Annotated in this window: 107 protein-coding genes, 2 tRNA genes and 2 pseudogenes (2 of these 111 only partly in view); 69 read left to right on the top strand and 42 right to left on the bottom strand. The window is 65.2% G+C overall.

Going from position 1 to position 113757, the window contains the following annotated elements; genetic code table 11:
- The 4 genes and pseudogenes from F9929_RS12200 to F9929_RS12185 form a co-directional block, all read left to right on the top strand.
- Nucleotides 1–318, top strand: a pseudogene (locus F9929_RS12200) (ABC transporter permease); its annotated part reaches 477 nt to the left of the window's first position; the annotation flags it as partial.
- A gap of 1 nt (nt 319) precedes the next feature.
- Nucleotides 320–1120 (top strand): ABC transporter permease, encoded by an 801-nt coding sequence (locus F9929_RS12195; protein WP_152046835.1) that lies wholly within the window; start codon nt 320–322, stop codon nt 1118–1120.
- Nucleotides 1117–2199, top strand: a complete 1083-nt coding sequence (locus tag F9929_RS12190; RefSeq protein WP_152046834.1) for an ABC transporter ATP-binding protein — start codon at nt 1117–1119, stop codon at nt 2197–2199. The genes F9929_RS12195 and F9929_RS12190 overlap by 4 nt, the downstream gene beginning before the upstream one ends.
- A gap of 39 nt (nt 2200–2238) precedes the next feature.
- Nucleotides 2239–2940: a GntR family transcriptional regulator gene (locus tag F9929_RS12185; RefSeq protein WP_152046833.1), complete on the top strand. Its 702-nt coding sequence runs from the start codon at nt 2239–2241 to the stop codon at nt 2938–2940.
- Nucleotides 2941–3106: 166 nt separating this feature from the next.
- Here F9929_RS12185 and F9929_RS12180 read toward each other — a convergent pair whose 3' ends face one another.
- Nucleotides 3107–3583 carry a MarR family winged helix-turn-helix transcriptional regulator gene (locus F9929_RS12180; protein WP_152046832.1) on the bottom strand — a complete coding sequence of 159 codons (477 nt, stop codon included), beginning with the start codon at nt 3581–3583 and terminating at the stop codon, nt 3107–3109.
- A 103-nt stretch (nt 3584–3686) separates the two neighbouring features.
- Here F9929_RS12180 and F9929_RS12175 point away from each other — a divergent pair, with 103 nt between their 5' ends.
- Both F9929_RS12175 and F9929_RS12170 read left to right on the top strand, forming a co-directional pair.
- Nucleotides 3687–4055: a nuclear transport factor 2 family protein gene (locus F9929_RS12175; RefSeq protein ID WP_152046875.1), complete on the top strand. Its 369-nt coding sequence runs from the start codon at nt 3687–3689 to the stop codon at nt 4053–4055.
- 47 nt (nt 4056–4102) lie between these two features.
- Complete coding sequence (locus tag F9929_RS12170; RefSeq protein ID WP_152046831.1) at nt 4103–4567, top strand: GFA family protein; 465 nt, start codon at nt 4103–4105, stop codon at nt 4565–4567.
- Nucleotides 4568–4926: 359 nt separating this feature from the next.
- Here the strand turns inward: F9929_RS12170 and F9929_RS12165 are convergent, their stop codons facing one another.
- The 13 genes from F9929_RS12165 to F9929_RS12105 form a co-directional block, all read right to left on the bottom strand.
- Nucleotides 4927–6711: an ABC transporter ATP-binding protein gene (locus tag F9929_RS12165; RefSeq protein WP_152046874.1), complete on the bottom strand. Its 1785-nt coding sequence runs from the start codon at nt 6709–6711 to the stop codon at nt 4927–4929.
- Nucleotides 6711–7655, bottom strand: coding sequence for an acetamidase/formamidase family protein (locus F9929_RS12160; RefSeq protein WP_152046830.1), 945 nt, complete (start codon nt 7653–7655; stop codon nt 6711–6713). Before F9929_RS12160 ends, F9929_RS12165 begins: the two co-directional genes overlap by 1 nt.
- A complete protein-coding gene (locus F9929_RS12155; protein ID WP_152046829.1) occupies nt 7655–9271 on the bottom strand; it encodes an ABC transporter substrate-binding protein in 1617 nt (538 codons plus the stop codon). Before F9929_RS12155 ends, F9929_RS12160 begins: the two co-directional genes overlap by 1 nt.
- Before the next feature lie 17 nt (nt 9272–9288).
- On the bottom strand, nt 9289–10209 hold the full coding sequence (locus tag F9929_RS12150) for an ABC transporter permease (RefSeq protein ID WP_152046828.1): 921 nt from the start codon (nt 10207–10209) through the stop codon (nt 9289–9291).
- Nucleotides 10209–11117, bottom strand: coding sequence for an ABC transporter permease (locus tag F9929_RS12145; protein WP_152046827.1), 909 nt, complete (start codon nt 11115–11117; stop codon nt 10209–10211). Before F9929_RS12145 ends, F9929_RS12150 begins: the two co-directional genes overlap by 1 nt.
- The gene (locus F9929_RS12140) at nt 11095–11700 is read right to left on the bottom strand and encodes an ANTAR domain-containing response regulator (protein ID WP_152046826.1); all 606 of its coding nucleotides are present in this window, start codon (nt 11698–11700) and stop codon (nt 11095–11097) included. Before F9929_RS12140 ends, F9929_RS12145 begins: the two co-directional genes overlap by 23 nt.
- On the bottom strand, nt 11697–12791 hold the full coding sequence (locus tag F9929_RS12135; RefSeq protein ID WP_152046825.1) for a transporter substrate-binding protein: 1095 nt from the start codon (nt 12789–12791) through the stop codon (nt 11697–11699). The genes F9929_RS12140 and F9929_RS12135 overlap by 4 nt, the downstream gene beginning before the upstream one ends.
- Nucleotides 12792–13032: 241 nt before the next feature.
- On the bottom strand, nt 13033–14043 hold the full coding sequence (locus F9929_RS12130) for an ABC transporter ATP-binding protein (RefSeq protein WP_152046824.1): 1011 nt from the start codon (nt 14041–14043) through the stop codon (nt 13033–13035).
- Nucleotides 14040–15047, bottom strand: coding sequence for an ABC transporter ATP-binding protein (locus F9929_RS12125; protein ID WP_152046823.1), 1008 nt, complete (start codon nt 15045–15047; stop codon nt 14040–14042). Before F9929_RS12125 ends, F9929_RS12130 begins: the two co-directional genes overlap by 4 nt.
- Nucleotides 15037–16011 (bottom strand): ABC transporter permease, encoded by a 975-nt coding sequence (locus F9929_RS12120; protein WP_152046822.1) that lies wholly within the window; start codon nt 16009–16011, stop codon nt 15037–15039. The genes F9929_RS12125 and F9929_RS12120 overlap by 11 nt, the downstream gene beginning before the upstream one ends.
- Nucleotides 16011–17060 (bottom strand): ABC transporter permease, encoded by a 1050-nt coding sequence (locus F9929_RS12115; RefSeq protein WP_235919225.1) that lies wholly within the window; start codon nt 17058–17060, stop codon nt 16011–16013. Before F9929_RS12115 ends, F9929_RS12120 begins: the two co-directional genes overlap by 1 nt.
- Before the next feature lie 65 nt (nt 17061–17125).
- The gene (locus F9929_RS12110) at nt 17126–18790 is read right to left on the bottom strand and encodes an ABC transporter substrate-binding protein (protein WP_152046820.1); all 1665 of its coding nucleotides are present in this window, start codon (nt 18788–18790) and stop codon (nt 17126–17128) included.
- Between the two features lie 115 nt (nt 18791–18905).
- Nucleotides 18906–19628 (bottom strand): helix-turn-helix transcriptional regulator, encoded by a 723-nt coding sequence (locus tag F9929_RS12105; RefSeq protein ID WP_235919223.1) that lies wholly within the window; start codon nt 19626–19628, stop codon nt 18906–18908.
- A 207-nt stretch (nt 19629–19835) separates the two neighbouring features.
- Between F9929_RS12105 and F9929_RS12100 the strand changes: the two genes are divergently transcribed.
- From F9929_RS12100 to F9929_RS12070, 7 genes are all read left to right on the top strand, one after another.
- A complete protein-coding gene (locus F9929_RS12100) occupies nt 19836–20744 on the top strand; it encodes a proline iminopeptidase-family hydrolase (RefSeq protein WP_152046818.1) in 909 nt (302 codons plus the stop codon).
- Between the two features lie 447 nt (nt 20745–21191).
- On the top strand, nt 21192–22241 hold the full coding sequence (locus tag F9929_RS12095; protein WP_407922225.1) for a LacI family DNA-binding transcriptional regulator: 1050 nt from the start codon (nt 21192–21194) through the stop codon (nt 22239–22241).
- Nucleotides 22242–22344: 103 nt separating this feature from the next.
- Nucleotides 22345–23592, top strand: a complete 1248-nt coding sequence (locus tag F9929_RS12090; protein WP_152046816.1) for an ABC transporter substrate-binding protein — start codon at nt 22345–22347, stop codon at nt 23590–23592.
- 83 nt (nt 23593–23675) lie between these two features.
- Nucleotides 23676–24617 carry a carbohydrate ABC transporter permease gene (locus tag F9929_RS12085; protein WP_152046815.1) on the top strand — a complete coding sequence of 314 codons (942 nt, stop codon included), beginning with the start codon at nt 23676–23678 and terminating at the stop codon, nt 24615–24617.
- Nucleotides 24618–24646: 29 nt separating this feature from the next.
- The gene (locus F9929_RS12080; RefSeq protein ID WP_407922226.1) at nt 24647–25510 is read left to right on the top strand and encodes a carbohydrate ABC transporter permease; all 864 of its coding nucleotides are present in this window, start codon (nt 24647–24649) and stop codon (nt 25508–25510) included.
- A gap of 32 nt (nt 25511–25542) precedes the next feature.
- Nucleotides 25543–27489: a glycoside hydrolase family 127 protein gene (locus F9929_RS12075; RefSeq protein WP_193227720.1), complete on the top strand. Its 1947-nt coding sequence runs from the start codon at nt 25543–25545 to the stop codon at nt 27487–27489.
- The gene (locus F9929_RS12070; RefSeq protein ID WP_407922224.1) at nt 27486–28601 is read left to right on the top strand and encodes an ABC transporter ATP-binding protein; all 1116 of its coding nucleotides are present in this window, start codon (nt 27486–27488) and stop codon (nt 28599–28601) included. Before F9929_RS12075 ends, F9929_RS12070 begins: the two co-directional genes overlap by 4 nt.
- Here F9929_RS12070 and F9929_RS12065 read toward each other — a convergent pair.
- A complete protein-coding gene (locus F9929_RS12065) occupies nt 28585–29046 on the bottom strand; it encodes a hypothetical protein (protein WP_210251334.1) in 462 nt (153 codons plus the stop codon). The genes F9929_RS12070 and F9929_RS12065 overlap by 17 nt on opposite strands.
- A gap of 81 nt (nt 29047–29127) precedes the next feature.
- Between F9929_RS12065 and F9929_RS12060 the strand changes: the two genes are divergently transcribed.
- Nucleotides 29128–30288: a PQQ-dependent sugar dehydrogenase gene (locus F9929_RS12060; protein WP_235919222.1), complete on the top strand. Its 1161-nt coding sequence runs from the start codon at nt 29128–29130 to the stop codon at nt 30286–30288.
- A gap of 37 nt (nt 30289–30325) precedes the next feature.
- On the opposite strand, the gene pqqE is transcribed toward F9929_RS12060, so the two are convergent.
- The 5 genes and pseudogenes from pqqE to F9929_RS12035 all read right to left on the bottom strand — a co-directional run bounded on the left by pqqE (nt 30326) and on the right by F9929_RS12035 (nt 34603).
- Nucleotides 30326–31462 (bottom strand): pyrroloquinoline quinone biosynthesis protein PqqE, encoded by a 1137-nt coding sequence (pqqE, locus tag F9929_RS12055; protein WP_235919235.1) that lies wholly within the window; start codon nt 31460–31462, stop codon nt 30326–30328.
- Nucleotides 31432–32516: pseudogene (gene pqqC, locus F9929_RS12050) on the bottom strand (pyrroloquinoline-quinone synthase PqqC). The gene pqqE and the pseudogene pqqC overlap by 31 nt, the downstream one beginning before the upstream one ends.
- Nucleotides 32477–33409, bottom strand: coding sequence for a pyrroloquinoline quinone biosynthesis protein PqqB (gene pqqB / locus F9929_RS12045; protein WP_152046810.1), 933 nt, complete (start codon nt 33407–33409; stop codon nt 32477–32479). The pseudogene pqqC and the gene pqqB overlap by 40 nt, the downstream one beginning before the upstream one ends.
- Nucleotides 33410–33484: 75 nt before the next feature.
- A complete protein-coding gene (locus tag F9929_RS12040; protein ID WP_152046809.1) occupies nt 33485–33592 on the bottom strand; it encodes a pyrroloquinoline quinone precursor peptide PqqA in 108 nt (35 codons plus the stop codon).
- Nucleotides 33593–33739: 147 nt separating this feature from the next.
- Nucleotides 33740–34603, bottom strand: a complete 864-nt coding sequence (locus F9929_RS12035) for an SDR family oxidoreductase (protein WP_152046808.1) — start codon at nt 34601–34603, stop codon at nt 33740–33742.
- Between the two features lie 106 nt (nt 34604–34709).
- Between F9929_RS12035 and F9929_RS12030 the strand changes: the two genes are divergently transcribed.
- The 14 genes from F9929_RS12030 (at nt 34710) to F9929_RS11965 (ending at nt 54158) form a co-directional block, all read left to right on the top strand.
- Nucleotides 34710–35603 carry a LysR family transcriptional regulator gene (locus F9929_RS12030; RefSeq protein ID WP_152046871.1) on the top strand — a complete coding sequence of 298 codons (894 nt, stop codon included), beginning with the start codon at nt 34710–34712 and terminating at the stop codon, nt 35601–35603.
- A gap of 204 nt (nt 35604–35807) precedes the next feature.
- On the top strand, nt 35808–35894 hold the full coding sequence (kdpF, locus tag F9929_RS12025; protein WP_152046870.1) for a K(+)-transporting ATPase subunit F: 87 nt from the start codon (nt 35808–35810) through the stop codon (nt 35892–35894).
- A 25-nt stretch (nt 35895–35919) separates the two neighbouring features.
- Nucleotides 35920–37629: a potassium-transporting ATPase subunit KdpA gene (kdpA, locus tag F9929_RS12020; RefSeq protein ID WP_152046807.1), complete on the top strand. Its 1710-nt coding sequence runs from the start codon at nt 35920–35922 to the stop codon at nt 37627–37629.
- Between the two features lie 81 nt (nt 37630–37710).
- On the top strand, nt 37711–39765 hold the full coding sequence (gene kdpB / locus F9929_RS12015; protein ID WP_152046806.1) for a potassium-transporting ATPase subunit KdpB: 2055 nt from the start codon (nt 37711–37713) through the stop codon (nt 39763–39765).
- Nucleotides 39766–39789: 24 nt separating this feature from the next.
- A complete protein-coding gene (kdpC, locus tag F9929_RS12010) occupies nt 39790–40413 on the top strand; it encodes a potassium-transporting ATPase subunit KdpC (RefSeq protein WP_152046805.1) in 624 nt (207 codons plus the stop codon).
- Nucleotides 40414–40513: 100 nt separating this feature from the next.
- Entirely contained in the window at nt 40514–43186 is a 2673-nt protein-coding gene (locus F9929_RS12005) for a sensor histidine kinase (protein ID WP_152046804.1), read from the top strand.
- A complete protein-coding gene (locus F9929_RS12000) occupies nt 43183–43863 on the top strand; it encodes a response regulator (protein ID WP_152046803.1) in 681 nt (226 codons plus the stop codon). The genes F9929_RS12005 and F9929_RS12000 overlap by 4 nt, the downstream gene beginning before the upstream one ends.
- A gap of 150 nt (nt 43864–44013) precedes the next feature.
- Nucleotides 44014–45384, top strand: coding sequence for an alpha-glucosidase/alpha-galactosidase (gene melA, locus F9929_RS11995; protein WP_152046802.1), 1371 nt, complete (start codon nt 44014–44016; stop codon nt 45382–45384).
- Between the two features lie 38 nt (nt 45385–45422).
- Complete coding sequence (locus F9929_RS11990; protein WP_152046801.1) at nt 45423–46325, top strand: AraC family transcriptional regulator; 903 nt, start codon at nt 45423–45425, stop codon at nt 46323–46325.
- A 181-nt stretch (nt 46326–46506) separates the two neighbouring features.
- Complete coding sequence (gene melA / locus F9929_RS11985; RefSeq protein WP_152046800.1) at nt 46507–47994, top strand: alpha-glucosidase/alpha-galactosidase; 1488 nt, start codon at nt 46507–46509, stop codon at nt 47992–47994.
- A 70-nt stretch (nt 47995–48064) separates the two neighbouring features.
- Complete coding sequence (locus F9929_RS11980; protein WP_152046799.1) at nt 48065–50119, top strand: ABC transporter substrate-binding protein; 2055 nt, start codon at nt 48065–48067, stop codon at nt 50117–50119.
- Between the two features lie 67 nt (nt 50120–50186).
- On the top strand, nt 50187–51194 hold the full coding sequence (locus F9929_RS11975) for an ABC transporter permease (RefSeq protein ID WP_152046798.1): 1008 nt from the start codon (nt 50187–50189) through the stop codon (nt 51192–51194).
- Nucleotides 51194–52381 carry an ABC transporter permease gene (locus F9929_RS11970; RefSeq protein ID WP_152046797.1) on the top strand — a complete coding sequence of 396 codons (1188 nt, stop codon included), beginning with the start codon at nt 51194–51196 and terminating at the stop codon, nt 52379–52381. The genes F9929_RS11975 and F9929_RS11970 overlap by 1 nt, the downstream gene beginning before the upstream one ends.
- 175 nt (nt 52382–52556) lie before the next feature.
- The gene (locus tag F9929_RS11965) at nt 52557–54158 is read left to right on the top strand and encodes an ABC transporter ATP-binding protein (RefSeq protein WP_152046796.1); all 1602 of its coding nucleotides are present in this window, start codon (nt 52557–52559) and stop codon (nt 54156–54158) included.
- Nucleotides 54159–54191: 33 nt separating this feature from the next.
- Here F9929_RS11965 and F9929_RS11960 read toward each other — a convergent pair whose 3' ends face one another.
- A complete protein-coding gene (locus F9929_RS11960) occupies nt 54192–55067 on the bottom strand; it encodes an aldo/keto reductase family oxidoreductase (protein WP_152046795.1) in 876 nt (291 codons plus the stop codon).
- Between the two features lie 95 nt (nt 55068–55162).
- Here F9929_RS11960 and F9929_RS11955 point away from each other — a divergent pair, with 95 nt between their 5' ends.
- The 6 genes from F9929_RS11955 to F9929_RS11930 all read left to right on the top strand — a co-directional run bounded on the left by F9929_RS11955 (nt 55163) and on the right by F9929_RS11930 (nt 58296).
- On the top strand, nt 55163–56065 hold the full coding sequence (locus tag F9929_RS11955; protein ID WP_152046794.1) for a LysR family transcriptional regulator: 903 nt from the start codon (nt 55163–55165) through the stop codon (nt 56063–56065).
- A 306-nt stretch (nt 56066–56371) separates the two neighbouring features.
- Complete coding sequence (locus tag F9929_RS11950; protein ID WP_152046793.1) at nt 56372–56581, top strand: cold-shock protein; 210 nt, start codon at nt 56372–56374, stop codon at nt 56579–56581.
- A 262-nt stretch (nt 56582–56843) separates the two neighbouring features.
- Nucleotides 56844–57074 carry a hypothetical protein gene (locus F9929_RS11945; RefSeq protein WP_152046792.1) on the top strand — a complete coding sequence of 77 codons (231 nt, stop codon included), beginning with the start codon at nt 56844–56846 and terminating at the stop codon, nt 57072–57074.
- A 146-nt stretch (nt 57075–57220) separates the two neighbouring features.
- Nucleotides 57221–57481 carry a 30S ribosomal protein S21 gene (gene rpsU, locus F9929_RS11940; RefSeq protein WP_152046791.1) on the top strand — a complete coding sequence of 87 codons (261 nt, stop codon included), beginning with the start codon at nt 57221–57223 and terminating at the stop codon, nt 57479–57481.
- A 69-nt stretch (nt 57482–57550) separates the two neighbouring features.
- Complete coding sequence (locus F9929_RS11935; RefSeq protein WP_152046790.1) at nt 57551–57865, top strand: hypothetical protein; 315 nt, start codon at nt 57551–57553, stop codon at nt 57863–57865.
- Nucleotides 57866–57882: 17 nt separating this feature from the next.
- Nucleotides 57883–58296, top strand: coding sequence for a TIGR02300 family protein (locus F9929_RS11930; RefSeq protein ID WP_152046789.1), 414 nt, complete (start codon nt 57883–57885; stop codon nt 58294–58296).
- A 147-nt stretch (nt 58297–58443) separates the two neighbouring features.
- On the opposite strand, the gene F9929_RS11925 is transcribed toward F9929_RS11930, so the two are convergent.
- Nucleotides 58444–59565: an NAD(P)/FAD-dependent oxidoreductase gene (locus F9929_RS11925; protein ID WP_152046788.1), complete on the bottom strand. Its 1122-nt coding sequence runs from the start codon at nt 59563–59565 to the stop codon at nt 58444–58446.
- A gap of 302 nt (nt 59566–59867) precedes the next feature.
- Here F9929_RS11925 and F9929_RS11920 point away from each other — a divergent pair, with 302 nt between their 5' ends.
- Nucleotides 59868–60821, top strand: a complete 954-nt coding sequence (locus tag F9929_RS11920; protein ID WP_152046787.1) for a hypothetical protein — start codon at nt 59868–59870, stop codon at nt 60819–60821.
- Nucleotides 60822–60847: 26 nt separating this feature from the next.
- On the opposite strand, the gene F9929_RS11915 is transcribed toward F9929_RS11920, so the two are convergent.
- Nucleotides 60848–63163 (bottom strand): sensor histidine kinase, encoded by a 2316-nt coding sequence (locus F9929_RS11915; RefSeq protein ID WP_193227719.1) that lies wholly within the window; start codon nt 63161–63163, stop codon nt 60848–60850.
- 79 nt (nt 63164–63242) lie between these two features.
- The gene (locus tag F9929_RS11910) at nt 63243–64973 is read right to left on the bottom strand and encodes a sensor histidine kinase (RefSeq protein ID WP_152046785.1); all 1731 of its coding nucleotides are present in this window, start codon (nt 64971–64973) and stop codon (nt 63243–63245) included.
- A 295-nt stretch (nt 64974–65268) separates the two neighbouring features.
- Here F9929_RS11910 and F9929_RS11905 point away from each other — a divergent pair, with 295 nt between their 5' ends.
- Nucleotides 65269–66921, top strand: a complete 1653-nt coding sequence (locus F9929_RS11905) for an ABC transporter substrate-binding protein (protein WP_152046784.1) — start codon at nt 65269–65271, stop codon at nt 66919–66921.
- A gap of 7 nt (nt 66922–66928) precedes the next feature.
- Here the strand turns inward: F9929_RS11905 and F9929_RS11900 are convergent, their stop codons facing one another.
- From F9929_RS11900 to F9929_RS11870, 7 genes are all read right to left on the bottom strand, one after another.
- Nucleotides 66929–68722 (bottom strand): adenylate/guanylate cyclase domain-containing protein, encoded by a 1794-nt coding sequence (locus F9929_RS11900; RefSeq protein ID WP_152046783.1) that lies wholly within the window; start codon nt 68720–68722, stop codon nt 66929–66931.
- Between the two features lie 507 nt (nt 68723–69229).
- A complete protein-coding gene (locus tag F9929_RS11895; protein ID WP_152046782.1) occupies nt 69230–69619 on the bottom strand; it encodes a response regulator in 390 nt (129 codons plus the stop codon).
- A 33-nt stretch (nt 69620–69652) separates the two neighbouring features.
- Nucleotides 69653–71098, bottom strand: coding sequence for a sensor histidine kinase (locus F9929_RS11890; RefSeq protein WP_210251333.1), 1446 nt, complete (start codon nt 71096–71098; stop codon nt 69653–69655).
- Between the two features lie 100 nt (nt 71099–71198).
- Nucleotides 71199–72830 carry an ABC transporter ATP-binding protein gene (locus F9929_RS11885; protein WP_152046780.1) on the bottom strand — a complete coding sequence of 544 codons (1632 nt, stop codon included), beginning with the start codon at nt 72828–72830 and terminating at the stop codon, nt 71199–71201.
- Nucleotides 72823–73737 (bottom strand): ABC transporter permease, encoded by a 915-nt coding sequence (locus F9929_RS11880; RefSeq protein ID WP_152046779.1) that lies wholly within the window; start codon nt 73735–73737, stop codon nt 72823–72825. The genes F9929_RS11885 and F9929_RS11880 overlap by 8 nt, the downstream gene beginning before the upstream one ends.
- A gap of 33 nt (nt 73738–73770) precedes the next feature.
- On the bottom strand, nt 73771–74685 hold the full coding sequence (locus F9929_RS11875) for an ABC transporter permease (RefSeq protein ID WP_152046778.1): 915 nt from the start codon (nt 74683–74685) through the stop codon (nt 73771–73773).
- A gap of 71 nt (nt 74686–74756) precedes the next feature.
- Nucleotides 74757–76262 (bottom strand): ABC transporter substrate-binding protein, encoded by a 1506-nt coding sequence (locus F9929_RS11870; RefSeq protein ID WP_152046777.1) that lies wholly within the window; start codon nt 76260–76262, stop codon nt 74757–74759.
- Between the two features lie 308 nt (nt 76263–76570).
- Here F9929_RS11870 and F9929_RS11865 point away from each other — a divergent pair, with 308 nt between their 5' ends.
- The 8 genes from F9929_RS11865 to F9929_RS11830 all read left to right on the top strand — a co-directional run bounded on the left by F9929_RS11865 (nt 76571) and on the right by F9929_RS11830 (nt 85260).
- Nucleotides 76571–77758, top strand: coding sequence for a sialidase family protein (locus F9929_RS11865; protein ID WP_152046776.1), 1188 nt, complete (start codon nt 76571–76573; stop codon nt 77756–77758).
- Between the two features lie 79 nt (nt 77759–77837).
- Entirely contained in the window at nt 77838–78578 is a 741-nt protein-coding gene (locus F9929_RS11860) for a FadR/GntR family transcriptional regulator (protein ID WP_152046775.1), read from the top strand.
- Nucleotides 78579–78819: 241 nt separating this feature from the next.
- Complete coding sequence (locus F9929_RS11855; protein ID WP_152046774.1) at nt 78820–79941, top strand: four-carbon acid sugar kinase family protein; 1122 nt, start codon at nt 78820–78822, stop codon at nt 79939–79941.
- On the top strand, nt 79938–80963 hold the full coding sequence (gene pdxA, locus F9929_RS11850) for a 4-hydroxythreonine-4-phosphate dehydrogenase PdxA (RefSeq protein ID WP_152046773.1): 1026 nt from the start codon (nt 79938–79940) through the stop codon (nt 80961–80963). Before F9929_RS11855 ends, pdxA begins: the two co-directional genes overlap by 4 nt.
- A gap of 17 nt (nt 80964–80980) precedes the next feature.
- Nucleotides 80981–82120 carry an iron-containing alcohol dehydrogenase gene (locus tag F9929_RS11845; protein ID WP_152046772.1) on the top strand — a complete coding sequence of 380 codons (1140 nt, stop codon included), beginning with the start codon at nt 80981–80983 and terminating at the stop codon, nt 82118–82120.
- Between the two features lie 14 nt (nt 82121–82134).
- Nucleotides 82135–83019: a dihydrodipicolinate synthase family protein gene (locus F9929_RS11840; RefSeq protein WP_152046771.1), complete on the top strand. Its 885-nt coding sequence runs from the start codon at nt 82135–82137 to the stop codon at nt 83017–83019.
- A 182-nt stretch (nt 83020–83201) separates the two neighbouring features.
- Complete coding sequence (locus F9929_RS11835; RefSeq protein WP_152046770.1) at nt 83202–84806, top strand: putative bifunctional diguanylate cyclase/phosphodiesterase; 1605 nt, start codon at nt 83202–83204, stop codon at nt 84804–84806.
- 10 nt (nt 84807–84816) lie between these two features.
- Nucleotides 84817–85260, top strand: a complete 444-nt coding sequence (locus F9929_RS11830; RefSeq protein ID WP_152046769.1) for a BLUF domain-containing protein — start codon at nt 84817–84819, stop codon at nt 85258–85260.
- A gap of 19 nt (nt 85261–85279) precedes the next feature.
- Here the strand turns inward: F9929_RS11830 and F9929_RS11825 are convergent, their stop codons facing one another.
- Together F9929_RS11825 and trhA are read right to left on the bottom strand one after the other, a co-directional pair.
- The gene (locus F9929_RS11825) at nt 85280–85945 is read right to left on the bottom strand and encodes an HAD family hydrolase (RefSeq protein ID WP_152046768.1); all 666 of its coding nucleotides are present in this window, start codon (nt 85943–85945) and stop codon (nt 85280–85282) included.
- Nucleotides 85946–86052: 107 nt separating this feature from the next.
- Nucleotides 86053–86700: a PAQR family membrane homeostasis protein TrhA gene (trhA, locus tag F9929_RS11820; RefSeq protein ID WP_152046869.1), complete on the bottom strand. Its 648-nt coding sequence runs from the start codon at nt 86698–86700 to the stop codon at nt 86053–86055.
- Between the two features lie 138 nt (nt 86701–86838).
- Between trhA and F9929_RS11815 the strand changes: the two genes are divergently transcribed.
- The 6 genes from F9929_RS11815 to F9929_RS11790 all read left to right on the top strand — a co-directional run bounded on the left by F9929_RS11815 (nt 86839) and on the right by F9929_RS11790 (nt 91198).
- Nucleotides 86839–87435, top strand: coding sequence for a hypothetical protein (locus F9929_RS11815; RefSeq protein ID WP_152046767.1), 597 nt, complete (start codon nt 86839–86841; stop codon nt 87433–87435).
- Between the two features lie 133 nt (nt 87436–87568).
- Nucleotides 87569–87859 (top strand): putative quinol monooxygenase, encoded by a 291-nt coding sequence (locus tag F9929_RS11810; RefSeq protein ID WP_152046766.1) that lies wholly within the window; start codon nt 87569–87571, stop codon nt 87857–87859.
- Nucleotides 87860–87892: 33 nt separating this feature from the next.
- Entirely contained in the window at nt 87893–88585 is a 693-nt protein-coding gene (locus F9929_RS11805; RefSeq protein ID WP_152046765.1) for an MBL fold metallo-hydrolase, read from the top strand.
- Nucleotides 88586–88656: 71 nt separating this feature from the next.
- Nucleotides 88657–89043, top strand: coding sequence for a tautomerase family protein (locus F9929_RS11800; protein ID WP_152046764.1), 387 nt, complete (start codon nt 88657–88659; stop codon nt 89041–89043).
- A 264-nt stretch (nt 89044–89307) separates the two neighbouring features.
- A complete protein-coding gene (locus F9929_RS11795) occupies nt 89308–90018 on the top strand; it encodes an SDR family NAD(P)-dependent oxidoreductase (protein WP_152046763.1) in 711 nt (236 codons plus the stop codon).
- Nucleotides 90019–90136: 118 nt separating this feature from the next.
- Nucleotides 90137–91198: an SDR family oxidoreductase gene (locus F9929_RS11790; protein WP_152046762.1), complete on the top strand. Its 1062-nt coding sequence runs from the start codon at nt 90137–90139 to the stop codon at nt 91196–91198.
- Between the two features lie 58 nt (nt 91199–91256).
- On the opposite strand, the gene F9929_RS11785 is transcribed toward F9929_RS11790, so the two are convergent.
- The 3 genes from F9929_RS11785 to F9929_RS11775 are packed head-to-tail and all read right to left on the bottom strand — an operon-like array spanning nt 91257 to nt 94666.
- On the bottom strand, nt 91257–92474 hold the full coding sequence (locus F9929_RS11785) for an adenylate/guanylate cyclase domain-containing protein (protein WP_152046761.1): 1218 nt from the start codon (nt 92472–92474) through the stop codon (nt 91257–91259).
- Between the two features lie 47 nt (nt 92475–92521).
- Nucleotides 92522–93106: a tyrosine phosphatase family protein gene (locus F9929_RS11780; RefSeq protein ID WP_152046760.1), complete on the bottom strand. Its 585-nt coding sequence runs from the start codon at nt 93104–93106 to the stop codon at nt 92522–92524.
- A gap of 33 nt (nt 93107–93139) precedes the next feature.
- A complete protein-coding gene (locus F9929_RS11775) occupies nt 93140–94666 on the bottom strand; it encodes an MDR family MFS transporter (protein WP_152046759.1) in 1527 nt (508 codons plus the stop codon).
- Nucleotides 94667–94928: 262 nt separating this feature from the next.
- On the opposite strand from F9929_RS11775, the gene F9929_RS11770 reads away from it, so the two are divergent.
- The 9 genes from F9929_RS11770 (at nt 94929) to F9929_RS11730 (ending at nt 102834) form a co-directional block, all read left to right on the top strand.
- Nucleotides 94929–95630 carry a FadR/GntR family transcriptional regulator gene (locus F9929_RS11770; protein ID WP_152046758.1) on the top strand — a complete coding sequence of 234 codons (702 nt, stop codon included), beginning with the start codon at nt 94929–94931 and terminating at the stop codon, nt 95628–95630.
- Nucleotides 95627–96784 carry a PLP-dependent transferase gene (locus tag F9929_RS11765; RefSeq protein ID WP_152046757.1) on the top strand — a complete coding sequence of 386 codons (1158 nt, stop codon included), beginning with the start codon at nt 95627–95629 and terminating at the stop codon, nt 96782–96784. Before F9929_RS11770 ends, F9929_RS11765 begins: the two co-directional genes overlap by 4 nt.
- A gap of 30 nt (nt 96785–96814) precedes the next feature.
- Complete coding sequence (locus tag F9929_RS11760) at nt 96815–98077, top strand: ABC transporter substrate-binding protein (RefSeq protein WP_152046868.1); 1263 nt, start codon at nt 96815–96817, stop codon at nt 98075–98077.
- 83 nt (nt 98078–98160) lie between these two features.
- On the top strand, nt 98161–98436 hold the full coding sequence (locus F9929_RS11755; RefSeq protein ID WP_152046756.1) for an AbrB/MazE/SpoVT family DNA-binding domain-containing protein: 276 nt from the start codon (nt 98161–98163) through the stop codon (nt 98434–98436).
- Entirely contained in the window at nt 98433–98828 is a 396-nt protein-coding gene (locus tag F9929_RS11750; RefSeq protein ID WP_152046755.1) for a type II toxin-antitoxin system VapC family toxin, read from the top strand. Before F9929_RS11755 ends, F9929_RS11750 begins: the two co-directional genes overlap by 4 nt.
- Before the next feature lie 61 nt (nt 98829–98889).
- Nucleotides 98890–99825: a carbohydrate ABC transporter permease gene (locus F9929_RS11745; RefSeq protein ID WP_235919220.1), complete on the top strand. Its 936-nt coding sequence runs from the start codon at nt 98890–98892 to the stop codon at nt 99823–99825.
- 7 nt (nt 99826–99832) lie between these two features.
- Nucleotides 99833–100663, top strand: a complete 831-nt coding sequence (locus F9929_RS11740) for a carbohydrate ABC transporter permease (RefSeq protein ID WP_152046754.1) — start codon at nt 99833–99835, stop codon at nt 100661–100663.
- 10 nt (nt 100664–100673) lie between these two features.
- A complete protein-coding gene (locus tag F9929_RS11735; protein WP_152046753.1) occupies nt 100674–101774 on the top strand; it encodes an ABC transporter ATP-binding protein in 1101 nt (366 codons plus the stop codon).
- A 124-nt stretch (nt 101775–101898) separates the two neighbouring features.
- Nucleotides 101899–102834 carry a sugar phosphate isomerase/epimerase family protein gene (locus tag F9929_RS11730; RefSeq protein ID WP_152046752.1) on the top strand — a complete coding sequence of 312 codons (936 nt, stop codon included), beginning with the start codon at nt 101899–101901 and terminating at the stop codon, nt 102832–102834.
- 83 nt (nt 102835–102917) lie between these two features.
- Here the strand turns inward: F9929_RS11730 and F9929_RS11725 are convergent.
- Nucleotides 102918–102994, bottom strand: a tRNA-Pro gene (locus tag F9929_RS11725).
- A 160-nt stretch (nt 102995–103154) separates the two neighbouring features.
- Between F9929_RS11725 and F9929_RS11720 the strand changes: the two genes are divergently transcribed.
- Nucleotides 103155–103229, top strand: a tRNA-Gln gene (locus F9929_RS11720).
- Between the two features lie 204 nt (nt 103230–103433).
- A complete protein-coding gene (locus F9929_RS11715; protein ID WP_152046751.1) occupies nt 103434–103904 on the top strand; it encodes a hypothetical protein in 471 nt (156 codons plus the stop codon).
- Between the two features lie 31 nt (nt 103905–103935).
- On the opposite strand, the gene F9929_RS24000 is transcribed toward F9929_RS11715, so the two are convergent.
- Nucleotides 103936–104112 carry a hypothetical protein gene (locus tag F9929_RS24000; RefSeq protein ID WP_193227718.1) on the bottom strand — a complete coding sequence of 59 codons (177 nt, stop codon included), beginning with the start codon at nt 104110–104112 and terminating at the stop codon, nt 103936–103938.
- A gap of 516 nt (nt 104113–104628) precedes the next feature.
- Between F9929_RS24000 and F9929_RS11710 the strand changes: the two genes are divergently transcribed.
- The 6 genes from F9929_RS11710 (at nt 104629) to F9929_RS24680 (ending at nt 107959) form a co-directional block, all read left to right on the top strand.
- Nucleotides 104629–104940 carry a hypothetical protein gene (locus F9929_RS11710; RefSeq protein WP_152046750.1) on the top strand — a complete coding sequence of 104 codons (312 nt, stop codon included), beginning with the start codon at nt 104629–104631 and terminating at the stop codon, nt 104938–104940.
- Nucleotides 104941–105019: 79 nt separating this feature from the next.
- Complete coding sequence (locus F9929_RS11705) at nt 105020–105436, top strand: hypothetical protein (protein WP_152046749.1); 417 nt, start codon at nt 105020–105022, stop codon at nt 105434–105436.
- Between the two features lie 38 nt (nt 105437–105474).
- Nucleotides 105475–105897, top strand: a complete 423-nt coding sequence (locus F9929_RS11700; RefSeq protein WP_152046748.1) for a type II toxin-antitoxin system death-on-curing family toxin — start codon at nt 105475–105477, stop codon at nt 105895–105897.
- Nucleotides 105898–106310: 413 nt separating this feature from the next.
- Nucleotides 106311–106991, top strand: a complete 681-nt coding sequence (locus F9929_RS11695) for a hypothetical protein (RefSeq protein WP_152046747.1) — start codon at nt 106311–106313, stop codon at nt 106989–106991.
- A 298-nt stretch (nt 106992–107289) separates the two neighbouring features.
- Nucleotides 107290–107673, top strand: coding sequence for a hypothetical protein (locus tag F9929_RS11690; RefSeq protein WP_152046746.1), 384 nt, complete (start codon nt 107290–107292; stop codon nt 107671–107673).
- Between the two features lie 151 nt (nt 107674–107824).
- Nucleotides 107825–107959 (top strand): hypothetical protein, encoded by a 135-nt coding sequence (locus F9929_RS24680; protein WP_268915650.1) that lies wholly within the window; start codon nt 107825–107827, stop codon nt 107957–107959.
- A gap of 54 nt (nt 107960–108013) precedes the next feature.
- Here F9929_RS24680 and F9929_RS11685 read toward each other — a convergent pair whose 3' ends face one another.
- Together F9929_RS11685 and F9929_RS11680 are read right to left on the bottom strand one after the other, a co-directional pair.
- Nucleotides 108014–108508: a hypothetical protein gene (locus tag F9929_RS11685; protein ID WP_152046745.1), complete on the bottom strand. Its 495-nt coding sequence runs from the start codon at nt 108506–108508 to the stop codon at nt 108014–108016.
- A gap of 203 nt (nt 108509–108711) precedes the next feature.
- A complete protein-coding gene (locus F9929_RS11680) occupies nt 108712–109317 on the bottom strand; it encodes a hypothetical protein (RefSeq protein WP_152046744.1) in 606 nt (201 codons plus the stop codon).
- 196 nt (nt 109318–109513) lie between these two features.
- Here F9929_RS11680 and F9929_RS11675 point away from each other — a divergent pair, with 196 nt between their 5' ends.
- The gene (locus tag F9929_RS11675; protein WP_152046866.1) at nt 109514–110185 is read left to right on the top strand and encodes a recombinase family protein; all 672 of its coding nucleotides are present in this window, start codon (nt 109514–109516) and stop codon (nt 110183–110185) included.
- Between the two features lie 25 nt (nt 110186–110210).
- On the opposite strand, the gene F9929_RS11670 is transcribed toward F9929_RS11675, so the two are convergent.
- Both F9929_RS11670 and F9929_RS11665 read right to left on the bottom strand, forming a co-directional pair.
- Nucleotides 110211–110639, bottom strand: a complete 429-nt coding sequence (locus F9929_RS11670; RefSeq protein WP_152046743.1) for a hypothetical protein — start codon at nt 110637–110639, stop codon at nt 110211–110213.
- A gap of 718 nt (nt 110640–111357) precedes the next feature.
- Nucleotides 111358–113172 (bottom strand): site-specific integrase, encoded by a 1815-nt coding sequence (locus F9929_RS11665; RefSeq protein WP_152046742.1) that lies wholly within the window; start codon nt 113170–113172, stop codon nt 111358–111360.
- 355 nt (nt 113173–113527) lie between these two features.
- On the opposite strand from F9929_RS11665, the gene F9929_RS11660 reads away from it, so the two are divergent.
- On the top strand, nt 113528–113757 hold the 5' end (the start) of the coding sequence (locus tag F9929_RS11660; protein ID WP_152046741.1) for a glycosyltransferase. It continues 859 nt past the right edge of the window; the window shows 230 of its 1089 coding nt (coding positions 1–230); it begins with the start codon at nt 113528–113530; its stop codon lies off the right edge, out of view.

Raw genomic sequence — 113757 nt, 5'->3', positions numbered from 1 at the left:
TCGATCCTCCAGGCGGCCGCGCTTTGCGGCGCGACGCGCTGGCAGTCGCTCCGGCGCGTTCTCCTGCCGCTCGCCGCCCCCGGCATGGCCGCCGGCGCGCTGATGGTCTTCGTGATGTCGCTCGGCTATTTCGTCACGCCTGCGCTTCTCGGCGGCACCAGCAACATGATGCTCGCCGAACTCATCGCGCAGTTCGTCCAGAGCCTCGTCAATTGGGGCATGGGAAGCGCGGCGGCGCTGGTTCTCCTTGTCGCGACGCTCGCCCTCTACGCCTTCCAGCTCAAGCTGTTCGGCACCTCGCAGATGGGAGGACGCTGAGATGCTGCTCAGTTTCGAACGGCTCGGCTGGTGGAGATGGGTGCTGGTCGGCATCACCGCCCTCACCGCCGCTTTTCTGCTCCTGCCGATCGTCTTCATCGCCGCCCTGTCCTTCGGCTCGTCGCAATGGCTGATCTTTCCGCCGCCGTCCTGGACGTTGCGCTGGTATCGTGAGTTCTTCGCCGACCCGCGCTGGCTCGCATCCGCCTGGACGAGTTTCCAGATCGCCGCCCTCGTGACGGTGTTCTCGGTCGGCATCGGCCTTTGCGCGTCCTTCGCCCTGGTGCGTGGAAAGTTCCGGGGGCGCGAAACGCTGAAGGCCTTCTTTCTGACGCCCATGATCCTGCCGGTGGTGGTGCTGGCGGTGGCGCTCTACGCCTTCTTCCTGCGCCTCGGCCTCAACGGGACGGTGCCTGGCTTCGTTCTCGCCCATCTCGTGGTGGCGCTGCCCTTCTCGGTTCTGGCCATCACCAACGCGCTCGAAGGCTTCGACAAGTCCATCGAGGACGCCGCCGTTCTTTGCGGCGCGAGCCCGCTGGAAGCCAAGTTCCGCGTGACGCTGCCGGCCATCGGGCACGGCCTGTTCTCGGCGGCGATCTTCTCGTTCCTCACTTCGTGGGACGAGGTGGTGCTGGCGATCTTCATGGCGAGCCCGACCCTTCAAACGCTGCCCGTGCGGATCTGGACGGTGCTGCGCCAGGACCTGACGCCGGTGGTCGCCAGCGCCTCCACCCTCCTCGTTCTTCTGACCATCATCCTGATGCTGCTCGTCGCCCTGGTTCGAAAGGGGTTCAAATCGTGACCGCGCCCTACCTACAGATCCGCGGCATCCGTAAGGATTACGGTGCCGTCACCGCCGTTCAGGACGTCAATCTCGAAGTCCGCCGGGGAGAGTTCATGACCTTTCTCGGGCCGTCCGGCTCGGGCAAGTCCACGACCCTCTACATCCTCGCCGGGTTTCAGGACCCGACCGCCGGCGACATCCTCCTCGAAGGCCGCTCGATCCTGCAAACGCCTTCGCATCTCAGACAAATCGGCATGGTGTTCCAGCGCTACACGCTGTTTCCTCACCTGACGGTCGCCGAGAATGTCGGCTTTCCCTTGAAGGTCCGCCGCCGCCCGAGGGCCGAGATCGACGCGAAGGTGAAGGAGATGCTGAAGCTCGTGCGCCTGGAGGGCTTCGAGGATCGCCGTCCCTCCGATATGTCGGGCGGCCAGCAGCAGCGCGTGGCGCTCGCCCGCGCGCTCTCCTACGACCCGCCCGTGCTTCTCATGGACGAGCCCTTGTCGGCGCTCGACAAGAAGCTGCGCGAGGAGATCCAGCACGAGATCCGTCGCATCCATCAGGAAACGGAAGTGACCATCCTTTACGTCACCCACGACCAGGAGGAAGCGCTGCGCATGTCGGACCGCATCGCCGTGTTCTCCAAGGGCGTGATCGATCAGGTCGGAACCGGCCCCGAACTCTACGCCAATCCCGCCACGCGGTTCGTCGCCGAGTTCGTGGGCGACAGCGACTTCCTGTCCTGCGAGGTCGTGCGCTCGGACGGCCATACGGCCGATATCCGGCTCGGGTCCGACCTTCTCGTGCCCGGCGTTCCGGTGCACGGTTCGGGCGGCCAGCGGGCGGCGGGGGCCCTGCTCCTGCGCCCCGAGCGCATTCAGCTTCACCGCCGGGAGCCGGGTGACGGGCGGACGCTTCCCGTGCGTGTTTCCGACCTCACCTTCCTCGGCTCCAACGTCCATGTCGCGGCGACCACCGGCTGGGGCGAGGATGTGGCGGTGCGCCTGCCTTTCGGCCACGGCGCGATCGAAGGCCTGTCGCGGGGCGATACGGTCTGGCTCGGCTTCGACCCGCAAGCCACGCACGTCTTCTGCTGATAGGGTTCGCAAGCCAAGCGCAGTGAGCGGGAGACCCATATGAGCACGATATCGGCCAAGGCGCCCGGCATAACGAGCCTTCGGGTGGAGCGCCCCCAGCGCACGCTTCGCGAACTCACGCTGGAGAAGATGCGCGAATCGATCCTCGAGCGCTACTTTGCGCCGGGCGAGCGGCTTGTGGAGCGCGACCTTTGCGAGCGGCTCGGCGTCAGCCGCACGATCGTGCGGGAGGTTCTGCGGCACCTGGAGTCGGAAGGTCTGGTCGCGAACCTGCCCCAGCGCGGGCCCGTGGTCGCCGAAACGTCGCTGGAGGAAGCCAAGCAGATCTACGATATCCGCGGCTCCCTGGAAGGGCTCGCCGCCGGCATCTGCGCCGAGCGCAAGGGGCCAGAGGCCGCCGACCGCCTCGAGATCGTGCTCCAACGCATCCGTCAGGCCTATGCCGCCGGGGACAGCCGCCTCGTGCTGGCCGAGACCACGGAATTCTACCGGACCCTCTTCGCCGAGGCCGAATGCGACGTCGCCTGGAGCATCGTCAGTTCGCTGACGGTCCGCATCAACCATCTGCGCTCCATGACGATCAAGACGGCGCGACGCGACGTGGAAGGCCCCGACCAGATGAGCCGCATCGTGGCCGCCATCCGCCACCGGGACCGCGATGCGGCCGCAACCGCGGCGGCAACGCACGTCGCCAACGCGTCCCGCATCGCACAGGGCCTTCTGTCACGCCACGCGACCTGAGAGCGGCGTTCACCGCGGACGCGCAAGAATGACGCAGATCGTCGAAGACGTCCTGATGTCCTCGGCAACGGGAAATCGTTTGCGAAGCGCTCATCGGCCCGTCGATTGACTGCTCTGCGAGAGAGCCGCCGTTACATCGATCCGCTTCGGCTTCTGATGGGATCGCCTATGTCCGAGAGGGGGGCGGATCGTTCTTGGTCAGTTTGTCCAGATTGTCGATCAAGCGCGTGAGCAGAGCGACGAACTGAGCCGCCTCGCGATCGGAGAACCCGGCGAGCGCCTCGCGATTGCCCTGGAAAAGGGTCGCGCACGCTTCCGGAAGCCGCGCCCGCGCAGCCTCCGTCAAAGCCACGCGGCTGCTGCGGCCATCGGTGGGATCGGGCTTGCGTCGGATCAGCCCGTCCCGCTCCATCCGCGCCAGCATCTGCGCCATGGACGGCTGCTCGATCCTGGCGAAGCGCGCGAGATCGCGCTGCGTTTCCGCATGGCCCTCCTCCAACGCGACCAGAACCGGCAGGGTGCCGACCCCGAAGCCGAGGGGCTTCAAGCGCGCTTCGCTGAGACGGGCGAAGCTGCGCGCCGCGAGGCTGACGAGATGACCGGGGGTGACGAGAACGTCGGCTAAAGGATCGTCGTCTTGCATAGGACCCTATCTTGATGCATAGGTTCCTATATAAGATGGTGACGCAAAGGGCAATGAGGCGGTGCCCTCACGGGCCGTCGGCATTGCAGCAAAGGCAGAGATGATGAACCAGAACGTCGACACCCTCCGCCGCCTTTACGAGCGCTTCAACGCCAAGGACATTCCCGGCGTCCTCGCCATGCTCACCGACGATGTCGCCTGGGCCAACGGCATGGACGGCGGCCATGTCCACGGCCATGACGGCATCCGCGATTACTGGACCCGCCAATGGTCGCTCGTCGATCCCCATGTCGAGCCAGTGGGCTTCAGCGAGGCCGATGACGGAGCCGTTCTCGTGGAGGTTCGGCAGACCATCCGCGACGGCGATGGCAATCGGGTGCAGGTGGATGGCTTGAAGGACAAGATGGTTGGCCATCTCTTCCATTTCACCGACGGCAAGGTCGCCCGCTTCGATATCGTCGAGAGCGACTGACGGCGTTCCCGCCGATCTCGCCGACGCGGCCCTGGAGAAGGAAGAGTATGACAGCCGAACCCGTCCACCACTTCGCGGCCTGCCGCTGCGGCTTTGTTCGCCTCGACGCGGCGGGGGCTCCGCTCGCGACCGGCGCCTGCCATTGCCGGGGGTGCCAGCGCATGACCGGCGGCCCGTACTCGCTCGGCGCGATCTACCCCTCGGCCGCCGTCAGCGTCGAGGCGGGCGAAACCGGTCCGATCGGCGCCGATCCGGCTGCGGGACACCAGGGTTGCATCCGCTGCGCGAGCTGGGTCTTCACCCGACCGCCCGGACTTGGCGACATCGTCGTGGTGCGATCGAGCCTGTTCGAGGATGCCGCCGCCTTCGCCCCCTTCGTGGAAAGCTTTCTTTCGGAAAAGCTTCCCTTCGTCGCACGCGTCGCGCCACACGGTTTCGATCGCTTCCCCGAACCGAAAGAGTTCCCTCACCTCATCGCCGCCTATGCCGACTGGGAACACGCGGCGCGCTGAGGACGGGCGCTGCGGAGCCCTTCGCATGACGCCGGACATTCTTTTCCCCGGTCTTCTGGCCCCGCTTCTTTTCCTTGGTCGCTTCGATCGACGTGCGGACTGGACGCATTTCCAACGCCCTCAACCTCGTCATCGCGGCGCTCGGTTTCGCGCCGGCTCTTTCGGTCGGCGCAGTCATGCGCTGGAGCGAATGGGGGACATGCCGATCCTCGGTCTTCTGCTTCTCTTTTTGCGCTACGCCCATGCGCTTTGGCGGCGGCGCGTTGGCTTAAGTCTCGGCGACGTGAAGTTCCTGTTGTCCGCACGGAGATGAAAACAGCCCTTCCGCGTTTGCTCCCGATCCCGCTTTCGCGGCAGGTTCATCCCGCCGCCGCGAGGTGGCCGCCGCCGATATCGAGGAGGGACAAGCGCGGCGGCGGATCGTTCGGCTTTCTGATCGCGCTCGGGATGTCGCCGACCAGACGCGGAAAACTGGCGCGGCGGCGCGCCGGATCGGGCACGGGAACGGCCTCGATCAGCCGGCGCGTATAGGGATGGTGCGGGTTTCCAAAGATCTGCGCCCGCGTCCCCATCTCAACGATCTGGCCGAGATACATCACCGCCACGCGGTGGGAGATGTTCTCCACCACCGCCATGTCGTGGCTGATGAAGAGATAGGCGATGCCGAACTCGCTCTGAAGCTCCTTCAAGAGTTCGAGAACGCGCTTCTGGACGGACACGTCGAGCGCCGACACGCTTTCGTCCGCGATGATGAGCTTGGGGCGCAGAGCCAGGGCGCGGGCGATGCAGATGCGCTGGCGCTGACCGCCGGAAAACTGGTGCGGATAGCGGCGCATGGCATCCGGCTGAAGACCGACGCGCTCGAACAGGGCCGCGACGCGCTCCTGCCGCTCGTTGGGCGTGCCGATGCCGTGGATGACGAGCGGCTCGGCCACGAGATCGCCGGCGCGCATTCTGGGATCGAGGGACGCGAAGGGGTCCTGAAAGATCATCTGAACGTCGCGGCGCAAGGCTTTCCGATCCACCACCGAGAGCCCTTGCGCCGGACGCCCCGCGACGGAAAGATGCCCGCCATAGGAAACGAGGCCCGCGATCGCCTTGGCCGTCGTGGACTTGCCGCACCCGGACTCCCCCACGAGGCTCAAGGTCTGCCCGCCCGGAACGTCGAAGGAGATGCCGGCGACGGCATGGACTTCCGCGACCGGCCGGCCGAACAAACCGCCCTTGATGGGAAAGCGCACGGTCAGGTCGCGAATTTCGGCCACCGGCGGCGTCGCGGTCCGCTCCAATGAGGGATCGCCGCCCGTTCCCATGCGCGGCACGGCGGCCAGAAGGGCTCGCGTGTAGTCCTCCCTCGGCTGCGCGAAAAGCGAGGCGACCGGCCCCTCCTCCACCTGCCGCCCTTCCCGCATCACGACGACGCGCGTCCCCATCTCCGCCACGACACCCATATCGTGGGTGATGAGGATAAGGCCTGTGCCTCGGACTTCCTGGATCTCCTTCAGGAGGCCCAGCACCTGCGCCTGGATGGTCACGTCGAGGGCGGTGGTCGGCTCGTCGGCGATGAGGACGTCCGGCTCCAGGGCCAGTGCCATCGCGATCATCACGCGCTGGCGCATGCCGCCGGAGAGTTCGTGCGGATATTGCCGCATCCGCCGCTCGGCCTCGGGAATGCGCACCGCCTGCAAGGCCTCGAGCGCCAGACGCCGCGCTTCCCCCCGGCCGATGGGTCGATGGGCTTCGATCGCTTCGGTGACCTGGCGTCCGACCGTCAGAACCGGGTTGAGCGAGGTCATCGGTTCCTGGAAGATCATGGCGATCCGATCGCCGCGCACGCGCCGCATCTCGCGCTCACTGAGCGTCGTCAGATCGTCGGACCCAAGACGGATCGAGCCGCCGGAAACGACCGGACCGGGCGTGGGCAGAAGCCCCATGATGGCGAGCGATGTCAGCGACTTGCCCGACCCCGATTCGCCGGCGATGCAGAGCGTTTCGCCAGAGCGAAGCTCGAAGGACAGGTCCGACACCAGCGCGCGGCGCTTGGCCCCGTCCCCGACCGCGATGGACAGGTTCGAAACGGAAAGCACGGGTGGCGGAGCCGGCGCGGTCGCGCCGGTCTCCTTCGCATGAGCCGGCGCGAGCATCATTCGAACACGACGCGCGGGAAATAGAAGGACACCACCCAGTTCGGCATGTCGACGATCTCGGAAATGCGAAGGTCGCCGCAGGTGGAAACGAGCATATAGGCGTCGACCGGCGCGAGATTGTACCGCTTGGCCAGAAGCTCCACCATGTCGGAAACCGCCTGACGCGCGCCTGTCATCAGGTCCGGCCCGACGCCCGTCGTCACCTCGTAGCCCTTGGCGTCGAGATGGCGCGTCACCGGCCCCGGCGTCGTGAAGCGCGGCATGGCGAGATTGGCGTTCTTCACGAGATCGAGCGTCAGGACGGCGTTCATCGGGCTTTCGATGGCCGTGCCGCAAACCTCGCCGTCGCCTTGGGCGGCGTGGGTGTCGCCGACCGAAAAGAGCGCGCCGGCGACCTCCACCGGAAGATAGAGCACCGTGCCGGCGGACAGGTCCCGGATGTCGAGATTGCCGCCGACGCGGCGCGGCGGCACCACCGAATGGTGGCCCGCTTCGGCCGGCGCATTGCCGATCGTCCCCGCGAAGGGCTTCAGCGGCACGCGGCCGTGGGCGCCGAAAGCCGCCGGCTCAAGGCTTTGCGCGTCGTATTTCCAGATGGTCAGCGCGGGGTCGAGGAACTGGTCGGCGAGAAGCCCGAAACCTGGAATGTTCGCCGTCCATCCGAAGCCGGACGGCTTGAAGCCCTCGATCGTCACCTTCAGCGCGTCGCCGGGCTCGGCCCCGTCCACGAAGATCGGCCCGGACACCGGATTGATCTTGCCGAAATCGAGGGTCTTCACGCTTTCGACGGTGGAGTCGGGCGTGAGTTGCCCCGCCGACGAATCCCGGCATTCGAACTCGATCGTCGCTCCCGGCGCCACACGGAGCGCCGGTTCGATGGAATTATCCCAGCCGAAGTGATGCTGCCGGCCGTGGATGGTGTAGTCGCAAGCCTTACACATCACTTGGTCTCGACATACTTGTAGTTCATCGGCGTGTTGACCGGATCGACATAAAGCGCGTCGTCGCCGCCCATCTTGTCGGACCGCATCGTGTAGCGCTTTTCGTTGAAGACCGGGACCCAGGGCGCATCGGCCATCACACCCTCGTAGACCTCACCCCAAGCCTTGGCACGCTCTTCGGCTTTGGCCGGATCGACGATGGCGTCGGCGTCAGCCGCCTTTTTGTCGAGGTCCGCGTTGCAGTATTTCGCCCAGTTCCAGCCGCCCTCGGCCGCGCCCGCGCAGCCGAGAATCGGGCCATAGAAGTTCGACGGATCAGGGAAATCGGCGATCCAGGCCATGCCGCCGGACCAGATCATCGGCGCGCCTTCCGCCGAGCCCCCGGCCGCGATCACGTTGGCCTGCGCGAGGCTCTGGATCGAGGCCTTGATGCCCACAGCCGCCAGATCCTGCTGGATCGCCTGCGCGATGCGGGGCTGGGGATCGACATTGGCGACGAAAAGCTCGGTCTCGAAGCCGCCCTCGTGCCCTGCCTCGCTCAGAAGCTTCTTGGCGCCCGCCACGTCGTATTTGTAGCCTTCGAAGTTCTGGACATAGCCCGGCATGGTCGGGGGCAGCGGTTGGTTGGCGGGCGTCGCGCGGCCGTTGATGATCTGGACGATGCGGTCCTTGTTGATCGCCATATTGACGGCCTGACGAACTTTAAGATCGTCGAAGGGCGCGACCTTCACGTTCATGGTGATGTAGCCGGTGTGAAGCTGCACGCCCTGGACGACGCGCGCGGCCTCCTCGGCATTGCCCATCACTTCGCGGAATTTAGCCGGCGGAATGCCGTCGCCGGGAACGTCGACCTCACCGTTCTGGACGCGCAGAAGCGAGACCACCGGCTCCTGGCCGATCTCGAAAGCGATCTGGTCGAGCTTGGGCACGCCTTCGCGGTAGTAGTCCGGGTTCTTGGTCAGGACGAGCTTCTGGCCGAGCGTCCACTCGCTGAGCTTGAAGGCGCCCGTGCCGACGGGGCTGCGGCCGAAATCGGCGCCGGCCTTCTCCACTTCCTCCTTGGGAACGATGAAGGAGAAGTTCAGCGCCATCACCGACAGGAAGGTCGCGTCCGGCCGCGACAGCGTGACCTCGACGGTCTTCGGGTCGATGATCTTGATCCCTGAGAGTTCCGTCGCCTCGCCCGATTGCATCTTATCGAAGCCCTCGATCGAGCCGAGGAAGCCCGCGCCCGGCGACTGCGTCTTCGGGTTCGTGGTGCGCTCGAAGGAGTATTTCACGTCATCGGCGGTCATCGCGCGGCCGTTGTGGAATTTCACGCCGTCGCGCAGTTTGAAGGTGAAGACGCGGCCGTCGGGAGAAATCTCGTAGCTTTCGGCAAGGCCGGGGCGCAGCTTGGCGGTGCCCGGCTCGTAGTCCATCAGCCCGTCGAAAAGGGCCTTGATCATGGAGAAGTTCTGCCAGTCGTAGCCGATGGCCGGGTCGAGGGTCGCGATATCGTCCTTGTAGGTGACGGTGATCGAACCGCCGGACTGCGCCGAGGCGAGGGGCGGGGCGAAGCTCAGCGCGACGGATAGGCCAAGCACTGCTGCGGAGCGTTTCAGGAGGGATGTCATGGCGAACGGCTTCCTTTTCACTGGAGCTTGATGCGGGGATCGATGAAGGGGGCGAGGAGATCGGCGAGGAGGTTGCCGAGAACGATGGCGACCGCGGACACGAGGGTGACGCCCATGATGATCGGCAGATCGACCCGCTGGATCGCCTGCCAAGCGAGCTGGCCGATGCCGGGCCAGCCGAAGACGCTTTCCACCACCACGATGCCGCTCATGAAGAGGCCGATATCGATGCCGATCATCGCGATCACGGGCAGAAGCGCGTTCGGAACCGCGTGGCGGGCGAGGATCGTCCAGCGGCGGAGCCCCTTGGCGCGGGCGGTGCGGATGTAGTCCTGGCGCAGGACATCCACCATCGAAGAGCGCATCATGCGCGAATACCAGCCGGCCCCGAGGACCCCGAGCGTGACGGCCGGCAGCACGAGATGCGAGAAGGTGCCGTAGCCCCCGATCGGGAACCAGCCGAGCTTCACCGCGAAGACGTAGAGGAACAGAAGCCCGACCACGAACTGGGGTGCGGACACCGTGACGAAGGAGCCGACCATCGCGACGTGGTCGGCCGGCCGCCCCCGCCGCACCGCCGCCAGAACCCCCAGCGTCAGGCCGAGAACGAGTTCGCAGGCGATGCCCGCCGCCATCAGGAGGAGGCTCGCCGGCAGGCGCGACCAGATGAGGTCCGACACGGCCGAGCGCTGGAGATAGGAGCGGCCGAGATCGCCTTGCACGAGATTGCCGAGATAGCGCCCGTACTGGACGAAGAAGGGCTGGTCGAGACCGAGCTGGGCGCGAATATTGGCGACCTGTTGGGCGGAAGCCGTGCGCCCCGCGATCTGCCGGGCGGGGTCCGCCGGCAGGAGGTAAAGCAGCGCGAAGGTGACGAGCGAAACGCCGAGGAGGATGAGAACCGCCTGGAACAAGCGGCGCGCGAGATAGACGATCATCAGTCCCGCCCTCCTTCGGTCGGGTCGAGAGCGTCGCGTAAGCCGTCGCCGACGAGGTTGAAGGCGAGCGCCAGAAGAAGAATCGCGATGCCGGGGAAGAATACGAGCCAGGGTGCCGACTGGAAGTAGGTCTGGTTCTCGAAGATGATGTTGCCCCAGGACGCATCCGGCGGCTGAACGCCGACGCCGAGAAAGGACAGCGTCGCTTCCAGAAGCACCGTGGTCGAGATGCCGAGCGTGCCGTAGACGATCACGGTGGAGGTGAGGTGCGGCAGGATGTGGCGGAAGAGGATGCGCGGCGAGCCCGCGCCGAGCGTCTTCTCGGCCGCGATAAATTCCCGCTCGGCCAACGATCGCGTTTCGGAATAAACGACGCGCGCCACCTGCACCCAGTTCACCAAAGCAATGACGAGCGCGACGATCCAAAGGCTCGGGCGCAGCACCGCCGCGAGGCAGATGGCGAGGAGCAAAGCCGGAAACGCCATCATCAGGTCCGTGAAGCGCATCAGGACCGTTCCCAGCACCCCTCGGAAATAGCCTGCCACGACCCCGACCAGCGTTCCGATCACAAGCGCCGCGCCGTTGGCGACGACCCCGATGATGAGCGAATTGCGCGCGCCGTAGAGGATGCGGGACAGGAGGTCGCGGCCGAGGAGATCGGTGCCGAGCCAGTATTTCTCGGACGGCGGCAGGGGTGAGCCTTCCAGGGTCAGACCGTCGAAGAACTGCTCGTTCGGATCGAAGGGCGCGACATGGGGCGCGAGCGCGGCGGCTGTCACGACGCCCGCAATGATGACGAGGCCGAGAACCGCGAGCTTGCGGCGAAGGAGCCGGCGCAGAACGCCCTCCCCATCGAACGGCGCCGACGCGGGCGGCGGAGCCGTGTCAGGCCCGACGAGGACGCTCATGCGAGGCCTCCCTGTTCTTGAGGTCGACCACGCGGCGCGCCGCTTCTTCCATCGTCACCTGCCAGCTCATGGCGAGCGCGCGCAGTTGCGCATAGGCTTGAGCCTCGTCCGTCCCGGCCGAGGACAAAGCCACCACGGCGCGAACCACCGTCTGGCGCTCGGCCACCCGTTCCTTCAGGGCCGCGATCTCGGCGGCGAGGCGGCGGCGCTCGTCGAAGGCACGCCGGGCGATCAGGAGCGCGGAATAAACGCCGGCATTGCCGACGGGCTTCACGATCTGCGCATCCGCCTGCCGCGACAAAGCCCATTCGATCCGGCCCGGCGCTTCCGATCCGATCAAGGCGACCATCGGCATGGGGGCCTCGTTCGCTCCCCACGGAAACTGCTCATCGAAGCCGAGATCGACGTCGAAGAACAGGAAGTCCGCAGCCGCGGCCGATGGCGGCAGTTCCGGCCAGGATTGCACGACGTCGAGCCCGATCGCATCGAGTTGCCGGGTCAGCGTTTCGACGCTCGGATGCGGGCGATGGAGCAGAACCGCCTTCGCCCCGCCGAGATTGGGGATACGTGCGCGCCGGGTCATCGCACCATCCTCAAGGACGGGCGGAACGTGGCGACGGGATCGTAGCGCGACAGATAGGGATCGGCCTCCACCATTCGCGCGCTCGCCTCGATCACCTCGAAGCCGAGCCCTCGAATGCGCCCGATGAAGAAGGGCAGGCTGGCATGCTGCGTGGCGCGGTCGATCCGGATGGCGCCGAGCGCGGTGCGGAAGGATCGCCCGGCGAGCGCGCGGCGCACCGCTTCAGGCTCGTCCGTTCCGGCGAGTTCGATCGCGTCGGCAAGCGTCGTGACCGCCGCATGGGCCGCCGCTTCGAAGCTGGAGCGCGAGCCTTGGCCTCCATCGTGCATGAAGGGCAGGCAGGACAGATGCCCCTCGCCGTGGGGGAGGATGGAGGGCAATTCCTGTTCGGTCAGGTTGCAGGAAAGCACCGGCCGTCGCTCCGGGCGGAAGCGTTCGTCCTTGCGCCCAAGGGCTGCATAAGCCTCGTAGAAGGCGTAGGATGAGGGCCCGATCAGGTTGTTGAGGACGAAGTCCGGCGCGGTCGCCCGGATCTCCTCGATCAGCCGCGAAACGTCCGTATCGCCGAGCGGCAGATAGCGCTCCCCACTCACCTCGCCGCCTGCATCGGCCACGAGATCGCGGGCGATGCGGTTCATTTCCCAGCCCCAGATGTAGTTGGAACCAAGAAGAAAGGCGTTACGGCCGAAGCGTCCCGCGACATGGGCGAAGAGCGGCACGAGATGCTGGTTCGGCGCAGCGTTCATGTAGACGACGTGATCGTTCGTCTCGAAACCCTCGTAGGGTGCCGGATACCAGAGAAGGCCGCGATGGCGCTCCAGAGCCGGGATCACTTCCTTGCGGCTCCAGGACGTGATGCAGCCGACGATATGGCGGGCGCGCGTTTCGGTGAGGAGTCCAGCGCAAAGCGGCGCATAGGAGTCGGTGCGCCCGGCCGGATCGCGCTCCACTGGCACGAACTCGATTCCACGCGCCGGATCGGCATTCACCGCCGCGATGCCGCCCAGCGCGCCCTCGCGGCAGGCCGCTCCGAGACGCTCGTAGCTGCCGGAGCGCGAAAAAAGGATTCCGATTTCGATCCGCTGCTTCAAGGAGGTGGGTCCCGAAACGAAAAAACCCCGCAGTTCGCGAAAGCCGAAATGCTTCCATGCGAACGAACGGGGCTCGATTGCCGTCCGGCATCCAGGGCCGGTATGTGGGTGACAGCTTGCGTCAGTGCCGAGGCGGCGTCAAGCGCGTTGACGCGATTATATGCCTGCCTAGATTTTCAGCAGATAGGGAGGAGTTTCCAGCACTAGCAGGAGTTCGGGTTGCCTTCTCAAACCGCCGGCGTCAGGACGGAAAATGACAGGCCGCCAACGTATTTGCGCCCTTGGCCTCGAGGAGCGGTCGCGTCGTTCGGCAAAGGTCCTGCGCCTTCGGGCAACGGGGCTCGAAGCGGCATCCCGATGGCGGCTTCGCCGGGCTCGGCAGTTCGCGGGCGACGGTGGCGCGACGGTCGCGCGTCTTGCGTCCGCGCGCGTGAGGCTCGGGAATCGCTTCCAGAAGCATCGCCGTATAGGGATGGCGCGGGTTCTCGAAGATCTCATCGACCTCGCCGAGCTCCACGATGCTGCCGAGAACCATCACCGCGACGCGGGTCGAGATCTGGCGCACCACGGCCAGATCATGGGCGATGAAGACATAGGTGAGGTTGAAGCGGTCCCTGAGGTCGCAGAAGAGGTTCACGATCTGCGCCTGGACCGAAACGTCCAAGGCGGAAACGGGCTCGTCCGCAACGATGAGCTTCGGCTTCAACGCCAGAGCCCGCGCGATGCCGATGCGCTGGCGCTGGCCGCCCGAGAGTTCGTGCGGGTAGCGGCGCGCAAAATCGGCGGGCAGTTCGACGCTTTCGAGGAGCTCGCCGACGTGGGTTTCGATCTCGGAACTCTTGGCGAGAGCATGAACCCGCAGCGGCTCGGCGAGGAGATCGCCGATGCGGCGGCGCGGATTGAGCGAGGCGTAGGGGTCCTGGAACACCATCTGCAACCCGGCGCGCAGCGGGCGAAGGCGCGAGAGGGACAGGTCGCCGATATCGCGGCCGTCGAATTCCAGCCGCCCGTCCGAAAGATTGTGGAGGCGCGTCAAACAGCGGCCGAGCGTCGACTTTCCGCAGCCCGATTCCCCGACGAGGCCGAGCGTTTCGCCGGGCATCACATCGAAGGACACGTTGTCGACGGCGGTGAGAATGCGACGGCGCGCGGCGAAAAGGGAATTGCCGATCGTGTAGCGCTTGGTGATGCCGCTCGCGCGCAGAAGCGGGCGGGGCGGGACCGGAGCCGATGGATTGTCGGCGGCGCTCATGCAGCGATCTCCCCTTCGCGCCGGAAGCGCTCTTTGGCGGCATCCGGCAGAAAGCAGGCGACGCTCTGCGCGCCTTCAGGAACAAGCGGCGGGCGGGTGGAACAGGGGGCAAATGCGTAGACGCAGCGGGGCGCGAAGGCGCAGCCCTCCACCGGCGCGCCGTTCGAGGGTGGAAGGCCCGGAATGCCGGTCAAGCGCGGCGGGCGCGGACCCCGCAGCGGCGGGATCGAGTTGAAGAGACCGTGCGTGTAGGGATGGCGGGGGGCAGCGAAAAGGTCGCCGACCGGTCCGCTTTCCACGATCCGCCCAGCATACATCACCGCCACCTTGTCGGCGATCTCCGACACGACGCCGAGATCGTGCGTGACGAAGACGATGCCCGTGCCGTGGTCGCGGCGCAGGCGGTCGAGAAGGGCGAGGATCTGCGCCTGCACCGTCACGTCGAGCGCCGTTGTCGGCTCGTCCGCCACGATCAGGCTCGGCTCGCAGGAGACAGCCATGGCGATCACGACGCGCTGGCGCATTCCGCCCGACAATTGATGCGGGAAACGCGGAAAGACACCGACCGGATCGGGAATGCCGACCTCGGCGAGAAGCCGCAAAGCCTTCTCGCGCGCGGTTTTCGCCGACAGGCTGGAATGGGCGCGGATCTGTTCCACGATCTGCGCGCCAACGGTGTTAACGGGCGTCAGGGCCGTCATCGGGTCCTGGAAGATCATCGAGGCCCCGGCGCCGCGGATGCGGCGAAGACGCCGGGGCGACATGCCCACCAGTTCCTCGCCGCCGAGCCGCACGGAGCCGGAAAGTTCGGCATTCGGATCGAGAATGAGGCCGAGGATCGACAGAAGCGTTTGCGTCTTGCCGGAGCCGGATTCGCCGACGAGGCCCAGCACTTCTCCGTGCTCGACATCGAAAGACACCCCGTCCACCGCGCGAACCGTGCCTCGTTCGGTGCGGAAGGCGACCTTCAAGTCGCGGATCACGAGCAGCGGCTCAGCGGGCATCGCGGACCCTCGGATCGATCACGGCGTAAAGGGCATCCACCAGCGCATTCGCCACCACCACGAAGAAGGAGGCGTAAAGAACGGTCGCGAGGATCACGGGCAGGTCCAGCGTTTGAAGCGCGTCGTAGGTCATCTTGCCGACGCCGCGAAGGCCGAAGACCACTTCCGTCAAAAGCGCACCGCCGCCGATCAGCGCGCCGAAATCGAGGCCGAACATCGTCACGAAGGCCACCAGCGATGATCGCACGCCGTGGCGCAGAAGGATGCGGCCTTCCGACAGGCCCTTGGCGCGCGCCGTGCGCACGAAGTCCTCCTGCATGGTCTCGATGAGGTCGGCGCGAAGGATGCGGCCGTAGAGGCCGATATAAAGGATGGCCAGCGTCACCCACGGAATGAGAAGCGCCTTGAACCAGCCGACCGGGTCGGTGAGGAGCGGCTTGTAGCCGAGCGGCGGCACCCAGGAAAACAGGAACGTGTGGTGAAGCCGGCTTTGGGACAGGAGGTTCATCACCTCGCCGACCCAAAAGACCGGCATGGATACCCCGACGAGGCTGATCGCCATCAGCGCCTTATCGGCGAGCGAGCCGCGCGCGGCAGCCGCCGCGACGCCGACGATGAGGCCGCCGAGAACCCAGAGAACCGCGGCCCCAAGAACGAGGGACAGCGTGACGGGAATGGCCTTGGTGACGGCCGGCACGACCTTCTGCCCCCGGTTCACGAAGGAGGTGAGGTCCTGCGTGATGAAAAGGCGCTTCATCATCAGCCCGTATTGCACCGGCAAAGGCTGATCGAGCCCGAAACTCTGGCGCACCTGGGCGAGCGTCTGGGGCGAGGCGTTGCGCCCGGCGATGCGCGCCGCCGGGTCCGCGCCGGGCGTCGCGAAGAAGATCAGGAACACGATCACGCTGATGCCGAACATCACGAAAACGAGCCGGCCGAGGCGGGACAGGATCGCCAGCAGCATCAGGCGATCCTCACCTTGGCGCGCGGATCGAAGGCGTCGCGCACCCCGTCGCCGAGGATGTTCAGCGCCAGAACCGTCAGCGCGATGGCAAGGCCGGGCGCCAGGGCCACCACGGGCCGCGAGTAGAGAAGCCCCTGCCCGTCCTGAATGATCGTGCCCCAGGAGGCGTCCGGCGGCTGCACGCCGATCGACAGAAAGGACAAGGAGGATTCGGTGATCATGTTGAGGGCGAGAAGGATCGGCACCATGACGATCACGCGTGGCACGACGTTCGGCAGAAGATCCTTGAAGAAGACGCGCCAGGGCGGCACGCCGAGCGCGGTGGCGGCGGCGATGAACTCCGAGCGCATGAGGGACAGGGTCTGCCCCCGGATCGGACGCGCGACATAGGGAACATAAACGATGCCGATGATCGCTATGGGAAGCCAGAGACTGCCGGCCCTGACTTCGATCGGCCCGATCGTGATCCCTTGCGCGATGAGGACGATCGAAAGCGAAATCGCGAGGAGATAGATCGGAAAGGCCCAGAGGACGTCGAGGATGCGGTTGAGGACACCATCCACGACCCCGCCGAAGAAGCCGCAGGCGAGGCCGACCGCGACGGCCAGCGTAAGGGTCAGGATCGTCGCCGAACCCGCGATCAGAAGCGAGTTCCGCCCGCCATAGAGCATCCGCGCGGCCACATCCCTGCCCTGGTTGTCGGCCCCGAGGATGTAAGGGCCCCAGCGCCCCGTCGGCCCGATCGGCGTCACCCCGAGCCCGAGGCCGGTGGTGGAGGGCTCGAGAACGGACAGGACCTTCCCGTCCAGAGTGATCTGGCCGTTGAGATTGGTGGCGAACGGGTTGGTGCCGGAAACGTGCGAAGCGTAGAGCGGCGCGCAAAGACAGGAAAGCGCCACCACCAGAAGAACGAGAAGCGCGATCATCGCGGCGCGATCGCGCTTCAAGCGTCGCCAGGCGATGGCCCAGGGACCGGGCGAGGCAGGGGTCGCGGGCGCCTGCGAGGCTTTGGCGACGGATGCGGGCTGTTCGAGAATGCGATCGGTCACGGCACGCCGGGAAACAGGAGGCGGAAGGGCGCGGCCCGAAAGGGTCGCGCCTCCCATCGGATGGCTTACTGAACCGCGAGCTTGGAGAAGATCGCGTAGAATTGCGGGCTGAAGGTGAAGTTCTGCACCCGCGACGACACGAAATCGACGCGCTTCGGGGTGAACAGAACGGCGGCGGGTGCGGCGTCGGTCACCAGTTTGTCGACCTCGGTCCAGATCGGCAGGGCTGCCTTCGGGTTGGTAACGCCGGCGGCGAAGGCTTCCTTCATCTTGGCTTCCACCTTCTCGTCGCAGAAGCCGGCGATGTTGACCGATGCATCCGACCCCGGATGGAAGGACGCGCAGGAGAACAGGACGTTCAGGAAGTTCGAGGGTGAGGGATAGTCCTGGAACCACTGCGAGATCGACATCTGCACCTTGTTGTTGGTGTTCTGGATGTAGGTGAACTGCAGGTTCTGGGAGATCGGCTGGACGCTCGCCTTGTAGCCGAGCTCGTTGAGGACGTCCTGAAGGTAGACGCCGATGGCGCGGGACACGACCGTGTCCTCGGCGATGATCTTCACTTCCTGGCCGGCCGTGCCGCTCTCGGTGACGAGCGCCTTAGCCTTCTCCATGTCGGGCGCCGACCACGCGGTGCCGGGATTGGCCGTGTAGGGGCAATAGGGCGTGTAGCCGGGGAAGCCGGGCGGCAGGATCTGGCAGGCCGGCTGGGCGAGGTTCGCGCCCCCGAACAGCTTCACGAGGGCGTTGCGATCGATCGCGAAGTTCACCGCCTGACGCGCCTTCACGTTGTCGAAGGGCGCGACGTTAGTGTTCATCGGCGCGTACCACATGGCCGACAGCGGGTGCAGCGAAACCTGGTTGGCATATTGCGTGCCGATCTCGGCCAGACGATCGGGCGGGGGCGGATCGAACATCCAGTCGGCGTCGCCGTTCTGGATCGCGGTGACCGCCGCTTCCTCCGTCAGGCCGAAATCGTAGGAGATGTCGTCCACCAGACCCTCCGGCTGCGCCTCAGTGCTCCATTCAGTGAAGTTCGGATTGCGCGAAAGCTTCAGCGACGCGTTCGGATCGTAGGACTGGATGACATAGGGGCCGGTGCCGGGGATCGGCGTCGTGCCCTGGTCGCTCGTCGCCGTTCCGGCCGGGACGATATAGGCATGGGGCACGGCGAGCTTCTGAAGGAACTCGCCGTCCGGGGCCGTCAGGTTGATCGTGACGGTGCCGGCCGCCTTGTCGGCGACGACGCCGCCTTCCAGCGTGCAGTCGGCCGGGGTGGACAGGCACTTATCGGCGCCGACGATGCCGTTGTAGAAGGTGCCGGCGGTCGGCCCCGACACCTTGAAGATGCGTTGGAAGGACGCGACGACATCGTCGGTGGTCAGGTCCTGGCCGTTCGAGAACTTGATGCCGGGCCGCAGCTTGAACGTATAGGTCTTGCCGTCGTTCTCAGGGGTCGGCAACGCCTCGGCCAGATCCGCGACGACTTCGAAGCCCGTTTCGTCGCCCGCCTTGCGGAAGGTCACGAGCCCGTCATAGGCGATGTAGAAGATCTGCCATTGCTGCAGCGTGTAATTGATGTGGGGGTCGATCGTGCCGGCGGCGGCGCGGGCGAGAAGGCGGAGCGAGCCGCCCTTCTCCTGGGCGAGCGTCGGCGAAGGCGCGGAGGCCACCGCGACCACCCCGCCCGCAATCATGGCGGCAAGAACACGAAGTCTCAGGCGCGGCATGGCCGGTCTCCTTCCTTTGGGGACCCGTCATCGGGTGGCGGGCGTCGAAGCTGATCGCAGCGTGGAACGTGAAGCGGCCGCGCGCCAGCTATCAAAACTCATAGGGTCGGACGGCTCAAGAGGCCGCGTCGAGGAGCCGGTAATGAGCGGCACGAGCCACGGCCTGGAACCGGTTGCGCGCACCGAGCTTGCGCCCGGCGCTGTTGAGATGCAGCGTCACCGTCGGCACGGAGCGATCCAGCCGCCGGGCGATCTCCTTGGCCGTCAACCCTTCGGCGCAAAGGCTGAGGCATTGCACCTCGCGGGGCGACAACCGCATGGCGCGCGAGCGCCGCGTTTCCGGCGAGAAGCCGGCCTGCGCGATCTCGTGGAAGGTCTGCCCCAGAAGTCCGATGGCCGGAGCGAGGCGCACCGCCACATCCCCGAAGTCGCGCTCGGCGTCGACGCAGATCGCCGTGAATGTCGCGAGATCGCCGCCCGGATGATGGATCGGCACCGTCACCCCGCAGGAAAAGCGCATGTCGCGCATATAACCGAGAACCGGCCCGTGGCGTTCGCACAGGACCTTTTCCATGATGCGGCTTTGCCGCCCGAAGGCCGACCAGACGAAAGGCGCGGTCGAAGACAAGGCGGCGTCCTGCACCGGATCGAGCTGATAGAAGCCGTCCCGCCACAACCGCATCATGTCGTCCGGCACCCGTCTGGCTTCCAGAATGTTGGGCGTGATGAGCACCCCGTCATGGCTGCGGGGAACGGGGGTGTAGTCGTAGATCACCGATGTGAAGCCGGCATGCTCGACAAGATCGAGGGCGGCGTCGAGCGCCGGATCGAATGCCATTCCGGGCGAAAGGCGATCGGATAGGTCGGACAGGATCGACATGGGTCCGGATGGTGGCACCCTGACCGCCTGCCCGTCAATTGTGCGCGCTCATTTCAGTGGCAACTTACGTGGCATTCAACCCTTGGACCCTCTTCTTTTCGATAGGTGTCGGATCGCGCGGCGGGCGGCGTAGAATCGGCCCGCTTCAAAAGGGGGGAAGGCTTCATGTCCAATACAGCCGATGTCGTCGAAGGCTTTGCCGATCACGGACCCTACAAGACCTGGTATCGCGTGACGGGCGACCTTCGAGCCGAGCCCCTGCCGCTGGTGATCGCCCATGGCGGACCCGGCTGCACCCATGATTACGTCGACAGCTTCAAGGACCTCAGCGCGAACGGGCGCGCCGTGATCCATTACGACCAGATCGGCAACGGTCGCTCGACCCACCTGCCGGACAAGGGCGGCGACTTCTGGACGGTGGACTTCTTTCTCGGCGAACTCGACAATCTCCTCGACCATCTCGGCATTCGAAACCGATACGCCCTTCTCGGCCAATCCTGGGGCGGGATGCTGGGGTCCGAGCACGCGGTGCGACGCCCGCCCGGATTGAAGGCGCTGATCCTCGCCAATTCGCTGGCCTCCATGGATCTGTGGGTCGCAGGCGCGGCGAAGCTGCGGGCCGAACTGCCGGCGGAGGTGCAGGAAGCGCTCGACCGGCACGAAGCGGCCGGCACCACTGAGGACCCGGAATATCTGACCGCAAGCCGCGTCTTCTACGACCGCCATGTCTGCCGCGTCACGCCGTGGCCCGACGAGGTGGCGCGCACGTTCCTCGCGGTGGAAAGCGATCCGACGGTCTATCACACGATGAACGGTCCGAACGAGTTCCATGTCGTCGGCACCATGCGCAACTGGACCGTGATCGATCGGCTCCACCAGATCGAAGCGCCGACGCTTGTGTTCCGAGGCGCTTACGACGAGGCGACGCCCGAATGCGTGCAGCCCTTCATCGACCGCATTCCAACCGTGGAATCCGAGGTCTTCCCCGAGTCCAGCCACATGCCGCATGTGGAGGAGAAGGAGGCATGCCTCGCCCGCGTCGAGACGTTCCTGCGCCGCCACGACGGACATTGAACAGGCCTGCCGCCAGTCATCGCCGGCAGGCGGCGTAAAGCGTTTCGCAGCGAGCCGGCACCAAACAAGGCTGACCTTTCGCCAGCGCGGCGGTTCGCCCTTTCGATGGCCACCGGCTCGATCGCGACCGCGGTCGAGCCATCGCCAAACTGGCCCGCGGGCTTCGACACCGCTGAAAACAGATCGTCGCCATCATCGTCGGGGCGATCGATCCTGCTTGCCCTTCGCGCGACTTTCCAGCGACCAGACCAACGAAACGACGCGCGTTCGCGACGAACGGCGCCCTTGGCGATGCCCCAAGCCGAAGCTGAGACTTCACTCCCTCGTTTCCCGTCCAACGAAAGGCGCTTGACATCGCCGCTCAAACGGAGAAAACCTTTTCTCATGCTGAGAAAACGATTTTTCAAAGTCGCCAGTTCGCTGCGGGAATGAATGGACGGTTCGGCCTTGGTAGACGCTTCCCTCCTCGAGACCGCCGATGAAAGGACGCGCGTCACCATTCGGCACGTGGCCGAGGCTGCCGGCGTTTCGGTGGCGACGGCGTCCAAGGCGCTGAACGAACGGGGGCGGATGATGCCCGAAACGCGCCAGCGCGTTCAGGACGCCGCGCGCCGGCTCGGTTTTCGCCCGAACGCCATGGCGCGGGCCCTGATCTCGCAGCGCTCCTTCACGCTCGGGCTTCTCACCAACGACACCTATGGCCGCTTCACCCTGCCGATCGCCGCCGGCCTCTCGGCGGCCATGGCCGATCGCGGCGTGTCGGTGTTTCTGTGCGCCATCGAGGACGATCCGGCGCGCGCCAAGCTCAATCTGGAAGCCATGGAGGACAAGCGGGTCGACGGGCTCGTGGTGGCGGGCAAGCGCGTCGACCGCGCGCTGCCGATCGAACTGCCGCCGCTCGGCATGCCGGTGGTCCATGTGAACGCCGCCTGCCCGCCCGGCGGCTTCGGCTTCGTGCCGGACGACGAGGGGGCCGCCTTCGAGGCCGTGACCCATCTCGCCCGTCTCGGGCGCAGGCGCATCGCCCATGTCACCGGCCCGCGCGATTTCGCGGCCGTGTCGCTGCGCGAGGCAGGCTGGCGCCGCGCGCTGGAAGAGAACGGCCTCGCGCCGCCGAACGAGGCGCTGGCCGGCCAATGGTCGGAAGGCTTCGGCTTCGACACCGCAAGCCGCCTTTTCACCGATGCCGAAAACCGGCCCGACGCGGTGTTCTGCGGCAACGACCAGATCGCGCGCGGGCTGATCGACGCTTTGACGGCGGGTGGCATCCGCGTGCCGGACGATGTCGCGGTGGTCGGCTTCGACAATTGGGAAATCTTCGCGCAGGCCACGCGGCCGCCTTTGACCACGCTCGACATGGAACTGAAGGGCCTCGGGCGCGAAGCCGGGCTGACCCTTCTCGACCTCATCGACGGCAAGCCGGTGGCGCCGGGCCTGCGGCGGCTGCCATGCCGGCTCGTCGTCAGGCGCTCCTGCGGGGCGTCTGAAACGCAATAAAGCTGCGCCCCGCCGGGAGGGAACGGGCGGGACGCTGCAGTGCATGAAGCATCGACCGGCCTTCGCCGCGAGCGGTGGCCCTTCAAACGGGAGGAATCTGTCCATGAAGAACTGGCTCATCGGGCTCGGCGGGCTTGCCGCCGCCCTCGCAGGTCCGGCCTCCGCCGGCGCCGAAACCTTCTCGCTCTGGGTGCGCTCGGACGGCTCGACCTTCATGCCCAAGATCGTGGAGGCCTTCAACAAGAGCCAGGCCGAGCACAAGGCCGAGCTGCAGATCGTGCCGGTCAACGAACTGGTGCAGAAATATGCGGTCGCCGCCGCCGGCGGCACCGCGCCGGACGCCCTGTCGCTCGACCTCATCTTCACGCCGGCCTTCGCCTCGGCCGGGCAGCTTGAGGACATCACCGATCTGGCGAAATCGCTGCCCTATTTCGACCAGTTGTCCAAGCCGCACGTGGCGACGGGCACCTATGGCGACCGCATCTACGGCCTGCCCTTCTCGGCCGACGCCTCCGTTCTCGTCTGGAACAAGAAGCTCTTCCGCGAGGCAGGTCTCGATCCCGACAAGGGGCCGACGACCTGGGACGAGATCCACGAGGACGCCAAGAAGATCAGCGCGCTCGGGGGCGAGAAGAAGGGCTTCTACTTTTCCGGCAATTGCGGCGGCTGCAACATCTTCACCTTCACGCCGCTGATCTGGGCGTCGGGCGGCGACATCTTCACTGACGAAGGCAAGAAGGCGACCCTCGACACGCCCCAGATGCGCGACGCCATCGCCTTCTACCAGGGCATGGTGAAGGAAGGGCTGGTGCCGGCGGGGTCGCAGACCGACACGGGCGCCAACTTCTTCGCCGCCTTCGCCACCGGCAATATCGGCATCTCGCCTTCCGGGTCCTTCGCCATCGGCGCCTTGAACGCGCAATATCCCGATCTCGAATACGGCGTCACCTATCTGCCGGGCAAGGACGGCGGCCAGTCGTCCTTCGCCGGCGGCGACAACTTCGTGGTCTCGAAGGGGACTGAGAAGTCGGCGGCGATCAAGGCGTTCCTCGAATATGCCTATTCGCCGGAAGGGCAGACGCTGCTTGCCAAGAACGGCTCGCTGCCGGTTCGCGCCGATGTCGCCAAACAGGCGCTGGCCGGTCTCGACGATCGCTACCTCATCGCCGTCGACGCCATGGCCAAGGGCAAAACACCCTATACGCCGGCCTTCAACGATCTGATCAACTCGGCGAACGGCCCCTGGATCACCATGCTGAACCGCGCCTTCTTCGGCTCGCCGGAGGATATCGGCCCAGCCGTCGAGGAAGCCCAGTCGGCCATGCAGACGATCATCGATACCGCGCCCTGACGGGCCGCCAGCGCTCGAAACGCGGCGGGGCGCGCCCGCCCCGCCCTTTTCCGCCTTCTTTGTTTCGACCGGGAGCCGCCGCCATGTCGTCGCTCGCCCACCCGTCCACGATCGCCCCGAGCCTTGCGGCAACGGGCCGGAAGCGTCGCCGACGTCGCCGCCGCGATTGGGCAGGTCTTCTCTACGCCGCGCCGGCACTCCTTCTGGTGCTCGTGTTCTTTATCGTGCCGCTCGGCATGACGGCCTGGATGTCGTTCCACAACTGGCCGCTTCTGGGCGTCCCGCGCTGGGTCGGCACGGCGAACTACAAGGCCTTGTGGAACGACCGCAACTTCTGGAACGCGCTGTTCTTCACCGCGCGCTACACGCTCGCCGCGACCGTCGGGCTTCTGGGGCTGGGGCTGGCGCTGGCGCTTCTGGTGGAGCGGCCCCGCCGTCTTTCCGGCTTCTACCGCACCGCCTTCTTTCTGCCCGTGGTGATCGGCTTCGCCTCGGCGAGCCTTCTTTGGGCCTGGGCCTCCAACGTCGATTCCGGCCTCTTCTCGCCGCTGGCCGAACGGCTCGGGCTGACAACGGGCCGCGTCAACATCCTGGCGAGTTTCGACCCGGCCTTCTGGTCGGTGACCGCCATGGTGGTGTGGAAGATGACCGGCTTCTACATGGTGATCCTGATGAGCGGGCTGCAGGCCATTCCGCCGGACTATTCGGAGGCCGCGCGCATCGACGGGGCGTCCTCGCTCCAGCGTTTCCGCCACATCACGATGCCGCTGGTGCGCCGGCCCTTCGCGCTGGCCCTCATCCTTTGCGTGTCGGGCTCGATGCTCGCCTTCGACCAGTTCTACATCATCCTGGCGGGCGGGCCGCAGAACCGCACGATCACGGCGGTCTACTGGATCTTCAACCAGTCCTTCGTCTCGTTCCGCCTCGGCTACGGCGCGGCCTTGTCGATGGTGCTTCTCGCCATCCTTCTCGTTCTGTCCGTGATCCAGCTTCGGCTCCTGCGCGAGCGGGAGGATGCCCGATGAGCGTCGCTGCGCTCGACCATTCCGCAACCGTGTCCCCGCCGCGACAGCGCCGCCGTCGAAAGGGCCGGCTCCACGCCGTTCTTTTCCACGCCACCGCCCTTCTCGTCGCCTTTCTGTTTCTGGCGCCGATCGCCTTCGTGGTTCTGGCGTCCTTCCGGGGACCGGCGGAAGCGGGCATGCCGCCCCTCCCGCCATGGCCGACGATGGGCGCGGGCCTTGCCAGCTACGGCCGGTTGGAGAATTTCGGCGACGGCATCCTCCATTATGCCGGCAACTCGTTCTTCGTCGCGCTCGGCACGGCGCTCGTCACCATCCTTGTCGCGACGCTCGCGGGCTACGGCTTCTCCCGCTACCGCTTCCCGATGAAAGGGCTCGCTTTCGTCCTGATTCTGTCGACGATCATGATCCCCTTCCAGTCGATCCTGACGCCGCTCTTCCTGATCCTCGCGAAGATGGGTCTCCAGAACACCCTGTCGGGCCTCGTTCTGATCTACGTCACCCTGCAGCTTCCCTTCTCGGTCTTCATGATGCGCAACGCGTTCGATGCGGTGCCGAAGGAAATCGAGGAAGCGGCGCGCATCGACGGCGTGAAGGGGTTGCGCCTCCTCGTCTTCGTGATGGGGCCGCTCGTTCTGCCGGGCATCGTGTCGGTCGGGCTCTTCGCCTTTCTGAACGCCTGGAACGAGTTCCTCGCCGCGCTCGTGTTTCTCACCGACCAGTCGAAGTTCACCCTCCCCGTTCTCATGACGGCGGTGCGTTCGGGCCGCTACGGCGCGGTGGACTGGGGCGCCGTCCAGGCGGGCGTCACCGTGATGATGATCCCCTGCCTTCTTCTCTTCCTCGCCCTCCAGCGCTTCTACATCCGCGGCCTGACGGCCGGCGCGGTGAAGTGAGCCTTGCCTTTCGCAAAGGACCGACCATTCCCATGAACAGCCACGCTTCCTTCAACCGCGACGCTGCCCGCCCGAAAGCCAAGTTCCGCCCGCCCGCCGTTCATCAGGTGCGCGTCGGGGGCTTCTTCGGTCCGCGCATCGACACCGTCGCCAACACCACCGCCCATACGCTGCTCGACCGCTGCATCGCGGCCGGAATGCTGGATCAGGTCGATCCGGACCGGCCCAATCCGGGTCTGAAGATCCCCTTCCAGACCGGCAACGACACGGTGACGACCCAGATGTTCTGGGATTCCGATTTCGGCAAAAGCATCGAAACGGCGGCCTATGCCCTTTTCGCCAAGCCCGATCCCACCCTGGAAGCGCGCGTCGACGAGGTGATCGAGGCCTATGGACGGTTGCAGGACGAGAACGGCTACCTCAACTCCTGGTATCAGCGCATCGAGCCCGGCAAGCGCTGGACGAACCTTCGCGATTGCCACGAACTCTACGATGCCGGCCACATGATGGAAGGCGCGGTGGCTTATTACCACGCGACCGGCAAGCGCCGCTTCCTCGACATCATGGCACGCTATGCCGACCATATCGCCGAAGTGTTCGGGCCGAACGAGGGTCAGAAACGCGGCTATTGCGGCCATCCCGAGATCGAACTGGCGCTCGTGCGGCTGGCCCGCGCGACGGGCGAACAGCGTTATCTCGACCTTGCCCGCTTCTTCGTGAACGAGCGGGGGCAGGACCCGCATTACTTCGACATCGAGGCCGCGCGCCGGGGCCGCGACCCGAAGGACTACCATTTCGCCAATCACGAATACACGCAAAGCCACGAGCCGGTGCGCGAACAACGCCATGTCGTCGGCCACGCGGTGCGCGCCGCGTATCTTTATTCCGGCATGGCCGACATCTCGACCGAGTTCGGCGACGAGACGCTGAAGCCCGCGCTCGAAGCGCTTTGGGGGCACCTGACGGACAAGAACCTCTACGTCACCGGCGGCTTCGGGCCGTCCGCTCATAACGAGGGGCTGACCTTCGACTACGACCTGCCGAACGAAACGGCCTATGCCGAAACCTGCGCGGCCGTTGCGCTCGTTTTCTGGGCGAACCGGATGCTGGGCCTCGGCCCCGACCGCCGCTATGCCGACGTGATGGAGCGCGCGCTTTATAACGGCGCGCTGGTCGGCCTGTCGCTCGACGGCACCCGCTTCTTCTACGACAACCCGCTGGAAAGCCGCGGCGGCCACCACCGCTGGACGTGGCACCGCTGCCCCTGCTGCCCGCCCAACATCGCGCGGCTCGTGGCCTCGGTCGGCACCTATGCCTATGGCGAATCCGAGGACGGCATCGCCGTCCACCTCTTCTGCCAGAGCGAGGCGGATCTGGAGGTCTCGGGCACGAAGGTCCGCGTTTCGCAGGAAACGCTCTACCCCTTCGACGGCCGCGTCGCGGTGCGGGTGGAGCCGGAAACTGAGCGCGAATGGACCCTGTCGCTGCGCCTGCCCGGCTGGGCGCGCAGCGTGACGGCGAGCCTCAACGGCACGCCCGTCGATGTTAGCGCCAACGAGCGGAACGGCTACCTGACGCTGCGCCGCATCTGGCAGCCAGGCGACCGCGTCGAACTCGACATCGACATGCCTGTGGAAATGCTCCGGGCCGATCCGCGCATCGGCGCGAACCAGGGCCGCGTCGCGCTTCAGCGCGGCCCGCTCGTTTATTGCCTGGAGGAAACCGACAACGGCGCCGGGCTGAACTCTCTCGTTCTCACCTCGCAAAGCCGGTTCGCCTACGAGGAAGCCGATGGCCTCGGCGGCGCGCCGCGCCTCGTGGCCGAGGGGTTCAAGGAAAGGCTATCTGGACAAGGTCTCTACGCGGCCGAGAAGCCGGCGCGCGAAGCGGCCACCATCCGCGCCGTGCCGTACTATGCCTGGGACAACCGGGCCGAGGGCGAGATGCTGGTCTGGGTGCGGCGGGAGGAGGCGCAATGAACGCCCATTCTCCGATGAACGCCGTCGGCACCAAGGCGGCCAAGGCCGCCGGCCTCGCGCTTTCCGGCGTCACCAAGAGCTTCGGCGCGGTGGACATCCTCCACGGCATCGACCTGTCGATCGCGGGCGGCGAGTTCGTGGTCTTCGTCGGCCCGTCCGGCTGCGGCAAGTCCACGCTTCTGCGCCTCATCGCCGGTCTTGAGGAGGTCAGCGACGGCGAGATCACCATCGGCGGACGGGACGTCACCGATCTCGATCCCTCCCGGCGCGGCATCGCCATGGTGTTCCAGTCCTATGCGCTTTATCCGCATATGAGCGTCGCCGAGAACATGGGCTTCGGCCTCCGAATGGCGCATCGCCCGGCGGCGGAGGTCGCGGAGAAGGTGCGCGCGGCGGCCGAGATCCTGCATCTGACGCCGCTTCTCGACCGGCGGCCGGGTCAGCTTTCGGGCGGCCAGCGCCAGCGCGTCGCCATCGGCCGCGCCATCGTGCGCGACCCGGACGTGTTCCTGTTCGACGAGCCCTTGTCCAATCTCGACGCCGAGCTTCGCGTCGAGATGCGCATCGAGATCGCCCGGCTCCACAAGAAGCTCGGCAACACGATGATCTACGTCACCCACGACCAAACGGAGGCGATGACGCTCGCCGACAAAATCGTGGTGCTGCGCGCGGGCCGGATCGAGCAGGTCGGAACGCCCGCCGTTCTCTACGACGACCCCGACAACCTGTTCGTCGCCGGCTTCATCGGCTCGCCGAAGATGAATGTGCTGCCGGCGCGGGTGATCGCGGGCGGGGTGGAGATCGCCGGCACGCCCCTGCCCCTTTCCGGTCTGTCCGCACCGGACGGCGCAGCGGTGCAGTTCGGCATCCGCCCCGAGCACCTGCGCCCGGCGCGCGACGGCGAGCCGGCCTTGCCCTTCCGGGTGGATTTCACCGAGTTCCTCGGCGGGACGACCTACCTTTATGGCGAGGTCGCGCCGGGTCTTTCTCTGGTGACGGAGGGCGCGCGGGGCTTGGCGCCCGCGCCCGGAACGGTGCTGCGCCTCGCCTTCGATCCGGCCGACGCGCGGCTGTTCGACCGCGAAGGCCAGCGCATCAGACCGGCTGCCTGAAACGCACCTCGCGCGTCGCGTAGGCGAACAGCGCCCCGCCGATGAGCCCCGTGGATGAAAGCGCCAGAAGGCCGGCCTGATCGCGCGCCGCCGCGACCAAGGTCGGCATCGGCGTGAAGAAGCCCATGAGGCGGAACGCCGCCCATAAGGCGACCACCCCCGCCAGCGCATGGATGGGGACCCTGGCGGATGGAAGGGCGCCTGACGCCGCCCAAGCCCCCGCAAAGGCGGGCAGGAACGCGGCCACCGTGATCGCCGCCATCACGGGCCCGAAGAAGACGATATCCTGAAGCGTCGTCAGCGCTCGCAGCGCGGGCGTGACGGGGGCTCCCAGGGCGACGAGTTGCGACAGGTTGATCTGCGTTTGAAGCACGCTCGCCGGGATCGCGGTGGCCAGCACCGCGACGAGAAATGCGAGCACTAGGCGACCGATCGTGCGGATCATCATTCACCATTCCTTGTGCGCCAGCGCCGTCACTCGTTTCGCGCCTATCTTGGGCAGCTAAATGGAAGCGGAACGGCCGATATGAACATGAAAACCGACGCGAAGCCGCCTGCCAGCCGGTTTCGCCGGCTCGTTGCGCTTCTTGCTGCCGGGCTCCTCCTTGGCCCGATGGCGGCGGCATCGGCCGAGCCGCAGCGGATCGATCCGAGCCGCTACCGCGTCGTCACCGAGACCGAAGGCTTGCAGCGCCCTTGGTCGCTCGCCTTCCTGCCGGACGGGCGTCGCCTTCTCACGGAAGCGGCGGGTCGCCTTCGCATCGTGAACGCGAACGGCGCACTCGATCCCGAGCCGGTCGGAGGTTTGCCGCCCATCTACACGGCGGGCCAGGGCGGGCTGATGGACGTCGCGGTGGACCCGGACTTTGCCGAGACCGGGCGGATCTTCCTGACCTTTCTCCACGGAAACGCCGAGGCCAACAACGTGCGGCTCGTCAGCGCGCGTCTTCAGGACAAAACGCTGGCGGACCTTCGCGTCCTCTTCACGGCGACACCGAAGGCGGACGGCTCCAACCATGGCAGCCGCATCGCCTTTCTGCCCGACGGCACGCTGGCGCTGTCGCTCGGCGACGGGTTCGACCGGCGCGAGGATGCGCAGAACCCCGCCAACACGCTGGGCAAGATCGTGCGCCTGAACCGCGACGGGTCGGTCCCAGCCGACAACCCCCTCCTCGGCCGGCCCGATGCCGCGCCCGAAATCCTGACGCTCGGGCACCGCAACGTGCAAGGCATCGCGCTGGACCCGGACGACGGCTCGCTTCTTATCGCCGAGCACGGACCGCGCGGGGGCGACGAGGTGAACCTGCTCGTGCCGGGCGGCAACTACGGCTGGCCGCTGGTATCGGGCGGCCTCGACTACAGTTTCGCGCGCGTCACGCCCTTCGCCTCGTTGCCGGGCTTCGAGGCACCGCTTCTGGAATGGACGCCCTCCATCGCCCCCGCCGGGCTCGCGGTCTATGACGGGGCGATGTTTCCCGAATGGCGCGGCTCGCTTCTGGTGGCGGCGCTGGTGGAGCGGGCGGTGCGCGTCGTGCACCGGAAGGCCGGCCGGATCACCGGTCAGGAATTGCTTCTCGCCGAACTCGGCGAGCGCATACGCGACGTCAGGGTCGCGCCGGACGGATCGATTCAGGTCCTCACCGATGGAGAGAACGGGCGTCTCCTGCGGCTCGTGCCGCCGTCCTGAGGTCTACCCTTCCCCCACGATCAGCGGGGCACATGCCTCATGCCGGCTCCGTGGCGGCACCGATGCGTCTATGGCGGACCTCTTCGGACCGCGCCGCAGCCTCGATGCGTGCCAGGTCCGAGACCCGGCCGTGCAGCGGCGACAGCGAGCAGGCCGGATCGGTCGCGGCAGCGTCCCCAGCCAGCATCATCGCCTGACAACGACAGCCGCCGAAATCGATCTCGCGCCGTTCGCAGCTTCGGCAAGGGTCCTTCATCCAGCTCGTTCCGCGATAGGCCTCGAAGGCGGGGGAACGGTGCCAGATGTCGGCGAGCGGCGTGCGGGCGGCGTTGTCGAAAGCAAGATGGGGGATCGACGCCGCGCCGTGGCAGGGCATCGCCGTGCCATCGGGCGTGATCATGAAGGCATCGCGCGCCCAACCGCCCATGCAGGCTTTGGGGTAGCGCGCATAATAGTCGGGCGCGACGAAGTCGATCGCCAGCACCCCGCGCAGCGAAGCGCGCGCCGCTTCCACCACCGCGATCTGCCGTTCCACCGCCTCTCGCGAAGGCATCAGCGCCGCACGGTTCAAAAGCGCCCAGCCGTAATACTGGACATTGGCGATCTCCAACCGCTCGGCGCCGAGCTCCAGCGCCAGCTCGATGAAGAGTTCGACCTCGTCGATATTGCGCCGATGGATGGGCGCGTTGACGGTGAGCGGCAGGCCGGCCGCGCGCACGGCGCGGGCCGCAATGAGCTTGCGCTCGTGGCCTCCCTTGAGACGGCCGATCAGTTCCGTGGTTTCGGGCTTCGCGCCCTGGAACGAGATCTGGACGTGGTCGAGCCCAGCCGCCGCCAAAGGCGCGAGCGTTCGCGCGTCCACCCCGACCCCGGCCGTGATGAGGTTGGAATAAACCCCGCGCGAAGCAAGCACGCCCACGAGTTCGGGCAGGTCGCGCCGCAGCATCGGCTCGCCGCCGGAAAGATGCACTTGCAGGATACCGAGATCGGCGGCCTGGTTGAAGATCGAGACCCAAGCCTCGGTGGCGAGTTCCCGGTCGGCCTTCAGAAGCTCCACAGGGTTGGAGCAGTAGGCGCATTGCAGCGTGCAGCGATGGGTGAGTTCAGCGAGGATGCCGATCGGAAGGCTCGGGTTCGTTTCGCTCACAGCCGCACCACCATGCGGTCGCTCCAGTCCTGAAGGAAGGCAAGGACATCGGCGCGCACCTCGGCTTCGTCCGCCTCGTATTCCAGCGCAAGCTCGCGCGCGATCGTCCCCGCCTCGGAGCGGCCGTCGCAGCGGCGCAGGATCGCGAGGCTGATCTCGTCCGGCCACAGCACCTTTTCCGGCGACAGGAGAGCCCAGGCCCCGCGATGCGGGTCGAAATGCATCCGGACATGGCGCGGCAGCGCGGGGCGCGAGGACACGCCGGCGAGCGGGCGCTCGGGCGGCGTTCTCATCGGCCCGCTTCCGGCGCGAAGGCGCCCGGCGGTGTGATGCCGGGCTCGACATAGCTGAAATAAAGGGCGTCCAGCATCGTCCACAGGATCTCGCACTTGGCGATCAACGCATCCACCACGAGCTGCTGCGTCTCCATCGTGCGGGCGTGCTCGCGGACATAGGCGAGCGCCACGTCGACATCGCGGGGCGCTTGGGCGAGGCGGGGCGTGAAATAGTCGAGCGTATCGGCGTCGACATAGGGGTAGCGTTCCAGAATGGCCGACACGCGCTCGCCGATCACCTCTGGCGAGAACATCTCCGTCAGCGAGGAGGCGATGGCCTCCAAAAGCGTGCGCTTCTCCACCAGCGTGAGGTAGGCGCCGACGCAGAAGCGCGTCGCGGGCAGTGCCAGTCGCTGCGAGGCGACGGTTTGCGCATCGAGGCCAAGGCCGGTGGCGAGCCGCATCCAGCGCTCGATCCCGCCGGGCGACGCGCCGTCGCCATCATGGTCGAGGATGCGCTCGCGCCACGAGAGACGCAGCGCCCGATCCTCGATCCGCGACAGGATGATCGCATCCTTGCGCGGGATCACCGCCTGATAGCAGTAGCGGTTCAGCGCCCAGGCCTGCATCTGTTCGCGCGTCAGGCGTCCCTCCACCATCAGCCGGTGGAACGGGTGGCGGATATGGTAGCGCTCGGCCCCGACCTGCCGCAGAACGTCCTCGAGTTCGGCGGCGGCAAGCGTGCGGTCGAGGCGGAAGTCGGGGGTCACAGGGCGATCTCCATGCCGTCGAACGCGACCTCCCAGCCGGCCTCCTCCACGACGCGCCGCTCGGGTGAGCGCTGGTCGAGGATCGGGTTGGTGTTGTTGATGTGAACGAACACGCGCCGCGCGATCCCTGCCGAGGCCAGGGCTTGGAGCGATCCGTCCTCGTCGGCGATCGGTAGATGGCCCATGCGCCGGCCGGTCTTCTCGCCGACGCCGGCTTCCGCCATCTCGCGGTCGGTGAACACGGTGCCGTCGAACAGAAGCGCATCGCCATCCTCGATCCGGTGAAGGAGCGCGGGATCGACGCGGGCGCAGCCCGGCACGTAGAAGGCGGAGCGACCACCGGCGTCGGTGATGCGCACGCCCACCGTATCCTCCGGGTCGGCCTCGAAATCCGCCGCCGCCGCACCCGTTTCCAGAAACAGCGCGACCTTGCCGGGCACCGCGAAGAGTTCTGCGGTCAGCCCCGTCGCACCGTCCGGTCCCTCGACCGCGAAGGGCCGGTCGAGCGTCACCGGCAGTCGCCGCACATAGGCCGGGTCCAGCACGCGAAAGATCGGATTCTCCGCCAGGACATCGAGCACGCGCGCCGTGGCATAAAGATGGAAAGCCTGCCGCTCGCGAAGCGAAAGGAGCCCGGCCAGATGATCGACATCCGCGTTCGTCAGCACCACGGCCCGGATCGGCGTCGAACGCAAGGGCGCGTCCGCGGCGGGCTGGAGTTCCGGCGTATCGCTGATCTGCTGGCGGATATCGGGCGAGGCGTTGAACAGCACCCAGCCCCGATCGTCGCCGGCGCTCGCCGCCAAGCTCGACTGGAGGCGTGGTTGGACCCCGCCATCGCCGGCGCGCGCGGCGCGGCTGAGGCGATAGTTGCAGTTCCATTGCGGGAAGCCCCCGCCGGCGGCCGATCCCAGGATCTTCAGTCGCACGTCATATCCGCTTCCCTTGCAACGAAACGGCCCGCCGCGCGTGCGGCGAGCCGTCGGAACGAGCCTTACGGCTCCTTACTTCTTGGCGTCCTTGCGAACCGCGATCTCGGCCGGCGCATAGCGGGTGATCTCGAAACCGGCAGCCACCTGACACATCTCGGGTTTCTTCCAGGACTTGGTCATACATCTTGCTCCGTCACACGGCCGGAATGCCCGGCTTCGACCCCTGAGCTAGGGCCGGTGCGCCCGTTCGAAAACCACGGCGACATCAAAGCATCTTGATGAAGCCTCACCGATCCATGGAACACGAGACGCTTGTCGCAGCAGCCCTCAGCCTGCGAGCGCAGCCGCGAAGTCGCGATAGGAATGCAACGGGCGGCCAAGGATGCCCGTCAGGCGCTCACGGTCGCCCTGGTTCGGAATCATGCCGTCGCTGACATAGCGCTCGGCCATCAGGCGCATCTCGTAGGCTGTCCACCGGGGCATGAAGCTCGCCATGTTCGCTTCGAACCCGCTCGGATCGTCGCCGCCATAAACGACCGGGCGCCCCAGAACGTCGGCCCAGATCGCCGCCACGTCCGCGCCGGTCAGAGTGTCGGGGCCGACGAGGTTGATGGTCTCGTTCGGCAGCTTTTCCGCGGCCCCTTCGCGGCGGATCAGTTCGATCGCCGCGACCTCGGCGATGTCGCGCGCGTCCACCATGGCGACGCCCTTCGGCCCGATCGGCATCGGGTAGACGCCATGCTGGAGAATGACGTCCTTCACCATCACCTCGTTGTCGATGAAGTAGGCGGGGCGCAGGATCGTGGCGCCGAAGCCGAATGCTTCCAGCATCCGCTCCGCGCCGAACTTCACCGCGAAATGCGGAACGTTGACGGCGCGGTCGGCATCGAACACCGAAAGGTAGACGACGCGATCGACCCCGCTTTCGCGGGCGATGTTCAAAGCGATGATCGCTTGCGTGAATTCGTCGCCCGTCACCGCGTTCAGAAGAAAGAGCGTCGAAACGCCGGAAAAGGCGCTGCGCAGCGCGTCTATATCGAGAAGGTCGCCTTTCACGACGTCGATGCCGGCGGCAAAATCGGCCTTGGCGGAATCGCGTGTCAGAACGCGCACGCCCGCGCCGCGCCGGACGAGTTCATCGACGACATGGCGGCCGACACGGCCGGTGGCACCGGTGACGAGAATGGTCATGGGAGTCACTCCTTGGTTCGAGCCATCTGGCTGATCCCGAAGTTAGTGATCCACAGAACTATCGATAGACGCTATGTTGGGACGGACCGTCTCGCTGGTGGAACACATGGATCTCCTCGCTCTCGCCGACTTCAACCTCGTGGCCCGGCATGGCGGGTTCGGGAAAGCCGCCCGCGCCGCAGGGCGTCCCAAGGCGACCCTGTCGCGGCGGGTGGCGGAACTGGAAGCGGCTCTCGATCTGCGCTTGTTCGAGCGCGGCGGCCGGCAATCGAAGCTCACCGAGGAAGGCCGGGCGCTGTTCGAGCGGACCGCCGCGCTTCTGTCGGAACTCGACGAGACCGCCGCCGCGATCGCTTCCGGCGGCGGCACGGTGCGCGGCCGCCTTCGGGTCAGCGCGCCGCTTCTGTTTTCGCAAACGGCCATGGGCCGGCTGGCCGCGGAATTCGCCTTGCGGCACCCCGAAGTTCGTTTGGAAGTGACAACCGACGACCGGGCCGTTGACATGATCGAGGAAGGCTACGACCTCGTGATCCGCGTGAACCCGGCACCCGACGAAAGCCTCGTCGGCCGCGCCTTCCTGCGGGACCGCTTGGTGGTCGTGGCGAGTCCTGCCCTTGCCCGTTCCGGGCGGGACGGGATCGTTCCGGTGGTTGTCCGTGGGTCGGGCGACCCGAAGGGGGTGTGGGACGTCGCCACGCCGGACGGGCGGGTGCCGATCGCGATCGAGCCGGTTCTTCGTTTGTCGTCGCTGATCATGGTTCGCGACGCCGTGCGCGCGGGCGTCGGCGCGGCGCGCCTTCCCATCTCGCTCGTCGCCGGCGATCTGGATAGCGGCCGGCTGGTTCGATGGGGCGACGTGGAGGGGTCGGAGATCGCCCTTTGGGCTCTCTACCCGTCCCGACGACTGCTCAGCGCCCGCGTGTCCGCCTTTCTCGACCTTCTCAAGCAAGCTTTCCCGAAAGGGGCGCCCGACGAACTGGCGGCCTATGTCATGAGCTGAGCGGCAGGCTGCCTTCGATCCTTGGCGCCAAGGTCGAAGCGGGCCGCCCAAAACTCGTATGGATTTTTTATGCGCGGTTGCGCCAATCGAGGTGCGGTCCCTGAAAGGAGGGTTCCGCATGTTCGATCTTCTGTATCTGGCCGTCGGCCTCGGCTTCTTCGCGCTGATGGGCCTTTATGCCCGCTTTGCCGGGGAGGCTTGAGGATGCTCGACCTCCTTCTCGGCGCTGCCGTCGCACTCGCCCTTTCCGCTTATCTGATCTTCGCGCTCGTCCGTCCCGAACGGTTCTGAGCGGCACGCGAGAAATCGAGCTCCTATGACCTCCGTTGGCTGGCTGCAGGTCGCCTCGATCCTTGCAGCCGTAATCATCTGCGCCGTTCCCCTCGGCGCCTTCATGGCGCGCGTTTTTTCGGGCGAGCGCACCTTTCTCGACCCGGTTCTCGGGCCCATGGAGCGCGGCTTCTGCCGTGTGGCGGGGATCGATCCGCAGAAGGAGCAAAGCTGGCTCGGCTATACGCTCGCCATGCTCGCCTTCAATGCCGGCGGCTTTCTCCTTCTTTATCTGCTGCTGCGCTTTCAGGGAGTTCTGCCCCTCAACCCGCAGGGCTTTGCCGGCCTCGCGCCGCATCTCGCCTTCAACACGGCCGCGTCCTTCGTGAGCAACACGAACTGGCAGAGCTACGGCGGCGAAACGACGATGAGCCATCTCAGCCAGATGGCGGGCCTGACGGTGCAGAACTTCCTGTCGGCAGCGACCGGCATGGCGCTTGCCGTCGCTCTGGTGCGCGCCTTCGCCCGCTCCGGCGCGCGCCACGTCGGCAATTTCTATGTCGATGCCATCCGCGCGACCATCTACGTGCTTCTGCCGCTCGCGATCCTCACCGGCCTTTGGCAGGTGTCGATGGGCACGCCGCAGACCTTCGCGGCGGCCGCGACCGTAGAGACGCTGGAAGGCCCGGAGCAAAGGATCGCGCTCGGCCCGGTCGCTTCGCAGCTTGCGATCAAGCAGCTCGGCACCAATGGCGGCGGCTTCTTCAACGCCAATTCGGCCCATCCTTACGAGAACCCCTCGCCGCTCTCCAACGCCCTGACGATCTGGCAGATGCTGGTGATCTCGGTCGCGCTCGTCTTCGCCTTCGGGCGGCTGATCGGCGACAAGCGACAAGCCCGCGCGATCCTTGCCGCGATGGCGGTGATCCTCGTGGGCGGCATCGCCGTTTGTTATTGGGCGGAGGCCGCCGGCACGCCGGTTCTGGCAAGCGCCGGGCTCGATCCCGCCGGCGGCAACATGGAAGGCAAGGAGGTCCGGTTCGGCCTTGCCGCCTCGTCCTTGTTCGCGACTGTGACCACCGGCGTTTCGGACGGCGCGGTGAACGCCATGCACGGCTCCTTCACCCCGATCGGCGGCATGGTGCCCATGGTGCTGATCATGCTCGGCGAGATCCTGCCGGGCGGCGTCGGCTCGGGGCTCTACGGCATGCTGGTGATCGCGATCATCTCGGTGTTCGTCGCCGGGCTGATGGTGGGGCGCACACCGGAATATCTCGGCAAGAAGATCGAGGCGAAGGAAATGAAGATGGCGGTGCTCGCCATTCTCGTTCTGCCGACGGCGATCCTCGGTTTCTCGGCCGTTTCGGCAGTGCTGCCGGCGGCCTTGTCCGGGCTCGGCAATGCGGGGCCGCACGGGCTTTCCGAGATCTACTACGCTTACAGCTCGGCGGCGGGAAACAACGGCTCGGCCTTCGGCGGCCTGTCGGCGAACGCGCCCTGGTGGAACACGACGCTCGGCCTTGCCATGCTTCTCGGCCGTTTCGCCTATGTCGTGCCGGTGATGGCCATTGCCGGGTCGCTGGCGGGCAAGACGAAGCTCGCGCCTTCCGCCGGCACCTTTCCGACCACCGGCCCGCTTTTCGCCGGCCTTCTCGTCGGCGTCATCCTGATCCTCGGCGGGCTCCAGTTCTTCCCGGCGCTCGCGCTCGGCCCCATCGCCGAACAGGTGCAGATGCTGGCCGGCAAGACGTTCTGACCGCCGCCGGGGCTTTCTCCAGTGGGAAGCCCCGGCACCTCCTTTTCCCATTTCGCCGATCCTCCGAAGGAACCCCTTTCCATGGCCTCGCAAGCCGCCCCATCCACCTTCCGCCCCGACCTCGCCCGGCGCGCCGTCATCGATGCCTTTCGCAAGCTCAATCCGGCCGCGCTGATGCGCAACCCCGTGATCTTCGTCACCGAAGTCGTCGCCGCCGTTGTCTCCGTCCTGTTCGTGCGCGACCTTCTCGCCGGCAATCCGCTTCTTTTCACCGGCCAGATCACCGCCTGGCTGTGGTTCACCGTTCTTTTCGCCAATTTCGCCGAGGCGATCGCCGAAGGGCGCGGCCGGGCGCAGGCCGACGCGCTTCGCAAAACGCGCACGGACACGGTCGCCAAGAAGCTGGCGGAGCGGCAGGATCGCGGACGGTTCGAGCGCGTGTCGGCGCTGGATTTGAAGCTCGGCGATCATGTCCTTGTCGAAACCGGCGACCTCGTTCCCGGCGACGGCGAGATCGTGGAAGGCATCGCTTCGGTGAACGAGGCGGCGATCACCGGCGAATCCGCGCCCGTCATCCGCGAGGCCGGCGGCGACCGCTCGGCCGTGACGGGCGGCACGACGGTGGTGTCGGACTGGATCGTGGTGCGCATCACCGCCGGCCCCGGCTCCTCCTTTCTGGACCGCATGATCGCGCTGGTGGAGGGCGCGGAGCGCCAGAAAACGCCGAACGAACTCGCCCTCACCGTGCTTCTCGTCGGCATGACGCTGATCTTCCTGATCGCCGTCGTCACGCTGACCGGCTTTTCGGCCTATGCGGGGGCCGCCATCTCCGTGCCGGTTCTGGTGGCGCTTCTCGTCACGCTGATCCCCACCACGATCGGCGGGCTCCTGTCGGCCATCGGCATCGCCGGCATGGACCGCCTCATCCGCCACAACGTCCTCGCCATGTCGGGCCGGGCAGTGGAAGCGGCGGGCGACGTCGACACGCTGCTCCTCGACAAGACCGGCACGATCACCTTCGGCAACCGCATGGCCTCGGAATTCATCGCCGCCGAAGGCGTGACGGAAGCCGAGACGGCTCAGATCGCGGCGCAGGCCTCGTTTGCCGACGAAACGGCGGAAGGCCGCTCCATCCTCGTTCTCGCGCGGGAAAAGCACGGCATCGCCGTTCCGCATGTGCCGCCCGCCGGGGCGAGCTTCATCCCCTTCTCGGCCTCGACGCGCCTTTCCGGCACCGACATGGGGGGCAAGCAGATCCGCAAGGGCGCGGTGGACGCCATTCGCCGGTTCGTGCGCGAAACGGCGGGGCGCGAGGTGCCCGAGCCCGCCCCCTTCACCGCCGCCGTGGACCGCATCGCCCGCTCAGGCGGCACGCCTCTCGGCCTTGCCGAGAACGGGCGCTTCATCGGCGTCATCCACCTGAAGGACGTGGTGAAGCCGGACATCAAAGCGCGCTTCGCCGAGCTTCGCCGCATGGGCATCCGCACCGTGATGGTGACGGGCGACAACCCAGTAACGGCCGCCGCCATCGCCTCGGAGGCCGGCGTCGACGACTTCATCGCGGAAGCCACGCCCCAGGACAAGCTCGCCTATATCCGCAACGAGCAGCGCCAGGGCCGGCTGGTCGCCATGTGCGGCGACGGCACCAACGACGCGCCCGCGCTCGCCCAAGCCGATGTGGGCGTCGCCATGCAAACGGGCACGCAGGCCGCCCGCGAGGCCGGCAACATGGTGGACCTCGATTCCGACCCCACGAAGCTCATCGAGATCGTGGGCATCGGCAAGCAGCTCCTGATGACGCGCGGAAGCCTCACCACCTTCTCCATCGCCAACGACGTGGCGAAGTACTTCGCCATCATCCCGGCCTTGTTCGTGGCCGCGATCCCCGAACTCGGCGTCCTCAACGTCATGCGGCTCGCTTCGCCCGAAAGCGCGATCCTGTCGGCGGTGATCTTCAACGCCCTCGTGATCGTCGCCCTGATCCCGCTCGCGCTTCGCGGCGTCCCGTACCGGGCGGACAGCGCCGCCGCCGTTCTGCGACGCAACCTCGCCCTCTACGGTCTCGGCGGCATCCTCGTGCCCTTCGTCGGCATCAAGATCATCGATCTGGCCGTGTCCGCCCTCGGCCTCGCCTGACCCCGTTCCGGAAGGATTTTTCCCATGATCCAGCAGTTTCGCGCCGTTGCTACGCTTCTCGGCATCCTCACCCTCCTTCTCGGCCTCCTTTACCCCGCCGCCATGACCGTTCTCGCCGGCGCGCTGTTTCCCGCAGAGGCGAGCGGCAGCTTGGTCTCCCGGAACGGACAAGCGGTCGGCTCCACCCTGATCGGCCAGTCCTTCGCGGGCGACGGCTACTTCCATCCGCGTGCCTCCGCCGCCGGCAACGGCTACGACGCTTCGGCCTCCTCCGGCACCAATCTCGCGCCCACCAGCGCCAAGCTCGCCGAGCGGCTGAAGGCGGACGGGGCGGCGATGAGGCAAGCGACGGGGGCGGCGACCCTGCCGGGCGACGCGATCACCACCTCCGGCAGCGGCCTCGACCCCGACATCTCCCCCGCCTTCGCGGCGCTTCAGGTGCCACGGATCGCGGCAACGCGCGGGATCGACGCGGAGGCGGTCGGCCGCATCGTGACCGAGGCCACCGCCGGGCGCACCTTCGGCATCCTGGGCGAGCCGCGCGTCAACGTCTTGTCCGCCAATCTTGCGCTCGACGCGCTCGCCCCGACGGTTCCAGCCCCGACGCCCGAAACGCCCTTGGCTTCCGCGCCCTCTCCCGCCGGGTGAGCGATTGAGCCATGCTCGGCTGGAAGCGTAGGAGATGTCGAGAACCGAAGGGGCGTTCGAGGACGCCCCTTTGTCCGTTGCCCGGCTTGAGATGGGTTGCATGAAAGACGACGAACCCCGAGCCTCGCCCGACGCCCTGCTCGGCGAGGCCTTGCGCGAAGGGCGCGGGCGCCTGCGGCTGTTTCTGGGCGCCGCGCCCGGCGTCGGCAAGACCTTCGCCATGCTCCAGGCCGCGCGGGGCGCGAAGGCGGCGGGCCGCGACGTGATCGTCGGCATCGCCGAAACGCATGGCCGCACCGAGACGCAGGCCATGCTGGCCGATCTGGAGGTCCTGCCGCGCAAACCCATTCCCTACAAGGGACGGCTCGTGCCGGAATTCGACATCGATGCCGCGCTGGAGCGCCGTCCGTCGCTCCTACTCGTCGACGAATACGCCCATTCCAACGTGCCCGGCTCGCGCCACCCCAAGCGCTGGCAGGACGTCGCCGAGCTTCTTCGAGCGGGCATCGACGTCTGGACCACGATGAACGTCCAGCATGTCGAGAGCCTGAACGACGTGGTGCAGCGGATCACCGGCGTTCGCGTGCGCGAAACGGTGCCGGACACGACGCTGACCGTCGCCGACGAAATCGTTCTGGTGGATCTGCCGCCGGACGAGCTGATCCGCCGCCTCGCCGAGGGCAAGGTCTATGTCGAGGACACGGCGACGCGCGCCACGCAGAACTTCTTCAAGCCTTCCAACCTCACCGCCTTGCGGGAACTGGCGCTTCGGCAGGTCGCGAGCCGCGTCGACTCGGACCTCCTGGAGCGCATGCAGGGCGGCGCGATCGAGGGGCCCTGGGCGGCGGGCGAGCGGCTGCTCCTGTGCCTCGGCCCGAACGAGGAAGCCGAGCGGCTGGTGCGAACCGCCAAGCGCCTCGCCGATCTTCTCCATGCGCCCTGGTTCGCCGTGACGGTGGAGCGGCCGGGCGCAACGCTGGACGGGCCGGACGCATCCCGCCTCCAGGCCGCGATACAGCTCGCCGAGAGCCTCGGCGCCGAGACCCGGAACCTCGTCGCTTCCGACTTTCCGGGCGAACTCCTGCGTTTCTCGCGCTTCGAGAACGTCACGCAGATCGTGGTCGGCAAGACGCGGGGGCTCGGGTTTCGACGGGGCTGGTTCGGGCGAAGCCTCGCGGACGCCCTCGTCAAGCGGGCGGCGGGCATCTCGGTGCATGTTCTTACCGGCGAGGCCGCGGCGCCGCGAAGAGCCTTTCCCCTTCCCGCTGCGGGCCCGGCGGTCGGCTACGGGGCGGCGCTCGGCTGCGTCGCGGCCGCGACCGCGCTCGGCTCCGTGCTTCTGCGCTTCGTGGCGCTTCCCAACGTTTCGATGCTCTATCTTCTAGCGGTGCTGGTGCCGGCGATCGGCTTCGGCGTTTGGCCGGCGGTGTTCGCTTCGCTCCTGTCTTTCGGCGCCTACAACTTCTTCTTTATCGACCCGACCTATTCCTTCACGGTCGCGCGGCCGCACGAGATTTTGGCGCTCGCGGTGTTTCTGATCGTCGCCGTCGCCATTTCCGCCGTCGCGGGTCAGGCGCGCGAACAGATGCGCGCTTCGGCGCAGCGCACGCGCGCGGCCCGCCGCCTTTACGAGTTCACCCGCACGCTTTCCGCGCTGCCGGACGCGCAGGCCGTGACGGAAGCGGTGGCGAGCGAGGTCAACCGGGCGCTCGGCCGCGCCTGCGTGATCCTCGTTCCGGAAGGCGGCGACCTCACGGTCGCCGCCGCCTGGCCGCCCGACGACCGGCTGGGCACCGCCGCCCGCACCGCCGCCCGCTGGGCCTTCGACCACGACGAGCCGGCGGGCACCGGAACCGGCACGCTGCCCTCCGTCGGCTGGCGGTTTCTGCCGCTCGGCGACCCGGAGCGCCCGGTCGGCGTCCTCGGCGTGGAAGCGCCGGGGGAAGCCGCGCCCTTCGGCGTGGAAACGGGGGCACTGCTGGATGCCCTTGGCGAACAGTCGGCCGCCGCGATCCACCGCGCGCACCTGTCCGGCGAGGTCAGCCGGGTTCGCACCGCGGCGGAAACCGAGCGCGTGCGCAACATCCTCCTCGCCTCGATCAGCCACGATTTCCGCACGCCGCTGGCGTCCGTGCTGGGCGCGGCGACGGCGCTGATCGACTACGAGGACCGGCTCGATCCGACGGCTCGGCGCGACCTTCTCGCCCAGGTGCGCGACGAAGCGCGCCATCTCGACGGCATGGTGCGCAACCTCCTGTCGATGACGCGGCTCGAAGCGGGCGCCTTGGAACTCAACCGCGACTGGATCGATCTCGGCGATACCCTCAACCGCGCCGTCGAGGTGGCGCGGCGGCGCGGCGCCACGCAGCGCTTCACCGTTCGCCTGCCGGAGGGGCCGATCCTCCTGCGCGCCGATGGAACGCTCCTCGATCAGGCGCTCGGCAACATGGTCGCCAATACGGGCCGGCACGCCGGAGCCGATGCCCAAGTGACGCTTGAAGCCGCGCGCGAAGGCGAGGTCGCCGCCATCACCGTGTCCGACGACGGCCCCGGCATCCCCGAAGACCTCCGCGCGCGCGTTTTCGAGAAGTTCGCGACGGGGCGGCGCTCGGGCGGCGACGGCGGCGAAAGCGCCGGCCTCGGCCTTGCCATCGCCAGGGGCATCGTGGAAGCGCATGGCGGCACGATCGAGCTTCTACCGACCGAGCCGGGCATGGGCAGCGGCGCGGCCTTCCGCATCGCCTTGCCTATGGAGGAGGAAGGCCGGGCATGACCCACCGACCCACCGTTCTCGTGGTGGACGACGAACCCGCTATCCACCGTTTCCTGAAACCATCGCTGACGGCGGAAGGCTACCGCCTGGTGCAGGCGACGACGGGACGCGAAGCGCTTCGGCTGGCGGCCGAAGAGCGGCCGGACGTGATCGTGCTCGACCTTGGCCTGCCCGACATCGACGGCAAGGAGGTAATCGAGCGCCTGCGGCATTCGGGAGATCGGGTGCCGATCGTGGTTCTTTCGGCCCGCGACCGCGAAACGGAAAAGATCCGGGCCCTCGATCTCGGCGCGGACGATTTCGTCGAAAAACCCTTCGGCGTCGGCGAACTGATGGCGCGCCTGCGTGCCACCCTGCGCCATCGCCAACCGGCTCTCGGCGAACCGCTCGTCTTCGGCGACATTTCCCTCGACCCCGACACCCGCATCGTCCGCAAGGGGGCGCAGAACGTGAAACTGACGCCGCGCGAGTTCGACCTTCTCGCCGTTCTTCTCCGGCATGCCGGCAAGGTGGTGACCCATACCCACCTCCTTCGCGAGATCTGGGGCAAGGCGAACGAGGCGGATACGCAATACTTACGCGTTTATGTCGGCCATCTGCGGCAGAAACTCGAAGACGATCCCGCCTCCCCCCGCCGCATCCTGACCGAACCCGGCGTCGGATATCGCTTGAACTGAACCGACCCGTCCGGCGCACGATTTTACCCTTCTTCGCACGATGTCCCCGCTAGGTCTGGCGCGACGGGTTCGGATAAGGTGCGGTCATCGATCACGAAATGACAGGTCGCGTGGTTCTCAGCCCGCGACGAAGCCTTGAGAGATGATGGGATGGCCAATCCGAAACTCGCCTTCATCGGTGCGGGCTCCACCGTGTTCATGAAGAACATCATCGGCGACGTGCTTCAGCGCCCGGCGCTGGCGGGAACCGAGATCCGCCTGATGGACATCGACCCGCAGCGATTGGCCGAAAGCGAGATCGTGGCGAGGAAGCTCGTTTCCACGCTCGGTGCCTCGGCCAAGGTCGAGACCTTCAACGACCGGCGCGCGGCGCTCGACGGGGCGGATTTCGTCGTCGTCGCCTTCCAGATCGGCGGCTACAAGCCCGCCACCGTCACCGATTTCGAGATTCCCAAGCGCTATGGCCTGCGCCAGACCATCGCCGACACGCTCGGGGTCGGCGGCATCATGCGGGGGCTTCGCACCGTGCCCCATCTTTGGGCGATCTGCGCCGACATGATGGAGGTCTGCCCAAACGCGATCCTTCTGCAATACGTCAACCCGATGGCGATCAACACCTGGGCCATCGCCGAGAAGTTTCCGAAGATCCGGCAGGTCGGCCTTTGCCATTCGGTGCAGGGCACCGCCTTCGAGCTCGCTCGCGACCTCGACATCCCGGTGTCCGACATCCGCTACCGGGCGGCGGGCATCAACCACATGGCCTTCTTTCTCGAATTCGAGCACCGGCAGAAGGACGGCTCCTATCGCGACCTTTATCCCGCGCTCCTGCAAGGATACCGCGAAGGACGATTCCCGAAGCCCTCGCACTGGAACCCGCGCTGCCCCAATAAGGTGCGCTACGAGATGCTGACGCGGCTCGGCTATTTCGTCACGGAAAGCTCCGAGCATTTCGCCGAATACACGCCCTATTTCATCAAGGAAGGGCGCGAGGACCTCATCGAGAAGTTCGGCATCCCGCTCGACGAATATCCCAAGCGCTGCATCGAGCAGGTGGAGAAGTGGAAGGCACAGGCCGACCAATACCGCTCGGCGAGCCGCATCGAGGTGAAGGCGTCGAAGGAATACGCCTCCTCCATCGTCAACTCGGTCTGGACCGGCGAGCCGTCCGTGATCTACGGCAACCAAAGAAACAACGGCTCGATCACCTCGCTGCCCGCGGCTTGCGCCGCCGAAGTCGCCTGCCTCGTGGATGCGTCCGGCATCCATCCGACGGTGGTCGGCGACCTGCCGCCGCAGCTCACCGCCCTGATGCGCACCAATATCAACGTACAGGAACTGACCGTCACGGCCATTCTGCAGGAAAAGCCCGAGCATCTTTATCACGCCGCCATGATGGACCCGCACACGGCGGCCGAACTCGACCTCGACCAGATCTGGGCGCTCACGGGCGATCTTCTGGCCGCCCATGGCGACCTCATCCCCGAATGGGCGCGGCCGACAAGCCGGCGCCGCGCCGCCTGAGGTCCGGCATGCCCGCCTCGGGCGCCGGGGACGCTGCCATGGACGAGGACGTTCTCCGGCGCTTTCGCGCCCATGGCTCGGCCATGCGCATCGTGACGCTGGCCCGAAGCCGGCATCGCCTCCACACCATGCCGACCTCGACCGGCTACGATGTCGCGAGCGATCCCGCCACTTATCGCTGGGACGGGCAGAAGCGCGGCTCGGCGCCCTTCACGGTGCTTCAGCACACGATCTCGGGGACCGGGCATCTCGTTCTCGGGCGCCGCACGGTCGAGATCGGCCCCGGCGAGACCATGCTGGTGCTCATCCCATCGGCCCATGTCTACACCGTGCCCGAAGGCGGGCGCTGGGAGTTCTTCTGGATCTCCATGTACGGGCAGGAGGCGCTCCGCATCCACCGCACGGTGCAGGAACAGGCCGGCCCGGTGTTTCGGCTGGCGTCGCGCACGGTGAACGTCATCGCCACCGAATGCCTGAAGCTGATGGAAGGCGGCGGGGCGACGCCCGGCGAGGCCTCGGCCCATGCCTATGCCGCACAGATGGCGCTCTACGACGACATTCTCGGCCTTCACCGGGAAGCCGAACCGACACCGGAGCGCAACGCGCTGGAGGTGGTGAAGGCGCATGTCCGCCGCCACCTGCAAAGCGAGCTGCCGGTAGAGGAGCTCGCCCGGATCGCCGGCTTCAGCCGTGCCCATTTCACCCGCCTGTTTTCGGCGGCCGAAGGTGTCTCGCCCGGCGAGTTCGTGCTCAACGAACGCATGCGCCGCGCGGCGCGGCTTCTGGAAAGCGGCGACATGGCGGTGAAGGCGATCGCGCTCGACTGCGGCTTCGAGGACCCGAACTATTTCGCCAAGGCTTTCCGGCGCGCCTATGGCACGAGCCCGACGGACTTCCGCACGAGCGGCATGTATGCCGGCTCGCTGCCGAGCGGTCGCTAGAGCACGGAAATTCTAGAGCACGATTTTACCCTTCTTCGCACGTTTTGCGTCTACCGCCCGGCAATCCCGTCGCGCTACGGTGCTTGACAACGAAGAATAAGGCGAGCGGATTTAACCCGTTCGCGAGTACCGAAAGGCGGGAAGGGTTTTCGCTCCCCGCCTTGGCGCGAAGGATCGCATCATGTCTGTCAGGATCGCCATCATCGGCGCGGGCTCCGTCGGCTTCACCAAGAAGCTCGTTTCGGACATCCTGTGCGTGCCCGAACTCCAGGACGCGCATATCGCGCTGACCGATATCAGCGCCCACAATCTCGGCATGGCGGAAGAGATCGTGCGGCGCGTGGTGGAGGCCAACGGCCTACCCACCACGGTCAGCGCCGATACCGACCGGCGCCGGGCGCTGGAAGGCGCGCGCTATGTCATGAACTGCTCGCGCATTGGCGGCTTGGAAGCCTATGCCGGCGACATCCGCATCCCGTTGAAATACGGCGTCGACCAGTGCGTCGGCGACACGATCTGCGCCGGCGGCATCATGTACGGCCAGCGCAACGTGCCGGCCATTCTCGACTTCTGCCGCGACATCCGCGAGGTCGCCGAGCCGGGCGCGCGGCTTCTGAACTACGCCAACCCGATGGCGATCAACACCTGGGCGGCGATCGACCATGGCGGCGTCGATACGATCGGCCTTTGCCACGGCGTCCAGAACGGCTGGCGGCAGATCGCGAGCGCGCTCGGGGTTCCGCGCGACGAGCTGGAATATATCTGCACCGGCATCAACCACCAGACCTGGTATGTGGACCTGCGCCATAACGGTCGCCGGATCGACCGCGACGAGCTGGTGGCGGCCTTCGAGCGCCACCCCGTCTTCTCAAGCCAGGAGAAGGTGCGCATCGACGTTTTGAAGCGCTTCGGCTGTTATTCCACCGAATCCAACGGCCACCTGTCGGAATACCTGCCCTGGTATCGCAAGCGCCCCGAGGAGATCGAGCGCTGGATCGACATGTCGGACTGGATTCACGGCGAAACCGGCGGATACCTGCGCTATTCCACCGAAAGCCGGAACTGGTTCGAAACGGACTTCCCCGCTTTCCTGGCGGAAGCCAGCCAGCCCATCGATCCCGCCCGGCGCACCGATGAGCACGCCAGCCACATCATCGAGGCCCTGGAAACCGGGCGCCCGTATCGCGGCCATTTCAACGTCAAGAACAAGGGGATCGTCACCAACCTGCCGGCCGACTGCATCGTGGAATCCACCGGCTTCGTGGATCGCTTCGGCCTCAACATGGTGGCGGGCTTGAGCCTTCCCATGGGCTGCGCGGCGACCTGCCAGGCCTCCGTCGACGTGCAGCGCATGGCGATGACGGCAGCCGTCACGGGCGATGTCGAGCTTCTGAAACTGTCGGTCCTCCATGACCCGCTGGTGGGCGCGATCTGCTCGCCGGACGAGGTCTGGCAGATGGTGGACGAAATGCTGGTGGCCCAGGAACAATGGCTGCCGCAATATGCCGAGGCGATTCCGGCAGCGCGCGAGCGCTTGTCGCGGGGCACCGTGAAAACACGCGACTGGGCGGGCGCGGCGCGGCTGCCGGTGCGCTCGGTGGACGAGGTTCGCGAGGCGACAGCGTCGCGGCGCACGATGGGCGTCCTCGGACAGCGTCCGGGGGCCTGAAGGAAAAGCGGTCGAGACACGCCTTCGGGAGGGGGTGCGGCCGGGTGACGGACAGGGGAGAGAACCGACGATGACGACATGGCTTTCGACCACCGCGATCGCGGTTCTGTCGCTCGCAGCCTTCGGAATGGGCGCAAGCGCGCAGGAGCTGAAAGGCCCCGAGCCCGCACCCGTCGGCAAGAGCCTTCAAAGCGAGGGCGGCGTCAGGATCGAGCACAACAAGCTCGCGCGGCCCGAGAAACTGCCGAACTACCGTGAGCCCGAATGGGTCACGAAGCTGGTGGAAGCCGGCAAGCTCCCGGCTCTCAAGGACCGCCTGCCCGAAACGCCGCTCGTGATCGACACGACGAGCGTGGAAGGGGCCGGCACCTATGGCGGCGTCATCCGCCACGTTTCGGGCGCCCGGCCGCAAGGCTGGAACTGGGCCGCCGGCAACATCATGGCGTGGGGCGGCGTCGAGGAGATCGTCAGCCAATGCCTCGTGCGCAACGCGCCGGTCTGGATGCTGACGCCGGACAATACCGAGCCCCTGCCCCAGCTCGCCACCAACTGGGAATGGTCCAAGGACGGCCATTCCCTGACCATGCATCTTCTGAAGGGCGCCAAATGGTCCGACGGCCAGCCCTTCTCGGCCGACGACGTCATGTTCCTTTGGGAAGACAACATGAACGATCCGAACGTCGCGACCTGGGGCCGTCCGGGCGCTTACGGCGAGGGGACGAAGCTCGAAAAAGTGGATGATGCCACCATCCGATGGACCTTCACCCAGGCCTTCCCTGCCGCCACGCTCTACCAGATGGGCTACCAGAAGATGTGCCCCGGCCCGGCGCACATCCTGAAACCGCTTCACCCGAAGTACAACAAGGAAGCCACCTACCAGTCCTATGCCGACGCGCTGTCGCCGGACAAGACGCCCTGGGTGACGATGGGTCCGTGGACGGTCACCGAATACCGGCCGAACCAGATCATGCTGATGCGGCGCAACCCGTATTTCTACGAGGTGGACGACCAAGGCAACCAGCTCCCCTATCTCGACGAGGTGCAATACAAGCTCTCGACCTGGGAGGACCGCACGATCCAGACGGTCGCGGGTTCGGCCGACTACGCCAATCTCGAAGACCCGAGCCTATACCTCGAATCCATGCGTCAGGCGCAGACGCCGGACTTTCCCGCCAAGGTGATCTGGGGCCCGCGCTCGCTCGACTGGAGCGTCTTCCCGAACTATTCCACCGTCTGCGGCGTGCGCTCGGAGCGTGACAAGGCGATCCGCGAGTTGAACCGCAACCTCGATTTCCGCCGCGTCGTGACGCAAGGCATCGACCGTCAGGCGCTCGGCCAGTCGCTGGTGCGCGGCCCCTTCATCATCCCCTTCGCCGGCGGTCTCCACCCCGAAAGCGATTTCGGTTCGCCCGACATGGCGGTGTTCTACCCCTACGATCTGCCCGGCGCCAAGGCGGCGCTCGCCAAGCTCGGCTTCACCGACACTGATGGCGACGGCATCGTCAACTGGCCGGCGGGCGGGCCGCTTGGCGGGCAGAACCTCGACATCAACCTCGCCTACAACACGCTTTATCCGACCGATACGAGCCTAGCCCAATCGCTGGTGACCATGCTGCGCGAGGTCGGCATCAACCTGATGCTGCAGCCCAACAACACCGAACTCGTGAACCTCATCGATAGCTGCCAGTGGGATTGGGTGGTGCGGCGCGGCGACCGCTACGTCCAGGCCCCGGTGATGAATCTCGACTACCTCGCGCCCGTCGCCTTCAACCGGCCCGAATGGCATCGCGGCACGCCGGAAAAGCCGCAGGAGCTTCTGCCCTTCGAGACCGAGCTCGTGTCCACCATGCGCCAGATCCAGTCCGAGCCCGTTTCGGCCAAGCGCAACGAGTTGCTGCAGGCCTTCAACCGCAAGCAGACGGAGAACGTCTATCAGTTCGGCCTCATCTCGGTGCCGGCGGCGATCCTCGTCAACAAGCGCTTCCGGAACGTGCCCGCCGGAACGCCCGTCGTGGCCTATGGCTGGGGCGAGGACGGCGCGATGCGCGAGCGCTTGTTCGTGCCGGCGGCCGAACAAGGCAAGGTGCCGGAGCTGGCCGCCGGAACGCTGCCCGGCATCCGCTGATCGCCCCGGGGCGGCGGGTTCCTCCCGCCCGCCGCCCGATCCTTCCCGGACAGACAAGGACATTCCGATGCTCGGCTTCGTGTTTCGCCGCTTCCTGTCCGCGCTCGGCCTCGTCTTCGCGGTCAGTCTCGTTTCCTTCACCCTCATTCAGGCTCCGCCCGGCGATTACGCCGACACGGTGAAGGCCACCGCCATGAGCCGGGGCGGCATGGGCGAGGCCGATGCCGAGAAGCTGGCGCAGGCGACGCGCGAGCGCCTCCATCTCGACGATCCCCTGCCCGTGCAATATGCCAAATGGATCGGCGGCATCGTCACGCGCGGCGATTTCGGCCCGTCCTTCCTGCAGAACCGGCCCGCCATGAGCGTGATCGGCGAGCGCATCTGGTGGACGCTCGGCATCGCGCTCGCCTGCCATCTCCTGGCGACGCTCATCGGCTGCGGCCTCGGCATCCTCGCCGCCGTCAACCAGCATCGCTGGGGAGACAGGGCCGCCACGCTTCTCGCCTTTCTCGGCATGACCATCCCGCGCTTCTTCATGGCGCTGGTGATCCTTTATCTTCTCGCCTTCGTGTGGCGCTCACCCACCATCGGCTCCTTGTTCTCCGCCCCTTACGTGCTCGCCCCCTGGAGCCTGGCGAAGTTCCTAGACCTCGTGGCCCATGTCTGGCCGATCGTCCTCATCGCGGCCTTCGGCGGGCTCGCCTACAATCTGCGCGTGATGCGCGGCAATCTTCTCGACGTCCTGCGCCAGCCCTTCGTGGAAGCGGCGCGCGCCAAGGGGCTGCCCGAGAGCAAGGTCGTCATGAAGCACGCCGTGCCGAACGCCATCCACCCGCTCGTGATGAACCAGGGCCTCATCATGCCCTACATGGTCTCGGGCGAACTCGAAGCCGCGATCGTCCTCGCCATCCCGACGGTCGGCCCCTTGATGCTTCAGTCGCTTCTGGTGGAAGACATCTACGTCACCGCCTCGATCTTCATGATCCTGTCGGTGATCCTCGTGATCGGCAATTTCCTCGCCGATATCGCGCTGGCTCTTCTCGATCCGCGCGTGCGTCAGGGAGCCTTCGCCTGATGACCCTTCTCGACGCCAAGTCCACGCTCGACGAAGAGCGCCGCATCACCCGCCCCGAGGAGGCCGCGCGCGAGGTCGACGGGCTGATGGCCGAGGCCGGCGCGCCTGCCGCGATCCGCTCGCGCTCCTATGCGGGACTGGTGTGGCGTCGCTTCCGGCGCAACCCGCTCGGGATGATCGGCGCGGCGTTGGTGCTTCTCCTGATCCTCGGCGCCGTGTTCGCCGATTTTCTCAGCCCCTGCGATCCGAACGCGCGCAACGCGGACGCCATCTACCTGCCGCCGCAGGAACTGCATTTCACCGCCGAAGACGGTTTCCACCCCGTTCCCTTCACCCATCCCATCACCTTCGATCTCGACCCCAACACGTTCCAGCTCGTGCCGACGGTGGACACCGCGACACGCTGCCAGCCGGCCTTTCTGGGAAAAGGCTGGAGCTATTCCTTGTTCGGCGTCACCCTCGACCGCCACCTCTTCGCCGCCCCGCAGGACTGCTCGTTCCATGTGCTCGGCACCGACCGCGACGGCCGGGACATGGCGTCCCGCCTCCTTGTCGGCTCGCGCCTGACACTGCTGATGGCCGCGCTCGTGGTGACGATCTCCGTCACGGTCGGAACGCTCATTGGCACCTTGTCGGGGTATCTCGGCGGGCGCGGCGACGAATGGATTCAGCGCATCGTGGAATTCGTCCTGGCGCTGCCCGAACTGCCGCTTTACTTCGCGCTCGTCGTCATCATCCCGCGCAACACCGACGCGTTTCTGGTTTTTCTCGGGCTCGGGCTCATCCTGTCGGCGCTTCGATGGGCGCAACTCGCGCGAGAGGTGCGCGGCAAGACGCTGCTGGTCAGCCGTCTCGATTATATCGCGGCCGCCGAGGCCATCGGCGCATCGACGCCGCGCATCCTGATGAAGCACATCCTGCCGAACGTCCTCGGCCACGTCATCGTGTCCACCACCCTGATGATTCCGACCATCGTGCTTCTGGAAAGCTTCCTGTCGTTCCTGGGCATCGGCGTGCGCCCGCCTTTGGTCAGTTGGGGAATGCTCCTGAACGCGGCGAGCGATCTTCAAACGCTCGGCTCCTATCCATGGGTGCTCGCCCCCATCGGCGCGATCCTCGTGACCGTTCTCGGCTTCAACATGCTCGGCGACGCGCTTCGCGACGCGATCGACCCTTATTCGAAGTGAGAGTCTGTTTGACGACACGGCGGCAGAGGGCTGGCGAGGGATTTTTCGATGCTCGCGAGGCGCCAAACGCAGTCGATGCCGGCGGCATCGGCGAGGATTGGCAACGAAGTGGCGGCGGAAAAGCACCGCCGGACCGACCCGACCGGGTTGTTAAACAGACTCAAAGGCGCCTTTCATGACGCATCTTCTCGAAGTGGAAGACCTCACCGTTTCCTTTGCCCATGATGACGGCACCGTGGAAGCGGTGAAGCGCGGCTCCTTTCATGTGGAGCGCGGCGAAACGCTCGCCATCGTCGGGGAATCCGGCTCCGGCAAGTCGGTGACCTCGCGCGCGATCATGCGGCTTCTGGCGAACAACGCGACCCTGTCGAAAAACAGCCGCATCCATTTCGACGGCCACGATCTCGGCAAACTCAGCGACCGCCAGATGCGGGCCGTGCGCGGCGGGCGCATTGCCATGATCTTTCAGGAACCGATGAGTTCGCTGAACCCCCTCTACAAGATCGGCGACCAGATCGCGGAAGCGATCGTGACACACCGCCCGATGAAGAAGACGGCAGCGCTTGCCGAGGCGCTGGAGCTTCTGAAACAGGTGCGCATTCCCGATCCCGAAATGCGCCTGTCGCAATATCCGCACCAACTCTCCGGCGGCCAGCGCCAGCGCGTGATGATCGCCATGGCCATCGCCAACGGCCCGGACCTTCTCATCGCCGACGAGCCGACCACGGCGCTCGACGTGACGGTGCAGGCCGAGATTCTGGCGCTGCTCTCCCATCTCCAGAAAACGCGCAACATGGGGATGATCCTCATCACCCACGATCTCGGCATCGTGGAGCGCCATTCCGACCGCGTCTGCGTGATGCGGCGCGGCGAGATCGTGGAGCGGGGCACGACGCGCGAGGTCTTCGCCGCGCCTGCCCACGCCTACACGAAGAAGCTTCTGGCCTCCGAGCCTCGCGGCGAGCCGCAGCCGATCGCGGCTGAAGCGCCCGTCGTGATGGAAGCGCGGAACCTCGACGTCTTCTTCGAGATCCGATGGGGCAGTTTGTTTCGCTCCAAGACCTCCTCGCTTCGCGCCGTCAACGACATTTCGCTGTCGATCCGCCGGGGCGAGACGCTGGGCATCGTCGGGGAATCGGGCTCGGGCAAATCGACGCTCGGCAAGGCGATCGTCAGGCTCCTGAACGTGCGCGGCGGCGAGATCCTCTGGCAGGGCGAGCATCTGGAAAAGCGCACCAAGGCCGAGATGCGGCCCTTCCGCACCAAGCTCCAGGTCGTGTTCCAGGACCCCTTCGCCTCCCTCAACCCCCGCATGTCTGTGCGCGATCTCGTGGAGGAAGGGCTGATCGTCAACGACATCGGGCAAACGCGGCGGGAGCGCGAGGGGCTGGTGCGCGAGGCGCTCCGTTCCGTCGATCTCGACCCGAACTGCCTCAACCGCTTCCCGCACGAATTTTCCGGCGGCCAGCGCCAACGCATCGCGATCGCGCGGGCGGTGGCGCTGGAGCCTGAATTCCTGCTTCTCGACGAGCCGACCTCGGCGCTGGACCTGTCGGTCCAGGCGCAGATCATCGAACTCCTGCGCGGCCTTCAGGCCAAACGCGGCCTCACCTATCTCTTCATCAGCCACGACCTGAAGGTGGTGAAGGCGCTGTGCCACAATGTCGTTGTGATGAAGAGCGGCGAGGTCTGCGAGCGCGGAACAACCGCGGAGGTTTTGTCCAACCCCGCCCATCCCTATACGCGCACCCTGATCGACGCCGCCTTCCGCGCCTGACCTTTCTTCGGCAACGTCGGAGGCCAGTCCCGCTCAGTGAGACGTGTTGTCGATCCCGTCGAGTTCATCGAGGGCATCGGGGGGAAGCGTCAGATCCCCGGCGGCGAGGTTCTCCTTCAGGTGCGCGACCGACGACGTGCCGGGAATGAGAAGGATGTTCGGCGAGCGCTGGAGGAGCCAGGCGAGCGCGACCTGCATCGGCGTCGCCCCGAGGCGGGTTGCGACATTCGACAGGGCATCCGATTGCAGCGGTGAGAAACCGCCGAGCGGGAAGAAAGGCACATAGGCGATCCCCTCCCCGGCCAGTCTGTCGACCAGCGGATCGTCGGCCCGGTGCGCGAGGTTGTACATGTTCTGGACGCAGACCACCGGCGCGATGCCCTGCGCTTCGGCGATCTGGCGGGAGGTCGCGTTGCTGAGGCCGAGGTGGCGGATGAGCCCCCGGCGCTGGAGTTCGGCAAGAACGGTGAACTGCGCTTCGATCGAGCCCTCGCTCGGAGCATGGACATCCCCCATGATGCGAAGGTTCACGACGTCGAGCACGTCGAGGCCGAGATTGCGCAGGTTGTCGTGAACCGCCTTCTCCAGCTCGGTCGGGCTTTGCGCCGGGTTCCACGAGGCATCCGCCCCGCGCACCGCGCCGACCTTCGTCACGATCACGAGGTCGTCCGGATAGGGGTGCAGTGCTTCGCGGATCAGTTGATTGGTAAAGTGGGGTCCGTAGAAGTCGCTGGTGTCGATATGATCGACGCCGCTCGCCACCGCCTCGCGCAAAACGGCGCGCGCGGCGTCCGGGTCGCGAGGGGGGCCGAAAACGCCGGGGCCCGCGAGTTGCATCGCCCCATAGCCGAGCCGCTTCACGGCGCGGTCTCCAAGGGTAAAGCTGCCGACTTCCGAAAGGCTGGGCATGGGTGATCTCCGTTCAGGAACGGGCACTACCTAGCCCTTGCAGCCCTGTTCGATAACCGGCCACAATATGCACGGGCTGTACGGATAAGCGAACAATGGCCGCGAACTTCGCCGATATGAACGCCTTCCTTGCGGTGGCCGAGGCCCGCAGCTTTCGCGGGGCTGCGCGCGCGACCGGCAACAGCGCGTCGGGCATGAGCGATGCGGTGCGGCGTCTCGAAGCGCAACTCGGCGTCCGATTGCTCCATCGCACGACGCGCAGCGTCGTTCCGACGGAAGCCGGGCATCAGTTGATCACGCGGCTGGAGCCGGCGCTCGCCGAAGTGGAAGCGGCGTTCGATGTCGTGAACGTTTATCGCGACCGCCCGGCGGGAATGTTGCGGCTCAACGTGCCGGTGAGCGCCGCGCGACTGACGCTCCCCGCCATCGTGCCGGCCTTTCTCGCGGCCTATCCCGATATCCGGCTCGAAGTGGAGGTCGACGACGGCTTCGTGGATGTCATCGCGGCGGGCTGCGACGCGGGCATCCGCTACGACGAACGGCTGGAACAGGACATGGTGGCGATCCCGATCGGTCCTAGTTCGCAGCGCTTCGCGACCGCCGCCGCACCGGCCTATCTCGACCGGCACGGGCGGCCCGCCCATCCGCGCGATCTTCTGACCCACCCTTGCATTCTCGGGCGCTTCGCGAGCGGCGCGATGACGTCCCCTTGGGAGTTCGAACGCAACGGCGAGATCGTGCGTGTCGAAGCGTCGGGCCCGCTCGTGGTTCGGGTCGGCGCGGGCACCGATCTTGGCGTGGATGCCGCGATCGCCGGCACGGGCATCATTCAGCTTTTCGAGGATTGGCTGCGCCCGCATCTGGACAGTGGCACGCTCGAGCCGGTGCTGGAGGATTGGTGGCAGCCCTTCTCAGGACCGTTCCTGTACTATCCCGGTCGCCGCCTCTTGCGGGCACCGCTACGCGCCTTCGTGGATTTCATCCGCGCCAACAAGTGAAAGCTGCCTTTGGAAGACAGCGGACAAGGCGTCATCCGCCGAGCAGGAAATGGCTTTCTCGCCGACACACCGCGGGTTTCCGGGCCAAAAAATTCCTCGGGAACGTTGGCAACGGAATGAATTTTTCCGACAGGGTTGTAATTCGCACGGATAAGCGTAATTTAGGGGTATCGATTGACGGCCGGATCATTGGCCTTGCACCGAACATACGGTGCCTGTTCACGTTCTTCCATCGTTTTGTTCGATATGAGCGGTTCGCAAGTCATGTGAACTGCCGCTACATCTATATCTTGAGAAAGGTCTCCCATGGCGACGGGAACCGTAAAGTGGTTTAACTCCGAAAAGGGCTTCGGCTTCATCCAGCCCGACAATGGCGGCCAGGATGCTTTCGTGCACATCAGCGCGGTCGAGCGTGCCGGCATGTCTTCCCTCACCGAGGGCCAGAAGATTTCCTACGAGCTGGTTGCCGATCGGCGCACCGGCAAGCAGTCCGCCGACAATCTCCAGGCGGTCTGATCCAATTGCAAGAGCGGCGGTCACAGCTTGAACAGCCAGTGACCGTCCCTATCGCATCGAGTCGCCGCCGACCACGGATGTACTGGCGCGCGCCGGCTCGATGCCGAGATGCTGCTTCTTCGACGAATGCAGCATCTTCCCCTTTCACGGTGCCCTCCGACGCACCGATCATGGTTCCGGGTTTCAGCTCCGAACCATCTGCAGGCCGGTTTCGCTTCGAAATAGCAAACCTGTCCCTTGCCCCGCATTTGAAAGAAAATTCATGAATGGTTCGACAAACGCCCGCGACCTCGCGGAGCGTCATTTCCGCGCGTTGCAGACCGGAACGGCGCAGCCCGTCGTTTTCGGCCTCGCATCCGCGGCGGAAACCAAGGCCAGCGCCGACAAGACGGCGCGGTTGAAGGCTCTCCGGCTTGAGCGCGACAGCGCGGTTCGCCCAGAAGCCCGCAAGGCCATCCGCTCGCAGACCGGCAACCATATTTCCCGCCGCTGACACGGCGCAGCCGAAAGCCCGTTTCACGGGTTTTCAGCGAATACGCCCGTTGGTGCTACCCCGAGCGCTTGCATTGGTATAGATGCGACTGCCAAAGGGCATATTGACCACCGGTCCCCTTGAACCCTCATCCGAAGGAGCAAAGAATGAAAGTCGACGTCCGCGACAACAATGTCGAGCAGGCCCTGCGCGCCTTGAAGCGCAAGCTTCAGCGCGAAGGCGTTTTCCGGGAGATGAGGGCGCGCCGGGCCTACGAGAAGCCGTCCGAAAAGCGGGTTCGGGAAAAGCAGGAAGCCGTCCGCCGCGCGCGCAAGGCGCAGCGCAAGCAGATGCAGCGCGAAGGCCTTCTGCCCATGCCCAAGAAGAAGGAAATTCCGCAGCGTCCCCGCCCGGCCCAATCGGCCTGACGCTCAAGCGCGAGCGAGCGATCCGGCTCGGTCGATCCCAAGTCGAAATGCGGTGAGCACGAAATTCGAATGACTGACCTCCAACGCTTCGGATCGATCACCGGCCCGCAGCGCATCATGATGGCGCTTCTTGACGACGGACCGGAGACGGATTCGGTCGGCCTGGAGGCCGAAGCGCTGACGGCGTCGCAGATCGCCGTTTGCGAACGCCTGGCAGGAAAGGATCTCGTCCGGTTCGATGTCGGCTGGCGCTATTCGTGCTGGTTTCGGCTGACGCCGGCCGGCCGCGAAGCGCTATATCTCCTTCGCTGCAGCGGGAAGTCGGGCCTATCGCCATCGAAACGACGCCGCACCGAGATCATCTCGCATATCGACCGAAGCTGACCGAGGAACTTTCCACCATGGGCAAACCCGAACTCGGCACCAAGCGCACCGATCCCGAAACCGGTCGTAAATTCTACGATCTGGGCAAGGACCCGATCGTGTCGCCCTATACCGGCACCTCGTATCCCTTGTCCTTCTTCAACGCGCCGAGCGCGCCTTCGCGCTATTCCTCGGCGGCCGCCAAGCCGGTTCACCGCGAGGAGAACCAGGATGCGGACAACGAAGAGCAGGACGAGGAAGCCGACACCGTTTCGCTGAACGACATCGAAGACGATGAGGACACCGGCACCAAGCGCGCCGCGGTCGACACGGACGACGGTGACGACGACGACGCGGACAAGGACGACGACACCCTCCTGGCTTTGGACGAAGATGACGACGCCGAAGACGTCGACGACATCCTCGGCGAACAGGGCGACGACGACGACTGAAAATCGCATCCTCCATATGACATTCATCGGAAGGACTTCCATCAGGCCAAGGCCTCGCCGGACTGGTGGAAACGCCTTCCGATCGAACGCATCACCGGGCATGAACGCGCGCCGGTCTCCTCGTGCAGGCACCATGCGTCATAGCCTTCAGGCCGCCAAGGCTGCCTTGCCGGCAGCCCATCCGGGCAGGTCATCTTTTCTCATTTCGCCGGATATCGCGCGCGCCAAACCGTCGCCGATCAAGGCCGCGAGCTTGAAGCCGTGGCCGGAACAGGCGCTTTGCAGATAGCCCGCCGCGCCGATCGGCTCGACGAGGAATCCTTCGTCCTCCGTCACGGTATAATAGCAGACCTTGCGTTCCAGAACGGCGTAGCGATCGAAGTCGCGATAAGCGAGACGCGCCGCCGCCAGAAGGCGGACCGTATCGACTTCGGTCGCCACGCGGTCGTCGTCGGGATCGCCAAGCCTCGTGAAATGATGATCGCCGACCTTCAAACGCGTGCCGGGCCGTGGCGGCAGCGTATAGGTGCCGCTACGCTCGCCGAGATCGATGATCGCCGGCGCATCGCGCCAGGCCGCGTGCAGCCCCGGCGGCGGCGCGACATAAAGCACGATCTGACGCGAAGGCACCGCCAGCCCCGCGAGGCTCGGCACAAGGCGGCCCGCCCAGGCTCCAGCCGCGACCACCACGGCATCGCCCGCATGGACTTGGGCCCCGACCGTTAAGGCTCCGCGCTCGGGATCGACGGCCTCGACCTTCGTGTTCGGGTGGAACACGACGCCCCGTCCGGCCAGATGCACGACAAGGTCGGTGAGGATGCGGATCGGAAACAGGACGCCCGCCCCTTCGCATTCGAAGGCCGCCGTCACCCCTTCAGGGTCCAGCATCGGATAGCGACCGGCCAGTTCGCGCACGGGTACGTCGCGATAGGGCACGGCGAGTTCATCCATGCTGCCCATGCTTTTGGTGAACCAGCCGATCTCCTCGCGCTGGATCACCAGAAGCGGCAGAGGGTCGAAATGAGTGGCGCCGATCTCGGCGAAAAGTTCGTCATAGACACGGAAGGCTTCCGGCATCAGCCGCGCATAGCCGGCGAAGTCGCCATAGGCGTGCCGCGTGATGCGGTGCTCGTCATAGGAGGAGGAGCGCGGGTTGGGGATCGATCCCTGTTCGAAGACCTCCACCGCGAAGCCGCGCCGAACCAGACCCCAGGCGGTGCAAAGACCGCCGATCCCGGCACCGACGACGAGTACCTTGCCTTTGGCCATCGCTGGCTTTCTCCATCCCGCACATTCCGCTGCCAGATTAGCCGAGGCGCTTGAAGCGCGCTCGCGCAAAGACGCGCGGCATAACGGAAGAATTCATATTTTCGTGTAAGCATAAGTTCGGGCGGGAACGACTTATTTACCCACCCACGCAGGTGATTTTCGAAACGCTTGAAGCAAGGCGTGGACAATGCGTAGCTTGCACATATGTGTCCAGAACAAGTCATCGAGAAGGCGGCGATTTCTATCTCCCGACACGGAAACGAGAAATCCGGTGATTCCCCAACGCGCGATCGGAAGGCGGGATGAATAACGAGGGCACCTCCCTTCCCCGATATGCCGTGCTTTTCCGCACTCACGTCTGGGACGACTTCGTTGCGCGGCAGTATAAGCGACTTCTGGCGCTGAACCCCCGTGGCGACGTCTTCATCGTGGCCAACAACACGTCCGGCGCCTTCGACGACTTCGCCGACCCCGCCCTGTTCACCTTCGACAAATCGGATCTCGCCGCGCTTGATCTTCCCGATATCGGCGAAAAGGGTTTGGACAACGCCTTTTGGTACAATATCGACTACCCGCTCTACGTTTTCGCCAAGGCGCATCGCGACTACGACTATTATGTCGTGTTCGAATACGATGTCGCGATGGAAGGCTCCATCGACGGGATCGTGGAGGACATGGCCCGGTGCGGCCATGACGCGATCGGCTACGACAGCAGGCAGCCCATGCATCAATGGGGTTACCGCAAATCGGCGGTGGATTTCTACGAACCGGACGAGATGCGCAAGGAGCTCTACTGCTTCACCGTGTTCTCGGCCCGCGCGCTGGATTTCCTTTACGCTCGCCGCGTCGAGATGGGGAAGCAACTGGCATCGAGGCCGGAACTGAAATGGCCGCATTGCGAGATCTTCATCCCGACGGAACTGGCCAGGAACGGCTTCTCGCTCGTGGATCTCACGCGATACGGCCGTGCGGACCGATACGACTTCCAGCCGGCCATTCTGGAGGAGGACGTTCACCCGACGGGTTCGAACCGCTTCCTCCATCCGGTGCTCGACCGGCCGCGCAGCCTGCAGAATATCGTGAAATACGAATACAAGCCGGAGCGCTTCTTTTATCCGCGTAGCGGCTTTCGCAGGCATCTCAAGCGGTTTCACCCGCACGAATATCGCCCGCTCCTGCGTCAGTCGCTGAATGCGCGAATGCGAAAAGTCTACGGCCGGTTGGCGACCAGCCTCGTGAAGGTCTTTCTCGGCTGATCGCAGCCGCACCGCGCAGGCGGCGTTCACATCAGCGACGGCGCGGCCGCGACAGCCGTTCCGGGTGCCACCGCCGCTTGCACGGGATGGACCCGCCTTCGCGGCAGTTGGATGGCGAAGCACGTCCCCTCGCCCGGCGCGCTTTCCACCTCGATCGTGCCACCGAGCGTGCCCGTCACGAGGCTGAAGACGATGTGGAGGCCGAGCCCCGTCGATCCTTGCGCGCGGCCGGTGGTGAAGAAAGGGTCGAAGATGCGCGTCCGATTGGCGGGGTCGATGCCGCGTCCGTCGTCCCGGAACAGGAGCGTCACCCGGTCACCGTCGGATCGCGCCGCCTCGATCCGGATCGTGCCGCCCCCGGTCGCCTCGAACGCGTGATTATAGGCGTTGGTCACGAGATTGGTCAGAACCTGCGCCAAGGCGCCGGGATAGGAATCCATCTCGATCCCTTCCCCGCATTCCACCAGGATCGTGTGCCCGAAGCGCTTGCCGAGCGGCCGAAGGCTGATGAAAAGGTCGTCCAGGAAGCCTTTCAGATCGAATTTCCGGCGCTCGCCGCTCGCCCGGTCGGCCGCCACCTGCTTGAAGCTGACGACGAGCTGGGCGGATCGCTCCAGGTTGGCGGTGGTCAGCCGGATACCGTCCCGAAGGCGTTCGACGAAGCGATCGAAGGCCGCTCGGCTGACGCGCCCTTCGCCGACGCCCTGGCTGAAGCTTTGCAGTTCGTCGCGCATCACGGTCGCGGTGGTCAGGGCGATGCCGAGCGGGGTGTTGATCTCGTGCGCGACGCCGGCGACGAGTTGACCGAGCGAGGCGAGCTTCTCGCTCTGGATCAACTCGCGCTGCGTGCGCCGCAATTCGCGCAGCGTTTCCTCCGTGCGCTCCTTTTCCCGGCGAAGCGCGCCTTCGCGCTTGTTCAATTCGAACAGGAACCGGTTGGTCGCTTCCGCCATATGTCCGATCTCGTCGGACCGCGCCGATCCGGCGAGCGGCCCGGCTTCCGGGTTGAACGTCCGGTCCAGCATATCGCGTTCCAGATGCTTCAAGGGCGTCGTGATCGAGCGCGCCACCAGAAGGGCGAAAACCGCGCCCGCCAGGAGCCCTGAAAACGCGCCGAGCCCCAGCATGCGCCGCGCCGCCGCGCCGATATCGTCGGCGTTGCGCGCAAGTTCGCGGTTGAGATGCGCGACATCGAACACGAGGGCGTTGGACATATCCGCCATGTCGGCGAGGATCGCGTTCTGCTTGGCGAGGCCCTGGCTGGTCTCGCCGAGGCTCGCCCGCCAGATATCGAGGGCGTCCAGCATGTCGGTCTGAATCAGCGGCGAGATCGGCAAGGTCGCGATCCGCTCGCTCAAGGTCCGGCTGTCGGCCACCGCCGCAGCGATGCCGGACACGTTTCGGGACGCGATGGCCTCGCCGGTTCTGGAGGTCAGCCGCATGGTCTCGACCGCGATGTTCTGCGTCGCTTGTTCCGTTTCGTGCGCTTCCACCGTGTAGGCGAGGAGTTCGGCGACCTTTTCCTGAAGCGCGCGGGCCGCCGTTCCGTCGATCTTGATGCGCTGATCGAGCCAGGCGAGCGGGACGTTCACGTCGCGCCCGTCGGCATAGATTCGCAGCATGGCGTCGAAGCCATCGGCCAGCGCGGGCTCGCCGCCGCCTTTCAGGGCGGTGCGAAGATCGTCCACGGCATTGTTCACGCGCACCGAGGCGATGTCGTCGGCTCCGCCATCGGGCGCGCCCGCCCCTCCAAGCTGCCGGTCGGTGATGGCGGCGCGCGCCAGTTCCGAACGCCGGACGAGGTCCTGCACCCCGCGCAGCGCGTCGTCGTTCCGGCGCAGCGTCGCCACGATGTTGGCGTTGGATTCGTGCTGCCGCTTGCGCGCCGCGTCCGTCAGCGCGAGAAGGCTGTCGAGATGGGCGCGCATGGTCGCGACGAGCTTGTCGTTGCGCTCGATGGTGATCTCGAGTTCGCCCATCGCCGCGCGGAAACGCTGCAAAAGAAACTCGACCCCCAGGATCGTTTCCCGGTTGTCCGTCCCCTCCATGAAATCCAGGAGATCGCGCGAATTGTCGAGCGCCGCGTCGAGCGACCCGATGAACTGGGTGCGATGGCGTTCGCGCTCGCTCGGGCGCGCATGAACGAAGGCGTCGCGCTCGGCGATGGCCGTGACGATCTGGCGGAACTCCGTCGCCACCGTCAGCGCGCCCCGCCGAGCGTCGTCGGCGCGGTTCAGGAGAAAAAGCGACGCCGCGCCGATCAACACGGCGGCGAGAATGGGAATCGCGCCGACAAGAAACACGCGCTGCGTGATGGACGGCAGAAGCCGCCGCCGGAGCATCGATCCGGTTCGTCGGATGGATGGCATCGCAGGGCTCACCGCCTGAACGGGCGGCGACGGCGAGCGCCGGGACCGACCCTCATGACCCGCTCGAACGCCCGCCGGCCGGCACCGACAAGGTGAAGGCCGCTCCGCCGAGGGCCCCACGCGGCTCCACCTCGATACGCCCGCCGTGAAGATCGGCGATGCGCCGCACGATCGACAGGCCGAGCCCCGTGGACGCTTCGCCGCCGGTCGGCTGCGCGGAAAGACGCTGGAACCTGCCGAACAAGCGCGCGATGTCCTCCTCCATCAGGCCCGGCCCGTTGTCGGCCACCGTGATGCGGACCATGTCGCCGGACATGGCCGCGCCGACCGCGATCCGGCCGCCGCGCGGGGCGTATTTGATCGCGTTGGACAGGAGGTTGTCCACCGCCTCGGCGATGCGTTCGGGGTCGCAATAGGCCGCGAGCGGCGTTTGGATATCGGTTTCCACCCTTTGCGACTTCGCGCGGGCGGCTTCCGCGTTGGATTGGGTTTCGGCGGCGACGATCTCGCCGAGATCGACCCTCCGGCAGGTGATGCCGATATCGAGCGCATCGGCCAAGGCGTCGGACAGGAGCCCCTCAACATTGGCGGTCATGCGCCCGGCCATCGCGCGAATGTGGCCCGCCTGGAGAAGGATCTCCGCGCCCTTTTCGCCCCCGGTCTTCTCGCCGAGTTCCTTCAACAGGTCCGCCCGGCCGGCGATCACGATCAACGGGTTCTTCAGGTCGTGCGCGACCATGCCCATCATCTCGTTCTTGAAGGCATTGGCCCGCCGCAGAAGGCCGCTCTGCGCTTCCAGACGCTCGTTCGCTTGGCCCAAAGCTTCGGTTCGCGACCGCACGCGCCCTTCCAGCATCGTGTTGGCGGCCTGAAGGTCCTGATGGAGCTGCGCGTTGTCGAAGGCGATGGCGAGCTTGGCCGAGAAGACCGAAACGAGCGAGGCCTGTTCCCCGGTCAGCTCGGTGGCCGAATCCAGAAGCACCAGAACCTGCGCGCCTTCGGGCGTCCGCACGTAGAGATGGGTCAGCGTGCCTTCGCGCTTGATCGCCGTGTCGCCCGGCGGGAAGGCGGTGAAGAGCCGCTCGATATCCGTCGCGGTCTCGTTCCCGGCGGCGAAACGGCCGGTGGAGGCAAGGACGCTGTGCTCGATGTCAGCGGCGCCGCGCAGGATCAGCATCCCGGCGCAGTCGATCGCCAGAAGCGCGTTGAGCTGGGTCAGAACACCTCGCGCCAGCGTCTGCAGCGAGCGGCCGTCGAACAAGGCCGAGGAGGCCGAAACGATCAGCTCAAGTCCCCGCCGCGTGTCGTCGAGACGCTTCAACTGCTCATAGCCGCGCAGCGACGAGGTCAAGGTGGTGAAAAGGCGCTCGGCTGTAAGTTCGGTCTTCGCCTTATAGTCGTTGATGTCGTAGTCGAGCACCACCCGATGCTCGGGCGCTTGACCTGGCTGGCCGGTGCGCAGGATGATCCGCACCAGCGCGTTGCCGAGTTCGTGGCGGATCTGGCGGGCGAGCTTCAGCCCCGCATCGTCGGTTTCCATCACGACATCGAGAAGCACGATGGCCGTGTCGGGTTCGGCTCGGAGAAGCGCCAGTCCCTCCTTCGCCGAATAGGCGCTGGCGATCCGCAGGGACCGTCCTTGCATGGCGAAATTCTTCAAGGCGAAGGCGGTGCTTTCGTGGACCGCCTCGTCGTCGTCCACAACCGCGACCTTCCACGGCGGCAGGCCGAGCGGCGCTTCCGCTTCGTCGTGTTCGGCGAAGACCAGAAAGTCGTTCGACATGGCAAGCACCCCTCCCCCACGGGCTTATCAGGCCGTACCGTCCGTGAAATTCACATTATCGATCTATGACATGCCGAAAAGCGGCGATCCAGAATATCGGCGGGCGATCCACAACAGCCGCCCAAACAATGGAGAATGAGGCGGCGCAGGACTGCCCTCCCGCTTCTCGCGTCTTGCTTCAGACACGCGCCGCTTCTTCATCGCGCCGCCGGATTTCCCTTGCGTCGTCGCAGTTGATCGCGCCGGCAAAGACGAGGCAGAATGAGGATGGGCAGGGCGACGGGGGGACAAGGCGATGGATCGGCACGATATCGGGCGGCGTGTGGCGAGCCGCTTTGTCCGGGCGACGGGCCGCGTGGCGCTTGCCGGGCTGATCGGCCTCGGTCTCGTCCCGTTCGCCGAGGCCAAGACCCTCGTCTTCTGTTCGGAAGGCAACCCGGAAACGCTGAACCCGCAGCTTGCCGTCACCGGCACGGCCATGGACGCCGCACATCCGATCTTCAACAACCTCGTGGAATACGAGGTCGGCACGACGAATATCCGTCCCTCGCTCGCCGAATCCTGGACGATCTCGCCCGATGGCCGGGACTATGTGTTCAAGCTTCGCCGGGGCGTCCGCTTCCAGTCCAACGCCGTGTTCCAGCCCTCGCGCCCCTTCAACGCCGAGGATGTCGTTTTCTCCCTGATGCGGCAGTGGAAGGCGGATCATCCGTTTCATGCGGCGGCGGGTGGCGGCTTCGATTATTTCCAAGACATGGGCATGGCCGACCTTCTCGAAACCATCGAGGCGGTGGACGAGAACACCGTGCATATCCGGCTGACGCGGGCCGAAGCGCCGTTTCTCGCCGACCTCGCCATGGCGTTCAACGCGATCCTCTCGGCCGAATATGCTGACACGCTTCTGAAGGCCGGCAAGAAGGATCTTCTCGACACGCAGCCGATCGGCACCGGCCCCTTCACCTTCACCGATTTCCGTAAGGATGTCGCGGTGCGCTACCGCGCCTTTCCCGATTACTGGCGCGGCCGCCAGACGGTGGATACGCTGGTCTTCTCCATCACCACGCCGCCCGCGGCGCGGTTGGCCAAGCTGAAGGCCGGCGAATGTCATATCTCGGCCTTTCCAACGCCGGAAAATGCCGACGAGGTGCGCGCCGATCCTAATCTCCGGCTCTACACCACCGAGGGGCTGAATATCGGCTATCTCGCGATGAACACGACCCGCCCGCCCTTCGACGACGTGCGCGTGCGCCGCGCGGTCAACATGGCGATCGACAAGGCGTCGATCATCTCCGGCGTCTACGGCGCGACGGGAACAGCCGCCACCAATCCGGTGCCGCCGACGCTCTGGGCCTTCGACCCAACCATTCCCCGTTTCGCCTTCGATCCAGGCCAAGCGCAACGCCTTCTTGAAGAAGCGGGCCTCAAGACGGGGTTTGCAGTCGACCTTTGGTATCCGCCCGTCAACCGGCCCTACAACCCGAACGGTCGCCGCGTCGCGGAAATGATCCAGACCGATCTCGCCAGGCTCGGCATCCGCCTGGAACTGAAGACCGCCGAATGGAACAGCTATCGCGCCATCATGCAGAACGGCGATTTTCACCTCGCGCTCTACGGCTGGACCGCCGATATCGGCGACCCGGACAACTTCCTCCACACGCTTCTCGGCTGCACCGCCGCGCGGCTCGGCGGCAACAACATCGCCCGCTGGTGCGACAAGGGCTTCAACAATCTGGTGACCGAGGCCAAGGAAATCTCCGAGATCGGGCGCCGCAAGGAGCTTTACGCGAAGGCCCAGCGGATCTTCCACGACGCGGTGCCCTGGGCGCCGATCGCCCATGCGAACTCGATGGTGGCGACGCGCGCCGAAGTGAAGGGCTTCGTGATCGACCCCCTCGGCTATCATATCGTGGAGAACGTCGATATCGCCGAGCCGGAGCCCGGCCGGTGAGCCGCCTCTAAGCGCTGGCGCTGCGACGCTCCGAGGCGCGGTCGTCCGGGAGGCCGGCCGCCACCAGCGCGTCCACATAAGAAGCGCGAAGCTCGGGGTTCATGAAGGACATGGCGTCGGCGACGAGCACCGCCGTCATTTCCGGGCGCCCGGCGAGGAAGCGGTTCATCGCGTCGCGCGCCGTGTCCCATTCGCCCGCCACTGCCGCAAAGGCCGCGACGTCGCGGTAAGGCCACGTCATGCCGGGCTTTTCCGCGAGCGCCTTGCGCGTCCAGGACAGGGCCTCGCGCGCCCGGCCCGAAGCGAAATGCGCCAGCCCCATGCCGATCAGCGAATTGAAGCTGAAAGGGTCGCGCGGCGACAAGCGGCTGGCGCGCTCGAAGCAGGCGAAGGCATCTTCCGGCCGGCCCCGATAAACTCGCGAGAAGCCGCGCCGCGTCCAGGCCCAGGCGTGGTTGATGTCGATGGCGATGGCGCGGTCGATCAGGGCGTCGGCGCGGTCGATATCGCCGTCGATCAGCATGGCGGCGGTCGCGGCCGCCGTCAGCGCCAGGGGATCGTCGTCGATCGACCCGCCGGCGCGCTCGAAAAGGGCACGACCGGCCACGCGCTCGGACAGGAGATCGGGCGACCAGTTATAGGCGATCTGCTGCGCGTGCGCCCAGGAGCCCACCGCAGCCGCGCGCCCGTTGCCGGGCTCCAGGGTCAGTGCTTCCTCGATCAGCGCGATCGCCTGGCGGTTGTCGTCCCGGCGATGCGCCCAAAGATACGGCAGGGCGCGCATGACGAGGTCGTAGGCGGCGAGGTTCTGCGGGGCCTTGCGCCGCGAGCGCTCGATTTCGGCCTGCCGGATGGTGGGATGAAGAGCTCCCGACACCATCTCGGCGATCCGGTCCTGCGCGTCGAACACGTCGTCCGTTTGCGCGTCCAGCCTGTCGTTCCAGATTTGCGCGCCCGACTCGCCGTCCACGAGACGGAACGAAACGCGCATCCGATGCCCCGAAAAGCGCACGCTGCCTTCCAGAAGGTAGCGCACGCCGAGTTCGGCCGCGATCGTGCGGACATCCACCGAGGCGCCCTTGTAGGAAAAGGCCGAATGGCGGGCGATCACCAGAAATTCGCGCACCTGCGACAGGCTGGCGGTGATCTCCTCCACCATGCCGTCGACGAAGCCGTTTCGCTCGGGCCCGCCGTCGAGATTGTCGAAGGGCAAAACGACGAGCGACGGTTGCGTCGCGGGATCGGGCGCGGCCACGCGCCGCCGCCGCCGGACGCCGACGAGCTTGGGGTCCCAGGTCCAGACCCGGTGACGCTCGGTGAGACCTTTAAGCGCCTGTTCGCCGATATCGGTGAAATAGATATCCGTCTTGCCGGCGAGATACTCGAAAACGCCGCGCGTGATCGCCATGCCGCCCGGCGGCGCGATGGTCTGGACGCGCGCGGCGAGATTGACGCCCTCGCCGAAGCGGTCGTCGTCGGTCACCACCACGTCGCCGACCACGATGCCGATACGCACCCGCAGGCGAACGCCGCCTTGCGGCTCTTCGCCGTTCATCGCCCGCTGGAAGGCGGAGGCCCAGGCCACGGCGTTGACGGCGCTGGCAAATTCCGCAAGGCAGCCGTCGCCGGTATTCTTGAAGACGTGCCCGCCGAAATCGCCGATGGTGAGCGCCACGCGGTCGCGCTGCATCCGCGCGACTGCCGCCAGGGTCGCGTTCTCGTCCGCTTCCACAAGGGTCGAGAAGCCCTCGACATCCATCGAAAGGATCGCGGCCAAACGGCGGCGCGACGATGCATCCATGTTCAGGCACCCCGCATTCGAAGCGAAGTGTAAAGGCTGTTTCGCACCGGAAACAAGAGTTCCTTTGGGTCAGACCTCCGTTCGGCGAAGAATAATCCGCGCGTTCATCGACCCCGACCGAGCACGGCCCGGGACTTCGAAGCGCATAACCTTCGAGAACGGCGGAGGATCGGCGGGCGAGCCGATGTCCGCCTGCCGCACCCTAGAGGCTGTTATGGACCGTGGACAAGCATCGTGTGGGATCAGCGAAGTTCAGTCCGGCAGGAGGCGAGCGCAGCCAAGCCTATCGGCTTGGCAAGTCTCGCCGACGCCCCGGATGACTTCGCTCATCCCACCCTTCGGGCTGGCTGGTCTGGCTCGCCGGCCCACAGGGCGAGCCACTTGTCTCGCCCGTCCGCATGGACCGTCGCCGGCGTTTGCCGGTAGCCCCGCTACCGGCTGCATCCGGCTCCTACCCGGCGAACCAGTCCAGCCAGCACGATGCTCGTCCACGGTCCATAACAGCCTCTAGAAGACGATCTCCGCCGCTGCGTTTCTCATGGTCTCGATCAGGAACCGCGGCGGATAGGGTTTGGCGAAGAACAGCCCGTTCTCCGGCATCAGGTCCTCTGTCACTTCGATGACGCCCGAGGTCACCATGATCCGAACGGGCGGCCAGCGATTGCGCACCGCATGCGCGAGTTTCAGCCCGTCCATCGAGCCCTTCATCTGGATATCGGTGAAAAGGATGCGGATGTCGTCGTGCTTTTCCAGAAGGGCGATCGCTTCATCGGCGTTGCTGGCCTCGTAGGCTCGCAGCCCCGCTTCCTCGGCCAGATCCATGGCGTCCATTCGCAGAAGCGGCTCGTCGTCCACGACAAGCACGGCGAAAGGGGACGGACGGTTCGATGCGGTCATGGTGTTCGTTCGATTTGCATTTCGCGTCCGGCGTCAGCGGTTCTCGCCGGCGGCCGGCACCGGATCGGATGCCTTCGCCGCGACGACTGTTCCTGAAAGAACAAAGCGGACGCCGGTTGGTTCGAACATAAGCTTCGTCGACCCGTTGAAATATGCGGCGACGAGACGCTCCACGAGACGCGAGCCGAACCCGGTTCGCGAGCGCTCGGGAACCGGCGGACCGCCTTCCTCGCGCCATTCGAAGTCGAACGCCCCTTCGTCGGTGCACGTCCAGGCGATCGACACTTGGCCGCTCGCGACCGTCAAGGCGCCGTACTTGGCGGCGTTGGTGGCGAGTTCGTGAAGCGCCAGCGACAGGCCGAGCCCTTGTTGCGACGTCAGTTCGACCTTGGGTCCCCGGATCACGAAACGTTCGCTTCCCGTATCGCGGTGCGGGGCCAGCGCCGACTGCACCACGTCGAGAATGGGGGCCGCCTCCCATTGCGTGGAGGTGAGGATATCCTGCGCCCTTGCCAGCGCGGCGATGCGACCGGACACGGCGTCGCGCGCTTCCTCGATGCTGCCGGCCGAGCGGAACGTCTGCGTGGCGATCGACTGCACCATGGCGAGGACGTTCTTCATCCGATGCGCCATCTCGTGCGTCAGGTCCCGGCGCTGGTCTTCCAAACGCCGGCGCTCGGTGACGTCGTTGAAGAAGATCGCGATCTGACGCTCGCTCGGGTCGCCGACACGGATGGCGCGCACATCGAACCAGCGGTCGAAGGTACTGGCATAGTTCTCGAAATTCGCCGGCTCGCCGGTGGAGGCGACGCGCCCGTAGGTCTCGAACCAGAAAGGCTCGAGGTTCGGTGCGAATTCCGTCACCCACTTGCCGCGCAGATTCACGCCGGATTCGCGCTCGAAAGCGGGATTGGCTTCCAGAAAGCGATAGTCCACCGGGCGATCGTCGGCATCGAACCGCACTTCCACGATGGCGAAGGCCGTTTCCACGCCTTCCAGAAGCGTGCGGAACCGTTCTTCGCTGATCCGCAGGCGCTCGCCCGCCGCGCGCTGGTTGGTGCGGTCGCGCAGGATCTTCACGAAGCCGAGATGCACGCCGTCCTCGCCCCGGAGCGGCATCATCTCGCCCGATGCCCAGAACCGCGAGCCGTCCTTTCGAAGATGCCAGCGCTCGTCCGCCGCGCTGCCATCCCGCAAGGCGAGCGTCATCTCGGTCTCGACGCGGCGGATGGCGCGATCGTCGGGGGTGAAGAAGTGGTCGGCGGTCCGGCCGATCATCTCGGCGGCCGCCCAGCCCATGGTGCGCTCGGCACCCCGGTTCCAGTCGGTGATGGTGCCGAACGGGTCGGTGACGACGATCGCGAAATCAACCGCGCTTTCGAAAATGGCGTCGCGGCGCAACGCACGCTCCGCAACGGCGGCATCGCGCTGCAGGCGCTCGACTTCCGCTTCCAGATCTTCCCGAGACAATGATTCCACGTATGCTTCACCGAGCCGACAGGCGGTTGCCGCCGGCTGCATAGCGGAGATTGGCCGGCGACGATACCGCGCAAGGCCGACCGATGCGAGATCGCCGGTCCTACTCGGCCGCCGCGAGGGCCTGTTGTTGACGGATGCGGCGGCGCTCGGCCTGTTGTTCGGGATCGGCGTCGAGCCCGGCAGCCAGCAGCGCCTTCGTGTAGTCCTCGCGCGGGCTCTCGAACACCTCGCGCACCGTGCCCTTTTCCACGATCCGCCCGCGCCGCATGACGAGGACGTGGTCGGCAAAATCGCGCACGAGCGCAAGGTCGTGGGCGATGAAGATGAAGGCGATACCGTGCTCGCGCTGCAGGCGCTCCAGAAGGGCGATCACCTGCGCTTGCACCGACACGTCCAGCGCCGACACCGCCTCGTCGCAGACGATGAGGTTCGGTTCGAGGGCGAGCGCCCGCGCGATGGCGATGCGCTGGCGCTGCCCGCCCGAGAACTGATGGGGATACCGGCGCATATGCTCGGGGCTGAGGCCAACCTCGGTCAGAAGCTCCGCAACGCGCTCGCGCCAACGGGCTTTCGGCAGGATCTGCGGGTGGATGACCCAGGCTTCCGAGATGATGTCGAAGACGTTCATGCGCGGGTTCAAGGACTGCGTCGGGTCCTGGAACACCATCTGGATCTCGCGGCGGATGCCGGCGATCTCGCGCGCGTTCATGGCGAGAAGGTCGCGCCCCTTGTAGCGGGCCGTGCCGCCGCTCGGCTCTTCGAGGCGCATCAGCACCTTGGCGAGCGTCGACTTGCCCGAGCCGCTTTCGCCGACGATCGCCAGCGTTTCGCCGGGCTGGAGATCGAAGGATGCTTCGTGGAGCCCGGCGAAGCCGCCGTAAAGCTTGGACACATCGCGCACTTCGAGAAGCGGCTCGCCTAGCCCTTCCGGCCGGCGCATCTCGCCCTTGCCGGGCGCGGCGTCGATGAGCTTTCGCGTGTAAGGATGTTTGGGGTTCCGGTAGACCTCGCCCGCCTCCCCTTCCTCGACGATCTCGCCGCGATTCATCACGACGACGCGGTCGGCGACTTCGGCCACGACGCCGAGATCGTGGGTGATCAGAAGGAGGCCCATTCCGGTTTCGGCCTGCAACTCCTCCAGAAGCTGGAGGATTTCGGCCTGCACGGTGACGTCGAGCGCGGTGGTCGGCTCGTCGGCGATCAGGATGTCGGGCTTCAGCGCCAGCGCCATCGCGATCATCAGCCGCTGGCGCTGGCCGCCGGAAAATTCGTGCGGATATTTGGCGAGCGCCTTTTCCGGCTCGGGCAGGCCGACGCGGCGCACGAGTTCGAGCGCCCGTGCCCGCGCTTGCGGCCCCGGCGTTCCATGCGTCGTCATGGTTTCCGCGATCTGCCAGCCGACGGGATAAACGGGGTTGAGGTGGCTCAGCGGGTCCTGAAAGATCATCGCGATCTTGCGCCCGTTGATCCGCCGGCGCTCCTCCGCGCTCAAGCTGAGGAGATCGCGGCCCTCGTAGAGAATGCGGCCGCGCACGATCTCGGCCGGGGGCATATCGAGAAGGTTCATGATGGCGGAAGCCGAAACCGACTTGCCGGACCCGCTTTCGCCGAGCACGGCCAGCGTTTCGCCCCGGCCGAGCCGGTAGCTGATGCCCTTCACCGCTTCCACCGGGCCGTTGGCGGTGTGGAAGGTGACGGCGAGGTCCACGACTTCGAGAAGCGGCTCAGCCATTGCTCTTGGTCTTTCCTTCGAGCCGCCAGCGCTGCATCGGGTCGAGCGCGATACGCATCCAGCCGGACAGGAGGTTCAGGGACATGGTGGTGAGGATGATCGCCAAACCCGGCCAGAAGGCCAGCCACCAGGCGTTGTTGAGATAGGGCCGCCCCTGCGCCACCATCAGGCCCCAGGTGATCTCGGGCGGCTGGATGCCAATGCCGAGAAAGGACAAGGAGCTTTCCGCCAGCATCACGAAGGCGAAGTCGAGCGTGGCGATGGTGAGAAGCGTCGGAGCGACCACGGGCAGGATGTGGCGGAACATGATGCGCCGGTGCGAAGCGCCCATGACCTTCGCCGCCTGCACGAACATGCGCTCGCGCACTTCCAGGATCTCGGCGCGCGCGGTCCTCAAGTAAACGGGGATGCGGGTGATGGCGAGAACGATCACGAGGTTCCCGACGGAGGGCGCCAGCACGTAAAGAACGATCACCGCCAGAAGCAGCGACGGGAAGGACATGATGATATCGCCGAGGCGCGAAATCGCTTCGCCCGTGCGCTTCGAACCATAGCCCGCGAACAGGCCGAGCACCGTGCCGATGATCGCCGAGCACAGAACCGCGCCGGCCGCGACCATCATCGTGTTCTGGCTCGCCACGATGATGCGGGCGAGAAGCGAGCGGCCGAGCTGGTCGGCACCGAGAACGAAGAGCCAGCCCTGGGAAAGCGTGAAGGGCGGCATGTTGCGGCCGCGCAGATTCTGCTTCGTCGCTGCGGCTTCCAGGAAATGCGGCCCGAACAGCGCGCAGAGAACGACGAGGATCAGGAAAACGGCGGCCAGAAGCGCCACCTTGTCGCGCCAGAGCATGGCGAGGAAACGAAGCGCGGCGGGCTTTTCTTCGGCGATCGGGGTGCTGTCGGACATGGTCGTGGGTCTTGTGGAAGCCGACATCCGTTCTCAGGTCCTGATCCGGGGATCGAGCGCCAGATAGGCGAGGTCGATAAGGAGGTTCATGAGAAAGATCGCCAGCGCCGTCACCATGATCGCCGCGAGGATCACGTTGAAGTCGCGCTGGAGGATCGCGTCGATCATCAGCTTGCCGACGCCGGGAAAGCCGAAGATCGTCTCCACCACCACCGCGCCGTTGAGAAGCGCCGCCGCCTGATCGCCCATCACGGTGATGACGGGCAGCATGGCATTGCGCAGCGTGTGGACGAAGACGATCGGCAGGTTCCTCACGCCCTTGGCCCGCGCCGTCTTCACGTAAGGAGAGGACAGAGCCGAGATCATCGAGCCGCGCACCACCTGCACGATGAGACCGAAGGGCCGGATGAAGAGAACGGCGACCGGCAGCACCCAGAATTGCCAGGAGCCCGTTCCCGATGTCGGCAACCACCCGAGATTGATGGAGAAAAGCACGATCGCGACGATGGCGATCCAGAAATCGGGGGCCGAAGCGCCGATCAAGGAAACGAAGGTGACGGCGCGGTCGAAGACGCGGCCGACGAAGAAGGCGCAGAGCGAGCCCATGACCACCGCGAAGAACGCGACCAGGGCCATGGTGATGACGGCGAGTTGGAAGGTCCAGGCGAAGGCTTCGAGGACGACGTCGATGGCCGGCCGCGCGCGGCGGATGGAATCGCCGAAATCGAGATGAAGAAGATCCCAGACGTAGCGGCCGAACTGCACGATCAACGGATCGTTCAGGCCATTGATCTCGCGGAACTGGTCGCGCATCGCCTCAGTCGCGTCGATCGGCAGGAACAGGTCGGTCGGATCGCCCGTCAGCCGCGTCAGAAAGAAGACGAGCACGACGAGGCCGAACAGCGAAACGAGGCTGGCGAGCAGCCTTTTGCGGACGAAGCGCAGCATCGGGTCGCCTCCCTTCAGATATCGTGGAAGGCATCGGCGACGCACACGCCGCCGATGCCGCTTCGAGATGCTTATTTCAGGCCGATTTCGGACAGTTGGAGCTGCGAGTTCGTGGCGATGGTGGGCTTGAAGTCGAGCCGCTCGGCGACGCGGGCAAAACCCACCATGTGGAACAGGAGGACGTCGGCCACGACGTCGTCATGCACATAGGCGAAAAGCTCGGACCAGAGCTTGGCGCGCTCTTCGCCCGTCGCGGCCGAGGCGCGCGTGATCAGGTCGTCGGCCTTCGGGTCCGAGATGCCGGACTGGCGTCCCTGCGAATGGTATTTGAAGAAGGCCGAGAAGACGGGATCGCCCTTGGCGTTGTCGTGCAACACCGACAGAAGCTGGGGCGGGCGCCCTTCGAGATAGGGCTTGGAATAAAGCTTCTCCTGCTCGGCGACGTCGAGCATCCGCAGGTCCACGGTGAAGCCGGCATCCTGGAGCTGCGCCTGGATCGCCTCGTTCACTTCCGTCGCGTTCGGGTAGTTGTTGTTGCGCCCGATCAGCTCGATCGGCGTTTCCACCGGCACGCCGTCGGCTTTCGCCGCTTCCAGAAGCTTCTTGGCGCCTTCCACGTCGTAAGCGGGAACCTTCACGTCCTTGTTCCAGCCGAGGGTCGTCGGCGGCACGATGGCGACGGCGGGCTCGGTGCCCTCGGGCAGGAGCGAGCCGATGAAGGCCGTGCGGTCGATGGCCATGTTGAGAGCCTGACGCACGCGCTTGTCGTTCATCGGCGGGATCGAGGTGTCGACCCTCAAATACATGGTTTCGGAGTTGGGATAAGCGAAGTCGGTCGCCGGATTGGTCGCGTCGAGCTGCGAGATCGAAGGCGCGAGATCGGCCTCGCCCGCCTGCACCATCGCGGCGCGCACCGCCGAATCCGTGCGGAACACATAGGTCGCCTTGGTGACGGCCGGCTTGTCGCCCCAGTAGTCGTCGCGGCGATCGAGAACGATGCTCTGCCCTGGCGTCCAGTTCGACAGGACATAGGGTCCGGTCCCGATCGGCTGGCGGGTGAACTCGATCGGCGTCTCAGACGGAACCACCGTCAGAACCGACATCAGAAGCGGCAGGATCGGCTGGGGCGGCTCGGCCTTCACGTCGAGCGTCGTGGGGTCGACGGCGGTGGCCGTCAGCTTGGTGTCGCCGAAATAGCGCGACAGCTCGCAGGAGATCTTCGGGCTCGTCGCGCGTTCCAGCGAATGCTTCACGTCTTCAGCGTCGAAGCTCGTGCCGTCGGAAAACTTGACGTTCTCGCGCAGCTTGAAGCGCCAGGTGCCGTTGCCCTGGTCCTCCCAGCTCGTCGCCAGGCGCGGCGCGACCTTGCCGCCGTTCTTGGCGTCGAGTTCGGTCAGCGTTTCGGAGATGTTTTCCAGAATGACGCGGCCGATATTGGAGCGTGTCGCCATGCAGGGCTCGACGAGATCGAGCTCTTCGCCGAGCACGATCGTCACGTCGCTCTTGCTCTGCGCCCATGCCGGCATCGCGCAGGATGCCGCCAGCAGCGCCGCGAGCGTCAGATTGAGACCCTTCATGCGATCCTCCCAAACCGCCGGCCATGCCGACTTCGAACCCGTCGCGACGTCGGAAGCGCTTCCCGCTCCGTCGTCGTCCTCCACAAGGTCCTCATATGCCGCCGGACCATGCGACGGTCTCAGCAAGTTGTCAACATGACATTTCGGTTGTTTTCGATGGCGAAACAGCAAATCTGAGCAAATAAACGCCATTACAAGGTGAAATCGGCGTCCTCCCTTGACGCAACGCTCCGGCATGGTCCTATACAACTTTACATCATCGGCGTCGATCGACGCTCGAAGGCATAAAACCGGCGGGAGAATGCAGGATGGCTGTCGAGGAGATCGCGCGGCAGATGACGGGGCGTCTCACCCCCAACGGCGAAGATCGGCAGGATGCTCTCCTGCCTTCCCCGATGGTGCAGAACCACGCCGCCTTTCTCCATCTTCTTCCCGATGGAGGCCTGCTTTGCGCCTGGTTCGGAGGGACGCTGGAAGGCAAGTCCGACATCTCGATCCATGTGTCCCGCCTCGCGCCCGGCGCTGACGGCTGGAGCGAGCCTGCGCAGGTGAGCGACGACCCGGCGCGTTCGGAGCAGAACCCCGTTCTGTTCCGCTCAGCAGACGGCGGGCTGCATCTCGTCCACACCGCGCAGGTATCCGGCAACCAGGAAAGCTGTCTCTTGCGCTGGCGGGGGCTCGGGGTTTCGGGCGACGGGATCAGCAGCGGCAATCCGCGCGAACTAGACCTCCCGCGCGGCACCTTCGTGCGTGCGCCGATCGTGCTTCGCGACGATGGGGCGTGGATGTTGCCGGTGTTCCGCTGCATCGCGCCGGAAGGGCAGCGCTGGACGGGCAGCCACGACACCGCCGCCCTCGCCGTCAGCGAAGATGCCGGCGCGACATGGCGCCTGACGGAAGTGCCGGACTCGATCGGCTGCGTCCACATGAGCGTGGTTCCGCTCGGATCGGGGCGGCTGGCGGCGTTCTTCCGACGTCGGCAGGCGGATTTCGTTTATCGTTCCGAAAGCCGCGACGGCGGACGCACATGGGACGCGCCGGACGCCACCGACGTTCCGAACAACAACTCCTCCATCGGCGCGATCGCCCTTCGCGACGGGCGGATCGCGCTTCTTTGCAACCCGTCCTCCGCCGCGACCTCGCTCGACCGCCGCCAGTCGCTTTACGACGAACTCGGCGAGGACGATGCCCGCGAGGATGCCAAGGGCGGCTGTTCGCCCGTCTGGGGCGTGCCGCGCGCACCCCTGGCTCTCTGCATCTCCGACGATGGCGGCCGCACTTTCCCCGTTCGCCACATGATCGAGGATTCGTCCGGCACCTGCCTTTCCAACAATTCCGAGGACGGGCGGAACCAGGAACTGTCCTATCCCGTGCTTCTCGAAACACCGGACGGCACGCTTCATCTCGCCTTCACCTTCAAGCGGCGGGCGATCAAGCATGTGCGCCTCGCACCCGGCTGGCTGGAAGCGCGGCAGACCGGCGGCACGGCGCGATGAACGGGCGACGCCTGCCGCTTCTCGCGCGCCGCATTTCCTGTCATCTTGACCCTATGATTTCAGGCAAGGACCGCGCCCGATGAAGCCGAATGCCGTGGAGGTCGCGCCGCGCCCTCAGGCGGGCCCCTTGTCGGACCGCATCTACGAAACGCTGAAGGAACGGATCGCGACGGGCGTCTACGGCGCCGACGAACGCCTGCCCGGCGAATACGATCTGGCCGCGAGTTTCGACGTGTCGCGGCCCATCGTGCGCGAAGCGCTGGAACGGCTTCGCAGCGACGGCCTCATCTATTCGCGGCGCGGGGCCGGCTCCTTCGCGCGGCCCAGACGCCCGCCCGCGCCGGTGCAGAATCTCGGCTTCGCGCCGGTGGAAACCATCGCCGACATCCAGCGCTGCTACGAATTCCGCCTTACCATCGAGCCGGAAGCCGCCGCCTATGCCGCGCGGCGGCGCAACGACGAGGCGCTCGCCCGCATCGAGGCGGCGCTCGCCATGCTGGACGACGCGACGCGCCAGCAGCGCCACCGCGAGGACGCCGATTTCGCCTTCCACATCGCCGTGGCGAAGGCGTCGAACAACCATTACCACCTGTCGGCGCTGCAGGCCCTGAAGGAGCATATCGCCGTCGGCATGAAGCTGCACGGGCTGACTCTGATCGGCCCGACGCCGGGGCTCCAGCGCGTTTTTGCCGAGCATACCGGGATCTTCGAGGCGATCCGCGCCGGCGACGCGGAAAGCGCGGCTTCGCGCATGCGGGCCCATCTGCGCGGCTCGTTGGAGCGCTTGTTCGAAGGGCGACTCCTGGATCTGGCGCTCTAGGAACCGCCCGCGAACACCGACATTCGGCCGAGATCGCGCACCGCCTTCCGAGACCCTATTCCGACCTGCGGCACAAGATGCGCAAGGTCGCGCGCTTGCGCGTCCTGACTGCGTGTTCGGAGCGAGCAGATACCAAAAACACCCACCGGCTCGATGGACGGCGTTCTTTACACGTTGACAGGTTTTGCTCAAGCTGTTTAGGGTCGTTTTACACCGGGATCATCCGAAACGCTGTTGTTCCATGCCCCGCACGCTCCGGCTCCTTGCTGACGATCTGACAGGTGCTCTCGACAGCGCCGCCGCTTTCGGCACGCTCGACTCGCCGGTTCCGGTCACTTGGAAGATGGGAAACACGCTGCCGCACGGCCCGCTCGCTTTCGATACAGGCACGCGCGAGGCCGATCCGCGAAGGGCGGCCGAAACGGTGAAGCGCGTTGCGTCCCCGCTCTTCGCCCTGCCCGACGCTCTCGCCTACAAGAAGGTCGACAGCCTCCTGCGCGGTTCGGAAGCCGAGGAGATCGCTGCTGTCCTTGAACATAACCTGTTCTCGCGCTGCGTGATCGCGCCCGCCTTTCCGGCGCAGGGGCGAGTTTCGCGCGGCGGCCGCCAGGGAATGGCGATGCCGGACGGGCGATGGGAAGCGCTTCGCACCGATCTCGCCGCCCGGCTGGAAGAGGCCGGCCACGCCGTGGCGCGCTGCGATCCAGGCGATCCGATGCCGCTTGGCGTCAGTTTCTGGAACAGCGAAAGCGATGCCGATCTCGACATGGTCGCGGCTGCCGCCTCGCACGGAGAGGGCATTCTCTTCGTCGGCAGCGGGGGCCTCGCGGCCGCGCTGGCCCGGCGCTTCGTTCGGCCGCACGAAGCCGCCGCCCCGCCCCGCCGAGGGCCGCTGCTCGGGCTTTTCGGCACCGACCATCCGGTGATGCTGGCGCAGCTCGAAGCCGTCACCGGCCATCGGCTCGTGATCGAAACGGCAGACCACGCGGATGCCGTGCAGCACCTTCTGCAAACCACGGGCACCGCCTTCGTGACGGTCGCTCTGCCGGACGAGACGCCCCGCGCGACGGCCGCGATCCGCATCGGGCAGGTGCTGGGTGAGTTGGCGACCCGCCTCGCGCCCCCTGGAACGCTGATGGTCGCGGGCGGCGAAACGCTGCGCGGGCTTTGCGAAGCGCTCGGCACGCAACGGCTGGATGTCGTCGGCGAGATCATGCCCGGCATTCCGCGCTCGCGTCTCGTCGGCGGGCGCTGGGACGGCACCGACGTTATCTCGAAATCCGGCGCTTTCGGCGCGCCAAGCCTTCTTGCCACCCTTCTTGCGGCCGACACGCCGCCCCTTTCCGGAGCCACCCTGCCATGAAGCCCCATCTCGCCATCACCATGGGCGATCCGGCCGGCATCGGCCCGGAAATCATCGTGCGCGCTTGCCACCACCTGAAGGACCGGCTGGCGAAGGGCGACCTGCGGCTTCTGGTGATCGGGTCCAATCCGTCGCTCTTCCAGGCGCGCGAAACGCTCGGGATCGACATCGACATTCCCGAAGTTTCCGAGGACGACGAGAACTGGCCGGCCCTCGCCTGCCTTCAGGCCGGGCCGGAAGGCGAGCCGATCCGCCCGGGCGTCCTGTCCGCCGATGCGGGGCGCTTCGCGTATCTGGCGGTGGAGCGGGGCGTGCGCCTGGCGCAAGCCGGCCGCGTCCAGGGCATCGTCACTGCGCCGCTGAACAAGGAAGCGCTGAACAAGGCTGGTTATCACTATGCCGGCCACACCGAGATGCTGGCCGAACTCACCGGCTCCAAGGGCTCGGTGATGATGCTGGCGCACGAGAACATGCGCGTCAGCCACCTCACCACCCATGTCGCGCTGAAGGACGTGCCGGCCCGCCTCACCCCCCAACGCCTGCGCTTCGTGATCGACAGGACCGAGGAAGCCCTGACCGCGCTCGGGCTGGGCCGCAAGCGCATCGCGGTGGCCGCGCTCAACCCTCACGCCGGCGAGGGCGGGCTGTTCGGGCACGAGGACGACGACGTTTCCGTGCCGACCATTGCGACCGCCGTCGCCGACGGGCTCGACGTCGTCGGCCCGGTGCCGGGCGACACGGTCTTCGTGAAGCTGCGCGCCGGCCAGTACGACGCGGTGATCGCCATGTATCACGACCAGGGCCACGTGCCGGTGAAACTTCTCGGCTTCAACGTCAATCCTGAGACCGGCAAGTGGGAAGCGCTGTCGGGCGTCAACATCACGCTCGGCCTGCCCATCGTGCGCACCTCCGTCGATCACGGCACGGCCTTCGACATCGCCGGCAAGAACATCGCCAACGAACTCAGCCTGGTCGAGGCCATCGATTATGCCGAACGGCTGGCCAGCGCCCGCACGGCCTGACAAGGAAGGATCTCGCCATGACCATCCATCTTGCCGCCGCGAGCCTCAGCGCGCCGATCGAGATCCAGCGCCCCGCCGTCATCCGCTTCGGCGCGGGCACGGCGGGAACCGCCGGCGAATGGGCGCGCGCCAAGGGCTTTTCGCGCATCCTCGTGGTCGCGGACGCCTTCAACGCCGCCCGCGTCGAGGTGCTTGGGTTTTCCGGTGAAGTCGCGGTCTTCGGCGAGGTGCGCCCCGAGCCGGACGTGCCCAATCTCGAAGCCGCGCTCCGCCTTGCCGAAGAGGTGAAGCCCGATCTGGTGGTCGGCTTCGGGGGCGGCTCGGCCATGGATCTCGCCAAGCTCGTGGCGGTTCTGCCGGGCAGCGGCCAGACGATCCGCGACGTCGTCGGCGCGGAAAAGGTCCGGGCCAAGCGCGCCGCGCTCTGCCAGATCCCGACAACGGCGGGCACCGGCAGCGAAGCGGGAACACGGGCGCTGGTGACCGATCCCGAAACGCAGAACAAGCTTGCCGTCCAGAGCCTCCACTGTCAGGCCGACATCGCCATCATCGACCCGGCCCTGACCCTGACACTGCCGGCTTCCGTGACCGCCGCCAGCGGCGTCGATGCCATGGCCCATTGCGTCGAGGCCTTCACGAGCCTGAAGGCCCATCCGCTGATCGACATGTACGCGCTGGAAGGCATCCGCCTCGTCGGCCGGTTCCTTTCGCGCGCCATCCGCGACGGCTCGGACATGGAAGCGCGGGCGGGGCTCAGCCTCGCCTCGCTCTACGGCGGCTTCTGCCTGGGGCCGGTTAATACCGCTGCCGGCCACGCCGTCGCCTATCCGCTCGGCACGCGCCACCACATCGCCCACGGCGCGGCGAACGCCTTGATCTTCCCGCACACGCTCGCCTTCAACGCGCCGGCGGTCGCGGAAAAGACGGCGGCCATTCTCCAGGCGCTCGGTTTGGAGCCTCAAGCCGACGTGTTCGAGGCGACCTATCGCTATTGCGCTGATCTCGGCTGCGAGATGCGGCTTTCGGCACTCGGCGTTCCTCGTGACGATCTGCCGGCCATGGCGCGCGAAGCGCACGCCATCCGCCGCCTCCTCGACAACAACCCGCGCGACATCGCGGAAGGCCAGATCCAGGCGATCTACGAAGCAGCCTATTGAGCGGAGTTCCCCCTATGACCGGCCAAGCCTTCGTCGCCCTCGTCACCTGCTTTCGCGACGACGAGATGATCGATCTCGAAGCCACGCGCCGGCAGGTACGCCGGCAAGTGGAAAGCGGCAACAACATCATGTGCGCCGGCACCAACGGCGACTTCTCGGCTCTCACCTTCGAGGAGAAGGTGCAGTTGACAGAAGCGGTCGTCGACGAGGTCGGCGGCGCGGCGAAGGTCATCGTCAATGCCGGCATGCCCGCGACCTTCGAAACGCTCAAACTCGCCCGCGAATTCGACCGGATCGGCGTCGACGGCATCGCGGTGATCACGCCCTTCTTCATCCAGGCGACGCAGGACGGGCTGATCCGCCATTTCTCCACCGTCGCCGACGGGGTGAAGACGCCGGTCTATCTCTACGACATTCCGGCCCGCACGCAGAACCATATCGAGCCCGAAACCGCGGCCAAGCTCGCGAGCCACGGCAACATCGCCGGCATCAAGGATTCGGGCGGCGCGCAGGAAACGCTGGAAGCCTATCTCGGCGTCGGCCGCGAGGTTCCGGGTTTTGCCGTTTATTCCGGCCCCGACCATCTCGTGCACTGGGCGCTCCGGAACGGCGCGGCCGGCTGCATCTCGGGCCTCGGCAACGTCATGCCGAAGGTCCTGGCGGCGATCATCAGAGCCTTCAACGACGGAGACGAGGCCGAAGCCGCCCGCCAGCAGGAGATCTTCGGCAATTTCCGCAAGGACCTTTACGGGCTCGGCTATCCTCCGGCATTGGTGAAGCGCGCGCTTTTCCTGATGGACCCGAGCGTCGGCGCCAGCCGCCAGCCCGCGCTCCTGCCCGATCCCGCGCAGGACGAGAAGATCCGCTCGATCCTGGAAGCGTACAGCCTTTCCGCTTGAAAGGTTCGGCATCGTTGTCAGGACGCTCACTCGTGTGTCGGATATCCGGCCACGAAGGCCGACCGGATCTCTTTGCCGTGCAATGATTTAGTTCTGTATTGCTCGGCGAGCGATGCTCGTCGTTCACGGCTTTCTAGGTCTGCACGGCCATCCTGCTCTGCATCGAATCAGCAGAGCATCAGATGTCATCTCTGAACCGCCCAGCGTCGGACGGCGTTTCGCCGCCGCTCGACACCGTTCTCAACGGCTTGGCGCATCCCGTCGTCGCCTTCGATCACGATGGGGAAGTGACATACGCCAATTCGAGCGCGCAGGTCCGGCTTGGCGGCTGGATCGTCGGCTTGAGCTTCGCGGACGTGTTTCCCGGCCATGAGATGGCCTTCGATCGAGCCGCCTCGGCTGGCGAGGTCACCCTGACATCGCGCGCGCATGTCCAATATCGGGGGCTGTTCGGGGCGCCGAGCGCAACCGGGGTGGCGTTGAGCCTTCTTCCGGAAGAAGCGGCGGATGCCTCCACCGCTCTCGCCGAGGCGGACGAATTGACCGGGCTCGTCAAACGCAACGGCCTCAACGCGCGCCTCGAAGCGGCGCTCGCCTTCCCGGCGGGCGACGGCAAGTGGGTGACTGTGCATTGCATCGACCTCGATCGTTTCAAAGTCATCAACGACACGCTTGGCCATGGGGTCGGCGATCTTCTTCTCAAGAAGGTGGCCGACCGGATGCGATCCGCCTGCCGCAAGGACGACTGCATCGCCCGGGTCGGCGGCGACGAGTTCGTGATCGTGCAGAACGGCGTGGTGGACCGGAGCGATGCCGAGCGGCTGGCGGCGCGCCTCGTGGACCTGATCGGGCGGACCTATGTCCTCAACGGTCACACGGTGAATATCGGCGCCAGCGTCGGCGTCGCGATGATCGAACGCGGCAACAGCGCCCGCGACCTCCTGCGAAACGGCGATCTGGCCTTGTACGAGGCCAAGCGGGCCGGGCGCGGCCGTTTCCGCATGTTCGAAACGGGCATGGATGCGGCGCTGCGCGACCGGCGGGAACTGGAGATCGATTTGCGCCGGGCGCTGGCGCTGAAGCAGTTCGAACTCTACTATCAGCCCTTCGTGGACCTCAGCACCGATACGGTCATGGGCTTCGAGGCCCTGATTCGCTGGAACCACCCCGTTCGCGGACGCATATCGCCCGCCGATTTCATTCCGCTGGCGGAGGAAACGGGCCTGATCGCCAAGATCGGCGAATGGGTGCTTCGCTCCGCCTGCATGACCGCCGCCACCTGGCCGGATGAGATGACGGTCGCCGTGAACATCTCGCCAGTCCAGTTCAAATCCGACAACCTCGTGGCGACGGTGGTGTCATCGCTCGCTCATTCGGGACTGTCCGCGCAGAGGTTGGAAGTCGAGATCACCGAAGGCGTTCTCATCGAGAACACCGATCACGTTCTGAAAACGCTTCACGCCCTGCGCGATCTCGGCATCAAGATTTCGATGGATGATTTCGGCACCGGATATTCGTCCCTCAGCTACCTTCAGAAGTTCCCGTTCAACAAACTGAAGATCGACCGCTCCTTCGTACAGGGAGCCGAGGCCGGTGGTGACAACGAGGCGATCCTCAAGGCCATCGCGGGTCTCGGGGTCAGCCTCGGCATGGCCATCACAGCCGAGGGCGTCGAGACGTCGGAACAACTGGACCGCATCCGCGACGAGCAATGCACCCACGTGCAGGGCTACTTCACCGGCCGCCCGATGCCGGCGGACGGCATCGCCGCCTTTCTTTCACGCTGAGGCCTTCGATATGTCCAACACGCTCTACCAACTCGTTTATTACAGCCGCAACGAGGTTTCCGGAAACGAGGCGAGCTTCGAAGCAGAGGTTTCCGCGATTCTCGAAGCCAGCCGGCGCAACAACGATCCCGCCGGCATCACCGGTGCGCTTTTGTTCAATGGCGGCGTCTTCGCGCAGGTCCTGGAAGGCCCGCTGGAAGCCGTGGAAGCCACGTTCGAGCGCATCCAGCAGGACGAGCGTCACGGCGATGTTTCGCTTCTGGCGCTGGAGCCGATCGCCCATCGGTCCTTCCCCAACTGGGCGATGGGCTTCGTCGGCCGCTCAGCCGAAAATGCCGAACGCTTTTCGCAGATCGGCATCGCCAGCGGCTTCGATCCCGCTTCGCTCGGCAGCCACAAGGTCCATGCGATCCTGAAGGAGCTGACGATGGACGAGGAACGCGCCGCCGCTTGAGCGACGCGTTTCGAAAGTCTTACCGGCCGAGCGGCGAGTTGTCGTAGTCGGCCAGGAGCGCGGCGACATCGGCGTAGATCGCGACTGCGCCCGCGTCTCGCAGCACCGCCTCGCTGAACTTGCCGGACAGGAGGCCGATCGTGCGAAGGCCGCATTTCTCCGCGGCCTCGATATCGTAGGGCGTGTCGCCGATCACGATGACCTCGTCTGGCGACGGCGAGCCGAGCTTCTTCAGCGCCGTTCCGAAAATGTCGGGCGCAGGCTTCGAGGTTTCGACGTCGTCGGCGCTCGTGGTCGCCGCGACAAGCGCGCGGACATCGAGAAGGTCCAGATAGTGGTCGAGTTCGGCCTCGGATGCCGAGGACGCGAGCACGACTTTCTGTCCGCCTTCATGCGCCCGCTCCAGAAGGTCGCGCGCATTCGGAAACGGCTGGATCTTCTCCAGGAACTTCGTCTTGAACGCCTTTCCGTGGGCTTCGCCGATCGCCTCCTGCGCGTCCTCGCCGAGATCCGGCAGGAGGGTGGGAAGAAGCATGTCGCTGCCCTTGCCGATCTGGTCGTGGATCACCTGCCGGTCGAAGCTGTAGCCCGCGCCGCGAAACGCTTCGTCCCAGGCCTCCACATGCTGGTCGTTGCTGTCGACGAGTGTGCCGTCGATATCGAAGAGAATGGCCTTGGGCCTCATGGGAATGTCCTGGGAAGGCAGGTGAAAGCGAGCTGACTCCTTCAATCCGGCGGCAGCCCGGTGAGTTGCACCGGCGCGGCGCCTTCCCGTTGTCCGCGACCGGGAATTCAAGCCGCCAGCACCTGCCACACGGCGGCATAGTGGATCGCGGCGGCGGCAAGCACGAAGCCGTGCCAGATCGGGTTCTGGAACCGCAGGCCTTCCCAGACGTGGAACACGACGCCCAGCGAATAAAGCACGCCCCCGGCCACCAAGAGTTCCAGAACCGTGTCGGGCAGTCCGGCGACGAGCCGGGCATATTGGGCGACGCCGCTCCATCCGAGCGCCAAGTAGAGAACGATCGCCAGCCGATCGTATCTGCCCGGTCGGGTGAGCTTCAGGAAGATGCCGAGCGCGGCGATCGCCCACATCGCCAGAAGCACCCCGAATGCGCCGATCTCGACCATGAACGGGGTGTAGGTGCCGACGATCAGAAGGAAGATCGCCGAATGGTCGAGCCGGCGCAGCAGCCATTTGGTGTCCGAGACCGGCCAGACATTGTAGGCGGCGGAAGCCCCGATCGAAAGCGCCAGCGTCGCGAGATAAAGGCTGGCGGCCCAAAGCGCGGGTCCGCTTGCAGAAGTCGAGAAGCGCTCCACCATCATCGCCGTGCCCGCGATCGTCAGGACGACGCCGAGACCGTGGACGATTCCGTCCGCCCAAAGTTCGGCCCTCGAATAGGCCCAACGAAATTTCCCGGAACTCTCGATCCGCATGAAGCTTGTTCCGGCAACGAAGCGCATGTGCCGATCCGGGCCATCGAGCGTTTCGGCTGCCGTTGTTCAGGCAGCCGCATCGTCCGCCCGGACCTCGCACGTTCCATCCAAACTCCTTCGTGCCGCGAAAGGTCCACCATGCGTATTCTTCCCGCCATCATGCTCGCCGTCTTCCTCCCCTCCGCAACGCTCGCGGCCGATGCGCCGACGCGCGTTCGAGGCACCATCCAGGTCCGCTCCGACACGATGCTGACGATCGCGACGCGGGAAGGACCAAGCGTCGAGGTCGCCCTATCGCCGGGCTATGCGATACGCGGCGTCAGCCAAGCCTCCGCGTCCGACATCAAGGTTGGCGACTATGTCGGCGTGGCGTCGGTGCCCAAATCCGCCGGTGGCGACGGTGCGGTCGAAGTCCTGATCTTCCCGGCGTCCATGAAGGGAACGGGCGAAGGAAGCTATCCCTGGGACCTCCAGCCGAACTCCACCATGACGAACGCGACGGTTTCCAACGCGGTGCAGAATGTCGATGGGCAGCGGCTGACGCTTTCCTATCCGCAGGGATCGAAGACCGTGGATCTGTCGCCGAACATTCCCGTCGTCACCTTCACCGAGGCCAGCCAGGAAGATCTCGCAGGCGGGGCGACCGTGTTCGTGCCGGCCACCAAGGGCGCGGACGGCAAGCTGTCGACGAAGTTCGTCGTGGTCGGCAAGAACGGCGTCGTTCCCCCGATGTGAGGAAGACAGGCGCCCATGCCCTCCCCTGCGCGGCACGACGAGGCGAAGCAAATTTCGCTCAGTGACTTGCTGCGCTGGGGCGCGCGCCTAGCCTCTTCCCGGTCATTGCCCCGCAAACAAAGGAGCGTTTCCCATGGCACCCCTCACCATCGTCGCGCGTTTGAAGGCCAAGCCCGGCCACGAGGCCGAACTGGAAAAAGAGCTTCGCGGCCTCGTGGCGCCGACACGGGCGGAGAAGGGCTGCCTGAACTACGACCTCCATCGCTCGCACCAGGACCCCGGCCTTTTCATCTTCCACGAGAACTGGGAAAGCCGCGAGCTTTGGGACGCGCATATGAACTCGCCCCATCTCGCCGCCTTTGCCGAGAAGCAGTCCTCGCTCACCGAAAGCTGGGAACTCTTCGACGGCGAAAAGATCGGCTGACGCCGCCCGATCGGCATCCGAGGAGGACAGGTGATGAAGATCACATTCTACGCCCATGCGAGCTTCCGCCTGGAAGAGGACGGCCTGACGGTCGTCACGGACCCCTACACGCCGGCGCCGGGCAATAGCGGGTTCGACCGGATCGAGGAGCCGGCCGACATCGTCATCATGAGTTCGGCGACGGACGATTTCCATTCCGATCCGAGCCACGTTCTCGGGCATCCGACCGTCGTGAACGCGCTGGAACTGCCGCCCGAGGGCGCGAGCGTCGATGGCCTCGCCATCCGCTCCTTCCCGGCCTACGAAAGCCTGACCTTCGACTACCAGTCGGAGTTCAACCGCGACCCGGACGCCAACGCCCTTTACCTGTTCGAAATCGGCGGCATCCGCGTTCTGCATATGGGCGACATCGGCAATCCGGTCGCGCCGGCGCATCTCGAAAAGCTCGCGGGACAGGTCGATCTTCTTCTGGCCTTGACGGGCGAGCACGCCACCATCGCGCTCGACGATCTCGACCGGGCGATCGACCGCATCCGTCCCGGCGCGATCGTTCCGATGCATTACTACAGCGCCAAAGGCGTTCTCGACATCGAGCCGGTAGATCGCTTTCTGGATCGCTTCCCGGCGGACCGTGTGCGTCGCGTGGGGTCCAGCAGCATGGAACTGACGCGCGACATGCTGAACAGCGACGCGCCGACGATCTTCGTGCTGGAACAGTCCCGATAGACGTCCGGCCGGGCCGCCGCGCACCGTCTGTCTCGGCGGCCCGAAACTCATGACCCAAGGAATCCCGATCGTTGCCCGCAACCCGTATCGACACCCGCCGGGGCTGGATCGCAGATCGCCGGACGCCCCTTCTGGAAGCCGTGCAGCGCGCACTGGTGGCCGGACTTCGTATCCCGCCGGGCGATCGCAGCATCGTTCTCGCCGAGCATGACGCCGACGCCTTCCGCGTGCCGGAGGATTGCGGCGAGGCGTTCATGGTGGTGGAGATCGCCCTGATCAGCGGCCGCTCGCTCGACGCCAAACGGCGTTTATACGGCGCGATGGCGGAGGAAATGGCGCGCTTCGGCGTCGCGGCTTCCGATCTTCGCGTCATCCTTCGGGAGTCACCCGCCGAAAACTGGGGCGTCCGGGGCCAGCCGGCGAGCGAGATCGACCTCGGCTTCGAAGTGAACGTCTAAGAACCGGGGACAGAACTTGGCGGAGGAGGGCTGGCGAGGACTTTTCGTTCCTGGCGAGGCGCCGAGCACAGTCCATGCAGCGCATGGGCGAGCATCGGCAACGGTCCGAAGGACGGGCGAGACAAGCGGCTCGCCCCGCAGGGGGCGGAAAGGACCGTCAGACCGACCCGCTGGGTTCTGTCCCCGGTTCTAAGGCCCGCGCAGGCGCGGTCGGCGGATCGCCTGCCGCCGCGCTTCCTCCCCAAACCCATCGAAAGCATGAAAATGGCCGTGGAACAGAAAGTCGCCGTCGTCACCGGCGCCTCGCAGGGGCTCGGGGCGGGCATCGCCGAAGCCTTCCTGAAAAGGGGCTACAAGGTCGTCGCGACCTCGCGCTCGATCGACACCTCGAACGATCCGAACCGCGTCACCATCCGCGGCGACATCGCCGACCCGGAAACGGGAAAGCGCGTGATCGAGGAAGCCTTGTCGAGGTTCGGACGGGTCGACACGCTCGTCAACAATGCCGGCATCTTCGTCGGCGGGCCGTTCACCTCCTATACGCAGGAACAGTACCGGGCGATCCTCGGCATCAATCTCGACGGTTTCTTCCACGTCACCCAGCACGCCGTCGCCGCGATGGAACGGCAAGGTCACGGGCATATCGTGCAGATGACCACGACGCTCGCCGAGCAGGCGAGCTCGAAGTTTCCGTCCGTTCTGGCCGCGATGACCAAGGGCGGCCTGAACGCGGCCACCCGCAGCCTCGCGATCGAATATGCCGGGCGCGGCATCCGGGTGAACGCGGTGTCGCCAGGCGTCGTCAACACGCCGATGCACGCGCCGGAAACCCATGCCGACCTCGCCAAGACCCATCCCCTGCAACGGATCGGCGAGGTCGAGGACGTGGTTCGGGCCGTGCTTTATCTGGAGGACTCGCCCTTCGTGACGGGCGAGATCCTCCATGTCGACGGCGGATGGAGCGCCGGCTCCTGATGGTTCCCGGCCGCGACCGAGACTGATCCGGCACGATCGGACTGCGACGAAGCGGACATGCCGTCTGGACGTCGCCCCCATGTCTTCCTAGCTCGCGGGAAGATCGAAAGGACAAATCATGACAAAATCGGCATTGGTGGTGGGCGCCAGCGGCATCGTCGGAAGCGCGATCGCCGAGCTTCTTATCGAGAACGGCTGGTCGGTCCATGGCCTCGCCCGACGCCCCGTGGAGCAGAAGGACGTCATCCCCGTCGCGGCGGATCTTCAGGATGCGGCGGCAACGGCGGCTGCGCTGAAGGATCTGAAGCCCGACGCGGTCTTCATCACGACCTGGGCACGCCAGGACACGGAAGTGGAGAACATCCGGGTCAATTCCGCGATGGTCCGCAACCTCCTCGATGGGCTGAAACCTTCCGGCTCGGTGCGTCATGTCGCGCTCGTCACTGGCCTCAAGCACTATCTCGGCCCCTTCGAGGCCTACGGGAAAGGCACCCTGCCCCAAACCCCGTTCCGCGAATCCCAAGGCCGGCTGGACATCGCCAATTTCTACTATGCGCAGGAGGACGAGGTCTTCGCGGCGGCCAAGCGCGACGGTTTCGCTTGGAGCGTCCACCGCCCCCATACGGTGATCGGCAAGGCGGTCGGCAACGCCATGAACATGGGCACGACGCTCGCCGTCTACGCCACGCTTTGCCGCGAAACCGGGCGGCCTTTCCGGTTTCCGGGCTCGGCCGCGCAGTGGAACGGCCTCACCGACATGACGGATGCGCGCCAGCTCGCCCGGCAGCTTCTTTGGGCCGCGACGACACCGGCTGCCGCCAAAGAGGACTTCAACATCGTCAACGGCGACGTGTTTCGCTGGAACTGGATGTGGGCGCGGATCGCCGAATGGTTCGGTCTCCAGCCTGCCTCCTTCGAGGGCGAGGGCCTGCCGCTGGAAGAGCAGATGACGGACGACGCGCCGCTTTGGCGGCAGATCGCCGAGCGCGAGGGCCTTCCCGAGCCGGACCTGTCGCGTCTCGCCTCGCCCTGGCACACCGATGCCGATCTCGGCCGGCCGATCGAGGTCGTCACCGACATGAGCAAGAGCCGCCGGCTCGGCTTCACCGCCTATCAGGCGACCGACGAGGCCTTCTTCGACCTGTTCGAGCGCCTGCGCGCCGATCGCCTGATCCCGTAAGAAGCCGGACCTCGTCGGATTGCGATCGATCTTCCCGAACCCGCGAAGTCCGGGAGGATCAGGAAACGGCCAGCCCCGGATCGAGCGTGAAGAGTTCCTGCGCGCGCCCGACGCCGCGCAACGCGAAGCGGCCGACCGACACGAGCTTGTTTCTTTCCTCGGGCGCCAGCGCGTCGCGGAACTCGGCGGAAGCGACGGTCAGTCGGTCCACCGAACGGCACATCGCGCCGATCCGCGAGACCTCGTTGACGCAAGGGCCGACCACGGTGAAATCCAGCCGGTCGTCGGAGCCGATATTGCCGTAGAAGACCTCCCCGAGATGGAAGCCGATATAGATGGAGGTCACCGGCCGCCCTTCCGCTTTTCGGCGGGCGTCGATTTCGGCGGTGCGGCGGCGCAGGTCCGCTTCCGCCCTCAAGGCCGCGCTCGTCGCCTCGGCCTGGTCGTCGAAGTTGAAGATCGCGAGGATGCCATCGCCGATCAGCTTGAGAACGTTGCCGCCCGCCCCATGCACCGCTTCGATCGCGGCGCCCGAATAATCGTTGAGAAGCGGGATGATCTCTGCCGGGTCCGCCGTGTCGGTGATGGTGGTGAAGGAGTGAAGGTCGGAAAACCAGAGAACGGTGCGGATGCGCTCGGCGACGCCGCGCGCGATGCGCCCCTTCAGAACGCGCTCGCGCGCGTCGCGGCCGAGATAGACTTCCACCAGCGTCGATGCGATCCGGGCCAGCGACGCGCATTTGATCGCGACGCAAAGCTTAGGGACCAGCGCGCGCAGAACCGCGAGATCGTCGTCCGAGAACCCTTGCGCCTCCCGCGACAGCATATAGCCCATGATGCCGTCGAGATCGCCGATGACGCCAGCCTCTCCGAAAGGCTGCATGAAGCCGAGGAAGTCGGTGCAGCCGTCCGCGACGAGATTCTGCATCTCGAGATAATCGGCTGCTTCGCCGGCATGGAAGCGGCGGCGCAGTTCCGTCTCGCCCGTCTCGTAGAGGCGGAAGAAGACGCTGGTTCGCCAGCGCTCGAGAGCTTCGCCGACATCGGTGCGCCCGTAGGTTCCCTCGCTTGATTCCTCCACGCCGTCGTTCCGCCACCGGAAGACCCGGCCTTCGTGAACGGGATGGAGGGTATCCACGAGAAAAAGGACGCGCCAGAGCGGGAGGCCGCGCCCTGCGGCCGCCTCGCAAAACGCTTGAAGAAGCGCCAGTTCATCGTCGCCGGCCAGGGACCGCGCGGTGATCAGGGCGTCGATCTCTTCGACGATCGGGGACATGGGCCGCCTTTCGCTGCGAATGAAGGCTTCGTCCACCGGAGCCCGGTTCAGGCCGGCAACGCCATCTCGACTTCGCGGCCGCGCCCGAGATCGCGCATCCATTCGGCATATTCGGGCTTGTGGTTCAATTGATGGCCGTAATGGCGGCGCAGCGCCTCCACCAGCTTGCCGCCGCGCCCGAGCTTCTCGTCGGCAAAGCCGATCATCACAGAGTTCGGCCAAGCTTTGCTGCGGATGTGGCGCAGGCGCTCGAAGAGTTCGTCCTCGCCGGCGTCGGGATCGCCCTGCGCCATCAGAGTCACCATGGCGGCGGTGGAGCGCGAGACGCCCATGTGGCAATGCACGAGAAGATGCCCCGCCGTGCCTTCCACCGCGCCTTTGTCCAGCATTTCGCCGAATCCGAGAATGGCCGTCACATGCTCTTTCGCTGGCATGATCTGGCGCGGCAGCGGGTCGATGATGTCGTGGAAGCGCAGGGTGGTGCGCAGGTGCTTCGAATAGGCCTCGAAATGATGGATGTCGGGATGACCGGGATCGATGATCGACAGGACATGCGTCACCCCCGCCGCGCTGTGGACGGGCAGTTCCTCGATGCCGCAAATGGTGCGCGACGAGATCGCTAGGGTCTTCATGCAAATCCTCCCGGCTGTCGAATGGCCGACTGCTTACGCTTCCCGCGCCGGGGCGACAATGTCCATGCCCTCGCGCGTTTCGCCTTTCCCCTCGCTTGGGGCCGAGGCCTGCCCGTGGCGGATCGCGGGAACGAAGACCGCGAGCAAAAGGGTCAGGACCGCGATGCCGAAGATCGCCCAGAAGGTAACGTGGAGCGACGAGCCGAGGGCGTCGCGGGTCGCCTGATCGACGGCGAAGCCTTCGGCCCGGTCGAGAAGATGCCGGACGCGGTCGAGATCGATCGGCGTTCCGCCGTCAGCGGCGCGCAGAAGGTTGAAGTTGACCACGGCCCCCAGCGCCGCCGCGCCGAGCGTGCTGCCGAGATTGCGGGCGAAGATGTTCGATGCGGTCGCCGCGCCGCGTTCGCGCCATTCCACCGCGCTTTGCACGATCATCAGGGCGCTCACCGACAGAAAGCCCATGCCGAGCCCCATTACCACCGAGCCGAGCGCGGCGATGGCTGGCGACATGCCGGGACGGAGGAGAAGGAACGGCACAGCGCCGAACGGCAGGAGCGCCGCGCCGAAAAGCAGCGTCCGGCGCAGCCCGAAGCGCGGAAAAACGCGCGCCGCGATTGTCGCGCCGATCGGCCAGCCGAGCACCATCACCGTCAGGGTGAAGCCGGCAATGAGGGCCGACTGGCCGAGGACGCCCTGGACATACATCGGCAGGAAGGTGGTGAGGCCGATCACCGACATGCCGCTGAAGAGCGTCGCGGCATTGACCGCCGCGATGGAAGGCTTCGACCAAAGGCCGAAATCCAGCATCGGGTCCTTCGCGCGCCGTTCCTGGAAGACGAAGGCGCCCGCGCATGCGAGAAATGCGGCTGCGGCGGCAAGGGCCGGCATCACCCCCCCAGTAGTTCCCGTTTCCGTCAGGGCTGTCATCAGCGCGGCGATGGCGAGCGTGAAGAGGATCGCACCGCCATAATCGACGCTGCGCTCTGCCGGCGCGATGGTCTCGCGCAGGAAGAGCTGGAAGCCCACGATCGCCAGGATGCCGATGGGCACGTTGATCCAGAACACCCAGGCCCAATCGAGGTGCTGCACGATGAGGCCGCCCGCGAACGGGCCGACCACCGAGGAGATGCCCCAGACGCTGGCCAGATACCCTTGGATCTTGCCGCGCTCTTCCAGCGAATAAAGGTCGCCGACGACCGTCATGCCCACCGGCTGGATCGCGCCCGCGCCGATGCCCTGGAGAAGCCGGAAGACGATCAGCGAGGGCATCGACCACGCGAAGCCGCACAGAACCGACGCGATCACGAAGATGGCGCAGCCGAAGATCAGCACCGGCTTCCGCCCGTAGAGGTCGGCCAGCTTGCCGAACACCACCGTCAGGGCGGTCTGGGCCAGAAGGAAGGACGAGAAGACCCAGGCGTAGAGATGCAGGTCGCCGAGCTGGCCCGCGATCTGCGGCATGGCGGTGGACACGATGGTGGCCTCGATGGCGATCATCGCCATGGACGCCATGACGGTGCCGAGAACGAGGGGACGTCGGACCTTGGATGTGTCGAGCATCGCGGCGGGCTAGGCCTCCCGGCCAAGGATGGCAAGCGGGCAATCGCTAGCCGATTGGGTGAAGCCGCTCTCCCTCGTCCAGTTCATCGCCTGCTGCCGGGAAAGCCGAACCCGGTGCAACAAGCGGAAACGGAGGGTTTTTGCCGTGGCAGCATACTCCCGAAGACAGTGACGATCCGCCGCTGCCAGCCGTCGTTCGGTATGGACAAGCACATCTCGATATGTAGGATGTCAGACCAATTGTCGGACACGGAAGAACCGATTGGACGGTCTCGCCCCTCTCCCCGCAAGTGATCGCCTGCGCGAAACGCTGACGGCTCTCGGCCTCTATGTGGAGAAGTCCGGCCTGAAGGCAGGCGACCGCTTTCCGGCCGAGCGCGAGATGATGGACGCCTTGAAGGTCGGGCGGTCCACCATCCGCGAGGCGATCCGCCAGATGCAGGCGCTCGGCATTCTGGAAACGCGAAAAGGCAGCGGCTCGTATCTGCGCCGGGCGATCTCGGGCTCCAGCATCCACATGCCGCTCACGATCGAAGCGGCAACCTTACGCGACGGCCTCCTCCAGACGCTGGACGTGCGGCGCGGGCTGGAAGTCGAGGCTTCGGCTCTGGCAGCGTTGCGCGCCAACCCCGCCGATATCGGGCGCATGGAGGAAACCTTGATCGAGATGGAGCGCGTCCATCTCGAAAAAGGCACGGCGGGCCGCGAGGACCTCGCCTTCCACCTGTCGATCTACGCGGCGACCGGCAACCCGCTTTTCGGCCAGCTTCTCGAACAGATGCGCGAGGCTTTCGAGCGCTTCTTCGCAAAGCCCTTCGACCGCCCAGACTTCGCCCGCCGCTCCTTCCCCTTCCACCGCGAACTCTTCGACGCGATCGCGGCGGGCCATGCGGAGCGGGCGCGGGAAAAGACCCTCGCCATCCTCGCCATCGTCGAGGAAGACATCAAGGAAATGTCGCAATGACGGATATGGAGGGCGCCGATCTCTTCCGACTGATCGCCGCCCATGACGGGGCCCACGCCTTCGATGCCGTGGTGCCGCCGATCGCGCAGACCTCGCTCTTCACCTTTTCCTCCTTCGCGGAGATGGAGGAAACCTATCTCGGCCAACGCACGCGGCCGGTTTATTCGCGCGGCCTCAACCCGACCGTCCGATTGTTCGAGGAAAAGCTCGCCGCGCTGGAAGGCGCGGAGGACGCAATGGGATTCGCCTCCGGCATGGCGGCGATCTCATCGGCCGTTCTGGCCTTCGCTTCGCCCGGCGACAGGATCGTCGCGGTGCGCCACGTTTATCCCGACGCCTATCGCCTGTTCGAGATCCTTTTGAAGCGGATGCGCATCGACGTGACCTATGTGGACGGGCGCGACGAGGAGGCGGTGGCCAAAGCCCTGCCCGGCGCGAAGCTCTTCTACATGGAAAGCCCGACGAGTTGGGTGATGGAAGCCCACGATGTCGGCGCGTTGGCGGCACTCGCCAAACGCCACGGCGTTCTGACGATGATCGATAATTCCTGGGCGACGCCCGTTTTCCAGCGCCCGATCTCGCTCGGGGTCGATCTCGTGATCCATTCGGCTTCGAAATATCTCGGCGGCCATTCGGATGTGGTGGCGGGCGTCGTCGCGGGCTCGAAGGCGCTGATCCGCGAAATCCGTGCTGAGACCTATCCCTATCTCGGGGGCAAGATGTCGCCCTTCGACGCCTGGCTGCTGATCCGGGGCCTTCGCACCCTGCCGATTCGCATGAAGGCGCACGAGGCGGACGCGCTTGCAATCGCGCGCTGGATCGGCGAGCGTCCCGAGGTCGCTTCCGTCCAGCATCCGGGCCTCGGAAACGGTCTGCCGCCGGGACTGTCGGGAACGTCGGGCCTCTTCTCCTTCACGTTCCACGACGAGATCGACGTGCCGCGCTTCGTGGACGCCTTGAAGCTCTTCAAGCTCGGCGTTTCCTGGGGCGGGCACGAAAGCCTTTGCGTGCCGGGACAGGTCGTTCTTTCGCAGAACCAGGGGCCGAATTCCGGCCATGCCTTCGGCATCTCCGCGAAATCGGTGCGCCTTCATGTCGGTCTCGAAGGCGCGGCCAATCTGATCGCCGATCTCGATGCGGCGCTCGCCGCCTGAACCACCAACCGAACAGGAGGAAATGCCATGATGAAGACGTTTCTCGCCGCATCCCTTGCTAGCGCCCTCCTTTCGGGAACAGCGCTCGCCGACACGGTGCTGAAGCTCACCGAAGTCATCACCTCGCCGGCCCGCACGCAGACGCTGAACGAGATCGTCGCGAAATTCGAGGCGGCCAATCCGGGCACCAAGGTCGAGATCACCTCGCTTCCCTGGGGCGAGGCCTTCGAGAAGTTCGCGACCATGGTTTCGGCCGGCGAAACGCCGGACGTGATGGAGATGCCGGACACCTGGGTCGCGCTTTACGCCAAGAACGGCGCGCTGGAGAGCCTGGAGCCCTATCTCGCCAAATGGCAGGGCTCCAGCGATCTCAACGAGCGCGCGCTCCAGTTCGGCCGCTCGACCGACGGCAAGACGGCCTATATGCTGCCCTACGGCTTCTATCTCGGCGCGATGTTCTACAACAAGAAGCTGTTCGATGAGGCCGGCGTCGCGGCGCCCCCCAAAACCATCGCGGAGTTCCAGGAAGCTTCCGAAAAGGTCTCCAAGCTGCCCGGCAAGTACGGCTACTGCTTGCGCGGCGGACGCGGCGGTCTCAACGACTGGACCGTCTTCACCAACGCCATTTCCGGCGACAACACGTTCTTCAAGCAAGATGGCACCTCCACCTTCGACAGCCCCGAAAAGGTGAAGGGTCTCGCCTGGTTCATCGACTACTACAAGAAGGGCCTCGCGCCGAAGGACTCGATCTCCTGGGGCTTCAACGAAACGGTGGCGGGCTTCTATTCCGGCACCTGCGCCATGCTGAACCAGGACCCCGACGCGCTGATCGCGATCGAGGAGAAGATGAAGCCGGAGGATTACGGCGTCGTGCCGCTGCCCAAGGGCGAGGCCGGCAAGGCCTTTCCGGTGATCGGCTTCGCCGGCTGGTCGATGTTCGCCAATTCCGAAAACAAGGAACTTGCCTGGAAGCTGATCGAGACGCTGCAGGGCAAGGAAGGCAACGTCGCCTGGAACAAGCGCACCGGCGCCCTCCCCGCCCTGAAATCGGCCGAACAGGACCCGTTCTACGCCACCGACAAGTTCAAGGGCTGGTTCGACGAGTTGAAGGACGCCAACACCGTCCCGACCTCGCTTCCGAGCTATCTGGAGGAATTCGCCTACTTCAAGGATTCCATGGTCCCGACCACCTCGCAGCAAGCACTCCTCGGCGAGATCACGCCCGAGGAAATGGCCAAGCAATGGGCCGAATACCTGACAACCGCGCAGCAGAAGTTCAAAGCCGCACAGTAGGAGAAGCCGGCATCGGGCCTACGCCTTCCTTGTAGGTAATGCAGGAATGCATTACCTACAAGCGCTTCATCGGGAACTCCAACATGACGACTTTAACGGTCACGGCGCGCGGCCAAGTCACATTCCGCAAGGACGTGCTTCAGCATCTCGGCATCCAGCCGGGCGGCAAGATCCGGCTTGACCTCCTGCCTGATGGACGGGCGGAACTGACCGCCGAAAAGCCGAAGGGATCGTGGGACCAGATCGCAGGCTTTCTTGCCGGCAAGACCAACGGCCTCAGTCTGACGATCGAGGAAATCAACGAAGCGATCGGCGAAGCGGGTGCGGAAGCCGGCATGGCGGGCCTCAAGGACAAATGAAGATCGTCGCCGATACCAACGTCCTGCTGCGTGCTTTCCTTCCGGACGAGGGCCAGCAGAAGGCAGCGCTCGAAGCCCTTGCATCGGCTGAGACCGTTGCCGTCAGCGTGCATTCGCTTTGCGAGTTCGCCTGGGTTCTTGGCCGAAGCTACGGAGCGAAAAAGAAGCAGGTCGCCACCTCGATCCGGATGCTGCTGGATACCGGAAACGTCGTGGTCGACCGCCCGATCGTCGATGCCGGCCTTGCCGTTCTCGATGCCGGCGGAGACTTCGCCGATGGGGTGATCGCCTTCGACGGCCGCTGGCTCGGAGCAGACACCTTCGTGTCCTTCGACCGGAAGGCCGTCCGGCTTCTCGAACAACAGGGTGTCGCCGCCCGTCTTCTCGCATAGCGCCGGAAGCGGCCCCGAACCCTTAGTTATCCTTTCAACCGTTGCGGACCATGCCTCGCCAGTGACCGTCGCCGCCACCCATGTCCGAGCCCCGAAGGGACGCAGACGCCCGACCGCGAGATTCGCGCACCGCGCCGAGCCCTATCTCTACTCGGCCCCGGCCTTGATCCTGATCGTGGCCGTGATGCTGGTGCCGCTCTGCATCGGCGTGTCCTACGCTTTTCGCGACATCAAGCTCCTGAACCCCTTCGGTGGCGGCTTCGTGGGCTTGAAGCACTTCCATACGCTCGCCAGCGACCGCAATTTCTGGCAGGCGCTGAACAACACGGTCTGGTGGACCGCCTCTTCCGTGCTTCTTCAATTCGCGCTGGGCCTCGTCCTCGCGCTTCTTCTGAACCGTCCCTTCGCGGGGCGGGGCATCGCGCAGGCTTTGTGCTTCCTGCCCTGGGCGGTGCCGTCCTTTCTGTCGGGTCTCGACTGGGCATGGCTGTTCAACCCGGTGGTCGGGCCGATCCCGCATTGGCTGGCCGCTTTGGGGCTTCTCGACGCTCCGACCAACATCCTCGCAGATCCGCAACTCGCCTTGATCGGGCCCATCGTCGCCAATGTCTGGTGGGGCATTCCCTTCTTCGCCATCACAATGCTGGCGGCCCTGCAGGCCATCCCGCGCGACATCTACGAGGCTGCGTCCATCGACGGGGCGAGCCCCTTCCAGCAGTTCCGCTCGATCACCCTGCCCTTTCTCGCGCCCACCATGGCGATCACCATTCTTCTTCGAACGGTATGGGTGGCGAACTTCGCCGATCTCATCGTGGTGATGACCGGCGGCGGGCCGGCCGATCGCACGCAGATCGTGGCGAGCTACATCTTCACCACCGCCTTCCGGAAGCTGGACTTCGGCTACGCCTCCGCGATCTCGCTCGTGCTTCTCGCCCTTCTCCTCGTTTACTCGCTGCTTCTGGTGACTTTACGCCAGACGCTTCTGTCGAAGGGCTGAAGAACCCGTGCGCCCGCGTCTCCTCCCCACCATCGCGCATCGGCTGGCCATCCTCGCCTTCCTTCTTTTCGCGCTATTCCCGTTGTTCTGGCTGGTGAAGGTGTCGCTGACGCCGAACGACCTCATGTATTCCGAAGGCGTGCGCCTTTGGCCCTCGCGCACCAGCCTCGATCACTTCCGCTTCGTGATCGAGAACTCGAACTTCCCGCTCTTCTTCCGCAACAGCCTGATCGTGTCCCTGTCGACGGCCGTTCTCGTGACGGTGATCGCGGCCTTCGGCGGCTATGCCTTTTCGCGCTTCGAGTTTCGCGGCAAGCTCTGGATGACCGGGCTTCTTCTCGTCACGCAGATGTTTCCGCTGGTGATGCTGATCGCGCCGATCTTCAAGATGCTGTCGCCGCTCGGCCTCACCAACTCGCTGGCCGGCCTCATCATCGTCTACACCGCGTTCAACGTGCCCTTCGCGATCTTCCTGATGCAGTCATTCTTCGACGGCATCCCGAAGGATCTCGAGGAAGCCGCGCAGATCGACGGCGCGAGCCGCTTCCAGGCTTTCCGCGAGATCATCGTGCCCTTGACGCTGCCCGGCATGGCCGCGACGCTCGGCTTCGTCTTCACCGCCGCCTGGAGCGAGCTTCTGTTCGCGCTGATGCTGGTGTCGAAGGTCGACGCTTCCACCTTCCCGGTCGGCCTCCTGTCCTTCGTGTCGAAGTTCGGCGTCGATTTTGGGCAGATGATGGCCGCCGGCACCCTCGCGCTTGTTCCCGCCGTTCTGTTCTTCCTCCTGATCCAGCGCTTTCTCGTGGCCGGCCTCACCGCCGGCGCGGTGAAGGGCTGAAAGGGCACCCATGGCTTCCATCGACATCCGCGCCGTCGCCAAGTCCTATGGCCCGGTCGACGTTCTGCGCTCGGTCGACCTGTCGATCCGCTCGGGCGAGTTCATCGTCCTGGTCGGACCTTCGGGCTGCGGAAAATCGACGCTTCTGCGCATGATCGCCGGGCTCGAGGAGGTGACGGACGGCGAGATCGCCATCGCCGGAACGCGCGTCAACGAGATGCCGCCGAAGGATCGCAACCTCGCGATGGTGTTCCAGTCCTATGCTCTCTACCCGCATATGAGCGTTTCGGCGAACATGAGCTACGCCTTGCGCCTTCGCAAAACGCCGAAGGAGCGGATCGCCGCGGCCGTGGCGGGCGCGGCCGAAACGCTCGGGCTGACCAAGCTCGTGGACCGGCGGCCGAAGACCCTGTCCGGTGGCCAGCGCCAGCGCGTCGCCATGGGCCGCGCCATCGTGCGCCAGCCCCAGGCCTTTCTGTTCGACGAGCCCTTGTCGAACCTCGACGCGCGGCTGCGCGAGACCATGCGCGCCGAGATCAAGAAACTGCACCAGTCGCTCAGTGCCACCTCCATCTATGTCACCCACGACCAGATCGAAGCCATGACGCTGGCCGACCGGATCGTGGCGATGGAAGGCGGCGAAATCCGCCAGATCGGCTCGCCGCTCGATCTCTACGAGCGCCCGGCCAACCGCTTCGTCGCCGGCTTCATCGGCTCGCCGGCGATGAACTTTCTCGAAGGGCGGGTGCGGGTGGCTGGCAACAAGACCGAACTCATGCTGACCGGCGATAGCGTCCTCGCCCTGCCGCCCGGCCTCGACGCCCCCAACGACACGCGCCTGACGGTCGGCATCCGGCCCGAGCATGTCGGCCTCGGCGGGGCGGCGGACGGGTTATCCCACGCCTCCCATGTCGAACTGGTGGAGCCGACCGGCATGGGCACGATCGTCCATTGCGCGTTCGCCGGGCAGACGATCAAGGCTTTTCTGCAGGGGGTCGCGGCGTTGCGAAACGGGGAAGCAGTCGAGCTCCGCCTGCCGCCAGAGCGCCTTCACGTCTTCCACGGCGAAACGGGCGAGCGCATGGATGCCGCGCCCGCAGGCCTCGCCTGATGCCGGGCATCGTCCGCTGAGGGAACGGCGCGGATACTGATTTCAGCGCCGCGCCTCTCGACGGGGCCCCCGAAACGTTTCAGGAAGGCGGAAGGCCCTCGTCAGTCTTGAGGAAGGACGCGCCATGCCGTTGACGCTTTCGCTGAACACCAACCCGCTGGTGAACCGCTTCGCCGATGTCGACGACCTCGTGGAAACCACGGCGCGAGACTTGCGCATCCGCGACCTGCAACTGACGCACGAATTCATCAACCCGTCCTGGCCGGCCGCGGTTCTCAGCCGGCTGACCCGGCAGATGGGAGCGGCGCTCGGACGCACCGGGGTGCGCGTGACGAGCGGCATGACCGGCCCTTACGGGCGGCTCAACCATTTCGGCCACCCGGACCGGGACGTGCGCCGCTACTATGTCGACTGGTTCAAGACCTTCGCCGACATCATCGCCGAACTCGGCGGCACCGCGATCGGCACGCAGTTCGCGATTCTTGCCTTTCGCGACTACGACGACCCGGCGCGGCGCGAGGAACTGATCGACATCGCCGTGGACTGCTGGGCGGAAGTCGCCGAACACGGCAAACAAGCCGGACTGTCATATGTCTTTTGGGAACCGATGAGCGTCGGGCGCGAGTTCGGCGAAACGATCGCCGCCTGCATCGCGCTTCAGGATCGCCTCGGGGCCGCGAAGATGGCGATCCCCATGTGGATGATGGCCGATATCGACCACGGCGACGTCACGAGCGCCAATCCAGACGACTACGACCCCTATGCCTGGGCAAAGGCCGTGCCGACGCTGTCGCCGATCATCCACATCAAGCAAAGCCTGATGGACAAAGGCGGCCACCGCCCCTTCACCGCCGAGTTCAACGCGGAGGGGCGCATCCAGCCGGCCCCGCTTCTGGAAGCCTTCGCGCAAGGCGGCGCAAAGCACAACGAGATATGTCTGGAGCTTTCCTTCAAGGAGCGCGAGCCGAACGACCGGCAGGTGATTCCCCAGATCGCCGAATCCATCGCCTTCTGGGCGCCGCACATCGACACCGGAGCATCGGATCTGCGCCTCGGGTGACGAACAGGCGTCGCCATGCCGCGTCGATCCACCACCGACCTTTCGGTCGATCTCGGACATCTCGAGATTTCAGCGGAAGAGAATGGTCGGAGTGGCAGGATTTGAACCTGCGACCCCCTCGTCCCGAACGAGGTGCGCTACCAGGCTGCGCTACACTCCGCGACCAGCGGTGGCGGCCTTATAGCGAGGCTTTTCGCGCCCCGCAAGCGGAGTCTTTCGCCTTTATTTCGCAGGCTCGGCGATCCCTCTACAAGGCCTTCACGATGGATTGCGCGCCGAGCCGGCAACCGTTATAGGACGCGCGACCATGCTCGGCACGATGGGGCGTCGCCAAGTGGTAAGGCAGCGGTTTTTGGTACCGCCATTCCCAGGTTCGAATCCTGGCGCCCCAGCCAATGTCTATTTTCGCAACGAAATCAGACAGTTTCGGAAACGCCGGAACAGTCAACCGGAACAGTTTTCCGGGTCATGGAACCGGATCAGTTCCGCTGTTTCGCGAGCTTCACGGCGGATGGATTACGTCTGTTGATAAGCGATCTCATCCTCCTCGAGCCGAAAAGATGACGCCAAGGTAGTATGCACTACCGGGAGTGGAGTCGATGTCGAACAACGATCAACGTCTACGTGATGTCTGGAAACAGCGAGAGGTTCCGGTAGTGCTGCGACGGGGCGGGCCGGATGAGAAGCTTCGTATCCGACTGCCCGCTGGTGAGGAGAAGTTTGATTGGATTAGTAGCGGTCGCCAGCATCAACCGGAACGGTTCGATGATCCACACTACTGGGAGCTCGGCAAAACTCGTTTCAATGATTTTGTTGAGCAAGCATTAGATCGCTTCGGGAAGCTTTACGTGATCCAACCATATCGAGAGCAAGAGAAGTGCGCTCGGGCTTGTCGCCATGCGAAGGGACATGACTGCAACTGCTCGTGCATGGGTGCGCATCATGGCACGGGAGACGGTTTGGGCGGCTGGTTCGATATTGGCGATGCTTTTTCGACACGATGGGGTGATCGAGCGGTCGCTTGTCGTTTGATGATACGGCGTCCCGGCGTTGAGCGGACGAAACAGTGAGGGCGCCTTCTACCGCCCTCGCCTAACAAAACTATAAGTCGATCGACCGATCCAACTGACGAACCATTTCACCAATCCGCTCAAGGGCGCCTGCGACTTCGCCGAAGGCAGCCTTGATCTCTTCCAGGTCTAACGTTTCCGCCTTCTCTAGCTCTCTCAACTTACGAGCGGCACCTTCTATAGCCATTGCATCAAATACAATCGACATAATCACCTCCAAACGGAAGGAGCGCCCGAAGGCGCCCCTTGTTGACGTGCAGACGGGCTGAAAGATCCACGTCCGTGTCATATTCGTCTAGCCAGGAAGGAGGGGCCGGTTCCCGCCGGCCTCTCAATCCGAACGCTAGCTTAGTTCGGCAGGTGTAAGGCGTCGAGCAGGGACTTATGCCGCCGCTTCCTCAAGCTGCGATCTAACTTCCCCACACGAGGATAAGGCCGACCCCAGGGCTTCAATAGCAGTCTGCGCCGCTTCGCCTCGTTCGCTCGACTGCAAGCCTTCCGGCATTCCGTCGAACGCTTCCTGTTCCTCATCGCCAAGCGTCGAGATTTCCGCGTAAAGATCGTTCAGGCGCTAGATAAGTTCCGCGATCGTCTTCCGTCGCTGCTTGTTCACGTGCCTCTCCCTCAGACCCGGCTCCGGCAGTCACGCGCTCGATCGGCAGGCGCATTCGCATCATCGTCACCGTGAAAGACGTGATCCCGGAAGAGGAAGAGGAAGAGACCGATGACGATGACCTCGGCTAAGACCCTGGCGCAGGGCCTGTCCACGGCCGGCCGGCTGGGTCTCCTGGTGAACGCGATCGCCGTCCTCTCTGACGATACCCTCCAGGACATCACGACCCGGCAGCGGCTCTACTTCGATCTCCTCGACGCTCTCCCGGATGTCGAGATGGATCGGAGGCTGCACCCGGAGACCTTCATCAACACCATTAGCCTGGCAGCCTGGGACGAGATCGACCTGCGGAAATCGGTTCGCCAGAGGGAAGAGCAGAAGCTGAACCGCAACTCCGGCAAACCGCTCGACGGCACCCTGTAAGGTCGGAACTTAACGCGACTCTAGGACCCTCTATGTTGATCTCGTTGATGAGCTTATATGGTGCTCGCAAGGAGTGTTCATGAGCACTGAGGACAAAATCAAAGCCACGGGGCTGGAGGCGCATTTCACGCTTCCCGCCAATGAGGCCGCGCATGAGTTTCTGCTAGGCGGACCTCACGGCATCAAGATCGCGCTGCCCCGTATACCCGATCGTTCAGTCTATGAAGGGATTCTTCAAAGGCTGGACGCGACGATGGCTGCAATGTCGATAAGCCGCGATCTGACTCATGGGATCGTATCGGACTATCTCTATCGCGCGGTCACGCCCGATCTCGGCGCGCAGAAGCCTGTTGTCCTACAAGACCTTCTGGATGATCTTTCGCCCGCTCCACCCGAACCCCCGCGGGTCCGAACAGTCTCGAACGAGGAGTTCCTCGAACGGGCTCGACGAGTCAGAAAGAAGCACGCTCGTTTGCTCGAAGCCCTCGGTAAGTAGTCGTGAATGAGGTAGGTTTACCGACTCTGGAGCAGGTGATGCTGCTCTTCGAGGAGGAAATGGGCCGGCCGGTGCAGCCCGGTGATATGCTAAACGAGGGCGGTCTCGAATCCGCTGTGAACCGCCCTCACAACCTCATGCTCTATGAGGGTGTCCGATCGGCCCCGGTGCTGGCGGCCACTTTGGCATACGGTATAGCGACGGCCCACGCATTTCGAGACGGCAACAAGAGGGTCTCGTTCAGCGCCGGCGCCATGCTGCTGGATCTCAACGACATGGCAATCGTGGCGCCGGCCGAGCTATGCTTCGGCGTCTGGGTCTCCCTTGCCAAGAAGCAGATGGGCCTCAGCTTCCTGACGAAGTTCTTCGTGGAGTATTCAAAGCCCATCCAGGACCTCCAGAACGAGGACAACATCGCCACTTACCTGGAACTCTTCGGCGCCCTTGCCGAGCCGACTTGAACTTAACGACCGCCTAAACGCTGTTCACACCATCCTGTCTCGGCTGTGTCTTATCTGTATTATGGGCATGAACGAATGTGAACCGTTCACGTCCCTAAACCAAGAATTCGCGAAATCGCTATAGCGCCACACTGACGCGCTCCGATCGCTGAAGAGCACATCGGGACAGCAGACGATCGCCCCATCCCGCTCAGCGAGTCCGTGAAACAGAGGTAGGATGCATCCCGCGCACTGCGCTGCCCTTGTCGATATTGCACAAGAGACTTGAGGCGATTGTTCCAGCTCTTACACATACCGCTGTAGCCGTTTTCGCCTCCGCGACACCTCCGACGCGCTATCGTGCGTCGGCCTTGAGCTTTGATGACATGCTGAATAGCGCTGAGAATGAGCCAAGAGGATGGGGCCGCGATCCTTTGACGGAGTATCTGGAGGAATACCGGGGCAATCAGTTCGCGACGTTCGCCAACAAGCGCGAGGCAGTCAGCCACCTCATCACGATCGATGGCCTTTTCCTAAGGCTGCTGGAAGGGGCTGTTAATCTGCGCCCCCATATCCCGGCATTCTTCTTGCTGCGATCCCATGCGGCCTACCGAGCAGCGGTCGGCGCTGTAATGGGAGGGCAGGTTTATGAGGCGCAGGCCATGCTCCGGCTCTGCCTTGAGCACGGAAGCTACAGCCTTTACTTAGGCAACAATGCAGAGCGCTGGAGCCGGTGGATGGCACGGCAGGACGGCGAGGCGCAGAGGAAAACCGTTAAGGCGGAATTCTCTTACGGAAAGATCTTGCGGCACGTGACCAACGAAGCCCCGAAGCTCGCGAAGATCCTGTCAGAACTCTACGAGCGAGTGATCGACCTCGGCGCTCATCCCAATGAGCAAGGTTTCTCTTTGAACTCAGTGATCCGAGAAGAGGGCGGGAACACCCATTTCGACACGATCTTCCTTCACGGGGACGGTCTGGCTTTGAACGCAGGATTGCGGCTTTCGGCGCAGGTTGGCCTCTGGCCTCTGCACGTTGGGCAGCTGATCTATCGGGAGCGCTATGAGCTGCTCGGATTGCGGGAGGAGCTTCAGAAGCTCGGGGCTCGCTTCTGAGCGTTCCTCTGCTCTTCACCGATGACCTCATGCTAGAGGCCTTGGCTGCCGCCGTCGCCGCGTTCTTGATGTCTTGCGACACGACCAAAGCCCGCCCGGGGACGAAACCAACTGCTTCCACCTCCTGTGCGTTCTTGAGGACGTAGAGAGCCTGTTCGGCTGAGGTGGCGGCCTTCGGCTTAATCCAGTGATCGGCGGTCTTCTTCAGCTTGCCGGCCTTCGTGCTGGGAGCCTCGGCGAAAGCGGCAAGCGCGTCGATGACGGTCTGGAAGTCCTCCGGCCGGACCGCAGCGAGAACATGGGCATGGAGGTTCCAACCCGCTCGGGACTTGATGCCGATACCGAAGATCATCGGGACGTTCAGGCCGCGTTTCTGAAGCTCCAGATCGAGCCGACACTTCAGCCAATGCGCCGCACCGCGCTTGACCTGATCGTAGGCGAGCCGCTGAAGGCGCTTCGAGATCAGGACATCGAAGCGCCAAGCGTCATGACCGGGGATTGCGGCAAGGGCTTCGAACTGACCGACGACCTTCTGCTTCGTCGAGCGATGCCGGCCGGTCGGTTCCTCGAAGTTCTCGATCCGGCGATCTTCCATAGCTGCGGCAGCTCGGAAAGTGATCGACGCCTTCCTGGTGATCGTCGTCGGACTGGTCGTGCGGTGTTGCGGTGTCTGGCCTACTAAAGAAGCCGTGTTTTCAGCCGCCAAAACCTTACGGACAATCTCCTCATCAAAGCCCTGCGCTACAAGGCGTTGGACCTTACGGCAATGGGCCGATCGGGACATTCCGCGATTTACAAAATTGCCGGAGATTGGGGATCGGTGACGAGCGATCATGCGCTCCATCATCAGAGACAGCGCCGGCCGGCCGAACGCGATGGGTGTTGATGGCATCGGCCGCGAGCCGTCGTTCGGCAGCGAGGCGCTGGCCGGATTTCTATCACCGAATTCTGGAGCGGTGGCCTTATAACGATACGCGGTCGCGTCGTTGTGGCCGGCCGCCTCGTGCGGCCGGTCGCTCATCTCAGACAACCGGCTCGGGCTCCGGCTCTTTGAGCGTCTCAATTCCCGCGATGGAGGCGTTAAACATCTGCCGGCCCAGGTCGTAGAGCATTGCGCGGGTCGCCGTGAACTTCGCCGCGTGGCCGGCCGTGTCGGTGATGACGATCATGAAGCCGCGTCCGACGCGCCCAACAAGCCAGTAGCCGCCATGGACCAACGGGAGCTTGTAGCCGGCCGTCCGCTCTTCGGCACCGACGATGATGCCGAACTGGTCCGCGAGGTGATCCACCTCGGCGAAGGTGAGGCGAATGGTGGCGTTGCCGATGGTCACGGCCAGAAGAGCGCCTTCCGGCTCCAGCGTGACTCCCGGGGTAGTGTCGGGGATCGTGCCAGCCCTGATCTTCTCGCCAATCAGGTGTTCGATGGTCTCGGCAATACCAATGCCGAGGTTGTGGCTGATCATCTTGATCTGGCCAAGTCGGGAAGGATGGAGGGAGATAGTCGTCGGCGTAGTCATGCGAGTCCTCTATTAATCCAATAGTGATCGGTATAGCGATCTCGCTTGGAAATTCGGTGGACTCAGAAGATTTATCGTCTCTGCCTTTGCACCCTCTGAAAACGGGTCTGAGCACAGTGTGGACTGCCTTCAGCATAGGCGTCTTTTTCTGAGACTTCGGGTCGCGCAGGAATGCATTTGCACACACGCAGGACACGACTTGCTCAGAGGCTTGTCAGGTCCTCCAGGCTAATCACCTCATCATCGTCATCCGGCAATAGATCATCATCACCTTCATCGTCGTCCTTGTCTTTCGCCCGGAGGCGTTCGATCTCGTCGGGGAACAGTTCGCGGATTTCGAGGATCGTGTGCGACTGAGCTTCCTCACGATCGAGGCCGAGGACCTTCGCCTTCAAGGCGTAAGCCTTCGTGAGGCCGTCAGCGGCAGCGGCGAGCATCTTCACGGCACTGCCCGCGCGATACGCTTGCGAGGGGTCGAGGCGGATCAAGTCGAGCTGCGCGCCGATTGCGGCTTCGATATCCAAGACCCGACGCAGCGTGTCGGCCTTGGCTTCGTCGGCGTCGATCGGGCCGGCTGGGGATGGTGAGGGCGTCATGAGGCGCAGAGCCTCCGAGGTCGCGGCGACCTTGCTGCTTCCCTTGGTGACGCTGTGCTTCTCGAAGTGGTTCTGGATGCTTCGAATAGATGTTTTGAACCTATCTGCGAGGTCGGCTAGTGTTGTCCCGCCGGACTCCCATTCTGAGCGGATCGTTGCCCAGGTCTCATCATCGAGGCGTGTGTATCGTCGTTTCTGGTTGACTGTGGTCATCATGGCCTTTGCATGGTGGAATAGATTGCCTAGCCAAATTATAGCACGGAAATGCATGTCGGAACGCATTCTCGGCAAGGGCCAATGACCTTGTTGGCATGAATAGCTGACTCTGAACTTCGTCGTCATGGCGCTCTGTATCAACTCTAAACGTTCGTATAGAAAAGATACAGCGACGCACACAGAGTCGAACACGATGACGAAGACGGCAATCTCCTACATCAGGGTCTCCACGCAGACGCAGGGCAAGAGCGGTCTCGGCATCGAGGCGCAGCGCGCGGCCATCGCACGGTTTGCTGAGGCCGAAGGCATCGAGATTGTCGCTGAGCATGTCGAGGTCGAAACCGGCAAGGGTGTGGACGCTCTGGATCGCCGCCCCAAGCTAGCGGGTGCTCTAGCGCAGGCCCGAAAGGCGAAGTGCCCGGTGATCGTAGCGAAGTTGGATCGCCTGTCTCGCGACGTGGCGTTCGTCGCCGGCTTGATGGCGCAGCGAGTGCCGTTCGTCGTCGCAGAGCTCGGCGCAGATGCCGATCCCTTCATGATGCACATCTATGCCGCGCTTGCCGAGAAAGAGCGCGCCATGATCGCCAAGCGGACGAAGGACGCGCTTCAAGCGAAGAAGGCGGCCGGCGCGATCCTCGGCAACCGGACGAACCTGAGCGAGGCTCAGAAGATGGGCGCGGCCGGCAACAGCAAGCTTGCTGACGAGTTCGCCGCGAACATCCTGCCCGTCATCGCCCAGGTCCAGAACGACGGCGCGAAGACCCTGCGCGAGGTCGCAATTGCTTTGACCGCCCGGAACGTTCGCACGGCACGGGGCGGTGAATGGACAGCTATGGGTGTCAAACGGCTTCTGGCACGTCGATAGCGAACTAGTTTTTCAAGTGATTGAGTTATCGCTCCTCTGGCGGTTTGCTCGGGTCATAGGCTCCAGGAAGCGCGATGTCGCGAGGCCAATAACCGAGGTGTTCTAAATTGATGAATTGGTCTCTGTGACGCCACAAAATAGTTCCGAGATTTTTGGATGGATCTCTGCCGGCAAGAGGCAGGCCGCGCTTCAAGATCGCGCGAACGAGTTGCCCCCGCTTCATGGGCTTACCTTCTGCCAAAAGGGTTTCGCGAGCAAATCTGGCAATATCCGAAGGTGGAACAATATTTCGCTCTCTAGGAGCTGACCGTTGACCGCGATTCGACTCCGCAGCATTTGATGTTACGTAACCAACACTAGCTTCATCTCCGGCAGAAGGTTCAATATGCTCGCTGAGGAAGTCGGGAACTTCTTGGTCCGGCAATAAGCGTTGAAGCTCCTGAACGGACTCCATCAGCTTGTCGATTCGTTCTAAATTTGCCGTCAGACGCGCTCGCTGGTCAGCCAGGCGCCTGACGACATCACTCCAACTCGCCATGGATCGCTAACCAACATTTCCTGGGGATACAGAGTGCCACGTCGGCATACTAAGTGGGTTAACACCTCCAAAATCGCTTCTCGATAGTTAATGAATCCTTAACGGAATCACAAGGCGATTTGTGAAACGCGGACGACACGCGACGCCCGCTTGACACCCACTCATATGAATCGGTATGGATAGGATAGCTCGGAAACAACAACGACCCCAATTCGGATCTTGCACATCCGAAGGGGCCGTTGGGATACCGAGCGACACGGTCTTTTGGTTTAGGACGCCGTGACCGTGGCGTAAGGTTGAGACGCGAGTCGATACGCTTCCTCGGCGTAGCGATATCACTCGCGACTCTTCACCGTCAAGGCGTTTCCAACTCGGAGACGAACGATGACTAAGAAGCGCTTCTCGCGTGTCTGCCATTGGGTTCGCGCTTATACTCGTTATCGCCTTGGGCGATGGGAGTTTGTGCGAGCGCATGCGCGCTGCTGCGGCTAGTCCGCGGTAACTCACGCTTCTGCTCGGTGGGCGTAGCCACTTAGCGAGGTTTAGGAGGTCGGGACCGATGGGTTCCGGCCTCTTTCTTCATAGAGAGGCTACAATTAATTCAAACGGAAACGAGTGGGCCACTCAAAATAACTTACCCACCCGCCAATGCGTCCCCCTTCGATGAACGGCAATCTATGTGAAAGCCGGTGTAGCCGATGGCCTCCACCAGTTCTACCCGCTGGCGCAACATACCCTGCGGTAGATGGCCGTAGCGACCGGTCATCGTGCCCTTCGTGTGACCGAGGAGGAAGCCGAACTGCTCATCGAGGTAGCCCGCGCGACGCAGCGCATCGACTGCACCATGACGGAACGAGTAGAGCGATACGCCGCGCCCCTCCTTCAAGCCTATGCGTTCGAGATAACGACCGAACTCCCTTGAGAATTCTGCAATCATCTGTCCTCGGTTGTTTCGCTTTGCTTCCGGGAAAAGCCGAGCCTGTCCAGTCGCCTTCATTTCCTTGTGGTGCTTGAGGAAGCCGAGACGAATGAGTTCCGAATGAATTGGGACAACGCGCATCGAACCAGCAGTCTTCACCTGCTTGTCACCCTCTCCCTCGGTCGTGATGTGCATGATCCATACGCCGTGCTCTTCTCGAACGTCAGACACAGCAAGCTGCGCGATCTCGGCCGGCCGCGCTCCGCTGTAAAGCATTACAAGCGGCACCCAGTAGCGATGATCACGGATAAGCACCTTGCCCGCTCTGGCGATTAATCGCCACTCAGTAGCGCTCTGAGCGCCTGTGAAAAGCGGTGAATCGAAGAGGGTGTTGAGTTGATCGGTCGTGAACGGCGAAGTCGAACGCTCCTTCTTCTTCGCAAGACTCATCCCCTCAACCGGGTTCGCGTTCAGGTAGCCGTGGTTCACGAGCCAAGCGCTGAACGCACCAAGACCAGCAAGATACCTGTTTACCGTGCGCGGTGTCAGGACGGGCTTGCCGATCTTCTCGTTCTCGCGGACGGCCTGCGCCATCGTCATGCCAGCGAACGCTTTCGTCTCAGTCGCCTTGACTGGATAGCGAACGAGCAACGCTTTCCAATCACGGACGGCGCGCTTGTCGATACGATGGACCGGGCATGTGCGGCCGACCGTTTCAACGAACGTGCCAACGTCACGCCGCGCCTGATTCAGCGTGTCAGCACTAATCCCTTTCGGGTTCTCGCTCGCGTAGATCTCGAATAGCTCCATGATCGTTTCGCCAGCCTTCGCTTGCTCACGATGCCCGCCAGCGGCCGGCCGCACGATAGGATCTTTCGGACTGCCGCTGTAATCACCGCGATCACGCTCCATGGTGCGCTCAAGCGTTTCGATATCAGCCCGCATCATCTTCCGGGCGAGGTCGTTCCACTCGTCGCTTCCACGCTCGACAATGAGCTTGTTCGCTTCAGCGTAGGCATCGACTTCGTGAGCGATCAGTGCCGTTTCGCCCTTCACAAGATGCTTGCAGAGATCGTCCAGCTTCGCCTTGCGGGCGCGGGCGTCGAGTTCCCTGGCTTGCTCTAGCGCCTTAACCTCTAGCGTGGCGTCAAGGATCGCCAGCGGGTCCTTTATGTCGAGCTTGGTTTCGCGGACGCGGGCGAACATTTCCAGCGAGGCCGCATCGATCTCGGCTTGTCCGGGGAGTCGCTTGCGGCGTTCCTCGTCGCGTTCCAAGGCGCCGATATAATGACGCCATACGGCATCGGCCTTGTCGTCGTCGGTGATGGCGCGGCGCGATAGAACGTCTTCGAACTCAAGCCGCCAAGCCTCGACAACCGGCCAAAGCCGCACCTTGGCGACGGCCTCTTCCTTCGTGCGAAGCGACTTCTTTTTCGTGGTCGTCCCGTAGTGCGCAACGAGATCGACCGGCACGTCGATACGGGCGTAATAGACGGCCCCACGCCGCTCCAAATAGGTCAATCTTGCCATTCGAAAAACCTTCTTGTAACAGGAGACCGGAACACTAAACCGGAACAGTTGTGTTCTGAAAAGTCTATAAAGGGCAATAGCTTGTTGGACTTCAAAGCACTATCTCGAATTGGATTTTGTTCCTGGCGCCCCAGCCATCATGACATGCCGGTCTGATCCTTCAGCCGCTGAACCGCGCGCAACCTTGTGGTGCGGGTCGCGCAGCCGGTAGACGGCATAGCAATTTGTGTCGCCGGTGCCGGAAAACTGGCGCGGGGTCCATTGCCCGCCCTGGATTCCCATCCAATTGCCCTTGGCATAGAACGTTCGATCCCCGCTGCCGCCCGCGTGATGGATCGCTGCATCGCCGGGGCCCATGAATCCAAGCCAGTTCCTTGCGTATCCCGTTGTCGCCGTCCCGGCTCGCGACGAGGAAGAACGCCTTCCCCGTCTTTTGGAAGCGCTGGATGCGCAGACATGGGCTTGCGAGGGCCACCGGCTCACCGTCGTTCTCGTTCTCAACAATTGCGTGGACGCGACGCGGCGCGTCGCCGAGGAAGCGGGTCGCCACCTGTCCGGTCTGCAGCTCGACATTCTCGACGTGAA

This window comes from Aureimonas psammosilenae, from assembly GCF_009176975.1.
GTDB classification, from domain to species: domain Bacteria; phylum Pseudomonadota; class Alphaproteobacteria; order Rhizobiales; family Rhizobiaceae; genus Plantimonas; species Plantimonas psammosilenae.
This window is presented reverse-complemented; position numbering and strand designations above follow the sequence as displayed.

Coding starts and splice junctions, on each gene's coding strand:
- F9929_RS11895 (WP_152046782.1), bottom strand. CDS start 69,619: ATGACCGCATCGAACCGTCCGTCCCCTTTCGCCGTGCTTGTCGTGGAC.
- F9929_RS11860 (WP_152046775.1), top strand. CDS start 77,838: ATGAAGCCGAATGCCGTGGAGGTCGCGCCGCGCCCTCAGGCGGGCCCC.
- F9929_RS11865 (WP_152046776.1), top strand. CDS start 76,571: ATGGCTGTCGAGGAGATCGCGCGGCAGATGACGGGGCGTCTCACCCCC.
- F9929_RS12165 (WP_152046874.1), bottom strand. CDS start 6,711: ATGCTCGCGCCGGCTCATGCGAAGGAGACCGGCGCGACCGCGCCGGCT.
- F9929_RS11885 (WP_152046780.1), bottom strand. CDS start 72,830: ATGGCTGAGCCGCTTCTCGAAGTCGTGGACCTCGCCGTCACCTTCCAC.
- F9929_RS11980 (WP_152046799.1), top strand. CDS start 48,065: ATGACGACATGGCTTTCGACCACCGCGATCGCGGTTCTGTCGCTCGCA.
- F9929_RS11845 (WP_152046772.1), top strand. CDS start 80,981: ATGACCATCCATCTTGCCGCCGCGAGCCTCAGCGCGCCGATCGAGATC.
- F9929_RS12105 (WP_235919223.1), bottom strand. CDS start 19,628: ATGGCATTCGATCCGGCGCTCGACGCCGCCCTCGATCTTGTCGAGCAT.
- F9929_RS12110 (WP_152046820.1), bottom strand. CDS start 18,790: ATGCCGCGCCTGAGACTTCGTGTTCTTGCCGCCATGATTGCGGGCGGG.
- F9929_RS11945 (WP_152046792.1), top strand. CDS start 56,844: ATGAATGGTTCGACAAACGCCCGCGACCTCGCGGAGCGTCATTTCCGC.
- F9929_RS12125 (WP_152046823.1), bottom strand. CDS start 15,047: ATGCCCGCTGAGCCGCTGCTCGTGATCCGCGACTTGAAGGTCGCCTTC.
- F9929_RS11935 (WP_152046790.1), top strand. CDS start 57,551: ATGACTGACCTCCAACGCTTCGGATCGATCACCGGCCCGCAGCGCATC.
- trhA (WP_152046869.1), bottom strand. CDS start 86,700: ATGCGGATCGAGAGTTCCGGGAAATTTCGTTGGGCCTATTCGAGGGCC.
- F9929_RS11920 (WP_152046787.1), top strand. CDS start 59,868: ATGAATAACGAGGGCACCTCCCTTCCCCGATATGCCGTGCTTTTCCGC.
- F9929_RS11925 (WP_152046788.1), bottom strand. CDS start 59,565: ATGGCCAAAGGCAAGGTACTCGTCGTCGGTGCCGGGATCGGCGGTCTT.
- melA (WP_152046802.1), top strand. CDS start 44,014: ATGGCCAATCCGAAACTCGCCTTCATCGGTGCGGGCTCCACCGTGTTC.
- F9929_RS12075 (WP_193227720.1), top strand. CDS start 25,543: ATGAACAGCCACGCTTCCTTCAACCGCGACGCTGCCCGCCCGAAAGCC.
- rpsU (WP_152046791.1), top strand. CDS start 57,221: ATGAAAGTCGACGTCCGCGACAACAATGTCGAGCAGGCCCTGCGCGCC.
- F9929_RS12175 (WP_152046875.1), top strand. CDS start 3,687: ATGAACCAGAACGTCGACACCCTCCGCCGCCTTTACGAGCGCTTCAAC.
- F9929_RS12005 (WP_152046804.1), top strand. CDS start 40,514: ATGAAAGACGACGAACCCCGAGCCTCGCCCGACGCCCTGCTCGGCGAG.
- F9929_RS11670 (WP_152046743.1), bottom strand. CDS start 110,639: ATGGAGTCCGTTCAGGAGCTTCAACGCTTATTGCCGGACCAAGAAGTT.
- F9929_RS12040 (WP_152046809.1), bottom strand. CDS start 33,592: ATGACCAAGTCCTGGAAGAAACCCGAGATGTGTCAGGTGGCTGCCGGT.
- F9929_RS12100 (WP_152046818.1), top strand. CDS start 19,836: ATGTCCAATACAGCCGATGTCGTCGAAGGCTTTGCCGATCACGGACCC.
- kdpB (WP_152046806.1), top strand. CDS start 37,711: ATGGCCTCGCAAGCCGCCCCATCCACCTTCCGCCCCGACCTCGCCCGG.
- F9929_RS11665 (WP_152046742.1), bottom strand. CDS start 113,172: ATGGCAAGATTGACCTATTTGGAGCGGCGTGGGGCCGTCTATTACGCC.
- kdpF (WP_152046870.1), top strand. CDS start 35,808: ATGCTCGACCTCCTTCTCGGCGCTGCCGTCGCACTCGCCCTTTCCGCT.
- F9929_RS12145 (WP_152046827.1), bottom strand. CDS start 11,117: ATGAGCGTCCTCGTCGGGCCTGACACGGCTCCGCCGCCCGCGTCGGCG.
- F9929_RS24000 (WP_193227718.1), bottom strand. CDS start 104,112: ATGTCGATTGTATTTGATGCAATGGCTATAGAAGGTGCCGCTCGTAAG.
- F9929_RS11875 (WP_152046778.1), bottom strand. CDS start 74,685: ATGCTGCGCTTCGTCCGCAAAAGGCTGCTCGCCAGCCTCGTTTCGCTG.
- F9929_RS11900 (WP_152046783.1), bottom strand. CDS start 68,722: ATGGATGCATCGTCGCGCCGCCGTTTGGCCGCGATCCTTTCGATGGAT.
- F9929_RS11830 (WP_152046769.1), top strand. CDS start 84,817: ATGTCCAACACGCTCTACCAACTCGTTTATTACAGCCGCAACGAGGTT.
- F9929_RS12160 (WP_152046830.1), bottom strand. CDS start 7,655: ATGTGTAAGGCTTGCGACTACACCATCCACGGCCGGCAGCATCACTTC.
- kdpA (WP_152046807.1), top strand. CDS start 35,920: ATGACCTCCGTTGGCTGGCTGCAGGTCGCCTCGATCCTTGCAGCCGTA.
- F9929_RS11930 (WP_152046789.1), top strand. CDS start 57,883: ATGGGCAAACCCGAACTCGGCACCAAGCGCACCGATCCCGAAACCGGT.
- F9929_RS11950 (WP_152046793.1), top strand. CDS start 56,372: ATGGCGACGGGAACCGTAAAGTGGTTTAACTCCGAAAAGGGCTTCGGC.
- F9929_RS11690 (WP_152046746.1), top strand. CDS start 107,290: ATGGGCATGGAGGTTCCAACCCGCTCGGGACTTGATGCCGATACCGAA.
- F9929_RS11805 (WP_152046765.1), top strand. CDS start 87,893: ATGAAGATCACATTCTACGCCCATGCGAGCTTCCGCCTGGAAGAGGAC.
- F9929_RS11735 (WP_152046753.1), top strand. CDS start 100,674: ATGGCTTCCATCGACATCCGCGCCGTCGCCAAGTCCTATGGCCCGGTC.
- F9929_RS11810 (WP_152046766.1), top strand. CDS start 87,569: ATGGCACCCCTCACCATCGTCGCGCGTTTGAAGGCCAAGCCCGGCCAC.
- F9929_RS11775 (WP_152046759.1), bottom strand. CDS start 94,666: ATGCTCGACACATCCAAGGTCCGACGTCCCCTCGTTCTCGGCACCGTC.
- F9929_RS11680 (WP_152046744.1), bottom strand. CDS start 109,317: ATGACCACAGTCAACCAGAAACGACGATACACACGCCTCGATGATGAG.
- F9929_RS11990 (WP_152046801.1), top strand. CDS start 45,423: ATGGACGAGGACGTTCTCCGGCGCTTTCGCGCCCATGGCTCGGCCATG.
- F9929_RS12155 (WP_152046829.1), bottom strand. CDS start 9,271: ATGACATCCCTCCTGAAACGCTCCGCAGCAGTGCTTGGCCTATCCGTC.
- F9929_RS12180 (WP_152046832.1), bottom strand. CDS start 3,583: ATGCAAGACGACGATCCTTTAGCCGACGTTCTCGTCACCCCCGGTCAT.
- F9929_RS11955 (WP_152046794.1), top strand. CDS start 55,163: ATGGCCGCGAACTTCGCCGATATGAACGCCTTCCTTGCGGTGGCCGAG.
- F9929_RS12065 (WP_210251334.1), bottom strand. CDS start 29,046: ATGATCCGCACGATCGGTCGCCTAGTGCTCGCATTTCTCGTCGCGGTG.
- F9929_RS11750 (WP_152046755.1), top strand. CDS start 98,433: ATGAAGATCGTCGCCGATACCAACGTCCTGCTGCGTGCTTTCCTTCCG.
- F9929_RS11855 (WP_152046774.1), top strand. CDS start 78,820: ATGCCCCGCACGCTCCGGCTCCTTGCTGACGATCTGACAGGTGCTCTC.
- F9929_RS12070 (WP_407922224.1), top strand. CDS start 27,486: ATGAACGCCCATTCTCCGATGAACGCCGTCGGCACCAAGGCGGCCAAG.
- F9929_RS11825 (WP_152046768.1), bottom strand. CDS start 85,945: ATGAGGCCCAAGGCCATTCTCTTCGATATCGACGGCACACTCGTCGAC.
- F9929_RS12035 (WP_152046808.1), bottom strand. CDS start 34,603: ATGACCATTCTCGTCACCGGTGCCACCGGCCGTGTCGGCCGCCATGTC.
- F9929_RS12120 (WP_152046822.1), bottom strand. CDS start 16,011: ATGCTGCTGGCGATCCTGTCCCGCCTCGGCCGGCTCGTTTTCGTGATG.
- F9929_RS11675 (WP_152046866.1), top strand. CDS start 109,514: ATGACGAAGACGGCAATCTCCTACATCAGGGTCTCCACGCAGACGCAG.
- F9929_RS11760 (WP_152046868.1), top strand. CDS start 96,815: ATGAAGACGTTTCTCGCCGCATCCCTTGCTAGCGCCCTCCTTTCGGGA.
- F9929_RS11730 (WP_152046752.1), top strand. CDS start 101,899: ATGCCGTTGACGCTTTCGCTGAACACCAACCCGCTGGTGAACCGCTTC.
- F9929_RS11975 (WP_152046798.1), top strand. CDS start 50,187: ATGCTCGGCTTCGTGTTTCGCCGCTTCCTGTCCGCGCTCGGCCTCGTC.
- F9929_RS12140 (WP_152046826.1), bottom strand. CDS start 11,700: ATGACCCGGCGCGCACGTATCCCCAATCTCGGCGGGGCGAAGGCGGTT.
- F9929_RS11970 (WP_152046797.1), top strand. CDS start 51,194: ATGACCCTTCTCGACGCCAAGTCCACGCTCGACGAAGAGCGCCGCATC.
- F9929_RS24680 (WP_268915650.1), top strand. CDS start 107,825: ATGCGCTCCATCATCAGAGACAGCGCCGGCCGGCCGAACGCGATGGGT.
- pdxA (WP_152046773.1), top strand. CDS start 79,938: ATGAAGCCCCATCTCGCCATCACCATGGGCGATCCGGCCGGCATCGGC.
- F9929_RS11710 (WP_152046750.1), top strand. CDS start 104,629: ATGACGATGACCTCGGCTAAGACCCTGGCGCAGGGCCTGTCCACGGCC.
- F9929_RS11715 (WP_152046751.1), top strand. CDS start 103,434: ATGTCGAACAACGATCAACGTCTACGTGATGTCTGGAAACAGCGAGAG.
- F9929_RS11870 (WP_152046777.1), bottom strand. CDS start 76,262: ATGAAGGGTCTCAATCTGACGCTCGCGGCGCTGCTGGCGGCATCCTGC.
- F9929_RS11965 (WP_152046796.1), top strand. CDS start 52,557: ATGACGCATCTTCTCGAAGTGGAAGACCTCACCGTTTCCTTTGCCCAT.
- F9929_RS12000 (WP_152046803.1), top strand. CDS start 43,183: ATGACCCACCGACCCACCGTTCTCGTGGTGGACGACGAACCCGCTATC.
- F9929_RS11905 (WP_152046784.1), top strand. CDS start 65,269: ATGGATCGGCACGATATCGGGCGGCGTGTGGCGAGCCGCTTTGTCCGG.
- F9929_RS12030 (WP_152046871.1), top strand. CDS start 34,710: ATGGATCTCCTCGCTCTCGCCGACTTCAACCTCGTGGCCCGGCATGGC.
- kdpC (WP_152046805.1), top strand. CDS start 39,790: ATGATCCAGCAGTTTCGCGCCGTTGCTACGCTTCTCGGCATCCTCACC.
- F9929_RS11785 (WP_152046761.1), bottom strand. CDS start 92,474: ATGTCCCCGATCGTCGAAGAGATCGACGCCCTGATCACCGCGCGGTCC.
- F9929_RS12060 (WP_235919222.1), top strand. CDS start 29,128: ATGAACATGAAAACCGACGCGAAGCCGCCTGCCAGCCGGTTTCGCCGG.
- F9929_RS12090 (WP_152046816.1), top strand. CDS start 22,345: ATGAAGAACTGGCTCATCGGGCTCGGCGGGCTTGCCGCCGCCCTCGCA.
- F9929_RS11685 (WP_152046745.1), bottom strand. CDS start 108,508: ATGACTACGCCGACGACTATCTCCCTCCATCCTTCCCGACTTGGCCAG.
- F9929_RS11960 (WP_152046795.1), bottom strand. CDS start 55,067: ATGCCCAGCCTTTCGGAAGTCGGCAGCTTTACCCTTGGAGACCGCGCC.
- F9929_RS11840 (WP_152046771.1), top strand. CDS start 82,135: ATGACCGGCCAAGCCTTCGTCGCCCTCGTCACCTGCTTTCGCGACGAC.
- F9929_RS12150 (WP_152046828.1), bottom strand. CDS start 10,209: ATGATCGTCTATCTCGCGCGCCGCTTGTTCCAGGCGGTTCTCATCCTC.
- F9929_RS12130 (WP_152046824.1), bottom strand. CDS start 14,043: ATGAGCGCCGCCGACAATCCATCGGCTCCGGTCCCGCCCCGCCCGCTT.
- F9929_RS11910 (WP_152046785.1), bottom strand. CDS start 64,973: ATGTCGAACGACTTTCTGGTCTTCGCCGAACACGACGAAGCGGAAGCG.
- F9929_RS11835 (WP_152046770.1), top strand. CDS start 83,202: ATGTCATCTCTGAACCGCCCAGCGTCGGACGGCGTTTCGCCGCCGCTC.
- F9929_RS11765 (WP_152046757.1), top strand. CDS start 95,627: ATGACGGATATGGAGGGCGCCGATCTCTTCCGACTGATCGCCGCCCAT.
- F9929_RS12195 (WP_152046835.1), top strand. CDS start 320: ATGCTGCTCAGTTTCGAACGGCTCGGCTGGTGGAGATGGGTGCTGGTC.
- F9929_RS11705 (WP_152046749.1), top strand. CDS start 105,020: ATGAGCACTGAGGACAAAATCAAAGCCACGGGGCTGGAGGCGCATTTC.
- F9929_RS11755 (WP_152046756.1), top strand. CDS start 98,161: ATGACGACTTTAACGGTCACGGCGCGCGGCCAAGTCACATTCCGCAAG.
- F9929_RS11780 (WP_152046760.1), bottom strand. CDS start 93,106: ATGAAGACCCTAGCGATCTCGTCGCGCACCATTTGCGGCATCGAGGAA.
- F9929_RS11790 (WP_152046762.1), top strand. CDS start 90,137: ATGACAAAATCGGCATTGGTGGTGGGCGCCAGCGGCATCGTCGGAAGC.
- F9929_RS12085 (WP_152046815.1), top strand. CDS start 23,676: ATGTCGTCGCTCGCCCACCCGTCCACGATCGCCCCGAGCCTTGCGGCA.
- F9929_RS11795 (WP_152046763.1), top strand. CDS start 89,308: ATGGCCGTGGAACAGAAAGTCGCCGTCGTCACCGGCGCCTCGCAGGGG.
- F9929_RS12170 (WP_152046831.1), top strand. CDS start 4,103: ATGACAGCCGAACCCGTCCACCACTTCGCGGCCTGCCGCTGCGGCTTT.
- melA (WP_152046800.1), top strand. CDS start 46,507: ATGTCTGTCAGGATCGCCATCATCGGCGCGGGCTCCGTCGGCTTCACC.
- F9929_RS11700 (WP_152046748.1), top strand. CDS start 105,475: ATGCTGCTCTTCGAGGAGGAAATGGGCCGGCCGGTGCAGCCCGGTGAT.
- F9929_RS11880 (WP_152046779.1), bottom strand. CDS start 73,737: ATGTCCGACAGCACCCCGATCGCCGAAGAAAAGCCCGCCGCGCTTCGT.
- F9929_RS12185 (WP_152046833.1), top strand. CDS start 2,239: ATGAGCACGATATCGGCCAAGGCGCCCGGCATAACGAGCCTTCGGGTG.
- F9929_RS11815 (WP_152046767.1), top strand. CDS start 86,839: ATGCGTATTCTTCCCGCCATCATGCTCGCCGTCTTCCTCCCCTCCGCA.
- F9929_RS11915 (WP_193227719.1), bottom strand. CDS start 63,163: ATGCTCCGGCGGCGGCTTCTGCCGTCCATCACGCAGCGCGTGTTTCTT.